The organism is Streptomyces sp. NPDC048523 (genome assembly GCF_043199815.1).
Lineage (GTDB): Bacteria > Actinomycetota > Actinomycetes > Streptomycetales > Streptomycetaceae > Streptomyces.
Window position 1 is genome coordinate 507,976 of sequence record NZ_JBICWQ010000005.1, and the last position, 111,851, is coordinate 619,826.

111 protein-coding genes and 1 pseudogene (2 of these 112 only partly in view) are annotated in these 111,851 nt (G+C 71.0%); 66 read left to right on the forward strand and 46 right to left on the reverse strand.

What is annotated here, in order from left to right; all coding sequences use genetic code 11:
* A protein-coding gene (locus ACGFWE_RS27925; RefSeq protein WP_352387593.1) for a circularly permuted type 2 ATP-grasp protein crosses the window boundary here: on the reverse strand, positions 1 to 751 show its beginning. 791 nt of this gene lie to the left of the window's left edge; the window shows 751 of its 1,542 coding nt (coding positions 1–751); the start codon lies at positions 749 to 751; its stop codon lies beyond the left edge, outside the window.
* A gap of 331 nt (positions 752 to 1,082) precedes the next feature.
* On the opposite strand from ACGFWE_RS27925, the gene ACGFWE_RS27930 reads away from it, so the two are divergent.
* Entirely contained in the window at positions 1,083 to 2,111 is a 1,029-nt protein-coding gene (locus tag ACGFWE_RS27930; protein ID WP_393602512.1) for a LuxR C-terminal-related transcriptional regulator, read from the forward strand.
* Here the strand turns inward: ACGFWE_RS27930 and ACGFWE_RS27935 are convergent.
* Together ACGFWE_RS27935 and ACGFWE_RS27940 are read right to left on the reverse strand one after the other, a co-directional pair.
* Positions 2,074 to 3,048, reverse strand: coding sequence for a helix-turn-helix transcriptional regulator (locus ACGFWE_RS27935; protein ID WP_352387597.1), 975 nt, complete (start codon positions 3,046 to 3,048; stop codon positions 2,074 to 2,076). The genes ACGFWE_RS27930 and ACGFWE_RS27935 overlap by 38 nt on opposite strands.
* Positions 3,045 to 4,085, reverse strand: coding sequence for a helix-turn-helix transcriptional regulator (locus tag ACGFWE_RS27940; protein WP_352387599.1), 1,041 nt, complete (start codon positions 4,083 to 4,085; stop codon positions 3,045 to 3,047). Before ACGFWE_RS27940 ends, ACGFWE_RS27935 begins: the two co-directional genes overlap by 4 nt.
* A 128-nt stretch (positions 4,086 to 4,213) precedes the next feature.
* On the opposite strand from ACGFWE_RS27940, the gene ACGFWE_RS27945 reads away from it, so the two are divergent.
* On the forward strand, positions 4,214 to 4,369 hold the full coding sequence (locus ACGFWE_RS27945; protein ID WP_352388087.1) for a hypothetical protein: 156 nt from the start codon (positions 4,214 to 4,216) through the stop codon (positions 4,367 to 4,369).
* A gap of 5 nt (positions 4,370 to 4,374) precedes the next feature.
* Positions 4,375 to 4,710, forward strand: coding sequence for a hypothetical protein (locus ACGFWE_RS27950; RefSeq protein WP_028809089.1), 336 nt, complete (start codon positions 4,375 to 4,377; stop codon positions 4,708 to 4,710).
* Positions 4,711 to 4,873: 163 nt separating this feature from the next.
* On the opposite strand, the gene ACGFWE_RS27955 is transcribed toward ACGFWE_RS27950, so the two are convergent.
* The gene (locus ACGFWE_RS27955) at positions 4,874 to 5,287 is read right to left on the reverse strand and encodes a pyridoxamine 5'-phosphate oxidase family protein (protein ID WP_393602515.1); all 414 of its coding nucleotides are present in this window, start codon (positions 5,285 to 5,287) and stop codon (positions 4,874 to 4,876) included.
* Positions 5,288 to 5,414: 127 nt separating this feature from the next.
* Between ACGFWE_RS27955 and clpB the strand changes: the two genes are divergently transcribed.
* Positions 5,415 to 8,027, forward strand: coding sequence for an ATP-dependent chaperone ClpB (gene clpB, locus ACGFWE_RS27960; RefSeq protein WP_352387603.1), 2,613 nt, complete (start codon positions 5,415 to 5,417; stop codon positions 8,025 to 8,027).
* 183 nt (positions 8,028 to 8,210) lie between these two features.
* Here the strand turns inward: clpB and ACGFWE_RS27965 are convergent, their stop codons facing one another.
* Complete coding sequence (locus tag ACGFWE_RS27965) at positions 8,211 to 8,711, reverse strand: hypothetical protein (protein WP_393602517.1); 501 nt, start codon at positions 8,709 to 8,711, stop codon at positions 8,211 to 8,213.
* A gap of 140 nt (positions 8,712 to 8,851) precedes the next feature.
* Between ACGFWE_RS27965 and ACGFWE_RS27970 the strand changes: the two genes are divergently transcribed.
* A complete protein-coding gene (locus ACGFWE_RS27970) occupies positions 8,852 to 9,379 on the forward strand; it encodes a YbjN domain-containing protein (RefSeq protein WP_020119256.1) in 528 nt (175 codons plus the stop codon).
* A 252-nt stretch (positions 9,380 to 9,631) separates the two neighbouring features.
* On the opposite strand, the gene ACGFWE_RS27975 is transcribed toward ACGFWE_RS27970, so the two are convergent.
* The 3 genes from ACGFWE_RS27975 to ACGFWE_RS27985 form a co-directional block, all read right to left on the reverse strand.
* On the reverse strand, positions 9,632 to 10,066 hold the full coding sequence (locus ACGFWE_RS27975; protein WP_393602519.1) for a hypothetical protein: 435 nt from the start codon (positions 10,064 to 10,066) through the stop codon (positions 9,632 to 9,634).
* Between the two features lie 143 nt (positions 10,067 to 10,209).
* Complete coding sequence (locus ACGFWE_RS27980) at positions 10,210 to 12,219, reverse strand: hypothetical protein (RefSeq protein ID WP_352387608.1); 2,010 nt, start codon at positions 12,217 to 12,219, stop codon at positions 10,210 to 10,212.
* A gap of 230 nt (positions 12,220 to 12,449) precedes the next feature.
* Positions 12,450 to 13,643 (reverse strand): pyridoxal phosphate-dependent aminotransferase, encoded by a 1,194-nt coding sequence (locus ACGFWE_RS27985; RefSeq protein ID WP_393602521.1) that lies wholly within the window; start codon positions 13,641 to 13,643, stop codon positions 12,450 to 12,452.
* A gap of 130 nt (positions 13,644 to 13,773) precedes the next feature.
* Here ACGFWE_RS27985 and ACGFWE_RS27990 point away from each other — a divergent pair, with 130 nt between their 5' ends.
* The 18 genes from ACGFWE_RS27990 to ACGFWE_RS28075 all read left to right on the forward strand — a co-directional run bounded on the left by ACGFWE_RS27990 (position 13,774) and on the right by ACGFWE_RS28075 (position 32,081).
* On the forward strand, positions 13,774 to 14,058 hold the full coding sequence (locus tag ACGFWE_RS27990; protein ID WP_393602523.1) for a hypothetical protein: 285 nt from the start codon (positions 13,774 to 13,776) through the stop codon (positions 14,056 to 14,058).
* Positions 14,059 to 14,458: 400 nt separating this feature from the next.
* On the forward strand, positions 14,459 to 14,983 hold the full coding sequence (locus ACGFWE_RS27995; protein ID WP_352387614.1) for a DUF2617 family protein: 525 nt from the start codon (positions 14,459 to 14,461) through the stop codon (positions 14,981 to 14,983).
* Between the two features lie 109 nt (positions 14,984 to 15,092).
* Complete coding sequence (locus ACGFWE_RS28000; RefSeq protein ID WP_393602525.1) at positions 15,093 to 16,733, forward strand: polyamine aminopropyltransferase; 1,641 nt, start codon at positions 15,093 to 15,095, stop codon at positions 16,731 to 16,733.
* An 82-nt stretch (positions 16,734 to 16,815) separates the two neighbouring features.
* Positions 16,816 to 17,574 carry an SRPBCC domain-containing protein gene (locus tag ACGFWE_RS28005; RefSeq protein WP_393602527.1) on the forward strand — a complete coding sequence of 253 codons (759 nt, stop codon included), beginning with the start codon at positions 16,816 to 16,818 and terminating at the stop codon, positions 17,572 to 17,574.
* Positions 17,575 to 17,587: 13 nt separating this feature from the next.
* Positions 17,588 to 18,379, forward strand: coding sequence for an aldose 1-epimerase (locus tag ACGFWE_RS28010; RefSeq protein ID WP_393602529.1), 792 nt, complete (start codon positions 17,588 to 17,590; stop codon positions 18,377 to 18,379).
* Between the two features lie 10 nt (positions 18,380 to 18,389).
* Positions 18,390 to 18,938: an orotate phosphoribosyltransferase gene (gene pyrE, locus ACGFWE_RS28015; protein ID WP_352387621.1), complete on the forward strand. Its 549-nt coding sequence runs from the start codon at positions 18,390 to 18,392 to the stop codon at positions 18,936 to 18,938.
* Between the two features lie 128 nt (positions 18,939 to 19,066).
* Positions 19,067 to 20,098: a class II fructose-bisphosphate aldolase gene (fbaA, locus tag ACGFWE_RS28020; RefSeq protein WP_352387623.1), complete on the forward strand. Its 1,032-nt coding sequence runs from the start codon at positions 19,067 to 19,069 to the stop codon at positions 20,096 to 20,098.
* Between the two features lie 66 nt (positions 20,099 to 20,164).
* A complete protein-coding gene (locus ACGFWE_RS28025) occupies positions 20,165 to 21,634 on the forward strand; it encodes an MFS transporter (RefSeq protein WP_393602531.1) in 1,470 nt (489 codons plus the stop codon).
* A 69-nt stretch (positions 21,635 to 21,703) separates the two neighbouring features.
* Positions 21,704 to 22,117 (forward strand): DUF3151 domain-containing protein, encoded by a 414-nt coding sequence (locus ACGFWE_RS28030; protein ID WP_352387627.1) that lies wholly within the window; start codon positions 21,704 to 21,706, stop codon positions 22,115 to 22,117.
* 146 nt (positions 22,118 to 22,263) lie between these two features.
* Entirely contained in the window at positions 22,264 to 23,106 is an 843-nt protein-coding gene (locus ACGFWE_RS28035; protein WP_393602533.1) for a tryptophan 2,3-dioxygenase family protein, read from the forward strand.
* Entirely contained in the window at positions 23,099 to 24,307 is a 1,209-nt protein-coding gene (gene kynU, locus ACGFWE_RS28040) for a kynureninase (RefSeq protein WP_393602535.1), read from the forward strand. Before ACGFWE_RS28035 ends, kynU begins: the two co-directional genes overlap by 8 nt.
* Before the next feature lie 169 nt (positions 24,308 to 24,476).
* Positions 24,477 to 25,403 (forward strand): alpha/beta hydrolase, encoded by a 927-nt coding sequence (locus tag ACGFWE_RS28045; RefSeq protein ID WP_393602537.1) that lies wholly within the window; start codon positions 24,477 to 24,479, stop codon positions 25,401 to 25,403.
* 190 nt (positions 25,404 to 25,593) lie between these two features.
* On the forward strand, positions 25,594 to 26,622 hold the full coding sequence (locus ACGFWE_RS28050) for an alpha/beta hydrolase (RefSeq protein WP_393602539.1): 1,029 nt from the start codon (positions 25,594 to 25,596) through the stop codon (positions 26,620 to 26,622).
* A 55-nt stretch (positions 26,623 to 26,677) separates the two neighbouring features.
* Positions 26,678 to 27,898, forward strand: coding sequence for an acyltransferase (locus ACGFWE_RS28055; protein ID WP_393602795.1), 1,221 nt, complete (start codon positions 26,678 to 26,680; stop codon positions 27,896 to 27,898).
* The gene (locus ACGFWE_RS28060; protein WP_393602541.1) at positions 27,891 to 29,258 is read left to right on the forward strand and encodes a sensor histidine kinase; all 1,368 of its coding nucleotides are present in this window, start codon (positions 27,891 to 27,893) and stop codon (positions 29,256 to 29,258) included. The genes ACGFWE_RS28055 and ACGFWE_RS28060 overlap by 8 nt, the downstream gene beginning before the upstream one ends.
* Positions 29,255 to 29,938, forward strand: coding sequence for a response regulator transcription factor (locus ACGFWE_RS28065; protein ID WP_352387638.1), 684 nt, complete (start codon positions 29,255 to 29,257; stop codon positions 29,936 to 29,938). Before ACGFWE_RS28060 ends, ACGFWE_RS28065 begins: the two co-directional genes overlap by 4 nt.
* A gap of 98 nt (positions 29,939 to 30,036) precedes the next feature.
* Positions 30,037 to 31,419, forward strand: coding sequence for a sensor histidine kinase (locus tag ACGFWE_RS28070; protein ID WP_393602543.1), 1,383 nt, complete (start codon positions 30,037 to 30,039; stop codon positions 31,417 to 31,419).
* Positions 31,416 to 32,081: a response regulator gene (locus ACGFWE_RS28075; RefSeq protein WP_393602545.1), complete on the forward strand. Its 666-nt coding sequence runs from the start codon at positions 31,416 to 31,418 to the stop codon at positions 32,079 to 32,081. The genes ACGFWE_RS28070 and ACGFWE_RS28075 overlap by 4 nt, the downstream gene beginning before the upstream one ends.
* A 23-nt stretch (positions 32,082 to 32,104) precedes the next feature.
* Here ACGFWE_RS28075 and ACGFWE_RS28080 read toward each other — a convergent pair whose 3' ends face one another.
* The 3 genes and pseudogenes from ACGFWE_RS28080 to ACGFWE_RS28090 all read right to left on the reverse strand — a co-directional run bounded on the left by ACGFWE_RS28080 (position 32,105) and on the right by ACGFWE_RS28090 (position 33,177).
* Entirely contained in the window at positions 32,105 to 32,419 is a 315-nt protein-coding gene (locus ACGFWE_RS28080) for a hypothetical protein (protein WP_393602547.1), read from the reverse strand.
* On the reverse strand, positions 32,416 to 32,661 hold the full coding sequence (locus ACGFWE_RS28085; protein WP_352387646.1) for a hypothetical protein: 246 nt from the start codon (positions 32,659 to 32,661) through the stop codon (positions 32,416 to 32,418). The genes ACGFWE_RS28080 and ACGFWE_RS28085 overlap by 4 nt, the downstream gene beginning before the upstream one ends.
* Positions 32,662 to 32,798: 137 nt before the next feature.
* Positions 32,799 to 33,177: pseudogene (locus tag ACGFWE_RS28090) on the reverse strand (ATP-binding protein).
* Positions 33,178 to 33,436: 259 nt separating this feature from the next.
* Here ACGFWE_RS28090 and ACGFWE_RS28095 point away from each other — a divergent pair.
* The 5 genes from ACGFWE_RS28095 (at position 33,437) to ACGFWE_RS28115 (ending at position 36,530) form a co-directional block, all read left to right on the forward strand.
* Positions 33,437 to 34,255: a helix-turn-helix domain-containing protein gene (locus ACGFWE_RS28095; protein WP_393602549.1), complete on the forward strand. Its 819-nt coding sequence runs from the start codon at positions 33,437 to 33,439 to the stop codon at positions 34,253 to 34,255.
* Positions 34,255 to 34,455, forward strand: a complete 201-nt coding sequence (locus tag ACGFWE_RS28100; RefSeq protein ID WP_352387650.1) for a DUF397 domain-containing protein — start codon at positions 34,255 to 34,257, stop codon at positions 34,453 to 34,455. The genes ACGFWE_RS28095 and ACGFWE_RS28100 overlap by 1 nt, the downstream gene beginning before the upstream one ends.
* Before the next feature lie 9 nt (positions 34,456 to 34,464).
* Complete coding sequence (locus tag ACGFWE_RS28105; protein WP_393602551.1) at positions 34,465 to 35,679, forward strand: cytochrome P450; 1,215 nt, start codon at positions 34,465 to 34,467, stop codon at positions 35,677 to 35,679.
* 134 nt (positions 35,680 to 35,813) lie between these two features.
* Entirely contained in the window at positions 35,814 to 36,266 is a 453-nt protein-coding gene (locus tag ACGFWE_RS28110; protein WP_352387654.1) for a DUF5707 domain-containing protein, read from the forward strand.
* Positions 36,267 to 36,299: 33 nt separating this feature from the next.
* On the forward strand, positions 36,300 to 36,530 hold the full coding sequence (locus tag ACGFWE_RS28115) for a hypothetical protein (protein WP_352387656.1): 231 nt from the start codon (positions 36,300 to 36,302) through the stop codon (positions 36,528 to 36,530).
* 35 nt (positions 36,531 to 36,565) lie between these two features.
* Here the strand turns inward: ACGFWE_RS28115 and ACGFWE_RS28120 are convergent, their stop codons facing one another.
* Positions 36,566 to 38,074: an APC family permease gene (locus ACGFWE_RS28120; protein ID WP_393602553.1), complete on the reverse strand. Its 1,509-nt coding sequence runs from the start codon at positions 38,072 to 38,074 to the stop codon at positions 36,566 to 36,568.
* Between the two features lie 150 nt (positions 38,075 to 38,224).
* On the opposite strand from ACGFWE_RS28120, the gene ACGFWE_RS28125 reads away from it, so the two are divergent.
* From ACGFWE_RS28125 to ACGFWE_RS28145, 5 genes are all read left to right on the forward strand, one after another.
* Complete coding sequence (locus ACGFWE_RS28125; protein ID WP_352387659.1) at positions 38,225 to 39,616, forward strand: ethanolamine ammonia-lyase subunit EutB; 1,392 nt, start codon at positions 38,225 to 38,227, stop codon at positions 39,614 to 39,616.
* Positions 39,613 to 40,410, forward strand: coding sequence for an ethanolamine ammonia-lyase subunit EutC (gene eutC / locus ACGFWE_RS28130; protein WP_393602555.1), 798 nt, complete (start codon positions 39,613 to 39,615; stop codon positions 40,408 to 40,410). The genes ACGFWE_RS28125 and eutC overlap by 4 nt, the downstream gene beginning before the upstream one ends.
* Before the next feature lie 152 nt (positions 40,411 to 40,562).
* Positions 40,563 to 40,811 carry a hypothetical protein gene (locus tag ACGFWE_RS28135; protein ID WP_393602557.1) on the forward strand — a complete coding sequence of 83 codons (249 nt, stop codon included), beginning with the start codon at positions 40,563 to 40,565 and terminating at the stop codon, positions 40,809 to 40,811.
* Positions 40,808 to 41,560, forward strand: coding sequence for an ABC transporter ATP-binding protein (locus ACGFWE_RS28140; protein ID WP_352387665.1), 753 nt, complete (start codon positions 40,808 to 40,810; stop codon positions 41,558 to 41,560). The genes ACGFWE_RS28135 and ACGFWE_RS28140 overlap by 4 nt, the downstream gene beginning before the upstream one ends.
* Positions 41,561 to 41,567: 7 nt before the next feature.
* Positions 41,568 to 44,108 (forward strand): FtsX-like permease family protein, encoded by a 2,541-nt coding sequence (locus ACGFWE_RS28145; RefSeq protein ID WP_393602559.1) that lies wholly within the window; start codon positions 41,568 to 41,570, stop codon positions 44,106 to 44,108.
* Between the two features lie 42 nt (positions 44,109 to 44,150).
* Here the strand turns inward: ACGFWE_RS28145 and ACGFWE_RS28150 are convergent, their stop codons facing one another.
* Entirely contained in the window at positions 44,151 to 44,999 is an 849-nt protein-coding gene (locus ACGFWE_RS28150) for a diacylglycerol kinase family protein (RefSeq protein WP_393602561.1), read from the reverse strand.
* A 188-nt stretch (positions 45,000 to 45,187) separates the two neighbouring features.
* On the opposite strand from ACGFWE_RS28150, the gene ACGFWE_RS28155 reads away from it, so the two are divergent.
* From ACGFWE_RS28155 to ACGFWE_RS28170, 4 genes are all read left to right on the forward strand, one after another.
* Positions 45,188 to 46,471 carry an adenylosuccinate synthase gene (locus tag ACGFWE_RS28155; RefSeq protein WP_352387670.1) on the forward strand — a complete coding sequence of 428 codons (1,284 nt, stop codon included), beginning with the start codon at positions 45,188 to 45,190 and terminating at the stop codon, positions 46,469 to 46,471.
* A 149-nt stretch (positions 46,472 to 46,620) separates the two neighbouring features.
* The gene (locus ACGFWE_RS28160) at positions 46,621 to 48,435 is read left to right on the forward strand and encodes a 5'-nucleotidase C-terminal domain-containing protein (RefSeq protein WP_352387672.1); all 1,815 of its coding nucleotides are present in this window, start codon (positions 46,621 to 46,623) and stop codon (positions 48,433 to 48,435) included.
* Positions 48,436 to 48,684: 249 nt separating this feature from the next.
* Complete coding sequence (locus ACGFWE_RS28165) at positions 48,685 to 49,866, forward strand: DUF3500 domain-containing protein (protein WP_393602564.1); 1,182 nt, start codon at positions 48,685 to 48,687, stop codon at positions 49,864 to 49,866.
* The gene (locus tag ACGFWE_RS28170; RefSeq protein ID WP_393602566.1) at positions 49,863 to 51,254 is read left to right on the forward strand and encodes a HupE/UreJ family protein; all 1,392 of its coding nucleotides are present in this window, start codon (positions 49,863 to 49,865) and stop codon (positions 51,252 to 51,254) included. Before ACGFWE_RS28165 ends, ACGFWE_RS28170 begins: the two co-directional genes overlap by 4 nt.
* 109 nt (positions 51,255 to 51,363) lie before the next feature.
* Here the strand turns inward: ACGFWE_RS28170 and ACGFWE_RS28175 are convergent, their stop codons facing one another.
* Positions 51,364 to 51,651, reverse strand: coding sequence for an SCO4225 family membrane protein (locus ACGFWE_RS28175; protein ID WP_393602568.1), 288 nt, complete (start codon positions 51,649 to 51,651; stop codon positions 51,364 to 51,366).
* A gap of 209 nt (positions 51,652 to 51,860) precedes the next feature.
* Here ACGFWE_RS28175 and ACGFWE_RS28180 point away from each other — a divergent pair, with 209 nt between their 5' ends.
* Positions 51,861 to 52,154: a hypothetical protein gene (locus ACGFWE_RS28180; RefSeq protein WP_352387680.1), complete on the forward strand. Its 294-nt coding sequence runs from the start codon at positions 51,861 to 51,863 to the stop codon at positions 52,152 to 52,154.
* 3 nt (positions 52,155 to 52,157) lie between these two features.
* On the opposite strand, the gene ACGFWE_RS28185 is transcribed toward ACGFWE_RS28180, so the two are convergent.
* The 3 genes from ACGFWE_RS28185 to ACGFWE_RS28195 form a co-directional block, all read right to left on the reverse strand.
* On the reverse strand, positions 52,158 to 52,808 hold the full coding sequence (locus ACGFWE_RS28185) for a hypothetical protein (protein WP_352387682.1): 651 nt from the start codon (positions 52,806 to 52,808) through the stop codon (positions 52,158 to 52,160).
* 143 nt (positions 52,809 to 52,951) lie between these two features.
* Positions 52,952 to 53,653, reverse strand: a complete 702-nt coding sequence (locus tag ACGFWE_RS28190) for a GntR family transcriptional regulator (protein ID WP_352387684.1) — start codon at positions 53,651 to 53,653, stop codon at positions 52,952 to 52,954.
* Positions 53,654 to 53,745: 92 nt separating this feature from the next.
* The gene (locus ACGFWE_RS28195; protein WP_393602570.1) at positions 53,746 to 55,101 is read right to left on the reverse strand and encodes an aspartate aminotransferase family protein; all 1,356 of its coding nucleotides are present in this window, start codon (positions 55,099 to 55,101) and stop codon (positions 53,746 to 53,748) included.
* Positions 55,102 to 55,241: 140 nt separating this feature from the next.
* Between ACGFWE_RS28195 and ACGFWE_RS28200 the strand changes: the two genes are divergently transcribed.
* Genes ACGFWE_RS28200 through ACGFWE_RS28210 form a run of 3 tightly spaced genes read left to right on the forward strand, consistent with a single transcriptional unit; the run spans position 55,242 to position 56,602 of the window.
* Complete coding sequence (locus tag ACGFWE_RS28200) at positions 55,242 to 55,847, forward strand: type 1 glutamine amidotransferase family protein (RefSeq protein WP_393602797.1); 606 nt, start codon at positions 55,242 to 55,244, stop codon at positions 55,845 to 55,847.
* Positions 55,844 to 56,302, forward strand: a complete 459-nt coding sequence (locus ACGFWE_RS28205; protein ID WP_393602572.1) for a MarR family winged helix-turn-helix transcriptional regulator — start codon at positions 55,844 to 55,846, stop codon at positions 56,300 to 56,302. The genes ACGFWE_RS28200 and ACGFWE_RS28205 overlap by 4 nt, the downstream gene beginning before the upstream one ends.
* 48 nt (positions 56,303 to 56,350) lie before the next feature.
* The gene (locus ACGFWE_RS28210) at positions 56,351 to 56,602 is read left to right on the forward strand and encodes a hypothetical protein (protein ID WP_393602574.1); all 252 of its coding nucleotides are present in this window, start codon (positions 56,351 to 56,353) and stop codon (positions 56,600 to 56,602) included.
* A 25-nt stretch (positions 56,603 to 56,627) separates the two neighbouring features.
* Here the strand turns inward: ACGFWE_RS28210 and ACGFWE_RS28215 are convergent, their stop codons facing one another.
* The gene (locus tag ACGFWE_RS28215) at positions 56,628 to 57,353 is read right to left on the reverse strand and encodes an SLATT domain-containing protein (protein ID WP_352387692.1); all 726 of its coding nucleotides are present in this window, start codon (positions 57,351 to 57,353) and stop codon (positions 56,628 to 56,630) included.
* 241 nt (positions 57,354 to 57,594) lie between these two features.
* On the opposite strand from ACGFWE_RS28215, the gene ACGFWE_RS28220 reads away from it, so the two are divergent.
* The 4 genes from ACGFWE_RS28220 to ACGFWE_RS28235 all read left to right on the forward strand — a co-directional run bounded on the left by ACGFWE_RS28220 (position 57,595) and on the right by ACGFWE_RS28235 (position 59,830).
* The gene (locus ACGFWE_RS28220; RefSeq protein ID WP_352387694.1) at positions 57,595 to 57,942 is read left to right on the forward strand and encodes a YbaB/EbfC family nucleoid-associated protein; all 348 of its coding nucleotides are present in this window, start codon (positions 57,595 to 57,597) and stop codon (positions 57,940 to 57,942) included.
* A 95-nt stretch (positions 57,943 to 58,037) separates the two neighbouring features.
* On the forward strand, positions 58,038 to 58,637 hold the full coding sequence (gene recR, locus ACGFWE_RS28225; RefSeq protein ID WP_351419838.1) for a recombination mediator RecR: 600 nt from the start codon (positions 58,038 to 58,040) through the stop codon (positions 58,635 to 58,637).
* On the forward strand, positions 58,630 to 59,283 hold the full coding sequence (locus ACGFWE_RS28230; protein ID WP_352387696.1) for a DUF5063 domain-containing protein: 654 nt from the start codon (positions 58,630 to 58,632) through the stop codon (positions 59,281 to 59,283). The genes recR and ACGFWE_RS28230 overlap by 8 nt, the downstream gene beginning before the upstream one ends.
* A 130-nt stretch (positions 59,284 to 59,413) precedes the next feature.
* Positions 59,414 to 59,830 (forward strand): SsgA family sporulation/cell division regulator, encoded by a 417-nt coding sequence (locus tag ACGFWE_RS28235; RefSeq protein ID WP_352387698.1) that lies wholly within the window; start codon positions 59,414 to 59,416, stop codon positions 59,828 to 59,830.
* A 108-nt stretch (positions 59,831 to 59,938) separates the two neighbouring features.
* On the opposite strand, the gene ACGFWE_RS28240 is transcribed toward ACGFWE_RS28235, so the two are convergent.
* Complete coding sequence (locus ACGFWE_RS28240; RefSeq protein ID WP_393602577.1) at positions 59,939 to 60,367, reverse strand: hypothetical protein; 429 nt, start codon at positions 60,365 to 60,367, stop codon at positions 59,939 to 59,941.
* 120 nt (positions 60,368 to 60,487) lie between these two features.
* On the opposite strand from ACGFWE_RS28240, the gene ACGFWE_RS28245 reads away from it, so the two are divergent.
* From ACGFWE_RS28245 to ACGFWE_RS28260, 4 genes are all read left to right on the forward strand, one after another.
* Positions 60,488 to 61,240, forward strand: a complete 753-nt coding sequence (locus ACGFWE_RS28245) for a helix-turn-helix transcriptional regulator (protein ID WP_352388052.1) — start codon at positions 60,488 to 60,490, stop codon at positions 61,238 to 61,240.
* Positions 61,237 to 61,419 (forward strand): DUF397 domain-containing protein, encoded by a 183-nt coding sequence (locus ACGFWE_RS28250; RefSeq protein ID WP_352387702.1) that lies wholly within the window; start codon positions 61,237 to 61,239, stop codon positions 61,417 to 61,419. Before ACGFWE_RS28245 ends, ACGFWE_RS28250 begins: the two co-directional genes overlap by 4 nt.
* A 294-nt stretch (positions 61,420 to 61,713) precedes the next feature.
* A complete protein-coding gene (locus ACGFWE_RS28255; RefSeq protein ID WP_352387704.1) occupies positions 61,714 to 62,676 on the forward strand; it encodes a hypothetical protein in 963 nt (320 codons plus the stop codon).
* A gap of 50 nt (positions 62,677 to 62,726) precedes the next feature.
* Entirely contained in the window at positions 62,727 to 63,305 is a 579-nt protein-coding gene (locus ACGFWE_RS28260) for a Uma2 family endonuclease (RefSeq protein ID WP_393602579.1), read from the forward strand.
* Here the strand turns inward: ACGFWE_RS28260 and ACGFWE_RS28265 are convergent, their stop codons facing one another.
* Positions 63,306 to 64,025 carry a sulfite exporter TauE/SafE family protein gene (locus tag ACGFWE_RS28265; protein ID WP_393602581.1) on the reverse strand — a complete coding sequence of 240 codons (720 nt, stop codon included), beginning with the start codon at positions 64,023 to 64,025 and terminating at the stop codon, positions 63,306 to 63,308.
* Between the two features lie 118 nt (positions 64,026 to 64,143).
* Between ACGFWE_RS28265 and ACGFWE_RS28270 the strand changes: the two genes are divergently transcribed.
* The gene (locus ACGFWE_RS28270) at positions 64,144 to 64,335 is read left to right on the forward strand and encodes a hypothetical protein (protein WP_393602583.1); all 192 of its coding nucleotides are present in this window, start codon (positions 64,144 to 64,146) and stop codon (positions 64,333 to 64,335) included.
* Positions 64,336 to 64,446: 111 nt separating this feature from the next.
* Positions 64,447 to 64,947, forward strand: a complete 501-nt coding sequence (locus tag ACGFWE_RS28275; protein ID WP_352387712.1) for an SgcJ/EcaC family oxidoreductase — start codon at positions 64,447 to 64,449, stop codon at positions 64,945 to 64,947.
* Here ACGFWE_RS28275 and ACGFWE_RS28280 read toward each other — a convergent pair.
* Both ACGFWE_RS28280 and ACGFWE_RS28285 read right to left on the reverse strand, forming a co-directional pair.
* Positions 64,913 to 66,253 carry a sensor histidine kinase gene (locus ACGFWE_RS28280; RefSeq protein ID WP_393602585.1) on the reverse strand — a complete coding sequence of 447 codons (1,341 nt, stop codon included), beginning with the start codon at positions 66,251 to 66,253 and terminating at the stop codon, positions 64,913 to 64,915. The genes ACGFWE_RS28275 and ACGFWE_RS28280 overlap by 35 nt on opposite strands.
* Positions 66,250 to 66,933 carry a response regulator transcription factor gene (locus ACGFWE_RS28285; RefSeq protein ID WP_393602587.1) on the reverse strand — a complete coding sequence of 228 codons (684 nt, stop codon included), beginning with the start codon at positions 66,931 to 66,933 and terminating at the stop codon, positions 66,250 to 66,252. Before ACGFWE_RS28285 ends, ACGFWE_RS28280 begins: the two co-directional genes overlap by 4 nt.
* A gap of 212 nt (positions 66,934 to 67,145) precedes the next feature.
* Between ACGFWE_RS28285 and ACGFWE_RS28290 the strand changes: the two genes are divergently transcribed.
* The 4 genes from ACGFWE_RS28290 to ACGFWE_RS28305 all read left to right on the forward strand — a co-directional run bounded on the left by ACGFWE_RS28290 (position 67,146) and on the right by ACGFWE_RS28305 (position 71,684).
* Complete coding sequence (locus ACGFWE_RS28290) at positions 67,146 to 68,423, forward strand: aspartate kinase (RefSeq protein ID WP_352387718.1); 1,278 nt, start codon at positions 67,146 to 67,148, stop codon at positions 68,421 to 68,423.
* Positions 68,420 to 69,481: an aspartate-semialdehyde dehydrogenase gene (locus ACGFWE_RS28295; protein WP_393602589.1), complete on the forward strand. Its 1,062-nt coding sequence runs from the start codon at positions 68,420 to 68,422 to the stop codon at positions 69,479 to 69,481. Before ACGFWE_RS28290 ends, ACGFWE_RS28295 begins: the two co-directional genes overlap by 4 nt.
* Before the next feature lie 455 nt (positions 69,482 to 69,936).
* On the forward strand, positions 69,937 to 70,521 hold the full coding sequence (locus tag ACGFWE_RS28300) for a SigE family RNA polymerase sigma factor (RefSeq protein WP_393602799.1): 585 nt from the start codon (positions 69,937 to 69,939) through the stop codon (positions 70,519 to 70,521).
* Positions 70,522 to 70,652: 131 nt separating this feature from the next.
* A complete protein-coding gene (locus tag ACGFWE_RS28305; RefSeq protein ID WP_393602591.1) occupies positions 70,653 to 71,684 on the forward strand; it encodes a hypothetical protein in 1,032 nt (343 codons plus the stop codon).
* A 50-nt stretch (positions 71,685 to 71,734) separates the two neighbouring features.
* Here the strand turns inward: ACGFWE_RS28305 and ACGFWE_RS28310 are convergent, their stop codons facing one another.
* Complete coding sequence (locus ACGFWE_RS28310; protein ID WP_393602593.1) at positions 71,735 to 72,544, reverse strand: SURF1 family protein; 810 nt, start codon at positions 72,542 to 72,544, stop codon at positions 71,735 to 71,737.
* 43 nt (positions 72,545 to 72,587) lie between these two features.
* The gene (locus ACGFWE_RS28315) at positions 72,588 to 72,962 is read right to left on the reverse strand and encodes a nuclear transport factor 2 family protein (RefSeq protein ID WP_352387728.1); all 375 of its coding nucleotides are present in this window, start codon (positions 72,960 to 72,962) and stop codon (positions 72,588 to 72,590) included.
* Positions 72,963 to 73,113: 151 nt separating this feature from the next.
* On the opposite strand from ACGFWE_RS28315, the gene ACGFWE_RS28320 reads away from it, so the two are divergent.
* On the forward strand, positions 73,114 to 74,937 hold the full coding sequence (locus tag ACGFWE_RS28320; protein WP_393602595.1) for a prolyl oligopeptidase family serine peptidase: 1,824 nt from the start codon (positions 73,114 to 73,116) through the stop codon (positions 74,935 to 74,937).
* A 174-nt stretch (positions 74,938 to 75,111) separates the two neighbouring features.
* Here ACGFWE_RS28320 and ACGFWE_RS28325 read toward each other — a convergent pair whose 3' ends face one another.
* Positions 75,112 to 76,950 (reverse strand): NAD-binding protein, encoded by a 1,839-nt coding sequence (locus ACGFWE_RS28325; RefSeq protein ID WP_393602801.1) that lies wholly within the window; start codon positions 76,948 to 76,950, stop codon positions 75,112 to 75,114.
* Between the two features lie 223 nt (positions 76,951 to 77,173).
* Here ACGFWE_RS28325 and ACGFWE_RS28330 point away from each other — a divergent pair, with 223 nt between their 5' ends.
* The 3 genes from ACGFWE_RS28330 (at position 77,174) to ACGFWE_RS28340 (ending at position 80,286) form a co-directional block, all read left to right on the forward strand.
* Positions 77,174 to 78,199, forward strand: a complete 1,026-nt coding sequence (locus tag ACGFWE_RS28330; RefSeq protein ID WP_393602597.1) for a permease — start codon at positions 77,174 to 77,176, stop codon at positions 78,197 to 78,199.
* On the forward strand, positions 78,196 to 78,906 hold the full coding sequence (locus ACGFWE_RS28335) for a TIGR03943 family putative permease subunit (protein WP_352387732.1): 711 nt from the start codon (positions 78,196 to 78,198) through the stop codon (positions 78,904 to 78,906). Before ACGFWE_RS28330 ends, ACGFWE_RS28335 begins: the two co-directional genes overlap by 4 nt.
* Before the next feature lie 144 nt (positions 78,907 to 79,050).
* Positions 79,051 to 80,286 (forward strand): amidohydrolase family protein, encoded by a 1,236-nt coding sequence (locus tag ACGFWE_RS28340; RefSeq protein WP_352387734.1) that lies wholly within the window; start codon positions 79,051 to 79,053, stop codon positions 80,284 to 80,286.
* Positions 80,287 to 80,436: 150 nt separating this feature from the next.
* Here ACGFWE_RS28340 and ACGFWE_RS28345 read toward each other — a convergent pair whose 3' ends face one another.
* Positions 80,437 to 84,393 carry an AAA family ATPase gene (locus ACGFWE_RS28345; protein WP_393602600.1) on the reverse strand — a complete coding sequence of 1,319 codons (3,957 nt, stop codon included), beginning with the start codon at positions 84,391 to 84,393 and terminating at the stop codon, positions 80,437 to 80,439.
* 354 nt (positions 84,394 to 84,747) lie between these two features.
* Between ACGFWE_RS28345 and ACGFWE_RS28350 the strand changes: the two genes are divergently transcribed.
* The gene (locus ACGFWE_RS28350; RefSeq protein WP_352387738.1) at positions 84,748 to 85,107 is read left to right on the forward strand and encodes a metalloregulator ArsR/SmtB family transcription factor; all 360 of its coding nucleotides are present in this window, start codon (positions 84,748 to 84,750) and stop codon (positions 85,105 to 85,107) included.
* Positions 85,100 to 87,763 (forward strand): magnesium-translocating P-type ATPase, encoded by a 2,664-nt coding sequence (gene mgtA, locus ACGFWE_RS28355; protein ID WP_393602602.1) that lies wholly within the window; start codon positions 85,100 to 85,102, stop codon positions 87,761 to 87,763. The genes ACGFWE_RS28350 and mgtA overlap by 8 nt, the downstream gene beginning before the upstream one ends.
* 5 nt (positions 87,764 to 87,768) lie before the next feature.
* Here the strand turns inward: mgtA and ACGFWE_RS28360 are convergent, their stop codons facing one another.
* Entirely contained in the window at positions 87,769 to 87,999 is a 231-nt protein-coding gene (locus tag ACGFWE_RS28360) for a hypothetical protein (protein ID WP_352388060.1), read from the reverse strand.
* A gap of 306 nt (positions 88,000 to 88,305) precedes the next feature.
* Positions 88,306 to 89,325: a DMT family transporter gene (locus ACGFWE_RS28365; protein WP_393602604.1), complete on the reverse strand. Its 1,020-nt coding sequence runs from the start codon at positions 89,323 to 89,325 to the stop codon at positions 88,306 to 88,308.
* A gap of 98 nt (positions 89,326 to 89,423) precedes the next feature.
* On the opposite strand from ACGFWE_RS28365, the gene ACGFWE_RS28370 reads away from it, so the two are divergent.
* From ACGFWE_RS28370 to ACGFWE_RS28380, 3 genes are all read left to right on the forward strand, one after another.
* A complete protein-coding gene (locus ACGFWE_RS28370) occupies positions 89,424 to 90,341 on the forward strand; it encodes a LysR family transcriptional regulator (protein WP_352387742.1) in 918 nt (305 codons plus the stop codon).
* 184 nt (positions 90,342 to 90,525) lie between these two features.
* The gene (locus tag ACGFWE_RS28375; RefSeq protein ID WP_352387744.1) at positions 90,526 to 91,962 is read left to right on the forward strand and encodes an MFS transporter; all 1,437 of its coding nucleotides are present in this window, start codon (positions 90,526 to 90,528) and stop codon (positions 91,960 to 91,962) included.
* 127 nt (positions 91,963 to 92,089) lie between these two features.
* A complete protein-coding gene (locus tag ACGFWE_RS28380) occupies positions 92,090 to 92,959 on the forward strand; it encodes a helix-turn-helix transcriptional regulator (RefSeq protein WP_393602607.1) in 870 nt (289 codons plus the stop codon).
* Positions 92,960 to 93,026: 67 nt separating this feature from the next.
* Here ACGFWE_RS28380 and ACGFWE_RS28385 read toward each other — a convergent pair whose 3' ends face one another.
* From ACGFWE_RS28385 to ACGFWE_RS28430, 10 genes are read right to left on the reverse strand one after another with little or no spacing between them, the layout of a single operon-like run.
* A complete protein-coding gene (locus ACGFWE_RS28385; protein WP_393602609.1) occupies positions 93,027 to 93,974 on the reverse strand; it encodes a 3-oxoacyl-ACP synthase III family protein in 948 nt (315 codons plus the stop codon).
* Positions 93,975 to 93,996: 22 nt separating this feature from the next.
* A complete protein-coding gene (locus ACGFWE_RS28390) occupies positions 93,997 to 94,977 on the reverse strand; it encodes an aldo/keto reductase (RefSeq protein ID WP_393602611.1) in 981 nt (326 codons plus the stop codon).
* Positions 94,978 to 95,011: 34 nt separating this feature from the next.
* Complete coding sequence (locus ACGFWE_RS28395) at positions 95,012 to 95,572, reverse strand: carboxymuconolactone decarboxylase family protein (RefSeq protein ID WP_352387752.1); 561 nt, start codon at positions 95,570 to 95,572, stop codon at positions 95,012 to 95,014.
* Between the two features lie 58 nt (positions 95,573 to 95,630).
* A complete protein-coding gene (locus ACGFWE_RS28400; protein ID WP_393602613.1) occupies positions 95,631 to 97,211 on the reverse strand; it encodes an FAD-dependent oxidoreductase in 1,581 nt (526 codons plus the stop codon).
* Between the two features lie 3 nt (positions 97,212 to 97,214).
* Complete coding sequence (locus ACGFWE_RS28405; protein WP_352387756.1) at positions 97,215 to 97,508, reverse strand: putative quinol monooxygenase; 294 nt, start codon at positions 97,506 to 97,508, stop codon at positions 97,215 to 97,217.
* Entirely contained in the window at positions 97,505 to 98,203 is a 699-nt protein-coding gene (locus tag ACGFWE_RS28410; RefSeq protein WP_393602615.1) for a histidine phosphatase family protein, read from the reverse strand. The genes ACGFWE_RS28405 and ACGFWE_RS28410 overlap by 4 nt, the downstream gene beginning before the upstream one ends.
* 20 nt (positions 98,204 to 98,223) lie before the next feature.
* Complete coding sequence (locus ACGFWE_RS28415) at positions 98,224 to 98,487, reverse strand: acyl carrier protein (RefSeq protein WP_393602617.1); 264 nt, start codon at positions 98,485 to 98,487, stop codon at positions 98,224 to 98,226.
* Positions 98,488 to 98,541: 54 nt separating this feature from the next.
* Complete coding sequence (locus ACGFWE_RS28420) at positions 98,542 to 99,543, reverse strand: beta-ketoacyl-ACP synthase III (protein ID WP_352387762.1); 1,002 nt, start codon at positions 99,541 to 99,543, stop codon at positions 98,542 to 98,544.
* Positions 99,540 to 100,562, reverse strand: coding sequence for an AvrD family protein (locus tag ACGFWE_RS28425; RefSeq protein ID WP_393602619.1), 1,023 nt, complete (start codon positions 100,560 to 100,562; stop codon positions 99,540 to 99,542). The genes ACGFWE_RS28420 and ACGFWE_RS28425 overlap by 4 nt, the downstream gene beginning before the upstream one ends.
* Positions 100,559 to 101,044, reverse strand: coding sequence for a hotdog fold thioesterase (locus ACGFWE_RS28430; protein WP_328643605.1), 486 nt, complete (start codon positions 101,042 to 101,044; stop codon positions 100,559 to 100,561). Before ACGFWE_RS28430 ends, ACGFWE_RS28425 begins: the two co-directional genes overlap by 4 nt.
* A 247-nt stretch (positions 101,045 to 101,291) precedes the next feature.
* Here ACGFWE_RS28430 and ACGFWE_RS28435 point away from each other — a divergent pair, with 247 nt between their 5' ends.
* Complete coding sequence (locus tag ACGFWE_RS28435; protein WP_352388062.1) at positions 101,292 to 102,269, forward strand: aldo/keto reductase; 978 nt, start codon at positions 101,292 to 101,294, stop codon at positions 102,267 to 102,269.
* Positions 102,270 to 102,457: 188 nt separating this feature from the next.
* Here the strand turns inward: ACGFWE_RS28435 and ACGFWE_RS28440 are convergent, their stop codons facing one another.
* Both ACGFWE_RS28440 and ACGFWE_RS28445 read right to left on the reverse strand, forming a co-directional pair.
* Positions 102,458 to 103,144, reverse strand: a complete 687-nt coding sequence (locus tag ACGFWE_RS28440; protein ID WP_393602621.1) for a LuxR C-terminal-related transcriptional regulator — start codon at positions 103,142 to 103,144, stop codon at positions 102,458 to 102,460.
* A gap of 236 nt (positions 103,145 to 103,380) precedes the next feature.
* Complete coding sequence (locus ACGFWE_RS28445) at positions 103,381 to 104,160, reverse strand: helix-turn-helix transcriptional regulator (protein WP_352387768.1); 780 nt, start codon at positions 104,158 to 104,160, stop codon at positions 103,381 to 103,383.
* A 113-nt stretch (positions 104,161 to 104,273) separates the two neighbouring features.
* Here ACGFWE_RS28445 and ACGFWE_RS28450 point away from each other — a divergent pair, with 113 nt between their 5' ends.
* Positions 104,274 to 105,647: a beta-ketoacyl-[acyl-carrier-protein] synthase family protein gene (locus ACGFWE_RS28450; RefSeq protein ID WP_393602623.1), complete on the forward strand. Its 1,374-nt coding sequence runs from the start codon at positions 104,274 to 104,276 to the stop codon at positions 105,645 to 105,647.
* Positions 105,648 to 105,876: 229 nt separating this feature from the next.
* Here the strand turns inward: ACGFWE_RS28450 and ACGFWE_RS28455 are convergent, their stop codons facing one another.
* From ACGFWE_RS28455 to ACGFWE_RS28480, 6 genes are all read right to left on the reverse strand, one after another.
* Positions 105,877 to 107,193: a cytochrome P450 gene (locus ACGFWE_RS28455; RefSeq protein ID WP_393602625.1), complete on the reverse strand. Its 1,317-nt coding sequence runs from the start codon at positions 107,191 to 107,193 to the stop codon at positions 105,877 to 105,879.
* The gene (locus ACGFWE_RS28460; protein WP_393602627.1) at positions 107,190 to 108,077 is read right to left on the reverse strand and encodes a menaquinone biosynthetic enzyme MqnA/MqnD family protein; all 888 of its coding nucleotides are present in this window, start codon (positions 108,075 to 108,077) and stop codon (positions 107,190 to 107,192) included. Before ACGFWE_RS28460 ends, ACGFWE_RS28455 begins: the two co-directional genes overlap by 4 nt.
* A gap of 59 nt (positions 108,078 to 108,136) precedes the next feature.
* Positions 108,137 to 108,928 carry a class I SAM-dependent methyltransferase gene (locus ACGFWE_RS28465; protein ID WP_393602629.1) on the reverse strand — a complete coding sequence of 264 codons (792 nt, stop codon included), beginning with the start codon at positions 108,926 to 108,928 and terminating at the stop codon, positions 108,137 to 108,139.
* 798 nt (positions 108,929 to 109,726) lie between these two features.
* Positions 109,727 to 110,293: a hypothetical protein gene (locus ACGFWE_RS28470; RefSeq protein ID WP_393602630.1), complete on the reverse strand. Its 567-nt coding sequence runs from the start codon at positions 110,291 to 110,293 to the stop codon at positions 109,727 to 109,729.
* Between the two features lie 19 nt (positions 110,294 to 110,312).
* Positions 110,313 to 111,560, reverse strand: a complete 1,248-nt coding sequence (locus ACGFWE_RS28475; protein ID WP_393602632.1) for an XRE family transcriptional regulator — start codon at positions 111,558 to 111,560, stop codon at positions 110,313 to 110,315.
* 158 nt (positions 111,561 to 111,718) lie between these two features.
* Positions 111,719 to 111,851, reverse strand: partial view of a GntR family transcriptional regulator gene (locus tag ACGFWE_RS28480; protein ID WP_393602804.1) — the 3' portion only. 248 nt of this gene lie beyond the right edge of the window; only the last 133 of its 381 coding nucleotides appear in the window; its start codon lies off the right edge, out of view — the gene reads right to left on this strand; the stop codon is at positions 111,719 to 111,721.

The following is a 111,851-nucleotide window of genomic DNA, read 5'->3' on the forward strand; positions in this document are numbered from 1 at the left end:
GCCCCTCGACCAGCTGCACGCCCATCAGCCGGGCGAGCAGGGCGTGTTCGAAGTAGGCGGCGTTGCTGGGGCCGGGAGTGAGGACCACGACCCGGGGGTCCTGGGCGCCGTCGGGCGCGGCGGCGCGCAGGGCGGCGAGCAGCTTCTGCGCGTAGCCGTCGACGGGGACCACGTGCTGCTCGGCGAAGAGGGACGGGAAGACCCGGGTCATGGCGCGCCGGTTCTCGATGACGTACGACACGCCGCTGGGAACCCGGACGTTGTCCTCCAGGACCCGGAAGTCGCCCTGTTCGTCCCGGACCAGGTCGATGCCGGCGACATGGATGCGCACGCCGCCCACGGGTTCGAGCCCGTGCGCGGCCCGGTGGAAGTGCGGGGAGTTCAGCAGCAGCCGCCAGGGCACGACCCCGTCCTCGAAGGCTCGGGCGGGCCCGTAGGCGTCCGCGAGGTAGGCCTCCAGGGCCCGGACCCGCTGGCTCACCCCGCGGCGCACGAGATCCCATTCCAGGGCGTCGAGGATCCGGGGCACGAGGTCCAGCGGCCAGGGCCGCTCCTCGCCCGCGAAGGCGTAGGTCACGCCCCGGTCGGTGAAGGCCCGGGCCATCTGGTCGGCCCGGAACCTGAGTTCACTCGGCTCGATCGGCTGGAGCGCGGCCAGTACCGGCTCGTAGGCGGTCCTGACCTCGCCCGGCCGCTCGAACATCTCGTCCCACGCGTCGGCCAACGCGTATGCGTCAAATATGTCCGCCATGACCTGACGTTAAGTGCGGCACGTAACGGGGTGATCACTGCGTGGTTTCCGGCAGTTGACGCGCGGAGCGGACGGTTCCGGCCGGGGGTGAAGGGCCTCGGCGAGGCACTCGTGAGGGTGGCCGCGTCACCGTCAGCTTGTTGCAGAAGGGCGGGGGGAGGGCCGTAGGTAACGGGGTATACCGGCCGTTTTCCGCGCCCTCGGCCCGAGGAGCCGTGTTGCGGAGCCGGTCCGGGCCGCGCATAGTTGCTCCGCCGAGGGGGCTTCGACGCTCCGATGGGGAAACAGGACAAGAGGGCGGTAGACGCTGGAACCGGGGGTGGGATGGGCAATGACCGGGCTCGGGACGGACGACCATCCACACGGTGCTGACCGGCTGTGCGAGGCCGGGGACCGGGTGTACTCCCGGGCCGTACGGCGCGGCCGCGTGCCCCGCGCCGACGCCGGGCCGGTGCCCTGTCTGCTGGAGCTGGCCCTGCTGCACCCGGATCCCGACGACATGGACTGGCTGGTGCCGACGGCACCGCAGGAGGTCATGACCCGGCTGCTGCGCGAGGTCCACGACGAGGTCAGCGCGAGCCAGCGGCGGGTGGGCGCGGCGGTCGCGGCGGTGGAGCGGTACGCGGGCCTGGGACCCAGTCTGGTGCCGGGCGCCGGTGAGGGGACCGCGATCCGGGTCCTCGACGGTCTCTCCCGGATCCAGGCCGCGATGGACGAGGCGACCGAGGCGTGCACGACGGAGGTCCTCACGGTCCAGCCCGGCGGCATCCGTCCCGAGCACGAGCTGACGGAGGGCCTGCACCGGGCGCTGGCGCTGCGCGGCCGGGGCGTACGGATGCGGGACCTCTACACCCACGTCGCCCGGCACGGCCAAGGGCTCCTGAACTACCTGGAGTTGATGGGCGGCTCGGTGCAGGCGCGGACACTGGACGAGGTCATCGACCGGCTGATCCTCTTCGACCGCAAGGTCGCCTTCATCCCCGCGAACGCCGACCGCACCCTCGCCCTGGAACTGCGGCACCCGGCGCTGGTGGAGTACCTGGTCACGGTCTTCGAGCGGCTGTGGCGCCTGGCGATCCCCCTCACCGCCCCTCTGCCCGACACCGGCATCGAGGGCATCTCCCATCGCGAGCAGTCCATCGCCGCACTGCTGGCCGAGGGCCACCAGGACGCGGTGATCGCGGAACGGCTGGGGATCAGCGTGCGCACCTGCCGGGCCCATATCGCCCGGCTGTCGGAGACGCTCGGGGCGGCCAGTCGTACGCAACTGGGCGTGCGGATAGCGCAGGTGGGCCTGGACGGCCCCACCGCGGTGTCCCCGATCACGCTTCCCGGTCAAGAATCCCGGACCGTCCGATGAGGTAGCCGAGCTGGGCCCGGCTCTCGCTGCCGAGCGTCGCCGCGAGTTTGGCGATGTGGACGCGGGCGGTGCGGATGTTCATGCCGAGCCGGTCGGCGATGACGGCGTCGGTGTGGCCTTCGATGAGGAGCGCGGCGATGGCGCGCTGGCGGGGCGTGATGCCCTCGGGTGAGGGCGGGTGGACGGCCCGGGGATACATCGGCGTGGCCAGGCGCCACAGGCGGTCGAACGTGGTGGCGAGGAAGTCGGCGATGGCCGGGTGGCGGATCTCCAGGGCGAGCGTGCGGTCCTTGTTGGCGGGGATGAAGGCGACCGCGCGGTCGATCACGATCAGACGCTGGGTGACCTCGTCGAGGGTGCGGGCCTCCACATCGCCCCGCAGACGCTCGTAGCGGGACAGAATGCTGGGCGCGTGGCGGAGGGTGTGCTGGTAGAGCGTGCGGATACGGCCGCCACGGTCGAGCAGGGCCTGGTCGCGCACGAAGGCCTCGGCGTGGATCCCGGCCGGGGAGTGGGTCTGACTGGTGTGCGGCTGGATGGTGAGGACCTCACCCGAGGAGTCCGCCACGGCCCGGTGAATGGCCCGGCCGATACGGTCGAGACCGCTGAGGACGCTGATGGTGTCCGCGACCGCGGTGGAGCGGCTGTCGATCTCCGCCAGCGACTCGAACACCGCCGCCAGCCGCTCCTCACGGCGCCGTTCGTCCGCGACGCGGTCCGCCACGCCACGCAGCAGCCGACGCAGGGCGAAGGCCGGGGCGATGGGCCGCAGCCACCGCAGGTCCTCGATGTCCGGCTGCAGCAGACCGAGGTCGACGAGACACGGCACCTCGTCCGCCTCCTTCGCGCTCACCCGCCCTTCGCGCAGCGCACGGGTGTACAGGTGCAGACCCGCCTCGCAGAGCTCTTCCGGCCCGTGGGTGTGCGCCCCGCTCACGGGTGGACGTCTCCCCCCGGCATCGGGTGGTCGGGCTTCAGGATGCCCGACTGGGCGATGAGGAAGCCGAGCTGGGCGCGGCTGCCGCTGCCGAGCGCCGTGGCGAGCTTGGCGATGTGGGCCCGGCACGTGCGGACGTTCATCCCCAGCCGCCGGGCGATCGCCTCGTCGACATGGCCCTCCACGAGCAGCTTGGCGATGGAGTGCTGGATGTCCGTGATGCCGTCGGGGGCCGTTTCGTAGGGGGCGCCGGCGTTCAGGGGCACGGCACGGCTCCACATGAACTCGAACACCTTGATCAGGTACCGGACGAGACCGGGGTGACGGAGTTCGAGGGCGACCTGCCGGTCGTCACGGGTGGGGATGAAGGCGACGGTCTCGTCGCAGATGATGAGGCGCTCCACCAGTTCGTCGATGGTGCGGTACTCGGCCTTCCCGTCGGCGAAGTGGTCCACCCAGGCGAGCCTCTCCGGGCTGTACCTGGCCGTGTGCTGGTAGAGGGTCCGGATCCGCACACCGCGTTCTATGAGGGGTCTGTCGCGTTCCAGCGCCTCCATGAGCCTGGTCTCGGAGCTGCGGCGGCCGCTCGGCTGGACCGTGAGCATCTCGGTCTGGCACTGGGCGGTGGCCAGGTCGAGTGCCGCGTTGATGCGGTCGAGGCCCTCCAGCACGGTGATCGAGTGGGTGGAGGTGGTCTCCTGCGCGCTGAGCGCCATGAACGGCTCGAAGACCTCGGTGAGCGCGATCGACAGCCGCCGGTTCTCGCTGATCTCGTGCTCGATGGGGTGCAGGCGCTGCGCCAGGGCGACGGCGGGCGAGACGGGGCGCAGCCAGTTCGCGTCGTCCGGGTCGGGGTGCAGAAGGGCGAATTCCATCAGACACGGAGCGGGCTCGATGTCCGCTCGGAGGATTCGTCCCGTGCGCAGAGCGTTTGCGTAGAGGCGCGTTCCCTCTTCACACAACTCGGTCATCGCATGGGGATGTGTCGCCTTAATCCCATTTGTTGCCAAATCTCCACCCCCCAGGGTCCTGAACATGCAGGAACATGATGCACCGATCGTGTGGCCATGACGTGCCTGAATGAGCCATCGTCTTACTCGACGGGGGAAGAGGGGACCTTCAAGTGAGGACGAAGCCGACTATGCGTAAGAGAATGCTTCGCTCGGTGCTTGTCGCCGCCTTCTCCGCCGTTGTGGCCTTCGGGACTCTGAGTGGCCTCTCCGGTACGAAGAGCGATGCGCGCGAGACGGGTGGTGCGCAGTCTGTTGTTGTCGCGGATGACGATCTGATCGTGTTCCCGGCTGACAGTAAGTGGGACTGAGGCCGATGACCACCCCACCCGACGACCGCTCCTTCCGCAGAGAAATGGCCACCGCCTACCGCTCCGGCTGGCACTTCATCGATCTGGTCACCGCGATCCCCCACCCCGGTGACTCGTTGATGGTGACTGTCTTCGGCGAACCGGTGGTCGTCACGCGGGACGAGGACGAGGACGTACGGGCGTACCGGTGTCTGCGGCGGCCTCGGGGGGCGCCGCAGCCCGTTCGGTGTGCCATCCGGTACGGAATGATCTTTGTGAACCTGGACCAACGAGACCATCGGCTGGTGGAACCGGAAACCCCCACCCCCCGGACCATCTCAGCCACCCCCCGCAGTGCCTGACGCGATTCCCCCGTCGTAACAGATCGCTCAGGTGCTTCCCCCCGCAGCGGCGTCACCGTGACCTGAACACGGTGACGCCGCTGCAGTTTTGGGCGACATTTCGCGGTATCGGGTGATCGGGCCGTGGCTCGGAAGGCCGCTCGGAAAGCCGCTCGCGAGCCGCTCAGAAATGCCCCATCGCTCCGGTCAGCGAGATCTCGATGACCACCCGCAGCGGGTTCGGCGCCGGCGTCCGTTCGTAGCGCTCGGCGTACCGCCGCACCGCGTCCGCCACCCGGTCCGGCTCCGTGCGCACGCGCGCCCGCCCTTCCAGCGTGGCCCAGCGCCGCCCCGCCACCTGGCACACCGCCACCGCCGCCCCGCTCTCGCCGGCCGCCAGCACGTGCCGTACCTTCGCGCTGGTCCGGCTCGTGATCACCCGGGCGAGACGGGCCTCCGGGTCGTAGGTCACCCCGACGGGCACCACGTGCGGGCTCCCGTCCGGGCGCGGTGTCGTCAGTGTGCACAGATGCCGTTCGCGCCAGAAGCTGAGGAACGACGGGTCCGGGGCACCCGGATCCTGGGCGTAGGAGGTCATGCCGGGACGCTAGCCCCTGATCCCTCCCACGGACTGCCTTGAGTGGAATAGACTCAACTTTATGTACGCTGAATGAGTCAGCGCAGGAGTCGGTACAGGAGCTGACACCGAGGAGGAGTACGGACCAGTGGATGCCGAGCTGACCAACCGGAGCCGGGACGCCATCAACGCGGCCAGCAACCGGGCCGTGACCGAGGGACACCCGGACCTCACCCCTGCCCACCTGCTCCTTGCTCTGCTCCAAGGACAGGACAACGAGAACATCGTCGATCTGCTCGCCGCCGTCGACGCCGATCAGGCCGCCGTGCGGGCCGGCGCCGAGAAGGTGCTCGGCTCGCTGCCCAGCGTGGCCGGGTCCACCGTCGCGCCCCCGCAGCCCAACCGCGACCTGCTCTCCGCCATCGCCGACGCGCAGGCCCGGGCCCAGGACCTCGGCGACGAGTACCTCTCCACCGAGCACCTGCTCATCGGCATCGCCGCCAAGGGCGGGCCGGCCGCCGAGGTGCTGACCCGGCAGGGCGCCACCCCGAAGAAGCTGCTCGAAGCGTTCCAGAAGGCCCGAGGAGGGCGCAGAGTGACCACCGCCGACCCCGAGGGCCAGTACAAGGCCCTGGAGAAGTTCGGAACCGACTTCACCGCCGCCGCACGGGACGGCAAGCTCGACCCCGTCATCGGCCGCGACCAGGAGATCCGCCGGGTCGTCCAGGTGCTCAGCCGCCGTACCAAGAACAACCCCGTCCTCATCGGTGAGCCCGGCGTCGGCAAGACCGCCGTCGTCGAGGGGCTCGCCCAGCGGATCGTCAAGGGGGACGTGCCCGAGTCGCTCAAGGACAAGCGGCTCGTCGCGCTCGACCTCGGGGCGATGGTCGCCGGCGCCAAGTACCGCGGTGAGTTCGAGGAGCGGCTGAAGACGGTCCTCGCGGAGATCAAGGACTCCGACGGGCAGATCATCACCTTCATCGACGAGCTGCACACCGTCGTGGGCGCGGGCGCCGGCGGGGACTCCTCCATGGACGCCGGCAACATGCTCAAGCCCATGCTGGCCCGCGGTGAGCTGCGCATGGTGGGCGCGACGACCCTCGACGAGTACCGCGAGCGGATCGAGAAGGACCCCGCCCTGGAGCGGCGCTTCCAGCAGGTGCTGGTCGCCGAGCCCACCGTCGAGGACACCATCGCCATCCTGCGCGGACTCAAGGGACGCTACGAGGCCCACCACAAGGTCCAGATCGCCGACAGCGCGCTGGTCGCGGCGGCCGCCCTCTCCGACCGGTACATCACCTCCCGCTTCCTGCCCGACAAGGCCATCGACCTCGTCGACGAGGCCGCCTCCCGGCTCCGCATGGAGATCGACTCCTCGCCCGTGGAGATCGACGAACTCCAGCGCGGGGTGGACCGGTTGAAGATGGAGGAGCTCGCGCTGGTCAAGGAGACCGATCCGGCCTCCCGTGAGCGCCTGGAGCGGCTGCGCCGCGACCTCGCCGACAAGGAGGAGGAGCTGCGGGGCCTGACCGCCCGCTGGGAGAAGGAGAAGCAGTCCCTCAACCGGGTCGGTGAACTGAAGGAGAAGCTGGACGAGTTGCGCGGTCAGGCCGAACGCGCCCAGCGCGACGGCGACTTCGACACCGCCAGCAAGCTGCTCTACGGCGAGATCCCCACCCTGGAACGGGACCTGGAGGCCGCGTCCGAGGCCGAGGAGGAGGTCTCCAAGGACACCATGGTCAAGGAGGAGGTCGGCCCCGACGACATCGCCGACACCGTCGCCGCCTGGACCGGCATCCCGGCGGGCCGCCTCCTGGAGGGCGAGACGCAGAAACTCCTGCGCATGGAGGAGGAGTTGGGCAAGCGGCTCATCGGCCAGAGCGAGGCCGTGCAGGCCGTGTCCGACGCCGTGCGCCGCACCCGGGCCGGGATCTCCGACCCGGACCGGCCCACCGGCTCCTTCCTCTTCCTCGGCCCCACCGGCGTCGGCAAGACCGAACTCGCCAAGGCGCTCGCCGACTTCCTCTTCGACGACGAGCGGGCGATGGTCCGCATCGACATGTCGGAGTACGGCGAGAAGCACACCGTCTCCAGGCTCGTCGGCGCGCCTCCCGGCTACGTCGGCTACGAGGAGGGCGGCCAGCTGACCGAGGCGGTGCGCAGGCGGCCGTACAGCGTGGTGCTCCTCGACGAGGTGGAGAAGGCCCACCCGGAGGTCTTCGACATCCTGCTCCAGGTGCTGGACGACGGACGCCTGACGGACGGTCAGGGCCGCACGGTCGACTTCCGCAACGCGATCCTGGTCCTGACGTCGAACCTGGGCAGCCAGTTCCTGGTCGACCCGATCACCTCCCAGGAGGAGAAGAAGGAGCAGGTCCTCGAGGTGGTCCGCGCCTCCTTCAAGCCGGAGTTCCTCAACCGGCTCGACGACCTGGTCGTCTTCTCGGCCCTGACCAAGGAGGAGCTGCGCCGCATCGCGCGCCTCCAGATCGACCGCCTCGCCAAGCGGCTCGCCGAGCGCAGGCTCACCCTGGAGATCACCGACGAGGCACTGGACTGGCTCTCGGTCGAGGGCCTGGACCCGGCCTACGGTGCCCGGCCGCTGCGCCGCCTCGTCCAGACCGCCATCGGCGACCGGCTCGCCAAGGAGATCCTGTCCGGCGAGGTCAAGGACGGCGACACGGTCCGGGTGGACGCGTTCGGTGACGGTCTGATCGTGGGACCGGCGACCGGCCGTCCGGAGACGGGCAAGACGCTCTGAGCGGCGTGGCGGGGGTCGTTCCGGCCCCTGCCCCGGCTCTCACGGCGTGAACGCCAGGAACCGCACCTCGGACCACTTGTGGCTGTGGTGGACGGCCTCGATCCGTACGAGGCCCGCTGCCCGGCGATCGGCGAGGTGCTCCTAGGGGCGTGGCGGGGGTCGTTCCGGCCCTTGCCCCGGCTCTCACGGCGTGAACGCCAGGAACCGCACCTCGGACCACTTGTGGCTGTCGTGGACGATCTCGATCTGCACGGAGGCCCGCTGCCCGGCGACCGGGCCCGCGTTCAGGCACGCGTCGACCTGGGCGTCGCCGCACTGCGTGGTCCGCAGCCGCGGCCCCTCGGGGAAGGTGGCCGCCACCCAGGCGCCGATCTCGCCGCGCGGCATCCGGAAGCGGGCGTCGTAGCGGGGCTCCGGCCCGGCCTCGATCCCGCACCAGGTGTCGTACGCCCCGGCCGGCAGCTTCGCCCCGCCGAAGGCCAGCGCCTGGGCACACGAGGTCTGCTTCACGTCCGCGGCGACCGAGTCGTCCGTGAACAGCCAGGCGATCCCCAGCGCGATCAGGGCCCCCACCACCAGCGTCGGCACGGCCAGGATCGCCAGGACGACGCCCCATCTGGTCCCGCCCGGCTCGGTCTGTTCCGGCACCGTCTCGATCTGCGTCTCGATCTGTGTCTTTGTCATGGCTTCCCCGTTTCCTCAGCCCCTGTTTACCGTGGCTGACCGGATCATGTCAGCCCTGGGAGGACAGGTTCCGTCTGGGCTTGCCACCCCCCTCCCCGGATGGGGGAGGATGGCGGAATCCGTACGAAGGGAAATTCACGGTGACCATCGATCCGTCCTCGATTCCGAACTTCGGGGGCCAGCCCGAGCCGCAGCCCCAAGGACCGGCGGGCCCCGTCGTCCCGGATCAGGATCTCGTGAAGCAGCTCCTCGACCAGATGGAGCTGAAGTATGTCGTCGACGACGAGGGTGACCTCGCGGCGCCGTGGGAGCAGTTCCGTACGTATTTCATGTTCCGTGGCGAGGGTGACCAGCAGGTCTTCTCGGTGCGGACGTTCTACGACCGGCCCCACCAGATCGACGAGAAGCCCACGCTGCTGGAGTCCATCGACGACTGGAACCGGCGCACCCTGTGGCCCAAGGTCTACAGCCACACCCATGACGACGGCACCGTCCGTCTGATCGGTGAGGCGCAGATGCTCATCGGCACCGGCGTCAGCCTGGAGCACTTCGTCTCCTCGACCGTCAGCTGGGTGCGCGCCGCCATCGAGTTCGACAAGTGGCTCGTCGAGCAGCTCGGCCTCGAGGAGGAAGTCAACGACGCCGAGAAGCCCGAGGACGACGAGTAGGCGTCCTCCGGCTACCGGGGCGTATCGGTTGACATGACCGGATACGCGCCGCAGGCAACGAGAGCCCGGCCAGGGCACCGGCCACCACGGCCGCGTGCCGGGGCCGGGCTCTGGCCGTCTGCGGCGGCACCGGTGCGAGCGGCGCCCGTCCACAGCCTGTGGGTAACTTTCCGACGCGGGACCGCCCCCCCATAAGCGAGCATTGGGTCGCCGGTGTCTTCAGCCGCTCCCGCCCCGGATCCTGGTCGTGAGCTAGAAGGCCGCCGTCCGGTCTTCGCTGCGCGGATCGATCACCTGGTGCCCGGTGTGGACGCCGGCGCGCGCCTCCCGACGCCAGGGACGCCCGTAGGTCACTGCGTCGGCGGCGGCCTCGGAAGTGTCGTCCAGGTTCACGACGGCTACCGATGGCGAGTCGTCCGTGGGACACCGGGCAAGCCAGTCGCCGTTGGGAGCGACGATTCCGGACGGTGCCTTGGCGCTGTGCTGTGCCGGCACCGCCAAACTGACCCAGTAGCTGTTGACCGCGGCGTGGCCCTGGGCCTGCGCGGCGGTGTTGCCCGGGGTGCCGCTGGTGGAGAACAGGACGCAGTCGACATCCAGCTTCTCGTATTCGGCGAACAACTCCGGGTAGTGGATCTCCATGCCGAGCAGGCAGCCGAAGCGCACACCGCCGACCTCGAAGGTCACCTTGGGGCTCCGCATGATCGAGATCAGGGGGGCGGCCGCTACTGTCCGGGATGCCTTCGACACCCCCTACGGCCTCCGCCCACAGCCTGTGGGCGGGCGCCCCTCTTTCCGTGTGGTCCCTCTCCAGCCGTGCAGAACGAGGATCAGCTGACCTTGACCGTCCAGGACGAGGAGTACGTGTCCGTCAGGTCGGTGGTGCCCGGGCGGTAGACCCGTAGCGTCCACGTCCCCGTGTGCGAGAAGGTGATCTTCGCGGTGGCGCTGCCGCTGGTGGAAAGGGTGGCGCTGGTGAGGGTCACCCACGTGCCGTCCTTCTGGCGGGCCTGAAAGCGCAGCGCGGTCCCCTTGACGTAGGGGGAGCTGAGGGCGGTGTAGGACGCGGGCTTGCCATGGACAGCGGTGACAGCCGGCCTGTTGACCGTGAGTACGGCCCTGACGCGCGAGGTCAGGGGCTTGCTGGTCGAGGGCGCCCACGTCAGGTTCTTCGGCGCGGTGACGGCACGCCAGGCGCCGTTGGACCTGGCGGTCGTGGTGTAGGAGGCCTTGCCCGTGCTGTCCGCGGTGACGGTCGCCTGGGTCTTCCAGGCGGTGGTTCCGGCCCGCTTGTACTGGAAACCGACCTTGGCGCCGGCCGCGGGCTTGGCGCCGGTCCGGGTCACGGTGGCCGTGAAGGTCGCCTTGTGGCCGTAGGCGCTGGTGGCCGGGCCGGTCAGCTGGGTCGTCGTGGCGGCCAGGACGCGGATCGGCGCGCTGCTGACGGTGGTGTCGCCGTACTGGGAGACGATGGTCAGCGTGACGTCGTGCACCCCGGTGGTCGTGGCCTTCCAGGTGCCGGAGGGCTGCGCGGGATAGCTGCCGGTGGCGAACGTCGTGCCGTCGACGTCGAGGGCCCAGTGCTCGGCCCGGCTGACGCCGTCGGCGGCGGATGTGGTGGCGGCGTAAGTCCGGCTGCTGCCCGCTGTGGGAAAGTCCTGGAAGCCGTCCGTCCAGGTCGGCGTGACCTCGGACACCACCCTGACCGGCAGGTCCGTCCGGCCGTGGGCGCCGCGGTCGTCGACCGTGTCGAACGTCAGCGTGTGGGCCCCGTAAGGGAGTTGGCCGACGTCAGCGAGGAAGCCCTCGGTGTTTCCCTCGTAGGTGTAGGCGCCGACCGGCGTCGTCGCCTGCGCCTTGCCGTCGAGCGACACGGTGGTGCTGACCGGGTAGGCGTAGTTGAGGTTGGACGGGAACGTCTTGTTGAGTGCCGACGGGTAGGCGTAGTCCACGCTCACCGGCGTCTCGTAGGGGCGGATGACGGTGTCGAGCTTCGGCGTGATGGTGAAGCCGTGGTCGACCAGGGTGACGGCCCGGACCGGGGAACCCGCGCGGCCGTCCTTGTCGTAGGCCACGACGTAGAGGTCTCCGGCGTACAGGCCTGCTGGGACCGCACTCGTGTCCAGTGTGGTGGTCCACGTCGCGCCGTCTGCCGGGGCGGCGGTCAGGTCGACAGGGGCGGGCCAGGCCCTGCCGGAGCTGAAGTACCGGACGCGCGAGACTCCGTTGTCGCCGGTCGCGGTGGCGCGCAGCGACAGCTCGCCGTCCGCGGACAGGCCCACGGGCTGGTGGGAGGTCCAGGCGGCGTCGCCCGGAAGATCGGGCAGGGTGACGACCGGCCGCCCATTGTCGACGGTGACGGTGGTGTGGGCTGTGACGGTCCGCGGGCGGGGACTGTCCACCTCGACGTCGATGGAGTTCGCGCCGTCGGCCACCAGCGGCGCGGCCACTCCGTTCGCGGAGCCTCCGAACTGCTGGGTGGCGGCGGTGTCCAGGGACGCGTGCAGAGTGCAGGAGGGCAGGCAGTCTCCCGGGCTCAGGCTGAAGGTCTGCTCGACCGTGCCGGTGCCCTGGTACACGGTGCTGCCGGTGATGCTGACCACGGCCTCGGTCGGCTCGTCGTCCGGGTCCCCGTGCACGGTGAAGGTGACATCCGTCGTGCCGGCGATCGTCTGCCCGGCACTGACCGAGCCGTCGCCTCCGGCATCCGAGGAAACGCCGTCGAACGTGATCGGGGCACCGATGTCATCCGCGACAGCGGCCGGCGCCGGTGCTACGGCGCACAGCACAGCGGCACTCGCGACAACGGCGAGCGATCTGACAGATCGGGATATGTTCACGTCTCTCCTCCGGGGCCTGCTCAGCGGCTCGGCGGAGGCGCCGGGTGCGGTCCGCACGCTGCCTCCGCTCAGGGTCCGGTTCCGTGGCGGACCCGGAAACGAGAGGCGGAGCGCAGTGGTTGACCAGTGTCGCGGCAGCGTGGAGATCTTGGATGAACTCCGAGTCACGTGTCAATGGCCTCGTGGGTGCAGCGACGCTTGGGACGGTCACGTTCCTGGTGGAGAAGCGGTCAGCGGGCGAAGGCCTTGCGCAGCCGTTCCGCCGCGTCCGTCAGGACCTCCGTGCGCTTGCAGAACGCGAACCGTACGAACGGTGCGCCCTCCTCGCGGTGGTCGTAGAAGACCGCGTTCGGGATGGCGACGACGCCCGCGCGCTCGGGCAGGGCGCGGCAGAAGGCGAAGCCGTCGCTCTCGCCGAGGGGGCGGATGTCGGTGGTGACGAAGTACGTGCCGGCCGGCTTGAAGACCTTGAAGCCCGCGTCCGCGAGGCCCGCCGCCAGCAGGTCCCGCTTGGCCAGCATGTCCTCGCGGAAGGCGGTGAAATAGCTGTCGGGGAGGGCGAGGGCCTCGGCGACCGCGTACTGGAAGGGGCCGGAGGAGACGTACGTCAGGAACTGTTTCGCCGAGCGGACCGCCGAGACCAGGCCGGGCGCCGCCGTGATCCAGCCGACCTTCCAGCCGGTGAAGGAGAAGGTCTTGCCGGCGGAGCCGATGGAGACCGTGCGCTCCCGCATCCCCGGGAAGGTCGCGAGGGGGATGTGCTCGGCGTCGTCGAACACCAGGTGCTCGTACACCTCGTCCGTGACCACCAGCAGGTCCCGCTCCACGGCCAGCTCGGCGATCGCCGTCAGCTCCTCGCGGGTGAGGACCGTGCCGGTGGGGTTGTGCGGGGTGTTGATGAGGAGCAGGCGGGTCCGGTCGGTGACCGCGGCGCGCAGTTCGTCGAGGTCCAGGCGGAAGCTGCCGTCGTGCGGGCGCAGAGTGACCGGGACCCTGGTCCCGCCCGCCATCGCGATGCAGGCCGCGTAGGAGTCGTAGTACGGCTCGAACGCGACGACCTCGTCACCCGGCTCCACCAGCGCGAGCAGTGCGGCGGCGATGGCCTCCGTGGCGCCGGCGGTGACCAGGACCTCGGTGTCGGGGTCGTAGGACAGGCCGTAGCGGCGCTCCTGGTGCGCGGCGACCGCCGTGCGCAGCTCCGGCACGCCCGGGCCGGGCGGGTACTGGTTGCCGCGTCCGTCGCGCAGCGCCCGCACGGCCGCCTCCCTGACCTCCTCGGGGCCGTCCGTGTCGGGGAAGCCCTGCCCCAGGTTGATCGAGCCGGTCCGCAGAGCCAGGGCGGACATCTCGGCGAAGATCGTCGTCCCGAACTCGGCGAGACGGCGGTTGAGCAGGGGGCGTGCGCTGGAAGTCATGCCGGTCATCCTGCGCCCAAGCTCTGGAGTTCCTCAACTCTGCTTTGGCCCGTGAGACAGAAGGGCATCTCCAGCTCACGCAACCGGCGAGGCGCCCACGGGGGGTCGCTTCGAGGGGGTAACGGAAGGAGGGTGAGCCATGGTCATCGGCTTCATCCTGGTGGTGTTCCTGGTCCTGTGCCTCGTGGGAGTGGTGGCCACGGTGTTCCGGAACGGCTCGACGCGTCGGCGTATGCGGGCCCACAGCGGCGGCGGCGGCAGTGCGGGCGCGGCCGGCGGCAGCTGGTGGGCCGGGGGAGACGGCGGCGGATCGGACTCCGGTGGCGGCGGCCACCACGGCGGTCACTCCTGCGGCGGCGGGTCGTCCTGTGGTGGCGGGTCGTCCTGCGGCGGCGGCGGGGGCGGATGCGGGGGAGGCAGCTGACACGGGGCAGCTGAGCTCCGCAGGGGGAACCGCATCCGAAACCGGGGGAGCGGGGGAACGCGGGGGCGTGCAGCCGGACCTGGGTCGGGCCGCACGCCCCCGCTTGTCGTTTCTTCACTCCGGTGCCCCGGCGCACGCTCTGGCCGCCGTGGCGCGCGCCGTGGTTGAACAGATGAGCTGGGGAGCCCACGCAGGGATGGAAACCCCCCGAAGTTGGGTAAAAACCCTGTGACGGCACCGCCGTTCATGATTCCCTCTAAACCACCAACGCAGCCCCTCGGACGTCCTGCGGACACGTCCTGACCTCCCGACTGGGCTGACCGGGCCGATCCCCCCACAGTCGCCCGGGTGCGCCGGTACCCCACACCACCCTTTCTTTGCGTGCTAGCGGAGCCGATCCATGCTCACGACCCTGAACACCTCGTACACCGACACGCGCGCGGCCGATCTCGCCTGGGCCCTGGGGCGGGAGCCGCTGCCCGCCCTCGCCGAGCTCGACCTCGAAATCGGCGGTGCAAAGCTGCAGTTGAGACTCCTCGGCGCGTCCCACCAAGTGCTCCTGGAGGAGGACCGGGGCACCTGCTCGGAGACGGTGGCATGCATCGCCGGAAGCAGTACGCCGCTGCCGCTGGGCGTGGCCAAGCGGGTGGGGAACTGGGAGTACGAGTTCGCCGCGCGCGTGGAGGCCCTGTCACCGGGCGAGTTCGCGGGCCGGGCACAGGAGTTGCTCGCGCTGGTGTCCGACCATCCGCACGGCCTCGCCGGCGTCTTTCCCGGCAGCCCGCACGCGTTCACCGCGCTGCTGGCCCAGCGGTACGAGGGGCAGGTGCACTGGCGGACCTGGCACGCGTATCCGCAGGACGGGCAGTTGGTGGCCACGCGGACCCGCGTCGGGGTCAGGGTCCCGGTGGGGACGACGGGTTGAGGGACGGGACGTCGGGTTGAGCGACACAAACCCCTGTTTCCCCGGTTCACTCCCGGTTCCACACGTGTGGGTGACGAAGCGTGCCGGAGCCGTGACGTAACGTCGCACCGTGATCGAGCCGCACGCCCCCGCCCCGCCCGGCGCTCCGCCCTCCTGGGCCGGGCCCGCGCGGCTGCCGGTCCGGCAGCGCACCGGACGGTTCCTCGTGCTCGCGTGCGTCTTCGTCTGCGCGGCCTGCGGACTGGTGTACGAGCTCGAACTGGTCGCTCTCGCCTCGTACTTGACCGGTGACTCGGTCACCCAGGCCTCCGTGGTGCTGTCCGTGATGGTCTTCGCGATGGGCATCGGTTCGCTGCTCGCCAAGCGGCTGCGCCGGAACGCGGCGGCCGCCTTCGGCGCGATCGAGGCGCTGCTCGCACTGGTCGGCGGGTGCAGCGCGATGGCGCTGTACGCCGTGTTCGCGTGGACCGGTGACTGGGGCGGGCTGTGGGCGAGCGGCCCGCGCTGGCTCCTGGTCGCGTTCTCCCTGGCCATCGGGCTGCTCATCGGCGCCGAGGTCCCCCTGCTGATGGAGCTGATCCAGCGCATCCGCCGCCAGGACGCCGGCGGCGCGGTGGCCGACCTGTTCGCCGCGGACTACGTCGGCGCCCTGGTCGGCGGCCTGGCCTTCCCGTTCCTCCTGCTGCCCCTGCTGGGCCAGTTGACCGGCGCGATGCTCACCGGCGCGGTCAACGCGGTCGCGGGCGGCGCCCTGGTCCTCGGCCTGTTCCGCCGCGACCTGACCCGCCGGGCCCGCTGGCTGCTGCTGGTCGCCAACCTCGCCGTGCTCTGCGTCCTCGCCACCGCCACCGTCCTCGTCGACGACTTCGAGCGGGCCGCGCGGGAGGCGGTCTACGGCACGGACGTGCGCGTCGCCCTGCAGACCGGCGTCCGCGAGATCGCCCTCACCGGCGGCACCGACGGCCGCCCCCTCGACCTCTACGTCGACGGCCGTCTGAGGGTCGGCGGCCGAGACGAGGACCGCTACCACGAGGCCCTCGTCCACCCCGCGATGGACGGCCCCCACGCGCGCGTGCTCGTCCTCGGCGGCGGCGACGGGCTCGCCGCCCGCGAGGTGCTCAGGTACTCCGGGGTACGGCGGGTCGACATCGTGGCACTGGACCCCGCGGTGGTCGACCTGGCCCGCCACGACCCGGCGCTCTCCCGGCTCAACGGCCACGTCTACGGCGACGCGCGCCTCCACGTCAGCACGGCGGACGCCTTCCGCCGGCTGCGGACGCCGGCGCCCGTGGCGTCGTACGACGTGGTGATCGCCGACCTGCCCGACCCCGGTGGCACCGCGAGCGCCAAGCTGTACTCGGAGGAGTTCTACGGCCTCGTCCGCCGCGTCCTGGCCCCCCGCGGCCGTCTCGTCGTGCACGCCGGGCCGGTCGCCTCCCGCCCCCGTGTCTTCTGGACGGTGGAGGCCACCGTGCGCGCGGCGGGCCTGCGCACCACGCCCTACCGCGTCGGCGGCCGCGACTCCGGCTTCGCCGCGGGACCAGGCCGCACGGCCGGGGCGTCCCGCGCCCCCCGCGACTGGGGCTTCGTGCTGGCGTCGCGGGGACCGCGCCCGGCACTGGCCCTGGACCCTGGGGGGCCCCGGCCGACGACCCTGACGGAGGAGTCCCTGCGGGCGGCGGTGAGGGCGGCACAGGCGACCAGGGTCCGGGGCCTCGGGGCGTCCACGTTGGTGCATCCGCGCTACTGATCCGCGCCGCGGGACGGAACGGCGCTGTCACTTTCCACCAACGGGGGTGCAGGACCGTCGCCCCTGGGTAGGCTCGGCAACCATGGAGCATGAGGTGTTCGTTCCGGTTCCGGTCGAGCGGCTGAGGCAGACCCTCGGGGACCCCGTCAGGGTGGCCCGGGCGGTCCCCGGGCTCCAGCAGGACGCCGGCGCGGACCCCGTCACCGGGCGCCTGAAGGTGCGGGTCGGCAGCCACTCCATCACCTACCGGGGCACGGCACACGTCTCGGCCCGGGACGACGGTTCCTACGCCGTCGAGGGCGAGGCCGGCGAGACCCGCGGCACCGGCTCGGTCAAGCTCGCCCTCACCCTGCGCCTGCGCGACACGGACGGCGGCACGACCCTCACCTTCGACGGCACGGCCACGGCGGACGGGCGCGTCACCGAACTTCCCCAGGACGCGGTGGGATCCGCGGTCGTACGCCTGCTGAACCGTTTCGCGGAGGCGCTGGGCGAGACGACGGAGGAACCGGAGCGGGCGGAGCCGACGGAGCCGGTGGAAACCGAGGAGCCTTCCGAGACGCCGGAGGCCGTGGACACCCCCGAAGAGCCCCCCGCCCCCCTCGTCGAGGACTTCACGGAGCCCGTCCACCCCCCGGCCGAGGCCGCCCACGCCCGCCGCACGATGATCGGCCGCAGCGCGGAAGAGGTCGACCACGCGCCCCCGAGAGGCCGCTACGCCCCCGTCCCCGCTCCCCAGACGGTCGCCTCGGGCCTGCCCCTGCGCTGGGCAGCCCCTGCGGCGGCGGTGGCCCTGGCATCGGCGATCGTGGTGGGAAGGGCCCTGAGAAAACGCCGTTGAGTAGGGTCGTCCCGTGAGCCAAGAAGACATCACACTGACCGCGGGCGACGCGGAAGTGACCTTGCAGCCGGGAAACGGCGGACGGGTCGGGGGACTTCGAGTCGGAGGCGTCCAACTGCTGCGCCAGGGCGAGCGGTTCGGCTGTTTCCCGATGGTCCCCTGGTGCGGCCGCACCCGGGACGGACGGTTCCGTGACGGGGCCGACGTCCACCAACTGCCGCTCAACTCCCCGCCGCACGCCATCCACGGCACGGCCCGCGACGGCGCCTGGACCGTCGCCCGCAGCAGCGCCGACGAGGCGGTCCTCACGTACGACCTCGTCGAGCCCTGGCCCTATACGGGCCGCGTCACCCAGATCGCGGCACTCACCCCGGACGCCCTGACCCTGACGATGTCCGTGGAGACGTACGACTCCTCCTTCCCGGCCCAGATCGGCTGGCACCCCTGGTTCAACCGCACCCTCGACGGCGGCGAGCCCGTGCGGCTCGACTTCACCGCCGCCTGGCAGGAGGAGCGCGGCGACGACCACCTGCCCACCGGCAACCGCGTCGAGCCGAAGCCGGGCCCCTGGGACGACTGCTTCGGCATGCCCGGCGGCGTCGACGTCACGCTCACCTGGCCCGGGCAGCTGGAGCTGAAGGTCGCCAGCCGCGAGGAATGGGTCGTGGTCTACGACGAGCAGGAGGCCGCCGTCTGCGTGGAGCCGCAGACCGGGCCGCCCAACGGCCTGAACACCCTGCCGCGCCTGGTCACACCCCTGGAGCCGCTGGAGGCCTCCACGACCTGGAGCTGGCGCCGCCTCTAAGCTGACAGGCATGACTGACGCACGCGCCGCCCTGAAGCAGCACATTCTCGACAAGGCCGTGGTGCACGGCAAGGTGACCCTGTCCTCGGGCCTGGAGGCCGACTACTACGTCGACCTGCGCCGCGTCACCCTCGACGGCGAGGCGGCCCCGCTGGTCGGACAGGTACTCCTGGACCTGACCGCGGACCTGGAGTTCGACGCGGTCGGCGGCCTGACCATGGGCGCCGACCCGGTCGCCGGCGCCATGCTGCACGCGGCCGCCGCGCGCGGGAAGCGCCTGGACGCCTTCGTCGTGCGCAAGGCGGCCAAGGCGCACGGTATGCAGCGGCGCGTCGAGGGCCCCGACATCGCGGGCCGCCGGGTCGTGGTCGTCGAGGACACCTCCACCACCGGTGGCTCGCCGCTCGAGGCGGTCGCGGCCGTGCGCGAGGCGGGCGCGGAGGTCGTCGCGGTCGCGACGATCGTGGACCGGGCGACGGGCGCCGCGGAGAAGATCGAGCAGGGCGCGGGAGTGCCGTACCTCTTCGCCTACTCGAAGGACGAGCTGGGACTGGCCTGACCACGGGATGGACCATCCGGCCAAGTCTGGAAGGATGGGGCCGACGATGACGTCGAACCCCCCCACAAGGTCTAGGTCAGGGCCGTAAGCACGCAGTACGCCAACCCGCAGATACAAGGAGCGGACACATGCCGATCGCAACTCCCGAGGTCTACAACGAGATGCTCGACCGGGCGAAGGCAGGCAGGTTCGCCTACCCGGCCATCAACGTGACCTCGACCCAGACCCTGCACGCTGCGCTGCGCGGCTTCGCGGAGGCCGAGAGCGACGGCATCATCCAGATCTCGACCGGCGGGGCCGAGTTCCTGGGCGGCCAGTACAGCAAGGAGATGGTCACGGGTTCCGTGGCCCTCGCCGAGTTCGCGCACATCGTCGCCGAGAAGTACCCGGTCACCGTCGCGCTGCACACCGACCACTGCCCCAAGGACAAGCTCGACGGGTACGTACGCCCGCTGATCGCCGTGTCCGAGGAGCGCGTCAAGGCCGGCGGCAACCCGCTGTTCCAGTCGCACATGTGGGACGGCTCGGCGGAGACCCTCGCCGACAACCTCTCCATCGCCCAGGAGCTCCTGGAGCGCGCCCGCGCCGCGAAGATCATCCTCGAGGTCGAGATCACCCCGACCGGTGGCGAGGAGGACGGCGTCACCCACGAGATCAACGACTCCCTCTACACGACGGTCGACGACGCCATCCGTACCGCGGAGGCGCTCGGTCTCGGTGAGAAGGGCCGCTACCTGCTGGCCGCCTCCTTCGGCAACGTCCACGGCGTGTACAAGCCGGGCAACGTCGTGCTCCGCCCCGACCTGCTGAAGGAGCTGAACGACGGCGTGGCCGCCAAGTTCGGCAAGCCGGCCGGCGCCCAGCCGTTCGACTTCGTCTTCCACGGCGGCTCCGGCTCCACGGAGGAGGAGATCCGCACCGCGCTGGAGAACGGCGTCGTCAAGATGAACATCGACACCGACACCCAGTACGCCTTCACGCGTCCGGTCGCCGACCACATGTTCCGCAACTACGACGGCGTCCTGAAGGTCGACGGCGAGGTCGGCTCCAAGAAGACCTACGACCCGCGGACCTGGGGCAAGCTGGCCGAGGCGTCGATGGCCGCCCGTGTCGTCGAGGCGACGCAGAACCTGCGCTCGGCGGGCACGAAGATCAAGTAAGGCCCGCTGAGGCCGATTGCGGTGAGCCCGGTGCCACGGCACCGGGCTCGCTGTATACCTGGGGTCATGTCCGACGTCCGGCTGGCCTCGCCGCAAGGCAAGTGGATCCTGCTCACCACCGTCCTCGGCTCCAGCATGGCGCTGCTGGACTCGACCGTCGTCAACGTCGCCCTGCCGGCCATCGGCCGCGACCTGGACGCCGACCTCGCCTCCCTCCAGTGGACGGTCAACGCGTACATGCTGACGCTGGCCGGGCTGATCCTGCTCGGCGGTTCCCTCGGGGACCGGTACGGCCGCCGCAGGGTCTTCGTGGTCGGGGTGGTGTGGTTCGCGGCCGCCTCCCTGCTGTGCGGCCTCGCCCCGAACGTGGGCGTCCTCGTCGCCGCCCGGGCCCTCCAGGGGGTGGGCGGCGCCCTGCTCACACCGGGGTCGCTGGCGCTGATCCAGGCCTCCTTCCACCCCGACGACCGGGGCCGGGCCGTCGGCCTGTGGTCCGGGTTCGGCGGTGTCGGGGCGGCCGTCGGTCCCTTCGTGGGCGGCTGGCTGGTGGACGGGCCGGGCTGGCGCTGGGTGTTCCTGCTCAACGTCCCGCTGGCCCTGCTGTGCGCGCCGATCGCCGTACGGCACGTGCCGGAGTCCGCGGACGGCCGGTCCGACCACGGGCGCTTCGACGTGCTCGGCGCGGTCCTGGGCGCGCTGGCGCTCGCGTTGGTGACGTACGCGCTGATCGAGGCGCGTTCCGGGTCCGTGTTGGTCGCCGTCACGGCGGTCGCGGGCGTGGCCGCGGGGGTGGCCTTCGTCGCCGTCGAGAAGCGCCGTTCCGACCCGATGATGCCGCTCGGGATCTTCGCGTCCCGGCAGTTCACCGCGGTCAACCTGGTGACCCTGTGCGTGTACGGGGCCTTCGGCGGGTTCTTCTTCCTGGGCGCCGTCCAGCTCCAGGTGGTGGTCGGCTACTCGGCCCTCCAGGCCGGTACGGCCCTGCTGCCGACGACCGTCCTGATGCTGCTGTTCTCCGCCCGCTCGGGCGCCCTGGCCGACCGCATCGGGCCGCGCATCCCGCTCACCGTGGGCCCGCTGCTGTGCGCGGCGGGGATGCTGCTGATGCTGCGGGTCGGGCCGGGGGCGTCGTACCTGCTGGATGTGGTCCCGGCCCTCCTGGTCCTCGGCACCGGCATGGTCACGCTGGTCGCCCCGTTGACGGCGACCGTGCTGGGCTCGGTGGACGCCTCGCGGGCCGGGCTGGCCAGCGGTATCAACAACGCGGCCGCCCGGGCGGCGGGCCTGATCGCGGTGGCCGCACTGCCGCTGGTCACGGGGATGGGGGAGGAGGCGTACCGGTCGCCTACGGCGTTCGACACTGCGTTCGAGCGGGCGATGACGGTGTGCGCGGGGGTGCTCGTGGTGGGGTCTGTGGTGGCCTTCGCGACGGTACGGTCGCTGCCGCCGGGGTGTCGTCGGCCGGAGTGCCGTACGTACGGGGCCGTGCTGTCGCCGCCGCTGGAGGGGGAGCGGGCTCGCGGGCGACTGGCGTAGGCCGTCTGCGCCACCGCCCCCCACGGACCCGTAGCGGGCAAGCCGTCCCCGGCGAGGGACACTGGACCCATGTCCATTCACGAGAACCTTCTCGGGGGCCCGCCCCCGACTCACCTCCCCGACGACCCGGAGCCCCGTGAGCTCCTGGCGAACGGCACCGCCCCCGCGGACGTCGCCGCGAAGTACCCGACCTCCTCGCTGGCCTGGGCGCAGCTGGCCGACGAGGCGTTCGACCGGGGCAGCGTCGTGGAGTCGTACGCCTATGCCCGTACGGGCTACCACCGCGGCCTGGACTCGCTGCGCCGCAGCGGCTGGAAGGGGCACGGCCCGGTGCCCTGGGAGCACGAGCCGAACCGCGGCTTCCTGCGCGCCCTGCACGCCCTCGCCCGTGCCGCGGGTGCCATCGGCGAGCAGGAGGAGTACGAGCGCTGCACGCAGTTCCTGAAGGACTCCTCGCTCACGGCGGCCGAGACGCTGGGCTGATCCGTCACCGTTCTCCGGGCCCGCCTGTGTGACCAGGCGGGCCTTGCCATTTCCGGGGAGCATGAAAGAGGATGCCCGGCGGGGACCGGGGCCCCGTGTCGGTAACGGCAGGGCGGACCGCTACCCGGAGTACACAGGAGACAGCGATGTCGTCCCACGAGGCTCAGGAAACGTACGAGCCGGAGACCCCGCATCTCGACTTCCAAGGCACGACGCCGTACGAGGACTACGTCAAGGCGGACGTGCTCACCCACCTCCAGCACACCCTCTCCGACGATCCCGGAGAGATGGTCTTCCTGGTCACGACCCAGGTCATGGAGCTGTGGTTCACCGTCATCGTGCACGAGTGGGAGACCGCGGCGGCCGCGCTGCGCGCCGACGACGTGCCCACGGCCGTTGCCGCGCTGAAACGATCCGTCCGTGAGCTGGAGGCGCTGAACGCCTCCTGGAAGCCGCTCGGCCAGCTGACGCCCGCGCAGTTCAACTCCTACCGCTCGGCGCTCGGCGAGGGCTCCGGCTTCCAGTCGGCGATGTACCGGCGCATGGAGTTCCTGCTCGGCGACAAGTCCGCGTCCATGCTCGTCCCGCACCGGGGCGCGCCCCGCGTCTACGCCGAGCTGGAGAAGGCGCTGCACGAGCCGAGCCTGTACGACGAGGTGCTGCGGCTGCTCGCGCGGCGCGGGCACGCGATCCCCTCCGCAGTCCTGAACCGGGACGTCTCGCGCCGGTACGAGCCGTCGCAGGAGGTCGAGGCCGCCTGGACGGCCCTCTACTCCGGCCCCGAGCACGACGAACTCGCCCGCCTGGGCGAGGCGTTGACGGATGTCGCCGAGCTGGTGTGGCGCTGGCGCAACGACCATCTCGTCGCCACCCGTCGCGCGATGGGCTCCAAGACCGGCACGGGTGGCTCCGCCGGGGTGGCCTGGCTGGAGAAGCGCGCGCAGAAGAACGTGTTCCCGGAGCTGTGGACGGCGCGGTCTCATGTCTGAACTCGCTTTTAAAGCACGGGAGTTGGACGCCGGTGATGAACTGGCTGGCCTGCGCGCGCAGTTCGTCCTCGACGAGGTGGTGTACCTGGACGGCAACTCGCTGGGCGCGCTCCCGGCCGCCGTCCCGGGGCGCGTCGAGGATGTCGTACGCCGCCAGTGGGGGTCCTTGCGGATCCGGTCCTGGGACGAGAGCGGCTGGTGGACCGCGCCCGAGCGGATCGGTGACCGGATCGCCCCGCTGGTCGGGGCGGCGGCGGGGCAGATCGTGGTCGGTGACTCGACCAGTGTCAACGTCTTCAAGGCACTCGTGGGTGCGGTGCGGCTCGCGGGCGGTCCGGCTGCCGGTCGTGACGAGGTGGTCGTCGACGCGACCACCTTCCCCACGGACGGCTACATCGCCGAGTCCGCCGCCCGGATGACCGGCTGCACCCTGCGGGCGGTGACCCCGGCGGAGGTGCCGGGCGCGCTGAGCAGCCGTACGGCGGCCGTCCTGCTCAACCACGTCGACTACCGCACCGGACGCCTGCACGACCTGCCCGGTCTCACGGCCGCCGTGCACGCGGCGGGCGCGATCGCCGTCTGGGACCTGTGCCACAGCGCGGGCGCCCTGCCGGTCGGTCTCGACGCGCACGGCGTCGACCTCGCCGTCGGCTGCACCTACAAGTACCTGAACGGCGGCCCCGGTTCACCGGCGTACCTCTATGTGCGCCGCGAACACCAGGACCGCTTCGACTCCCCGCTGCCGGGCTGGACCTCGCACGCCGACCCCTTCGGCATGAGCCCGTCCTACGCTCCCGCCGAGGGCGCGCTGCGGGGCCGGGTCGGCACCCCCGACATCCTCTCCATGCTCGCCCTGGAGGCGGCGCTGGAGGTCTGGGACGGGGTCCCGGTCGAGTCGGTGCGCGCCAAGTCCCTCGCCCTGACGGACTTCTTCCTGGAGTGCGTCTCGTCGTACGTCGACGAGGGCCGCGTCGAGTGCGTGACCCCGCTGGCCCACGGGCAGCGGGGCAGCCAGGTCGCGCTGCGCTGCGCGGACGCGGGCGAGGTGATGAAGCGGCTCGTCGAGCGGGGTGTGGTGGGCGACTTCCGGCACCCGGACGTGCTGCGGTTCGGCTTCACGCCGTTGTACGTCGGGTTCGCGGACGTGGAGCGGGCGGCGCGGGTGCTGGCTCGGGTGCTGGGGGAGACGCTCGTCCGCTGACAGGTGTGTCGTGGTGCCGGGCCGGGGTGACGTACACCCCGGCCTTCGTCGCCGCCACCGCCGCGTCCGGGCACGTCATCGGCCTGATAGCGTCCCGGCCAACGGCCGGATTCTCCTCCCGGATGCTTCACGGTCCGTCAGATCCGTTTCAGCGCTGAGAGGTTGGAGCATGCCGGACGACGCCGCAGAAGCCCGTGCCGTGGCCGAAGCCCGTGCCGTGGCCGAGGAGGAGTCGGCCTTCTCGCACCCGGCGGTCGACCCCGACGCCACCGCGGCGTACGGCGACGACCCCGACCAGGTGATCGACTTCTACACCCCGCGCGCGGCGGTGTCCCCCGGGGGCGGTCTCGCGCCCCTGGTGGTCGTCCTGCACGGCGGGGCGTGGCGGGCGCCGTACGACCGGCGGCATGTGACGCCGTTCGCGGACTTCCTGGCCCGGCGGGGGTTCGCGGTGGCCAATGTGGAGTACCGGCGGGGCGGTGTCTCCCTTCCGGCGCAGGACGCTGCCGTCGGCGCTGGTGACGGCGGCCCCGTCGCCGGGCGCTGGCCCGAGACCTTCGACGACGTGGCCGCCGCGATGGACGCGCTTCCCGGGTTCGTGCGGGAGTTCCTCCCGCAGGCCGACCCGCGCCGCATGGTGGTCACCGGTCACTCCGCGGGCGGCCACCTCGCGCTGTGGGCCGCGGCCCGGCACCTCCTGCCGGCCGACGCCGCCTGGCGCATCGACCGGCCGGCGCCCCTGCGCGGGGTCGTCGCCCTCGCCCCGATCGCCGACTTCACGGTCGCCGACAAGCTGGACGTGTGCGGCGGGGCGTGCCGTCAACTCCTGGGCGGCGAGGAGGAGTTCAGCGCGCGCGTGCCCTACGCCGACCCGGCTCTGCTGCTGCCCACCGGCATCGCGACGACCCTCGTCCAGGGCCGCAGCGACACGGTCGTCCCGCAGGCGGTCGCCGAGGCGTACGCGGACGCGGCGGCCAAGGCGGGCGAGGTGGTCGGCCTGACGCTGCTGGAGGACGTCGGCCACTTCCCGCTGATCGACCCGGCGGCGGACGCGTGCGCGGTGGTGGCGGAGGAGATCGCGCAGTTGGCGTGGTGAGGGCGGCCCCCGGCAGCCGTTTCCGCCCCTCCTGGGTGCTATCCGCCCCTCCCGGTGATACCCGTAATACCTGAGAGCTACGGCGCCAAAGAGCTCCCTGGCGTGACGCGGACGACAGCCGTGGCTCCGTAACTTCCCTTCCAGGCAAGCCCGATGGCCGGGCGTGTCCGCAGGGGAAGGGACGAGGACTGTGGGGAGCAGCTGGAGGGGCCGGCGCGAGCGCCGCCGCCGTGACGCGCGGCAGGACAGGGCAGACGACCGGCGCTCCCCTCGTTGGCGCCGGGCCCTCCTCGCCACCGTCATCACCGCCGCGGTGGTGGTCCCTCTCTCCGCCGCCGCCCGCCCCGAGATCCCGGCCCCGCTCCCCGCAACCCTCCCGAAGCCCACCGCCGCCAACCTCGACGAGATCTACGCCGCCAACAGCGCCGTCGCCGCCGAGGCCGCCCGCATGGCCGCGGCCCACGGCGACAGCCACCGTGCCGCGGCGGACCGGGAGTTGGCCGCCCCGAACCGCCACCTGCTCACCTTCGACGGCCGGGGTCCCGGAAGGGTGACGGAGGTCTTCGGCGACCTGGCCCGCGCCGACCATGTGGCCGTCCTGGTCCCCGGCTCCGACACCTCCCTGGACACCTACGACCGCTTCCGGGCGACGGCGGCGTCCCTGCGGCGGCAGCTCACCGGCACCGCCCCGCACGGCACCCGGACCGCGGTGGTCGCCTGGCTCGGCTACCGCACCCCGGACACCGTCAGCACCACGGTCCTGACCACCGGCAGGGCCGACGAAGCGGCCCCCGACCTGCGCGCGTTCATAGGCCGGCTCCGGGGTGTCCTCGCCGGCGCCACCACCGTCTCCCTCGTCTGCCATTCCTACGGCACGGTCGTCTGCGCGAGGGCCGCCGCCCACCTGGACATCGACGACCTGGCTCTCATCGGCAGCCCCGGCACGGGCACCGGCACCGCCTCGGCCCTGCACACCCCCGCCCGGGTCTGGGCGGCCAGGGGCAAGGACGACTGGGTCGGCGAGGTCCCCCACGTCAGGAGCGATCTTTTCGGCGTCACCGTCGGATTCGGCACCGACCCGGTCTCCCCGGCCTTCGGCGCCCGCGTCTTCGCCGCCGGAAAGGGCGGCCACAGCGACTACTTCAGCCCGGGCTCGGTCTCCCTGACCAACCTCGCCCGGATCGTCCTCGGAGACACCACGGAGGTGACCCGTGCCTGAGACCCACCACACCGGGGACGGCGTACGCGCCGGCATACGTCACAGAGCTGACGGCATACGCCAGGGCGCTCACGGCATACGCCAGGGCGCTCACGGCATACGCCGGGCCGCCGACCGGATCGACGCGGTGACACCTCCCGAGCGGGGCCGTGCCGTCGACGCCCTGCGCGCCTTCGCGATCCTCGGTGTCGTCCTCGGCCACTGGCTGGTGACCGCCCTGGTCGCCGACGGGGGCGCCCTGCATACCGCGAGCCCGCTGCAGCACATGCCGTGGCTGGCCCCGATCTCCTGGGCGTTCCAGACACTGGCCGTGTTCTTCCTGGTCGGCGGCCATGTGGCGACACGCGGCTACATCTCGGCACGGGCCCGCGGGACGACGTACGGCCAGTGGCTGACGAGCCGTCTGTCGCGGCTGTTCAAGCCGGTGGCCGCGGTCCTCGCCCTGTGGACGGTGGCGGCGACGGCCCTGCTGCTGACGGGAGCCGAATTCGAGACGGTCCGCACCCTGGTCAGACTCGCCCTGTCCCCGATGTGGTTCCTGCTCGTCTTCAGCGCGCTGACGGCCGTGACTCCGTTGCTGCTGCGGCTCCACCCGCTGTGGCCGCTGGCCATCGTCCTGCACGTGGACATCGTGCGCTTCGGGCTGGGTGGGCCCGACTGGCTCGGCTGGGTGAACCTGGCGGCCGGCTGGCTGGTGCCGTACACCCTGGGCGCGGCCTGGACGCGGGGCGAGCTGGAGGGACGGCGCGTGGGATGGGTGCTGTTCGGGGGCGGTGCGGTGGCGACCGCGGTGCTCGTCGGGTGGGCGGGGTATCCGGCGTCGATGGTCGGCGTGCCGGGCGCCCAGGCCTCCAACCTGAACCCGCCGACGCTGGCCGCCGTCACCTTCGGTCTGGCCCAGTGCGGTCTGGCCCTGCTGCTGCGCGACCGGTTGCGCGGCGGTATGCCACGCCCCGTGGCCTGGGCGGCGGTGGCGTTCGTCAACCTCTCCGCCATGACGATCTTCCTGTGGCACCAGACGGCGCTGATGGCCACCACGGCCACCGGCCTCGTCCTCGGCAGGCTCCCCGGTCTGCACACCGTGCCCGACTCACTGGGCTGGGTGGCGGCCCGGCTGGCCTGGCTCCCGGTGTTCGTCCTCGTCCTGGCGGTGTGCCGGTCGGCCTTCCGCTCCCTGGAGCAGGGACCGCGCCGGGGCGGGGGACGTCCGTCACGGGTGATCCGGGTCCACCGCCGTACCGATCGGGTGGCAACGGAGGAGGCGCGTCATGCCTAGGGTGGTCGGCGTGAGGGAGACGGGGGGCCGGCAGGTGGTCGTGGGCCGGGTGCAGCGCTGGTTGCGGGTGCTGCGCGCCGACCTGTGCACGCTCCGGGCCGATCCGCTGCCGCCGTCGGTCTGGCTGCGGTGGCTGCCGCACGGTGTGCTGTGCATGGCCGCGTTCGGGATCACACTCGGCGGCGCGGCCCAGCTCAATGACAGCGGGCATCTGGACGCCAGGTACGCCTTCCTGCTCGCGCTCGGGCAGGGTGGCGCGGTGGTCCTCGCGATGTGGCGGCCGGTTCCGGCCTGGTGGCTGTCGACGGTGGCTGCCGTGGTGGGCGCCGTCGCGGTGTACGTCCGGATGGAGGCGGGCTACTCGTTCACCTGGCCTTGGACCGCGGCCGGGATCATCGCCCAGTTGCTCGTCATGCTGCTGCTCGCGCTGCGGGTGCCCACCCGCGTCTCCGCGGAGGCGCTGACCGTGACCGTACTGGTCACTCTGCTCCTGGAGGGACTGGCGGACTCCAAGGCGGAGTACTCGCCCACCGGAGTGCTCGCGATCTCACTGATCGTGGTCGTCGTGCTGCTCGGCACAGCTCTGCGTGGCCGCCGCGAGGCCCGCGCGGAACTCGGCAGGCAGACCACACTCACCGCCGAGGAGCGGGCCCGTCGCACCCTGCTGGAGGAGCGCAGCCGGATCGCGCGCGAGCTGCACGACGTCGTCGCCCACCACATGTCCGTCATCTCGATCCAGGCGCAGGTCGCCCCGCACCTCGTCGAGAACCCGTCCGAAGAGCTCCGCGAGAACCTCGACGGCATCCGGCAGAACGCGCTGGAGGCACTGACAGAACTGCGCCGGGTGCTCGGCGTGCTGAGGGCCGAGCATCCCGAGACGCCCGAGCAGGCCGCCGACCCCGCCACCGGCACCGCCCCGCACGCGCCGCAGCCCACGCTCGACCGGCTCGACGCGCTCGTGGAGAACACCCGGGCGGCCGGAACGGCCGTCGAGGTCGATGTGCGAGGTGCCCGGCGGCCGCTGCCGCCCGGCGTGGATCTGTCGGCGTACCGGATCGTGCAGGAGGCGCTGAGCAACGTCCTGCGCCACGCGCCCGGCGCGACCGCCTCCGTCGCGCTCGTCCACTACGTGCACGGGGTGGACGTGCGGGTCGTCAACTCACGGCCCACCCGCAGCGTGCCGTCCTCCCCGGGCGCGGGACACGGCCTGCTCGGCATGCGGGAGCGGGCCGCGATGCTCGGCGGCACCCTGCGCGCCGGCCCCCGCCCTGACGGCGGCTACGAGGTGGCCGCGTATCTTCCGACGGCACCCCCGGCCGCGCCCGACCAGCTCACCGACCCGAAGGACACCACCGCATGACGAGCGGCACGAGCGGCAGCATCCGCGTACTCATCGCCGACGACCAGCAGATGGTCCGGCAGGGCTTCGGCGTGCTGCTGGGCGCCCAGCCCGGCATCGAGGTGGTCGGGCAGGCGGTCGACGGACTGGACGCGATCGCCAAGGTCGACGAACTCGTCCCGGACGTCGTCCTGATGGACATCCGCATGCCCGAGCTGGGCGGCATCGAGGCCACCCGCCGCATCACCGGGGAGCGCCCGGAGATCCGGGTCCTGGTGCTGACCACGTTCGACCTCGACGAGTACGTCTACGAGGCGTTGCGGGCCGGCGCCTCCGGGTTCCTGCTGAAGGACGCCTCCGCGGAGCAGCTCGCCGAGGCCGTGCGGGTGGTGGCGGCCGGGGACGCGCTGCTCGCGCCCGGCATCACCCGGCGGCTGATCGCCGAGTTCTCCCGTCTCGACAACCGGCCCCGCGCCCCGCTCAAGAGGCGGGTCGGCGAGCTGACCGAGCGGGAGACGGAGGTCCTCGCCCTGATCGCGCAGGGCCTGTCGAACGCGGAGATCGCCGAGCGGCTGGTCGTGGCCGAGCAGACGGTGAAGACCCACGTGGGGCGCATCCTGGTGAAGCTGGGCCTGAGGGACCGTACGCAGGCGGCGGTGTTCGCGTACGAGTCGGGGCTGGTGCGGCCGTCGGGCTACTGATCAGCGACCTCCGGTACCCGTAGTACCTGAGAGGGATGCCGAAGGACCCGTCTCGTTGGTGACGACGGTGACCGCCGCCCGCGCCTACCTTTTTGACTGTGACCGAGACGACCGAGACATACATGACACCCCCGCACGGGGACAGCGGCGAGTTCGACGCGTACCAGCCCCGCAGCCCGGAGTTCAGGGCTGCCGTGGACGCCCTGCGTGGCCTGCGGCAGGACTTGATCAGCAATGCCCTCGCCTATCGCCCGCTGCCCCCGATGCGCGTCGACAGGGGGCTCTCCCGCAGGTTGCCCGGCCGAGCGCGGGAGTACGCGGCCTGGACACCGCACGTGCTGATCACCGCGGCCGGCCTGGTCGCGATGCTCATCGGCTCGGCCAACAGTGACACCGGCGAGGTCACCGGTCTCTTCGTCGGCGTGCTCGCCCTGGCCCCGGTACTGCTGACCATGGTGCGGCCGGTCCTGGCCTTCTGGGTCTCGATGGGCGCGACCGCGGCCACCTACGCGGTGGCTTTCACCGCCTGGGACGAGTGGCCCTGGCTGGACGGCAGCTTCGCCTGCCACCTCATGGTGCTCACGCTGGTGGCCATACGCACCAGGCCGCGCACAGCGGCGTGGATGTGGCTGCTGACCGGGGTCTACGGCCTGATGTGGGAGGGAGCCTTCAGCGGCGGGCACTACAACAGCTCCGACACGGTGCAGCTGCTGTTCGTCTCCGCCCTGTCCCTGCTCGCCGTCAGCGTCTGGCACATACGCCGTGACGCCCAGGAGACGGTGACCGCCCAGCAGACGGTGACCGCGCACGAGCGCTCCCGCCGCACGCTCCTGGAGGAGCGCACGACGATCGCCCGCGAGCTGCACGATGTGGTCGCCCACCACATGTCGGTCGTCGCCATCCAGGCGGAGGCCGCGCCCTACCGGGTGGAGAACCCGCCCCCGGAGCTGGAGAAGGCGTTCGCCACGATCCGGGAGAACGCGGTGGCGGCCCTGACCGAGCTGCGCCGGGTCCTCGGAGTGGTCCGCGCCGAGGACTACGAGGCACCGGACGCCCCGCAGCCCACCCTCGCCGACCTGGACGCCCTGCTCGGCAACGTGCGGGAGGCGGGCCTGAGCGTCGACAAGGCGGTCACCGGCGCGGTGCGCGAACTCCCGCAGGGCGTCGAGCTGTCGGCGTACCGGATCGTGCAGGAGGCACTGAGCAACACCCTGCGCCACGCCCCCGGGGCGAGCGCACGGGTCGAGATCGGATACGTCCTGGGCGGCCTGGGCCTGCGCATAGTCAACGGCCCGCGGCCCGAGCTGTCGCTGCTGAAGCCCTCGCCCGGCGCGGGCCACGGCATCACCGGCATGCGGGAGCGGGTCTCCATGCTGAACGGTGAGATGACGGCGGGCGCCACGGACGAGGGCGGGTACGAGGTGGCGGTGTTCCTCCCGGTGCCGCTGCCGGTGCCGCTCAGGGACGAGGGTGAGGCATGACGATCCGGGTCCTGGTCGCGGACGACCAGATGATGGTCCGCGAGGGCTTCTCCGTCCTCCTGAACGCGATGCCGGGCATCGAGGTGGTCGGCGAGGCCGTCAACGGCCGCGAGGCGGTGGACCGGGTCCGTGAACTCGCCCCCGACGTGGTCCTGATGGACATCCGGATGCCGGAGCTGAACGGCATCGAGGCGACCAGGGAGATCGTCGCGGCGGACGGCACGGCGAAGGTCCTGGTCCTGACGACCTTCGACCTCGACGAGTACGTCTACCAGGCCCTGCGCGCGGGAGCCTCGGGCTTCCTCCTCAAGGACGCCTCGGCCCGTCAACTCGCCGAAGGGGTAAGGGTGGTGGCCTCCGGGGAGGCCCTCCTCGCCCCCTCCGTCACCAGACGCCTGATCACGGAGTTCTCCAAACTCTCCGAGTCCCCGAGGCTCATGGCCTCGGCCCACTCGGCCTACGGCGACCTCACCGACCGCGAGACGGAGGTCCTGATCCTCATCGCCCAGGGCCTGTCGAACTCGGAGATGGCCGAGCGCCTGATGGTCGCCGAGTCGACGATCAAGACCCACGTCAGCCGCATCCTGGTGAAGCTGGGGCTGCGGGACCGCACCCAGGCGGCGGTGTTCGCATACGAGGCGCGGCTGGTGACGCCGGGGTGACGAGGTCGGCTGTCACCGCCGAGTCAGAGTTCGGTGCCACCTCCGGCGAAGCGTACGGGTGACACGAGCGCGATGCGGATCAGGCCGGGCTCGGGAGGCGGTGCGTCGTAGACATAGGTGACCGTGAGCGGGGGACGGGCGTCCGTGCCTTCGAGGCGCGTTGTATAGAGCTTCATGCCTCCGACGGCACTTTGTGCTCGCCGGCCGAGTGTCGGGTTCTTCTCCAGTTCGGCTCGCAGGGCCTCGACGGCCTCGAGTGTCCCGCGGCCGATGGCGAGGCAGCGGGTGTGTGCCTCACGGGTGATCTCCGCGACGACCGGCTGCTGGTCGTCGCTCACCGATCGCTGCCCCGCTCGGCACGGATTTCTGCGACGGCTGCGGCGACGGCCGGATCGAAGTCGGGATCCTGGCGCGCTGCGACCCGGCCACGGAACTCCTCGACAAGGCGGACGACTCCGGAAAGATCAGCCGGATCGGCATGGTTGATCTCACGAGCCAGCTCGGCCTCGAAGTCATCGGCGTCCCCGGGAAAGCCATAGCCCATGGTCAGGGCCGCACGAAGCTCCCCGATGGTGCGCATGGGGGGAAGGTGGGGCTGGCCGGACTCTGCCGGTCGCGTAGTCATGGCGTCGGCTCCCTTTCGCAGTGTCGCTCTCACCGTACCCGGACGATTCCGCCGTCGGCTGCGGCTTGCGCACCGCGTTCGTCGGGACCGGCTCACGCCGCGGCCAGTTCGCACCACACGTACTTGCCGCGGTTGCCGTTCCTGGACAGGGGCTGCCAGCCCCACAGGTCGGCGCAGGCGCGGACCAGGGCGAGGCCGCGGCCGTTCTCGGCGTCGGTGAGCTGGTTCAGGGATGCCGGTGGCTCGGGTGGCTCGGGGTCCGCGTCCCATGCGCCGAGGCGGAGGGTTCCCGGCGGCGACCAGCGCACCCGTAGGGCGGCGGGACCCTTGGTGTGCAGTACGGCGTTGGAGATCAGTTCGGTGGCGAGCAGCTCCGTGCATGGTCAGGATCAGGCGGAGGGTGCGGCGGCTGACGGTGACGGCTCGGGGGTCGTTGGGGATGTGGAGCACGTACTCCCAGGGTTCGGGCATGCGGCAACTCCGTTCAGGTGGTGGGGGGTTGCGGTCAGTGGGTGGTGGCAGTGTCGCGCCCGTCATGGCAGGACGGGGCGGTGCGCTTCCGGTACCCCGGGATTCCGCAGCGTGTGCGTCGCGTCACCGACGGTATTTCCTATGCTTAGGAAACTGCAAGCCGTTGTCGTATTCTGACGCTCGAACGAGGGACGTTCGCGGGGGAGTTGGAGCGAGGAGGCGCCGGTTGCCGCCGAAGAGGCATCTCACGGCCCGGCGTGTGAGACTGGGTGCTGAGCTGCGAAAACTGCGCGAGGCGACGGGTTTGACGGCTCGGGAGGCTGCGGAGCTGCTGGAGGCCGACCCCGTCCAGATGAGTCAGATCGAGTCCGGCACCGTGGGCGTGAGCGCCAAGCGCGTACGTCGACTCGCCTCCAACTACGCCTGTATGGACGATGCGTTGGTCGAGGCGCTGGTGGCGATGGCGACCGATCGCACGCGTGGCTGGTGGGAGGAGTACCGGGAAGTCCTGCCTCAGGTGAACCTGGATGTGGCAGAGACAGAGCACCATGCGACGTACCTGCGAGACATCGTCATCACCCGTGTCCCCGGGCTGCTTCAGACGCCGGACTACGCCCGTGCGGTATTCGCCTACATGAACCCCGGGCTGCCCGACAGCCAGGTAGACGTGAAGGTGGAGTACCGGATGAGGCGCCGTGCGGTCATCGAGGGCGACAACCCCACTCCTTACCAGGCGATCGTCCATGAGATGGCGCTACGTCTTCGAGTCGCGGACCGTGAGTCGTCGCGTGCCCAACTCCGGCAGATCCTGTCCATGGTCGAGCGGGGCTGCGCCACCGTGCGCGTCATCCCCACTGATCAGGACGGGTTTGCCGGTTCCGGGGCGTCGATGATGTATGCCGGAGGTCCCGTGTCCCGGCTGGACACCGGCATGCGGGACTCGCCCACCGGCGTCGCGTTCATCGATGCCGAAATCCAGCTGGATCGAATGCGGGCGCTGATTCATAGGATCGAGAGCGCGTCGCTGGACCCGATCGCGTCGCGCGACTTCATCCACCGCATGGCGAAGGAACTCTGATGAACTGGCGTAAGTCCACGTACTCCGATGGCGGCGAGGGCGACACCTGCGTCGAGATCGCCGAACTGCGCTCCCGCATAGCCGTCCGTGACTCCAAGGCCCCCGCCCGAGCCACCCTCTCCTTTCCCGCCCCCGCCTTCACTGCCCTCATCGACCACCTGAAAGAACACCCCTGGTCAGAAGGCCGTCTCCCGGGCTAGCGTCCCCGTATGACCGCCTTCGATCCCTGGGACCCGGCGTTTCTCGCCGACCCGTACCCCGCTTACGCAGAGCTCCGCGCCAAGGGCCGGGTGCAGTACTTCGAGCCGACGAACCAGTGGCTCGTCCCGCACCACGCGGACGTCTCCGCGCTGCTCAGGGACCGCAGGCTCGGGCGGACGTATCAGCACCGGTTCACGCACGAGGACTTCGGGCGGAGCGCGCCGCCTGCCGAGCACGAGCCGTTCCACACGCTCAACGACCACGGGATGCTCGACCTGGAGCCGCCGGACCACACCCGGATCCGGCGTCTGGTGTCGAAGGCGTTCACGCCGCGTACCGTCGAGCAGCTGCGGCCGTATGTGACCGACCTGGCCGGTGAGCTGGTGGACCGGCTCGTCGCGGAGGGCGGCGGTGATCTGCTGACCGATGTCGCCGAGCCGCTTCCCGTCGCCGTGATCGCCGAGATGCTGGGGATTCCGGAGTCGGACCGGGCGCCGCTGCGGCCCTGGTCGGCGGACATCTGCGGGATGTACGAGCTGAACCCGCCGGAGGACGTTGCGGAGAGGGCGGTACGGGCGTCGGTCGAGTTCTCCGACTACCTGCGCGACCTGATCGCCGAGCGGCGCAAGGAGCCCGGGGACGACCTGATCTCGGGGCTCATCGCCGCGCACGACGAGGGTGACCGGCTCACCGAGCAGGAGATGATCTCCACCTGTGTCCTGCTGCTCAACGCGGGTCACGAGGCCACCGTGAACGCCACGGTCAACGGCTGGTACGCCCTGTTCCGGAACCCGGAGCAGCTGGCCGCCCTGCGCGCGGACCACTCCCTCGTCCCGCGGGCCGTCGAAGAGCTCATGCGCTACGACACCCCCCTCCAGCTCTTCGAACGCTGGGTCCTGGACGAGATCGAGATCGACGGGACGACCATCCCGAGGGGCGCCGAGATCGCCCTGCTCTTCGGTTCCGCCAACCACGACCCGGCCACCTTCCCGGACCCGGAACGCCTCGACCTCACCCGCGCCGACAACCCGCACATCTCCTTCAGCGCCGGGATCCACTACTGCATCGGCGCCCCCCTGGCCCGTATCGAACTGGCCGCCTCCATGACGGCCCTGCTGGAGAAGGCCCCGGCGCTGACCCTGGCCGCGGAGCCGCAGCGCAAGCCGAACTTCGTGATCCGGGGGCTGGAGGGACTGAGCGTCCACGCCGGTACCCGCGGCTGAGGCAACAGCCGTTACTCAGGCCGCAGTTGAGTACGCGTGCTCATACCCGGCGCTCGCCGCGCGACCAGTATGGGGTGCACGGCGCCGACGAGAGCGCCGGTGGGATCCAACTGAGCCTGTCAGGAGAAATTCTCATGTCACGTCGCATCGTTGTCTCCGTCGCTGCCGGTGTCGTCGTCCTCGGAGGTGCCGGTGCCTTCGCCCTCGCCTACGCCGGGGACCAGTCGCCGTCGCTGGCCCACAGCACCGCCCGCTACACCGCTCCCGCCGCCGACCGCGACGGCTCGTTGACCTTCACCACCGACGTCACGGCGTCCTCCGATGTCAAGAGCGTGAAGGTGCTGGCCTGGCCGGCGAACTCGGAGTTCGCGAAGAAGGGGCTGACGGCCAAGGACATGGCCGGTGTCGAGTCCGCCGTCTGCAAGCCCTCGGGCGGGGACGTCGAGCGGTGCACCTACAAGGTCGCCGTCACCCGCGCTGATGCCGAGGGCTCCCCGAAGGGCCAGTGGCACGTGGCCGTCCTGGTCACCGCCAAGGACGGCGACACGACTCTGGACACCAAGGCGGCCGACTTCAAGGTGGCCTGAGCCGAACGTACGGATCCGGGGAAGCAGGTGCTGATGGCGGCGGACGAGTCGTGGCGGATGTCGGTGGACGGCGAGGAGTTCGAGGTCAGCCGTCCGGCCGGCAAGCCGGGCACCTACAACTTCACGTGGCTGACCGGGCCCGACCCCGGGTACGGGTTCGGGTTCAGCACCCACCCACCGGTGCCCTCCGACACGGAGCAACTGGAGGAGGCCGTACGGGACTTCCTCGCACAGGTGGACCCCGACACCGGCCACATCGAGTGAGGGCGCCGCCCAGCACCACGAACGGCGGCGAACCCCTAGCGCTCCTTCGTCTCCTCCAGCACCGTCCGTCCCAGCAGCAGATACCGCTCGGGCGACCGCCGCTTCAGGTACTGCGCGTATCCGATGCCCAGGGCCGCGACCGCCGCCACCAGCCACGGCGTGGCCTTCAGGACCAGGGAACCGGACTCCGTGCCGGCCGCCGCGCTCATGTTGGAGACCAGCAGGACGACCACGGCGAGCATGGCGACGCCGCCGACCAGCGGGGCCGTGAGGGTCCGGAACCAGTGGCGGCTCTCCGGGTGGTGCGTGCGGAAGTACGCCAGCACCGCGAAGGAGCACACGGCCTGCACGATCAGGATCGCCATGGTGCCGAGGATGGCGAGCAGGACGTACGTGCCGCTGTACGGGTCCTTGCCGGCCGCCCAGAACGCCAGCAGGAGTACGGCGGTCACGACCGTCTGGACCAGGCCCGCGACGTGCGGGGAGCCGTGCCGGGGGTGGGTGCGGCCGACCGTGTGCTTCAGCGAGGGCAGGGCGCCCTCGCGGCCCAGGGCGTACATGTAGCGGGCGGCGCAGTTGTGGAAGGCCATGCCGCAGGCGAGCGAGCCGGTGATCATCAGCCACTGCATGACGTCGACCGCCCAGTGGCCGACGTACTGCTCGGTGGGGCCGAAGAAGAGCTGGAGGGGGTTGGCGGTGGCGACCTTGACGGCGTTCGACTCGCCGGTGCCCGAGATGGCCATCCAGGAGACGAAGACGTAGAAGACGCCGACGCCCAGGACGGAGATCATCGTCGCCTTGGGGATGATCTTCTTCGGGTTACGGGACTCCTCGCCGTACATCGCCGTCGACTCGAAGCCGACCCACGACCAGAAGGCGAAGAAGAGACCGAGGCCGGCCGACGTGCCCTTGAAGGCGTTGACGGGGTTGACCGGGTCGAGGCTGAAGCCGTTCGGACCGCCGCCGTGGAAGGCCACGGAGATCGCCATCGCGGCGAGGACCGTCACCTCGGTGGCCAGGAGGACCACGAGGAGCTTCTCGGCGACCGAGACGCCGAACCAGGTGCCCATCGCGTTGACGGCGAGCATCAGGATCGCGAACGCCCACCAGGGGATGTGCACCCCGGTCTGGTCCTTCAGCGTTCCCGTCGCGAACGTCGAGAAGATGCCGATGAGCGCCGGCTCGAAGACGACGTACGCGAAGGTGGCCAGCAGTCCCGACGCGAGGCCCACCGTGCGGCCCAGGCCGTAGGAGATGAAGCCGTAGAAGGCGCCCGTCGAGGTGATGTGCTTCGCCATCGAGGTGAAGCCGACGGAAAAGATTGCCAGGACGACCATTGCGACGAGATAACTCGCGGGCGCCCCGATGCCGTTGCCCGCCGACACCATGAAGGGCACGTTGCCGGTCATCGCGGTGATCGGCGCGGCGGTCGCCACGGCCATGAACACCACGCCCAGCAGGCCGATGGCGTTGGGCTTCAGCCGGTGAACCGTGCCGCCCTCGTCTGTTCTCGCCGCTGGGGCGACTCCCTCGTCCACTGCCATCGGACTGGCCCCTCTCCTTGCTCGTCCACTACGTACTGGACCGGAACTCTGTAGACCGAATGAGTCGGGCAAGGGTCTCGGGGCGTTAAATGTTTGTCAACCAGACCTTTAGAAATCTGACCGCAACACGCGGCTCGTAGCGTCCTCGCCATGAGCTACACGTCCGTACTCGGCGGTCGACACCACCGCTTCGACACCCTCGCCCGTCTGCTCGCCGCCGCGAGTCCCGAACGCTCCGGCGACCGGCTGGCCGGACTCGCGGCCGCCTCCGAACAGGAGCGGGTGGCCGCGCGCTGGGCGCTGGCGGACGTACCGCTGGCCACGTTCCTGGCCGAGCCGCTGATCCCGTACGAGACGGACGACGTGACCCGGCTGATCCTCGACACGCACGACGCGGCCGCCTTCGCGCCCGTGGCGGGTCTGACGGTGGGCGAGTTCCGGGAGTGGCTGCTGTCTCCCGGCGCCGACGCGGAGGCGCTGGCCGCCCTCGCGCCCGGGCTCACGCCCGAGATGGTCGCCGCGGTCTCCAAGCTGATGGGCAACGCGGACCTGGTCGCCGTGGCCCGCAAGGTGCGTGTGGTCACCGCGTTCCGCTCGACGATCGGGCTGCCGGGACGGCTGGCGACCCGGCTCCAGCCCAACCACCCGACCGACGACCCGGCGGGCGTGGCGGCGGCCCTCCTCGACGGACTGCTGCTGGGCTCCGGCGACGCGGTCATCGGCATCAACCCGGCCACCGACAGCCCGAAGGCCGTACGGGACCTGCTGGAACTGCTCGACGGGGTGATCCAGCGGTACGCCATCCCCACCCAGTCCTGCGTGCTGTCCCATGTGACGACGAGCGTGGACCTGATGTCCCGGGGCGCCCCGGTGGACCTGGTCTTCCAGTCGATCGCGGGGACCCAGGCGGCGAACGCGTCCTTCGGGGTGACACTGGGGCTGCTCGACGAGGCGTACGAGGCCGCCCTCGCCCTGGAGCGGGGCACGGTCGGCCGGAACGTCATGTACTTCGAGACCGGGCAGGGCAGCGCCCTGTCGGCGGACGCGCACCACGGCGTGGACCAGCAGACGGTCGAGGCCCGGGCCTACGCGGTGGCGCGGCGCTACGACCCGCTGCTCGTGAACACGGTCGTCGGCTTCATCGGCCCGGAGTACCTCTACGACGGCCGGCAGATCCTGCGCGCCGCCCTGGAGGACCACTTCTGCGGCAAGCTGCTCGGTCTGCCGATGGGCCTGGACATCTGCTACACCAACCACGCCGACGCGGACGACGACGACATCGCGACGATGCTCACGATGCTCGGCGTGGCCGGCGCGTCCTTCGTGATCTGCACCCCGGGCGGCGACGACATCATGCTCAACTACCAGTCCGCCTCCTACCACGACGCGTTGTACCTCCGAGAGGTCCTGGGCCTGCGCCCGGCACCGGAGTTCGAGAGCTGGCTCGACTCGATCGGGCTGCTGGACGAGAAGGGCGGGATCCGCGAGACGACCGGGGCGACCCACCCGCTGACGGCCATCGGGAAGGAGCTGGCGGCATGAGCGAAGTGGCCGTACAGGCAAGTGACGAAGTGGTCGTACAGGCAAGTGACGAAGTCGCCGGACAGACAAGCGAGTTGTGGTCGTCGCTGCGGCAGCGCACCCAGGCCCGCATCGGCCTCGGCCGGGCCGGCTCGGCCCTCCCCACCCGGCACCGCCTCGAACTCCAGGCGGCGCACGCGGCCGCCCGGGACGCCGTGCACTCGCCGTTCGACCCCGACGTGATCGCGGCGGCGCTGAGCGGGACGCCGACGGTACGGGTGCGCAGCTCGGCTCCGGACCGGCTCACCTACCTCCAGCGGCCGGACCTGGGCCGCCGCCTCGACCCCACGGACCGGGCCCATCTGCCCGTGGGGGAGTGGGACGTGGTCTTCGTCGTCGCCGACGGGCTGTCCAGCCGGGCGGTGCACGAGCACGCGGCGGCCGTCGTAGGGCGGACGGTGGAGCGTCTGCCGTCGTGGTCCGCCGCTCCTGTCGTCCTCGCCGAGCAGGCCCGCGTGGCGCTGGGTGACGACATCGCCTCCGCGATGGGGGCGGACATGGTGGTGGTGCTGGTCGGGGAACGTCCCGGGATGTCGGCGGCGGACTCGCTGGGCGCGTACCTGACGTACCGGCCGGTGCCGGGCGTGACGACCGACGCCGACCGCAATTGCCTGTCCAACATCCGGCCCCCGATGGGGCTCTCCTACGAGGGGGCGGCGGCAAAGCTGGCGGGACTGATGGCGCGGGCGCGGGAACTCGGGGCCACGGGGGTGGCCCTGAAGGACGAGTCGGACGCGGTGGCTCCACTGGCGTAGGCGTGCTCAGCGAGTCGCCGACCAGGCGGGAAGTACAGCCTGCTGTACCCCGAACCGGGCGGACTGCGGGATCGGCGCAGGGGGGTGCCGATCCATAGCGTCGGTGGGGTGACGGCAGGAGCCGTACACATGGCGCGAGTTGAGGAAGCGCGATGACGCACCCGAACCCCTACCGGCTGACCGACCCGCCCGCCGACAGCCCGCCCGCGGACGCCCCGAGCGGCGTCTCCCGCGGGGGCGTCCTGCGCTCGGTGCTGTGGGCGGTGGTGGTGGTCAGCACCGTCGCCAACATGGCCGCCTCCTTCGGCGGTGCCCGCACCTGGGTGCACCTGCTGTGCGGTGCCGTCACCGTGCTCGGTGCCGGCACCCTGGTCGTGCGCAATCTGCGGGGGCACAAGTGAGCGCCCCGGTCGCGCCGCTCACCGCGCGGCAGACGCCCGCCATCGCGCTGGAGCGGGTCGGCAAGACGTACGCGGGCGGCGTACGGGCCCTGGACGACGTCTCGCTCAGCGTGCGGCGCGGCACCTTCCTCGCTGTGATGGGGCCCTCCGGCTCCGGCAAGAGCACCCTGATGCACTGCGCCGCCGGGCTCGACTCCCCGACCACGGGCAGCATCCGCATCGACGGCCACGAGATCGCCGGGCTCAACGAGACCCGCCGCACCGAACTGCGCCGCGAGCGCGTCGGTTTCGTCTTCCAGGCCTACAACCTGATCCCCTCCCTCAGCATCGAGGACAACATCACGCTACCGCTGCGCCTCGCGGGCCGCCGTCCCGACGCCGACTGGCTGCGCACCCTGGTCGAGCGGGTCGGTCTGGCCGACCGGCTCACCCACCGCCCGGCCGAGCTCTCCGGCGGCCAGCAGCAACGGGCCGCCGTCGTACGGGCGTTGGCGGCCCGCCCGGCCGTCGTGTTCGCGGACGAGCCGACCGGCGCGCTCGACCTGCGCAGCGCCCACCAGGTCCTCGACCTGCTGCGCGCCCTCGTCGACGACCTGGGGCAGACGGTCGTGATGGTCACCCACGACCCCGCAGCCGCGGCCCAGGCCCACCGCACCCTCGTCATGGCCGACGGCTGCGTGGTCGACGCCCTGGACGCGCCCACCGCGCCCGAACTCGCGGACCGGCTCGTCGCGCTGGCGGAGAGGTAGAGCGACCATGTTCCCTCTCGCGGTACGCATGGCCGCCCACCGGATCACCGCCCTGCTCGCCGTGGCCTGCGCGGTCCTCGGCGGCGCCACGCTCATCACGGCCACCGCCGTCCTCGCCGACTCCGGCGTGCGTTCCCACCTGCCGCCCGGCCGCCTCGCCGGTGCGGACGTCGTGGTGGCGGCCGACCAGGAGTTCCGTCCGAGCGGCGACCTGCCCCTCGCCCTGCCCGAGCGGGCCACCGTCCCGGCCCCGCTCACAGAGCGGCTGGCCGGGCTGCCCGGCGTCACCGCCGCGGTCGGCGCCGTCGACTTCCCGGCGGCTCTCGTCGACGCCCACGGCCGCGTCGTACCGGCCGGTGACGACCCCGGGACGGGGGGCCACGGCTGGTCCTCGACGAAGCTGCTGGCCGCGCCGCACATCGCGGGCCGCGCCCCGGCCGGTTCCGGCGAGATCGCCGTCGACACCGCCACCGCGGCGGCGGCCGGGATCGAGGCGGGCGACCGGGTCGAGGTCGTCGCGGACGGCCGCGCCGCCACGCCCTACCGCGTCTCCGCCGTGGTCGGCACACCGGGCGCGGGCGTCTTCTTCGCCGACGCCACCGCCGTACGGCTCGCCGGCCGGGCCGGTGACGGGCCGCGCGCCGGCACCGTCGACCTGATCGGCCTGACGACCGCGCCGGGGGCCGCCGACCGGGTCGCCGAGGCGGTCCGCGAGCAGGTGGCCGGTACCGGCCTGAAGGTCGTCACCGGCGGGGACCGGGGCAACGCGGTCTCGCCCGGCATCGGCGCGGCCCGCTCGCTGCTCGTGCTCCTGTCCGGTTCGCTCGCCGGGATCGTCCTGCTCATCACCGGGTTCGTCACGGCGGGCGCGCTGGGCGTGGCGATCGCCGGGCAGCGCCGCGACCTGGCGCTGATGCGGGCGGTGGGCGCGACGCCGAGGCAGATACGGCGGCTGGCCGCCGCGCAGTCGTCCGTCGTGGCGGGCGTGGCCCTCGTCCCCGGCGTGGCGGTCGGCTACCTGCTCGCGGGCCGGTTCCACGACGTACTGGCCCACCGAGGCGTCCTGCCGGCCGAACTCCCCCTGACCGTCAGCCCGTTGCCCGCCCTCGCCGCCCTGGTGCTGACCGCCGCCTCCGTGCAGCTGTCCGCCCGGGCCGCGTCCTGGCGCACCTCGCGCATGCCGGCCACCGAGGCGGTCGCCGAGTCCCGCAGCGAACCGCGCACCCCGTCCCGCGTGCGCACCCGCATCGGCCTGCTGCTCTTCGCCGCCGCGAGCACCCTCTCGGTCGTCCCGCTGTTCTCGCGCACCGTCATCGGCGCCTCGGCCACGTCCCTCGCGGGCATCCTCGGCGCGATCGGCCTGGCCCTGGCCGGGCCCGCCCTCATCAAGGCGCTCGGCGACGCCGCGTCCCGGCGCACCCGGGCCGGGGCCTCCGCGCCGACCTGGCTCGCGACGGCCAACCTCCGCGCCTACGCCCAGCGCAACGCCGGGATCGTCAGCCCCCTCGCCATGGCGGTCGTCTTCGTCCTGACGTACACCTTCGCCCAGACCACCGTCATGGCCGCCACCTCCCACGACACGGACACCGGCACGCTCGCCACCTACCGGCTCACCGCGCCGGCGCTCGGCGGTCTGCCCGAGGGCACGCTCACCGCCGTACGGAACACACCGGGCGTACGGGCGGCCGCGCCGGTCACCACGACCACGGCCGTGTGGCAGTACGAGCGGTTCGGGGAGCCCGACACCGAGGCCGCGTCCGCGATGATCCTCACGCCGGACGCGACGGACGTCCTCGACCTCGGGGTACGGGACGGCGGCCTCGACTGGCTCACCGGCGCCACCGTGGCCGTGAGCAGTGACGCGGCCCGCACCCGCGGAGCCGGGACCGGGAGCAGGGTGCACCTGGTCCTCGGCGACGGGAAGCGGGTCGTCGCCCGGGTCGTCGCCGTCTACTCCCGGGGCCTGGGCTTCGGCCCGATCGTCCTTTCCCACGACCTGGCGGCCGGTCGTACGACCACGGACCTGGCCCAGAGCGTGCTCGTGCGCACCGGCGGCACCGCCGATGCCGGACACCGGCTCGCGGCGCTGGCCGCCGCACGTCCCGGCCTGTCCCTGTCCACCACGCGGGCCACGCCCGGCGGGAGCGACACCCCGCCCGAGGTGTGGATCAACCTGGTCGTGATCGTGGTGCTGCTCGCCTACCTGCTGCTGAGCATCGCGAACAAGCTGGTCGCGGCGACCGCCCAGCGCCGCACGGAACTCGCGGCCCTGCGGCTGGCCGGCACCACGCCCCGCCAGATCCGCGCGATGATGCGCCGCGAGGCCGCGGTCATCGCCGCCGCCGCGCTCGCCGGAGGCCTGCTGCTGTCCGCGCTGCCGCTGGCGCTGCTGGGCCAGGGCTTCCTCGGCCGGCCCTGGCCCGCAGGACCGGCGTGGCTCCTGCCGGCCGCCGCGCTCACGGTCATGGTCACGGCGTTCCTCACCATGGAAGTCCCCTCCCGCCGCGCGCTGCGCATGCCGCCGGCGGAGGTGATCCGCGCCCAGTGAGTCCGAGGTCTCCGACACACCGGCCGGCGTCGCCCCCACCCCTCACCGCCCCGGCAACATCAACCCCAACGCCCCCTCCCGCACCGTCCAGGTCCGTCTCCGTACCGGTCCGCCGACCCCCGCGTCGGCCCGGTACCGGAAATCCGCCCCGGTGACCGTCACCGTCCTGCCGGTGGCCAGCAGGGGGGAGGCCTCCGCCCCGACCGACAGCCGCCGCACCTCCACGGAGGCCAGGCCGTCGCCGGAGCCGGGGGTCACCGAGACCGCCTCCAGGGGCTGGTCCAGGTCCACCAGGGTCACGCCGTCCACCTCCACCCGCAGCCGCGAGGGCCCGGGGACGGCGGGCGCGGGCTCCCGGGCGGGACGGGCCGGCACCAGGGTCCGTACGAGGGACTGGCAGGTCCGCAGCCAGGGCCGCGCGGCCTCCAGCGGCTCCTGACGCGCGGCCGGCGCGGGGATCCGCAGGGCGCCGAGGACCACCCCGTCGCTGTCGTCCACCAGCATGTCCAGGCGCCGCTCGGCCCCGTCCAGGACCGCCCGCGCGGCCGCCACCGCCCCCGTGGGCACCCCGAGGGCGTGGGCGACCGAGAGCATCGGACCCACCGGCACCACCGACAGCACGCATTCGGCCAGCTCCCGCTGCCGGTGCAGCAGCAGCACCGTCCGCATCAGGGCCCGGTCGTCGCCGACCACCACGAGCCGTCGCGAGCCCCGCCGGGCCAGTGCCCGGGCGAACTCCTCGGGTCCGTCCGGCAGACTCACCTTCGTCGCCGCACCCGCGCTGAGCACGTCTTTCACGATCCGTACGGACTCGCTGTCCGTCTGCCGGGCGATCGGGTCGATGACCACCAGCAGCTGATCGGACGTCGCGGAAGTCGCCACCTCGGCCATGCCTCGCTTCCTCGGGTAGCATCTTGGTGCAAGAGCCCCTTGCGCTATTGCGCCAGGGGCTTCGTCTATTCCGGGGCATCCGGGTCCAACGGGCAGCGGCCGACGACGGCCGTGGTGCACGCGACGGAGGAACCGTACGCGTACGCCCCCGACCTTGGACATGCCCCGCCCGGAAGGGGTGTACGCGCGTGCCCGCACTTGTGCTGCTCGGTGCTCAGTGGGGTGACGAAGGCAAGGGAAAGGCGACCGACCTGCTCGGTGGCTCGGTGGACTATGTGGTGCGCTACCAGGGCGGCAACAACGCCGGCCACACGGTAGTCGTGGGCGATCAGAAGTACGCCCTCCACCTCCTCCCTTCCGGAATCCTGTCTCCGGGGTGCACCCCGGTCATCGGTAACGGTGTCGTCGTCGATCCGTCGGTCCTGTTCTCCGAGCTGAACGGACTGAACGACCGAGGCGTCGACACCTCCAAGCTCCTGATCAGCGGTAACGCCCACATCATCACGCCGTACAACGTCACCGTCGACAAGGTGACGGAACGCTTCCTCGGAAAGCGCAAGATCGGTACCACCGGTCGCGGCATCGGTCCCACCTACGCGGACAAGATCAACCGCGTGGGCATCCGGATCCAGGACCTGTACGACGAGTCGATCCTGACCCAGAAGGTCGAGGCGGCCCTCGACGGCAAGAACCAGCTCCTCACCAAGGTCTTCAACCGCCGGGCCATCGAGGTCGGCCAGGTCGTCGAGGAACTGCTGGGCTACGCGGACCGGCTCAAGCCCTACGTCGCCGACACGGTCCTGGTGCTCAACCAGGCCCTGGAGCAGGACAAGGTCGTCCTGTTCGAGGGCGGCCAGGGCACGCTCCTGGACATCGACCACGGCACGTACCCCTTCGTCACCTCCAGCAACCCCACCGCGGGCGGGGCGTGCACGGGTGCGGGCGTCGGCCCCACGAAGATCAGCCGGGTCATCGGCATCCTCAAGGCCTACACGACCCGTGTCGGCTCGGGCCCGTTCCCCACGGAACTCTTCGACGCGGACGGCGACGCGCTGCGCCGCATCGGCGGTGAGCGGGGTGTCACCACCGGCCGTGACCGTCGCTGCGGCTGGTTCGACGCGGTGATCGCCCGGTACGCGACGCGCGTCAACGGCCTCACCGACTTCTTCCTCACCAAGCTCGACGTGCTCACCGGCTGGGAGCAGATCCCGGTCTGTGTCGCGTACGAGATCGACGGCGAGCGCGTCGAGGAGCTCCCGTACTCCCAGACCGACTTCCACCACGCGAAGCCGGTCTACGAGTACCTGCCCGGCTGGAGCGAGGACATCACGAAGGCCAAGACCTTCGCCGACCTCCCGAAGAACGCCCAGGACTACGTGAAGGCGCTGGAGGAGATGTCCGGCGCCCCGATCTCCGCGATCGGCGTGGGCCCGGGCCGGGACGAGACGATCGAGATCAACTCGTTCCTGTAAATCCCTTTTGTTCGCAGGCTGTTGGGCCGGTCATGGACTTCCTTGACCGGCCCATGGCTTGCTCCTGGTTCCGTGCGCGACCGGCGGGACGGGACTATCTACGCGGGTAGTTCCGTCTCCCCTCCCTCTCCCGTTCCAGGAGTCCCGCCATGCCCGTCAGTCCCCTGAACCGTCGCGCGTTCGTCAAGAAGTCGGCCGTCACCGGTGCGGCCGTGGCCGTCGCGGGGTCGGTGGGCGCGCCCGCCGCCGAGGCCGCCGAACGCGGACCGGTGGCGAAGCAGAACCGCACCTGGTCGTTCTCCATCCTCGGCACCACCGACCTGCACAGCCACGTCTTCGACTGGGACTACTACCTCGACAAGGCGTACTCCGACAGCAAGGGCAACTCCGTCGGCGTCGCCCGGGTCGCCACGCTCATCAAGCAGCAGCGCGCGGCGAAGGGCGAGGAGCACGTCCTGCTCGTGGACGCCGGCGACATCATCCAGGGCACCTCGCTGGCCTACTACTTCGCGCGCGTGCAGCCCATCACCGCCAAGGGCGCCCCGAAGCACCCGATGGCCGTCGCCATGAACCACATGCGCTACGACGCCGCCGCCCTCGGCAACCACGAGTTCAACTACGGCATCGAGATGCTCCGGAAGTTCGAGAGCCAGTGCCGCTTCCCGCTCCTCGGCGCCAACGCCCTGGACGCGAAGACGCTGAAGCCCGCCTTCCAGCCGTACACCGTCAAGCGCATCTGCGTCCCCGGTGCCCCCGACATCAAGGTCGGCATCCTCGGCCTCACCAACCCCGGCATCGCCATCTGGGACAAGGACAACGTCAGCGGGAAGATGGTCTTCCCGGGCCTGGTCGAGCAGGCGAAGAAGTACGTGCCCCGGCTGCGCGCCCTCGGCTGTGACGTCGTCTTCCTCACCGACCACTCGGGCCTGGACGGCAGTTCCTCGTACGGCGACGAGCTCCCGTACGTCGAGAACGCCTCCAACCTCGTCGCCCAGCAGGTCCCCGGCATCGACGCGATCCTGGTCGGCCACACCCACGTCGAGGTGCCGTCGTACACCGTCAAGAACGACGAGACCGGCGAGGACGTCCTGCTGTCCGAGCCGTACTGCTGGGGCTACCGGCTCAGCGTCTTCGACTTCGAGCTGGAACTCGTGCGCGGGCAGTGGAAGGTCACCAAGAAGACCGCCCAGACCCTGAACCCCAACACGGTCGACGAGGACCCGGAGATCAAAAAGCTCCTGGAGGCCGACCACGAGCTGGTCGTGAAGTACGTCAACACGTCCGTCGGCACCTGCACCGAGGACCTCTCCGCGGCGGAGTCCTGCTGGAAGGACGTCCCGATCATGGACTTCATCCACCAGGTCCAGATGGACACCGTGAAGGCCGGTCTCTCGACGGCCGACGCCGCCCTGCCCCTCATCTCGGTCGCCGCGCCCTTCTCCCGCACCGCGGACATCCCCGCGGGCAGCGTCACCATCAAGGACATCGCCGGGCTCTACATCTACGACAACACCCTCTACGGCAAGAAGCTCACCGGCGCCCAGCTCAAGGACTACCTGGAGTACGCGGCGAAGTACTACCACCAGGTGCCCGCGGGCACGGCCGTGGACACCGCGACGCTGACCAACGCCAACAGCTTCTGGGACTACATGTACGACACCGCCGCGGGTGTCTCGTACGACATCGACATCGCGGCGGCCGAGGGCTCCCGCATCAAGAACCTGTCCTACAACGGGACGCCGGTCGCCGACGGCCAGGTCTTCGTCGTCGCCGTCAACAACTACCGGGCCAACGGCGGCTCGGGCTACCCGCACATCGCCGCCGCCGACATCGCCTACAGCTCCACCAATGAGATCCGCCAGTTGATGATCGACTACGTGACCTCCAAGGGCGCGCTGGACCCGAAGGACTTCGCGGTCACCAACTGGAAGCTGACGCAGGGCGGTACGGCGGTCTTCTCCTGAAGTCGTTGAAGTTTCGCCAACTGAAGGCGCGATAAGCGCAGCCTGTCAGCAGGCCATGCTTATTTCTTCGATATGCGTCGCACTTCTCCCAAAAGGGACGTGGCTCGGACGCGCGCGCATTGAGCTGTCAACAATTTTGCTGATAGTTCTCTCGGCAGCGCGCGCGTCCATCCCAGCCCCAGTCCCCAGGGAGTGTTCGTGAGTAGGGAAAGAACCAGTCAGGCGCGCAGGCGGCGCACATGGCGAACCGTGGCCTCAGTCGCCGCCGGTGTCGTCCTCGTCGGTGGTGGATTCGTGGCGGCGAACGCCGCGACCACCGACAACACGCAGGCGGCGGCCCACTTCGCGGTCGACAAGAAGGCCACTGGCACCGCTGCCGTGGTCAGCACCGCCAACGCCTTCCTCAACACCCTCGACTCCGACCAGCAGGCGAAGACGGTCCTGGACTTCACCCAGGCCAACGCGACCGCCTGGTCGAACCTGCCGTGCGGCTCCTCCTGCCGCCCCGGCATCCAGACCGGCTCGCTGTCCGACGACCAACTCGCCGCCTTGCAGAACGTGTTGAAGGTGGCCCTGGGGTCCGGCAAGGACACCGGCTACGAGCACGTCATCCAGACCCTCAAGGCCGACGACGTGCTCGCCTCCGCGCAGGGCACCAGCTCGGCCTCCGCCGCCCCGACGGACGCCACCTCCGCCGCCCCGACGGCCACGGACGTTCCGACCGACGTCCCGACCGGCACCCCGCCCTCGGGCGGTCCCGGTGGCGGCGGTGGCGGCTACGGCAGCGGCATCTACTTCCTGGCGTTCCTCGGCACTCCCTCGACCACCGGCACCTGGCAGCTGCACTTCGGTGGCCACCACCTCGCCGTCAACATCACGTACAAGAACGGCAAGGTCGCCGGGGCCAGCCCCTTCTTCACCGGCGTCGAGCCCAGCTCCTGGACCGACGACGACGGCACCACGTACTCCCCGATGGCGAAGTTCCGCGACGGCCTGCTCAAGCTGACGGGCAGCCTGACCACCGAGCAGCTTGCCGCCGCCAAGCTGTCGGAGTCCTTCGGAGACGTGCTGCTCGGCCCGAGCGAGGACGGCGACTTCCCGACGACCAAGGAGGGTGTCAAGGTCAGCTCGCTGTCGGCCAAGCAGAAGAAGCTGGTCCTGGCGGCCATCCACCCCTGGGTCGCCGATGTGGACGACGCCACGGCCAGGCAGCTCATGAAGACGTACGAGCACGAGCTGAACCAGACCTACGTCAGCTACTCCGGCGGCACCGGGCTCGACACCCAGGGTGACTACGTCCGGATCGACGGCCCCGGCGTGTGGATCGAGTTCGTCTGCCAGGACGGCGTGGTCTACCGGGACCAGATCCACTACCACACCGTGTACCGCGACCACACCCGCGACTACGGCAGCGAGTTCTCCTTCTCATGACCGGACCGCGAAACTGGCTGAACACAGCGCTCCGCTGGGTGGCCGGGATCGCGATCGCGGTACCGGCGGCGCTCCTCGCAGGGGCGTCGCCGGCCGCCGCGCATCCGATGCCGCACTCGGTGGTCCAGCTCGACGTGTACGAGCACTCGGTCTCCGCCCGCCTGGAGATCCCCGTCGGGGAGTTCGCGCGGGCCAGCGGGATCGACGTGTCCGACAAGACGCTGACCGCCCGGACCGGGGCGATCCGCGCCTACCTGGTCGCGCACATCTTTCCCACCGCCACCGACGGCCGGACCTGGCAGGTCGCCATCGGCCGCCTCACCCTGAGCCGAGCCGTCCAGACCGACACCGGCGAGTACCGCGAGCTGGTCGCCCGCGCCGAACTCACCCCCCCGGCCGCCACCGACGTACGGCACTTCACCTTCGGCTACGACGTCGTCGTCCACCAAGTCGTCACACACACCGTACTGGTGACGGTCCGTCAGGACTGGGCGGCGGGGCAGGTCGACGGTGAGGGCACCACCCAGGTCGGCACGATCCGCGTCGACACCCGGACCCTGAAGGTCCCGGCGCTGAAGGTCGACCTCGGTGAGGGCAGCGCCTGGCGTGGCTTCGTCGCCATGCTCGAACTCGGCGGCGACCACATCCTCACCGGCACCGACCATCTGCTGTTCCTGCTCATCCTGCTGCTGCCGGCACCGCTCGCGGCAAGGGGAGGGCGCTGGAACGGTCTGGTGGGCCCGAGGAAAGCCCTGACCCGCATCGGCCGTATCACGCTCGCCTTCACCGCCGGGCACTCCGTCGCACTGGCCGCGACCGCGCTGGGCCGTCTCCACGTCCCGGCCTGGCCGGTCGAGGCGTTCATCGCGGCCAGCATCCTGGTCGGCGCGATCCACGCCGTCCGGCCCCTCTTCCCCGGCAAGGAGGCGCTCGTGGCCGGGGTGTTCGGGCTCGGCCACGGCATGGCGTTCTCGTTCGTGCTGGCCGAAATGCAGCTGACCACGGGCCAGTTGGTGACCAGCCTCCTCGGCTTCAACCTCGGCATCGAACTGGTCCAGCTCCTGCTGGTGTGCCTCGCCCTGCCCTCGCTGCTGGTGCTGGCCCGCCTCAGGGTCCAGCCCGCGCTGCGGCTGACCGGCGCGGCGCTCACCGGCACGGCGGCCGTCGGCTGGCTGGCCGACCGCCTCGGCCTCGCCAACCCCGTCGCCCGGGCCGCCGACAGCGCCGGCTCCCACACCACGCTGCTGCTGGCGACTCTGACCGTGACGGCGGTGGCCGCCCTCACCTGGGTGGCGATCCTGCGCCGGCAGGCCCGGTCCGCCCTCCCGGACCACACCACGCCTCACCCGGAAGCCCCCGCGTCGAAGCCGCTCGCGAGCACACCCTGAGCACGACAGATCCCCGGCCGCCCGACCGGGACCCCGTTCCGTTCACCGGCGCCGGCGATGTGGAGGGCGGGCTGCGGGAAGGCGGAAGTAGCCTTCCCGCAGCCGTGGTTCAGGCCGTGGGGCGCAGGCCCCGGCCGGAGACGCTCCGGTACGCCGCCCCGAGCGCGGCCGCGTTCACCACGGCTCCGACGGCGATCCCGGCCCAGGCCCACACCCCCGGCAGCATCACGAACAGCAGCGAGGCGGGGGCCGTGACCAGGAACGCCCAGACCCCGGCGAGGCTCGCGTCGGCGTGGTCGACGAACAGGGCGTCGACGCCGACCCAGCCGAGGACGGCGGCCACGACGAGCAGGTAGCCGAGAGCGAGCGGATTGAGGAAGTAGCGCGAGCGGTTCATCGAGATCCCCCAGGAAGTCTTCGTGGAGCGGTGGGCTCCGTCCGTGCCCTCCACGATGCCGGGGTCCGCCGCCCGCCGCCTGAGTAGCGGTACTCAACCTCCGCGAGACGGCGCGCTTCCCACATGGCCCGTAGCAGGGAGAAATGCCGCATATGGGCATATTCTTGGACCGTGCATCCCAGCCTGTCGACCTGGAGAAGGTGAGTGCGATGCGCGTACTGCTCAAGGTGTGCATGGACACCGAGAAAGCGAACGAAGCCATCAGTCACGGCACTCTGTCGAAGCTGATCGAGCAGTCGATGGAACAGATCAAGCCCGAAGCGGCCTACTTCACCACCGACAACGGTCAGCGCACCGCCTTCCTGTTCTTCGACATGGAGGACAGCTCACTGATGCCGGTGCTCAGTGAGCCGTTCTTTATGAACCTGGGTGCCAAGATCAGCTACACCCCGGTGATGAACTACGAGGACGTCCAGAAGGGACTCTCCCAGCTGGGGCGCTGACCCTCAGCTGAAGATGATCATCGAGCCCTGGGCGAGACTCCTGGTCGCCGCCGCGTGCAGCCCCAGCCAGACATGACGCTCACGGGCGAAGGGACTGGGGTCGTACGGCGCGGGGACCGCCGGCTCCTCCAGTTCCGTGGGGGCGCGCGGTGGCTCGGGGGGCGCCGGCGGATTGGCCGGATCGATGCCGATGACCGGGGCCACGAACTCCAGCTCCCGCAGCAGGGCCTGCGAGGAGCCCAACGGGCCGCCGCCCGCGAGGAGTTCGTCGTTGGCGAGGGGATGCGGGAAGTCGACGGGGACGTACGCGCCCGCGTGGTCGTAGTGCCAGACCAGATGGGACTGCTGGGCCGTCGTCTCGAACATCTCCAGCAACTGCTCGTAGTCACCGCCCAGTTCGTCCACGGGGGTGACCGGGAGCCCGCAGACCTGGAGCAGATAGGCCCGGCGCAGGAAGTGCAGGGCGTCGTAGTCGAAACCGGCCACCGGGGCGACCTCGCCGGACAGTCCCGGCATGTACTGGTACACCGGCACCGGCGGCAATCCGGCCTCGGTGAGCACCTTGTTGTATTGCGCGAGTTCCTCGGCGAACGGGTTGTCCGGGGTGTGGCACAACACGTCGACAAGCGGCACCAGCCACAGGTCACAGGCCAAAAGACAGCTCCTCGGATACTCGCGGTGCGCGGATATCGTCACACGGTGGTCAGGGAAGGGTAGTCGCTGGAGTCCCCGGGCGGGGCCCCTTGTGCGGGTCGTGGAAGCGGGTCGTGCTGGTCCCTTACCCGTGCCGGGGGCCGTCAGTCGGCGGTGAGGCCCTCGATGAGGGTCAGATAGTGGCCGTTGTAGGCGCTGAGGAGCTTGCGGGCGGTCGCGGTGTCCCGCTGGTACAGGGCGTCGGCGACCTCGGGGTGCGCGGACCACAGGCTGCCGCGCAGATCGGTGAGCCGGCGCAGGTGCTGGACCGTGCACACCCAGGTCTGCACGCGCAGCCGGTGCAGGAAGTCGGCGAGATAGGGGTTGCCGAACAGGACGCTCAGCTCGCGCCAGAAGCGCAGGTCGTAGCCGATCAGTACGGTCAGGTCGCCCGCGGTCGCGGCCCGCTGGGCCTCCTCGCCACGCCGCCGCACGCCCGCCACCGCCGCGGCGGTACGGGGTTCGTCCAGCTCCTCGAGGATGCGGTGGCCGGAGTCGAGCGCCTGGAACATGCCGTCGGTGACCAGGCTGCGGGCCTCGATCATGCCGCGGAAGTCGTCGAGGGAGTACTCGTGCACATGGAAGCCACGGTGCTGGTCGGCCTCCAGGAGCCCCTGCGCCGACAGGTCCACGAGGGCCTCGCGGACCGGGGTCGCGGAGACGCCGTACTGCTCGGCGATCTCCTTCACCGTGAACTCCTGCCCCGGCTGGAGCCGCCCCGCCAGTACCTCGTCGCGCAGCGCGTCCGCGATCTGCTGCCGCAGGGTGCTGCGGGTGACGGCACCGTTACCGCTGCTGCCGGGCATCGTCGGGGCGCCTCCCTCGCGCAGGTGCAGATGGCGTGCTCGTACATATGTCTACGGGCACGCCACCTTACGCGTTCGAAGGAGCGCGAGTTTTACTCCGTGTACTCGTCCGCCACGCAGAGCGCGGTGTCCAGCGCCGCGAGCCCTTCCTTCAGTTCGGCCTCGCCGACATTGCACGGCGGCACGACATGCGTCCGGTTCATGTTGACGAACGGCCAGATGCCCTGCTGCTTCGCGGCGGCCGCGAACGCGGCCATCGGGGCGTTCGCCTCGCCCGCCGCGTTGTAGGGCACGAGCGGCTCGCGGGTCTCCTTGTTCTTCACGAGCTCGAGGGCCCAGAACATGCCCACGCCCCGCACCTCGCCGACGCTCGGGTGCCGCTCGGCGAGCTCCCGCAGCGCGGGCTCCAGGACGGCCGTACCGAGATGCTTGGCGTTGTCGACGACCGCCTCCTCCGCCATGACGTTGATCGTCGCGACGGCGGCGGCGCAGGCGAGCGGGTGCCCGGAGTAGGTGAGCCCGCCGGGGTACGGCCGCTTCCCGAAGGTCTCCGCGATCGCGCCGGAGATGGCGACACCGCCGAGCGGCACGTACCCGCTGTTGACGCCCTTGGCGAAGGTCATGAGGTCGGGCGTGACGTCGAACAGGTCGGCGGCGAACCACTCACCGGTGCGCCCGAACCCGGCCATGACCTCGTCCAGGACGAAGACGATCCCGTACCTGTCGCAGATCTCGCGGACACCGGCGAGGTAACCGGGCGGCGGCAGCATGATCCCGGCGGTGCCGGGGATGGTCTCCAGGATGATCGCGGCGACGGTGGCGGGCCCCTCGAAGGCGATGGTCGTCTCCAGGTGCTCCAGCGCCCGCGCGGTCTCCTGCTCCTCGGTCTCGGCGTAGAAGCGGGACCGGTACAGGAAGGGCGCCCAGAAGTGCACGACCCCGGCGGAGGCGCTGTCGGAGGCCCAGCGCCGGGGGTCCCCGGTGAGGTTGACGGCCTGCTGCGTACCCCCGTGGTACGAGCGGTAGGCGGAGAGCACCTTGGCCCGCCCGGTGTGCAGCCGGGCCATGCGCACGGCGTGCTCCACCGCGTCCGCGCCGCCGTTGGTGAAGAAGATCTTGTCCAGGTCCCCGGGCGTTCGCTCGGCGATCAGCCGGGCCGCCTCCGACCGGGCCTCGATCGCGAAGGCGGGCGCGAAGGTGGTCATCGTCGCCGCCTGCTCCTGTATCGCGGCGACGACCTTCGGGTGCTGGTACCCGATGTTGGTGTAGACGAGCCCGCTGGTGAAGTCGAGGTAGCGGTTCCCGTCGTAGTCCCAGAAGTACGAGCCCTCCGCACCGGCGACGGCGAGCGGGTCGATGAGCTCCTGCGCGGACCAGGAGTGGAACACATGAGCACGGTCCGCGGCCTTCACGGCGGCGCCGGCCTCGGGGTGTGGCTGAGGAGTCATGCGAGTGAGCGTAAATGTCCGCGATACGGAAGCGGTATCGGCGTCCTGTCTGTGGACGGGGGCTTTCCGCGACAGGTTGTCCAGGTCGAGTGATTGACAACATGCTGTCGAAATGACAGCATGTTGTCATGAATGACGCAGTGAATGCCAAGCCAGTGCATCTCGCCGTCTACGACACCTGGGCCGACTGGGAGACGGGGCACGCCACCGCCTACCTCGCCCGCGCCGGACGGGAGATCCGGACCGTCGGCCCGACCCGCGAGCCGGTGACCTCGATCGGCGGCCTGCGGATCCGGCCCGCGTGCGCCCTGGACGACGTGCACCCCTCCGACAGCTCCCTGCTGATCCTCCCGGGCGCCGATCTCTGGGACACCTCCGACGACCTCGCCCCCTTCGCCCGCAAGGCGCGCGAGTTCCTCGACGCCCGCGTTCCCGTCGCCGCGATCTGCGGGGCCACCGCGGGTCTCGCGCGCGAGGGCCTGTTCGACGACCGGGAGCACACCAGCGCCGTGTCCTTCTATCTGGCGGCCACGGGGTACGGCGGCGGCGCGCGGTACGTCGACGCGGACGCCGTGACCGACGGCGCCCTGATCACCGCCGGACCCACCGAGCCCGTCGCCTTCGCCCGGGAGATCTTCCGGCTGCTCGGGGTGTACGAGGGCGAGGTGCTGGACGCCTGGTACCGGCTGTTCCACGACTCCGACCCGCAGGCCTACGCCGTGCTGCAGAAGGCGGCCGCCGAGTGAGCCGGGAGCGCCAGGACCTGCTCAGCCGCAGCGCTCTCGGCGTGTTCCGGCTCAACGGCCAATTCCTGTCCTTGGCGGAGGAGTTGGCGGGCCCCTCCGGGCTCACCGCCGCCTGGTGGCAGGTGCTCGGCGCGGTGCTCCGGCAGCCGCTGCCGGTCTCCGGGATCGCCCGGGAGATGGGCATCACGCGCCAGAGCGTGCAGCGGATCGCCGACCTGCTGGTGGAGCGGGGACTGGCCGAGTACCGGCCCAACCCCGCCCACCGGCGCGCCAAGCTCCTCACGCCGACCGAGGCGGGACTGGCCGCCGTGCGGCGGATCGACCCGGGTCACGCGGCCTTCGCCGACCGGCTCGCGCAGGCCTTCGGAGAAGCCGAACTCGCCGAGGCCGTGGGAGTGCTGGAGCGGCTGTCCAAGGTGCTCGATCAGCTCTCGACGGACGGCGGACGGACGTAGACACTGGGACGTGTCGTGCAGGTGCGAGGTCTCGGGGGAGGACCTGCGATGGAGGAACACGGCGCCGCCGGACCGGCGGACGGCGAGGGGCAGGCCCACGCCCGGGAGCGCTCCACGCCGGGCACCTACCTGACGCCGTATCCGCCGGAGCCGGAGGCGGATCACCGCAGTCGTGCCGTCACGGTGGCGCTTCTCGCGACGGCGCTCGTGGTGGCACTGGGCGCCGGCGGTGCGGTCTACGGCGTCCTGGCCGACGAGGGCCCCGCCGTCGCACCGACCGCACCTTCGGCATCGCCCTGACCCCGTCCCCACTCCTGACCACTTCTCACCGAGGCTCCGGCGGCCGTTGCCGGGGCATGTTCGGGCGGGTCGGTGGTCCCGGGGGGAGGGGGAAGCGCCCCTGAGGACCCCCCTGGTCCTGGCGGCCCCCGGAGGTCACCGCGCCCTGGATGCCCATCGGGGTCGAGCCGTTGCGGAACTCCACGATCCAGTCGGCCGTCTCCACCCGGATCAGCTCCGTCACGTCCTCCGAGAAGCGGCGCAGCACGCCCAGGCAGCGTTCGGTGGCCTCGGCGGCCGTGCCCTCCGTGGGGCCGAGCACCTCGCGGACGCTCTCCGAGGCCCAGTCGAACTGGAGGGCGAGCAGGCGGCGCTGAACGGCCTGAGCGGTGGCCACGTCCCTTATCCAGCCGGAGGTCACACCGAAGAAGCGGTCGACGGCCACGCAGGCCACCGCGAGGAGAAGGGCGAGATAGCCCCAGGGCGCGAGCTCGGCGCCCACCACTCCCGTCAGCCCCACCAACGGCAGCACGGCCCCGGTCACCGCCCCCGCCGCGGCCCCGCCCCGCAGGGCCCGCGCACAGCGCCGTTTCCCCACCCGGTCCGCGAGATACCAGGACGTCGTCTCCAGCGCCCCGTGCTCCACCCACCGGTACAGCTCGTCCAGCCGTACGGCGGGCTCGCCCCAGTCGCCGAGCGGAAACGTCCGCCCGGCCAGATCGGCCCGTCCGTCCTGGGGCGGGCCCTCGGGCTGCATCTCCGGCTGACCCACCCGGCGCTCCCTACTGATCGGTCACCCTGCGTGACGCCTGATGCTGATGTGCGGGGATCCTTCCTACCGCCCAATGGGTGGCGAAGGGGGTGCTTTGGTTGCTTTTCCGCTCGGAAGAGGGCCTTGATCAGGTATAGGACTCCAGGTCGACTCACTCGAAAGAGTGCTGGGGCGACGGCCACGTGGAACACGTAGGCTCGTCACAGACGGAAGACCAAGGCGAAAAGCACAGGAGCTGATCGTGATCCCCGGTGGTGGCCAGCCCAACATGCAGCAGCTGCTCCAGCAGGCCCAGAAGATGCAGCAGGACCTGGCGAACGCGCAGGAGGAACTCGCCGGGACCGAGGTCGACGGCCAGGCGGGCGGCGGTCTGGTGAAGGCCACCGTCACCGGCGCCGGCGAGCTGCGCGCGCTGAAGATCGACCCGAAGGCCGTGGACCCCGAAGACACCGAGACCCTCGCCGACCTGATCGTGGCGGCGGTCCAGGCGGCCAACGAGAACGCCCAGACCCTCCAGCAGCAGAAGCTCGGCCCGCTCGCCCAGGGCCTCGGCGGCGGTGGCAGCGGTATCCCCGGGCTGCCTTTCTAGGAGGAGGCCGGTCTTTCCCGGTGCCCGTCTTTCTTTGGCGGGCATCGGCCAACTAGCGTACGTATCGCAAGGAACCCAGGAAGGACGGCAGTCCGTTGTACGAAGGCGTGGTCCAGGACCTCATCGACGAACTGGGGCGGCTGCCCGGCGTCGGTCCCAAGAGCGCGCAGCGGATCGCCTTCCACATCCTCCAGGCGGAGCCGACGGACGTACGGCGTCTCGCGCAGTGCCTGATGGAGGTCAAGGCGAAGGTCCGCTTCTGCGCGACCTGCGGCAATGTCGCGCAGGAAGAGCTGTGCAACATCTGCCGCGACCCCCGGCGCGACCTCACCGTCATCTGCGTGGTGGAGGAGCCGAAGGACGTGGTCGCGATCGAGCGCACCCGTGAGTTCCGCGGCAAGTACCACGTCCTGGGTGGCGCGATCAGCCCCATCGAGGGTGTCGGTCCGGACGACCTGCGGATACGAGAACTTCTCGCGCGGTTGGCCGACGGGACGGTCACGGAGCTCATCCTGGCCACCGACCCGAACCTGGAGGGCGAGGCCACAGCGACGTACCTCGCCCGCATGATCAAGCCCATGGGCCTCAAGGTCACCCGCCTGGCCAGCGGCCTCCCGGTGGGTGGCGACCTGGAATACGCGGACGAGGTGACCCTCGGCCGCGCCTTCGAGGGGAGACGACTCCTAGATGTCTGACGCCACACTGCACGCGCAGGACCCCGACGACTTCGCGGTCCAGATCGCCGACCAGGTCGAGAGCTTCCTGGTGGCCGTCATGGAGGTGGCCAAGGGCGACGAACCCGACTCGGCCGTCCCCTTCCTGCTCCTGGAGGTCTCCCAGCTCATGCTGGCCGGCGGCCGTCTGGGCGCCCACGAGGACATCGTCCCCGACGAGCGCTACGAGCCCGACACGGGCCCGGACGCCGACGTGGACGATCTCCGCGAGAACCTCGCCCGGCTGCTGGAGCCGATCGACGTCTACTCCGAGGTCTTCGACCCCTACGAGCCCCGCAAGGCGCCGGTGCCGGCCCGGATCTCCGACGACCTGACCGACGTCATCACCGACCTGCGCCACGGCATGGCCCACTACCGCGCGGGCCGCACCTCGGAGGCCCTGTGGTGGTGGCAGTTCTCGTACTTCTCCAACTGGGGCTCCACGGCGTCCGCGACCCTGCGCGCCCTCCAGTCGATCGTGGCCCATGTCCGCCTGAACCAGCCGCTGGCGGAGCTGGACGGCCTCGACACCGACCAGTCGATCGGCGACGAGACGCTGGAGTTCGAGGCGGGCAAGGTGATGGTGGAGGAGATCGCGGGCCCGCTGGGGCTGCAGTCCCCGAAGTAGCTCCTCGTAGCTCCTGTGTGACACGAGTCATACGAGCCGGCTTCACGAACGGCGTGATACGCGGGCACTGGGGTGGTCTCACCACAAACGGCCACACCAGGCCCGCGCCCCCGCCGACTTGGAGCTCCTCGTGCACGTGACCCTCCAGCAGCCGACAGGCGCCCGTCTGATCACGGCCGCGGACCAGGAGCTCGCGATCCCCGCGACCCTGCGCTACACCTCCGCCGAACCACCGGCCGTGCACATCGACTTCCCGCCCCACGTCACGGTCGACGGCGAGGCCACGACGTGGACGTTCGCCAGGACGCTGCTGGGGGAGGGGCTGCGAGGTCCGGCCGGCCTCGGCAACGTCCGTGTCCGCCCGGCCGGTTCGGGCCACACGTACGTGGAGTTCCACGCCGCGCAGGGCGTCGCCGTCCTCGGCTTCCCCACCGCGGACCTGACCCGCTTCCTGGCCCGCACGTACACGGTCGTCGCCCCGGACGAGGAGACGGTGGGCGCGGAACTGGACCACGGGCTGGTGGCGCTGTTCGGGGGGCGGGTGTGATCGGCGTCGGCCCACGGGGCCTCCCCGCATGGGCCACCCAGACAGATCGCGGCGAGATCCATGACCTACGGACCGTGCGCGAGTACGCCCGTGCTCTGGGCGCCCGGATCAGGGGGACGCGGGTCGCGCGGGTGCGGCGTTCGTGACCACGCAGGTCAGGAGCCCGGCGTCGACATAGGGGGCGGTCGGCGTCGGCTCGCTGTACCAGCGCAGGGGCCAGGTGTTCCCGTCCAGCGCGGGAACCCCGATGTACGTGACAGCACGTGATCCCCGCTCACCGAAGCGCTGCACGCCAAGGGGCCAGCGGTGCCTGCGCACTTCGCCCGGCGCCAGCAGAAAGTACATCCACCGATACCCGGTCACCTCGCACACGACGGGCCCCGCGTCTCCGTCGGCGGCCTCGATGAGCTGAGCCGCGACCAGCTCCCCGCGTACCCCCTCGATCCGCACGGCGTCGAAGTGCACGCCCGCAAGGCGGAGTTGGTGGCCCGAGGCGGGGACCCAGTCGAAGGGGTCGATTGCGTTCGTCATGGTCACACGGTGGCGGTCGCGAGGCTACGCTCGGTAGTGACTGAGGTGATACACGCCGGTGTGTATCGGTCGGAGGTGCGTGCTGTGTCCCAGACGCCGGTGAACTGGCGCTACGGCGGCAACCAGATGAAGCGGTGGCGCATCAAGGCCAACGTGACCCGCGAGGAGCTGGCCGCCGCGTCCAACTACTCCCCGGACACCATCAAGTCCATGGAACAGGGCGTACGGATGCCGACGCCTCGCGTGCTGGACGTGGCCGACGAGTTGTGCCGGGCGGAGGGGCTGCTGAGCGCGGCCAAGGAGTTTCTGCAGCGGGAGAAGTTCCCGGCGCGGGCGCAGGACTTCATGGAGCGGGAGAAGGAGGCGATCAGTCTCTGGTGGTACGAGACCATGTACGTCCCCGGGCTGTTGCAGTCCCCGGGGTACGCGCGGGCGCTGATGGAAAATCACATCCCGCCCCTGGACGAGGGGACGGTGGAGGAACGGATCGCGGCCCGTCTGGAGCGGCAGACGATTCTCACCGGTCGCAAGCCGCCGGTGGCTCTGAGCTTCGTTCTCTACGAGGCCGTATTGCGCGCTCCCCAGGTGGACACGGAACAGTTGAGCCGACTGCTGGAGGTGTCCTGCCTGCGGAACGTCGTGTTGCAGGTGCTCCCCTTCGAACGGGCCGTCCCTGCCGCCTTCATGGGACCTGTGGTCCGGTTGGAAACTCGTGACCACGAGTGGTTCGCATACACAGAAGGGCAGTTGGGGGGCGAGCTGTCGGCGGCTCCGGAAGCCGTGAGCCGTGCGACCGAACGACTTAGCATGATCCGCGCGCAGGCTCTCGGTCCCGATGAGTCGGCCCGTTTCGTCGAGCGGATGGTGGACCAGACATGAGCGACCAACTGAAGTGGGTCAAGTCGAGCTACAGCGACTCCGAAGGCGGCGCCTGCCTCGAAGTCGCGTTCGCCACCCGCATCCACATCCGTGACTCCAAGCTCACCGTGAGCCCCGAGCTGACCCTCTCCGCCCCCGCCTGGAAGGCGTTCATCTCCGCAGTTCAGCCCGGAGCTTGAGCCTCGGGCTTCGAGCTCCTCCATGGGGTTTTCCGGTTTTTGGTCTGGTTGAAAATCCAACCCAACCAACCAAGTCTGTACGTGAGTTGAGGCGTCGTACCTCGAACGGGTGACGTTCTGTGATCGGCTTGCGCCGGAACGTAAAGCCGCTCTAGGTTCGCGGCAACACAAGCAAATAGTTCGGCCCCGGTCGGTGCGCCAACACCGGCTCCGGGGCCTGACCTACGGATCGAACGGAACTCGATCGTGGCTTACGCCCAGCCTAGTCCTGCCCTGCCGTCCCCGTCCCACCCCATGGCCAAAACGGGTTACGGCAAGCGCTCTGCCGGTGACGAAGACCCGCACGCGGACCCGGACTTCGCACATCTGAGCCCCCGCGACCGCGAGATCGCCGTCTTCGTCGACCATCTCGAAGAGGGCCACGCGATGGGCTACAAGGCCATCGCCGCCGCGCACCCCCGCTACGGCCAGCAGGCCGTCCGCAGCTCGCTGGGGCGGATCACCCTCGCCGGCCACCTGCGCTGGATCAAGGAGCACATCACCGTCGAGGACGCCTCGATGCGGTGGGTCACGCGCACGTACTGGTCGCGTACCCGCAGGTCCACCGAGTGGTGGGAGGACTTCGCGCAGGAGCGGCACGGCAAGGACGTGACCGAGGACCACATGCCGGGGTTGGCGCGAGTCGAAGACGTCGAGGAATCCGTCGTAGAGACCGGGCAGCCCGAGCCGGAAGAGGCCGCGGTCGCCGAGCAGCCCAGCGAGGCTTACCAGACCCTTGCCGAACTCCGCGACGCGCATGCCCGTATGCCGCTCTCCGACGCCGACTGCCGTTCCCTCGAACCCCTCGCCGCCGAGTGGCTGTCACTCGGCGCGACGCCTCACGACATCACCAAGGCCCTGACCGACGGGCTGCCGTCCACCGTCGAAAACCCGGGCGGATTCGCCCGCAAACGATTGGAGAGCAAGATGCCCCCGAAGAAGGCGAAGATCCGGCAGAAGGCCGCCCGCCGCGCCCGCGTCAGCCGCGTGATCATGGCCTGCGGTCTGTGCGACGCCGACGAGCGCACCACGGAGATCGTGAGCGGATTGTGCCGCGAGTGCATCGAACTGGTCGAGGCGGACGGCCCGGTCTACGGCGCCGTCCCGGACACCTTCCTCCCAGGACCGCGCGACGGGGGCGGTCTACCCGGCGCCGACGAGGTTATCGACGTCACCGACCGCGTGGACGCCCTGCGCCGCGCGGCGGGGCTGCTGTGAGCGTGCAGGAGGCGCCGGTCGGGGCACCATGGAGTCGAGGAGGCGACGTCATGATCCCCAGTACCGAGCAGCAGCCCCAGATGTCCGTCGAGGAGTTCGAGCAGTTGGAACGCCATGCCCCGGAAACCGTGTGGCTGGAGTTCATCAAGGGGAAGGTACAGGTCAAGCCCGTGCCGGACGGCAACCACAGCGAGATCTACATGTGGCTTCTGGAACGGTGCATGCAGGCGCGTCCCGACCTGAGGCTTCATCCGGAGCGAGGACTCAAGACCGAGGCCTACCGCAGGGGCCGTGCTCGCGCGGACGGAGTGCTGGTACCGAAGGGCGGCCTCAAGGGGCACGGCGAGTGGTCGGAAGCCGACGGCGTGCTGATGGCTGTCGAGATCACCTCGCACGACTCGGACACCAATCGGCGTGATCGCATCGACAAGCCCGACGGCTATGCCGCCGCAGGCATCCCCGTCTACCTCCTCGTCGACCGCGACGACTGCTCCGTCGTCGTCTTCGACCAGCCCGAGGACGGACGGTACCGGCACGAGGAGAAGCTGCCCTTCGGTGCCACTGTCAAGCTTCCCGAGCCGGTGAACATCACCCTCGACACCGAGTCCCTCAAGGAGTTCGCGGACTGATCACAGACCCCACAGTCCCTTCCCGACGGCCGTGACCCCGCCCGCCAGGGCCAGCGACAGCACCAGCAAGCGGGCCCGGTTCTCCGGGATACGGGGCGCGAGCCCCCTGCCGATCAGGCCGCCCGCCCCCATCGCCGCGATCACGAGGGCCCACTGCACCCGGTTCAGCCCCGGCATCCCGTTCGACGCCACTGAGAAGGCGTTCACGATCACACCGTAGAACATCGCGTTCGGGACGAACTCCCGTACCGTCCAGCCCGCGTTGACCGCGTAGAGGGAGAACGGCGGGCCGCCCACTCCCGCCGCGGAGTTCATGAAGCCGCCCGCCGCGCCCGCGAACAGGGCGCCCCGGGTGCCGCGCAGCGCGGCCGCCCGCGCGCCCTGCATGACGAGCAGTACGGCCAAGGTCACCAGCGCACCCATGACCAACAGCAGCCATGCCTGCGGGAGTTGATGGGTCAACCAGGTGCCCGCGGGGACCGTGCAGGCCGCTGCCAGGCAGAAGGGGAGCATCGCGCGGGGGCGTACCAGGCGCCATCCGCCCGCCAAGCCGATCAGACAGATCACCCCGGCCGCGCAGTTGGCGAGGAGCACGCCTTCCGCCGGGCCGAGGAGCAGGACCAGGGCCGGTACGGAGACCAGCGCGAAGCCCATCCCGGTGAGCCACTGCACGCAGGAACCCAGCAGCACGATGGCCGTCAGCAACACGTCACCCGTCACGGGCAAGGTGTATCCCACTACACCCCGGGTCCGGGAGCGCACCCCCTCGTGACGGCCTCCGTGGAACGGGATCGTTGATCTCACCAGGTCAACCACCCCGTACCGAAGGAAAACCGCCATGAAGGCCCTGCTCTCCTCCACCCCCGTCCTGTGGTTCCTCTTCCTCTTCAACCTCGCCGTCGCCGCGGTCGCGCCGTTCCTCGTGGACGGGGTCCAGGGCGTCATGACCGCCGCCGGGATGGGCGTGGTGTCGCTCGGCGCCGGCGTCGGGCTGCTGCGCGGACAGCGAACGGGCGGGCACCGTGCGTGAGTTGGACGTTTGCTGTCTCCGCCCTGTACCTGGGCTGCACGGGCTCTAACCAGCGTGAAGAGAGGCTGGAGTCACTTCACAGCACAGCCTCTCACCGCACTGGAGACAGCGATGAACCGTCGGTCCATAACCAAGCGCGCAGCCATCGTCACCGCGACCGCGATCGTCGCCGTGGGGACCGTCGGTACCGTCGTCGCCACCGCCGGGCCGGACGCCGCGAAGCAGCCCACCAAGAAGGAGATCGCGGGCCTGTTCACCACCTGGAACGCGGCCCTGAAGACCGGTGACCCCGACAAGGTGGCGGACCTGTACGCCAAGGACGCGGTCCTGCTGCCCACCGTCTCCAACAAGGTCAGAACCAACCACGCGCAGATCGTCGACTACTTCGAGCACTTCCTCCCGAACAAGCCGGTCGGCGAGAAGGTCCAGACGATCGTCAGAGTCCTCGACACCGACTCCGCGATCGACACCGGCGTCTACGAGTTCACGCTCACCGACCCGAAGAGCGGCGCCAAGCGCGTCGTGGAGGCCCGCTACACGTACGAGTACGAGAAGCGCAACGGCGTCTGGAAGATCGTCAACCACCACTCCTCGGCGATGCCCGAAGGCTGATCTCCACCTTCAGCCCGCCCCCCGGCGCGTCCGCCAGCGTCACCGTCCCGCCGTCGTCGGTCACCAGCTGTTTGACGACGGCGAGGCCGAGGCCCGAACCGGAGCGTCCGGTCAGGCCCTGACCGCGCCAGAAGCGGTCGAAGGCACGGGACTTGTCGGCGTCGGACATGCCGGGTCCCTCGTCAAGGACCGACAGCACCACCCTGTCCGCCCGGGACTCGACCTCGACGGTGATCCGCCCGCCGTCCGGCGAGACCTCCAGGGCGTTCGAGAGCACGTTGTCCAGCACCTGGTCGAGATGACCGGGGCCGGCCAACACAGACGGCCGGTCGTCGACAACACTCCCCCTGAGCGCGATGGTGACTCCGCGCTCGTCGGCGGCCGGCCTCCACACCGTCAGCCGCTCGTCCACGATGTCCCTGAGCGGCAACGGCTCCGCGGCGGCCACCTTCGCCTCCGCCCGCGCCAGCACCAGCAGGCCGTTGACCAGTCGGCTCATCCGGACCACCTCCGCCGTCGCCTGCTCCACGTCCTCCCGGACGAACTCGTCGTCCACCGCGTCCGCGATGTTGTCCAGCGACAGGCGCAACGCGGTGAGCGGGGTGCGGAGCTGGTGCGAGGCGTCGGCCACGAAGATGCGCTGCGAGGCCACCAGCGTGTCCAGCCGTTCGGCACCCTGGTTCAGGGTCCGGGCGAGCGTCTGCGTCTCCGGCGGGCCCGTCACCGGGGAGCGCGCGGTCAGGTCGCCGTCGCTGAACTTGCTGGCCATGGAGTTGAGTTCGCGCAGGGGTGCGGTGATCCGGCGGGCGGCGTAGGCGCCGATCGCGGCGGCCGCCGCGAGGACCAGCACGGCGAGTGCGGCCCTGAAGCCCCAGATCTGCCAGAGCCGTCTGGTCATGTCGGAGGTCGGGTAGACGATCCGTACGGCCGCGTCGTCGTCCGCGGGGACGGTGACCGTCAGATGTCTGCCCCAGACGAAGTCGGAACCCCAGTCGGTGGTCGACTCGTCCTTCTCCACGGCCCGCTTCAGCGCCGCGTCCGCGGCGGGGACCGGCAGCTTCGGGTCGCAGCGCGCGGTGGGGGTCGCCTCGACGTCGCCGTACGCCCTAGCCACCTCGGTCAGGGCCTCGCACGAGGTGCTGCTGCCGTTGCTCAGCAGCAGCGCCATGGTGTTCGCCTCGCGCAGGACCGACTGCCGGGTGTCGTCCCGCAACTGCTTCGTCAGCGTGAAGGCGACCGGGACGGTGAACAGGAAGATGGCCACCGCGACCAGCAGGATGTAGCTCCGGATGAGCTGCCGGTTCATGAGACCCCGTCGTCCTTGGCGATCTCCAGCCGGAAGCCCACGCCCCGGACCGCCTCGATGACGACGGCCCCGGCGAGCTTGCGCCGCAGCGCCGCCACATGCACGTCCAGCGTCTTGGTCGGCCCGAACCAGTTCGCGTCCCAGACCGCCTCCATGATCTGCTCGCGCGACATCAGCGCGCCCGGCTCCTCGGTGAGGAAGGCCAGCAGGTCGTACTCCTTGGGCGCGAGGGGCACCTCCTCGCCGTCGAGACGGACGCGGGCGGCCTTGCGGTCGACGGTGAGGCGGGAGCCGTAGGTGTCGGGGCCCGCCGCGGCTTCGGTACGGGGCTGCGCGCGCCGCATCACGGCCCGTATCCGCGCGATGACCTCACGGACCCCGAACGGCTTGGTCACGTAGTCGTCGGCGCCGAGCTCCAGGCCGACCACCCGGTCCGTCTCGTCGCTGCGCGCGCTGATCACGATGATCGGCACGTCACCGCGCTCGCGCAGCGCCCTGCACACGTCGAGACCGTCGGTGTCGGGCAGTCCGAGATCGAGCAGGACGACGTCGTAGGGGGCCTGGTGGCCGAGCGCGGCCCCGCCGGTGGAGACCCACTCGACCTCGAAGCCGTACCGGGTCAGGCCTCGTCTCAGGGACTGGGCGACCGGCTCATCGTCTTCCACCAGGAGTACGCGCACACCCGCACCCTAATCCTTGAAACTTAATTCACAGTCGCCACAGGGGACACACGGACCTCACAGGGCCATGTGACGCGGTGCACTTTTCCCCGGGTCCGCGCATGGGCAGGCGCTGACCTGGGCGTGCGAATCTCACGATGCGATACCGCGGAGGTGAAATTCGGGCGCTCGTTAAACTGAGCCGACACACACGGACTGAGCGAGGAGCGCACGTGGGCCTTGTCGTGCAGAAGTACGGAGGCTCCTCCGTAGCCGATGCCGAGGGCATCAAGCGCGTCGCCAAGCGAATCGTCGAAGCGAAGAAGAACGGCCACCAGGTGGTCGTCGTCGTTTCCGCGATGGGCGACACGACGGACGAGCTGATCGATCTCGCCGAGCAGGTATCGCCGATGCCTGCCGGGCGTGAGTTCGACATGCTGCTGACCGCCGGAGAGCGGATCTCCATGGCACTGCTGGCCATGGCGATCAAAAACCTGGGCCACGAGGCCCAGTCCTTCACCGGCAGCCAGGCCGGCGTCATCACCGACTCGGTCCACAACAAAGCCCGGATCATCGACGTCACGCCGGGCCGTATCCGTACGGCCCTCGACGAGGGCAACATCGCCATCGTCGCCGGCTTCCAGGGCGTCAGCCAGGACAAGAAGGACATCACCACGCTCGGGCGCGGTGGCTCCGACACCACCGCCGTGGCGCTCGCCGCCGCCCTCGACGCCGAGGTCTGCGAGATCTACACCGACGTCGACGGCGTGTTCACCGCCGACCCGCGGGTGGTGAAGAAGGCGAAGAAGATCGACTGGATCTCCTTCGAGGACATGCTGGAGCTCGCCGCCTCCGGTTCGAAGGTGCTGCTCCACCGCTGTGTGGAGTACGCCCGTCGCTACAACATCCCGATCCACGTCCGGTCGTCCTTCAGCGGACTCCAGGGCACGTGGGTCAGCAGTGAGCCGATCGAGCGAGGGGACAAGAAGGTGGAGCAGGCCATCATCTCCGGTGTCGCGCACGACACCTCCGAGGCCAAGATCACGGTCGTCGGCGTGCCGGACAAGCCGGGTGAGGCCGCGGTCATCTTCCGTACGATCGCGGACGCCGAGATCAACATCGACATGATCGTGCAGAACGTCTCCGCCGCCTCCACCGGGCTGACGGACATCTCCTTCACGCTCCCCAAGGCCGAGGGCCGCAAGGCCATCGACGCCCTGGAGAAGAACAAGTCCGGCATCGGCTTCGACTCGCTGCGCTACGACGACCAGATCGGCAAGATCTCGCTCGTGGGCGCGGGCATGAAGACCAACCCGGGCGTCACGGCCGACTTCTTCACCGCCCTGTCCGACGCCGGCGTGAACATCGAGCTGATCTCGACCTCCGAGATCCGCATCTCGGTCGTCACGCGTGCCGACGACGTGACGGAGGCCGTCCGCGCCGTGCACAGCGCCTTCGGGCTCGACTCCGACAGCGACGAGGCCGTCGTCTACGGGGGCACCGGGCGATGACCGTACGACCGACGCTCGCGGTCGTGGGGGCGACCGGAGCCGTCGGCACGGTCATGCTCCAGATCCTGTCCCAGCACGCGGACATCTGGGGCGAGATCCGACTGATCGCCTCTCCGCGCTCGGCCGGCCGCAAGCTGGCCGTGCGCGGGGAGCAGGTCGAGGTGGTGGGTCTGACCGAGGGCGCTGAGGAGGTCTTCGACGGGGTCGACGTCGCCATGTTCGACGTACCGGACGAGGTGGCCGCGCAGTGGGCGCCGGTCGCCGCCGCCCGCGGTGCCGTCGTCGTGGACAACTCCGGCGCCTTCCGGATGGACCCGGACGTGCCCCTCGTCGTGCCCGAGGTCAACGGGCACATGGCCCGGATGCGGCCGCGCGGGATCATCGCCAACCCCAATTGCACGACCCTGTCCATGATCGTGGCCCTGGGCGCGCTGCACGCCGAGTTCGGGCTGCGGGAGCTGGTGGTGTCCTCGTACCAGGCGGTCAGCGGTGCGGGACGGGCGGGCGTCGAGACGCTGCGGCAGCAACTGTCCCTGGTCGCCGGCACCGAGCTCGGCACGCACCCCGGTGACGTACGGCGGGCGGTCGGCGACAACACCGGGCCGTTCCCGGAGCCGGTCGCGCTGAACGTCGTACCGTGGGCCGGGTCGCTGCGCGAGGACGGGTGGTCCTCGGAGGAGATGAAGGTGCGGGACGAGTCCCGCAAGATCCTCGGCCTGCCCAGGCTGCCGGTCGCCGTGACCTGTGTGCGGGTCCCGGTGGTCACCGTGCACTCCCTGACCGTCCACGCCCGCTTCGAGGATGAGGTCACCGTCCGCAAGGCGCGCGAGATCCTCGCGACCGCCCCCGGAGTCGTCCTCTTCGACGATCCGGCGGCCGGGGAGTTCCCCACCCCCGCCGACGTCGTCGGCACCGATCCCACCTGGGTCGGGCGGGTCCGGCGGGCCCTCGACGACCCCACCGCGCTCGAACTCTTCGTGTGCGGAGACAATCTGCGCAAGGGTGCCGCGCTCAACACCGCGCAGATCGCGGAGCTCGTGGCGGCCGAGTTCGTGTGACGTGCGTCCCGCGGCGAATCTCCCGTACGCACTTGTGCCTACGGGAAAAGCCCTGGCCATGACCGAAACGCTTTGTAGGATCTGTGTGCGACATGTGGTGCGACTAATGGTCCGTACCACTTGATCCCGGCGCCTGGGCGTCCGAAGATTTTCCTCCCCGCTCTCCGCAACCGCGCGAAGGGCGGGGAGCGTCTTTGCGAACGCCCTTTCAGGGGCGCGGGGATGCAGGCGAGGCGTGGGGACGCCTCGGCACTCGGGACACAGGGGAAGAGCGGGTAGGGCATGAGCGCGTTCGACGCACGGTCAGTTGTGCTGCCTGAGAGAAGATGGACGGCCGCGTACAACCCTCACCGGGGTGAGTGTGTCCAACTGTCGTGGCTCAGGTACTCGACTTCCCTGCCGCGCCGAGCGGCGCGGCTGTCCTCAGGCCCCGCAGGCCCGGGGCTCCCGGTGGCATGCCGGTGATCGCCCCCATGCCCGCAGCGCGGCCCGCCCGCATACCCAGTCAGCGTGACGGAGCCGAGAACGCCGAGGACACGGCGGTAGCCGGAACCACCGTCGACCACCTCACGGAGACCTACCGGGCGCACTACCGCTCCCTGCTGGGTCTCGCCGCCCTCCTGCTCGACGACACCGCCTCCTGCGAGGACGTCGTCCAGGAGGCCTTCATCCGCGTCCACTCGGCACGCAAACGCGTCCGCGACCCGGAGAAGACGCTCGCGTACCTGCGCCAGACGGTCGTCAACCTCTCCCGCTCGGCCCTGCGCCGGCGCATCCTCGGACTCAAGCTGCTGTCCAAGCCGATGCCCGACATGGCGAGCGCCGAGGAGGGGGCCTACGACCTGCTGGAGCGCGACTCGCTCATCAAGGCCATGAAGGGCCTGCAGCGCCGTCAGCGCGAGGTCCTCGTGCTGCGCTACTTCTCGGACATGACCGAGGCCCAGGTCGCCGATACGCTCGGCATCTCGCTGGGCTCCGTGAAGGCGTACGGCTCCCGGGGGATCGCCGCACTGCGGGTCGCGATGGAGGAGCCGGTGTGAGCGGCGAAGGTGAATCAGAGGGACGGCGCCACGAGCCTTACGCGTGGCATGAGCCGACCGGGGAAGGCACGCACGAGCCGACCTGGGCGGCGCGGCAAGAGCACAAGCAATCGCACGCTGGGAACGGAACTGTGAATCAGGGCCCCGACGATCTGAGCTCCACGGGGGAGTTCGACTCGGACGAGCTGGCACTGCGACGGATGCTGCACCAGGCGGTCCGGGAGATGGAGCCGCGCGACGGCACCCTGGACCATCTGCGTAGGGCGGTGCCCGCCCGGCGGGCACGCAAGAGGCAGGCCCTCGTCGGCATGGCCGCCGCGGCCCTCTTCTGCGGCACCGCGATCCCCGCCGTCGTGCACGTCTCCTCCACCGGCACCAGCGCTAACACCTCCAACGCCGGGCACACCTCCCAGGCGCAGGGCGGCGCGGGCCAGGGCAAGCAGGAGGACGGCGGCGAGTCCACCTCCGGCGGCTCCTCGACCAAGACCGAGGACAAGGGCAAGGGCACGCCGAAGGGCGAGGACAAGGGCAAGAACGCGGGCGCGACCACCGGCGCGAGCAGCGGCACCGGCCCGTCCGCCACGACCACCGAGAGCGCCCCGGTCTGTACGGCCGCACAGCTGGGCACACCCACGGCGAGCACCGCGGTGCCCGACGCCTCCGGCACGGTCTACGGCACGTTCCACATCACCAACGGCTCCACCGCCGCCTGCACGGTCAACGGTCCCGGCACCGTGACACTGAGCGCGCAGGGCGCGGCCGACAGCGGCAAGATCAGCCCGGCTCGGCACGTGTCCGGCGACGCGGCCTCGGCCGGGCTGCCCGACCCGTCCCAGGAGGTCTCCCCGCTGCTGCTCCAGCCGGGTTCCTCCTACGACGTGAAGTTCGCCTGGGTGCCGTCCGAGACCTGCCCCACCACGGAACCCTCGACGGACCCCACCCCCGACCCGACGACGTCCCCGGACAGCTCCAGCGGCGACGGTGGTTCCTCCACCGGCGGCGACACCGGCACCTCCACCCAGCTCCTCACGGCGGACGGCACGGCCGACGGCAGCGTCCTGGTGACGAACACGGCGGAGGGCGGCGGACCGTCGGTGTCCACGGCGGTGACCAACGCGTGCGCGGGGGTCGTGTACTGGACGGGCGTGCTCGCCTCGTCGTGACGGCGTGAACGGGCCCCGACGGGGCGACGGGCGTCGGGGGACGCCCGGGTTCAGGCGCTCGCCTTCTCCTGCGGCTGCTCCTGGGACCGCTGCCCGTCGTCGTCCGGGAGGATCCCCAGCTCCGCGTCCCGGATGAACTCCACCTCGCGGCGCACCAGACGGAACCACATGAAGAGCACGAAGCCGGCGAAGACGAACCACTCGCCGGTGTAGCCGAGGTTCTGGAAGGCCTTGAGGTCGAGCCCGCTGTCGGCGGGCGCGGTCGCCGGTACGGCCTTCATCCCGGAGTCGCCGGTGTTGAGGGTGACCCACGCGTCGTACACGTCGTAGGGCACGAGGTTGATCAGGGAGGCCGCACTGATCGCCGCGGTCTGCCCGGCCGGTAGGCCGCCCTGCGCGCTGACGCCGTTGTCCCCCGGGGTCTCCGAGGCCTGCAGCGCACCGGTGACGGTGACCTCGCCCTTCGGCGCGGCGGGGACCTTCGCCGGGTCGGGGGTGCCCGGCAGCCAGCCCCGGACCACGGGCAGTGCCTTGCCGCCGTCGGTGCGCAGCAGCGTCAGAACGTAGTAGCCCTGGCGGTCGTCGAGTTGCCGGTCGGGGACGAGCAGCTGTTTGTCGTACCGGCCGGTCGCGGTGGCCTGCTTGCCGGAGGTCGCCTTGTTCACCGGCAGCAGCTCGGCCAGCGGCCGCGCGGCCTCCCGCTCGTCGGTGACGACCGACTGCTGGGCGTCCCGGCTCTCCGTCATCCGGTCCTCGAACCGGCTCAGCTGCCACGACCCCATGAAGAGGCAGAACGGGATGGCGAGCAGCACGAAGAGGGTGATGCCGAACCAGCGGGGCGTCAGCAGAAACCGGTACACACTCCCACGGTACGGGGCCGCCCCGGGCCGCAGGGGCGCGGGGTCAGAACCTCTCCGTCAGGTGGTCCCGGCCCGCCGGGGGCTCGTAGGGCTCCGGCCAGAAGTCGGTGATGACGGATATACGGCCGCTCTCGTCCCCGGTGAAGAACGTGATGCCGTACATCTCCTCGAGACCCGCCGTGAAGTGGATCCAGGTGACGACCTGGTCCGGCTCGGCGACGATCCGTTCGACCCGCAGATGCCAGTCGCCCGGGTACTCACGGTTGAACTCGACGAACCGCTCCCGCCCGGTGATGCGCTCACGGGACTGCGGCAGGGTGTAGACGATGTCCTCGGCGAGGGTGTCCGCGAACGCACTCCAGTCGCGGGCCTCGAGGGAGGTCCAGAAACTCTCGACAGTCTCGCGCAGATCGGTCATGCGGACGAGTCTGCACCCCGGCACTGACAACAGGTCCGCGACGGGCTTTCCGACCTGGTCGTGGGTGGTTCGGGTAAGCGGCTGGTAGAAGTTGTCCACAGGCTGGGGACCTCGTCTACGGATCGTCTGTGAAGGCAGGCAGTATGGGGTCATGACTGAGAGCAACGGGTCCGCCGCGGCCGGGCGGAACAACGAGATGCCGGACTGGGAGAAGCGCTTCCGGGCGCCGCGGGTGTCGCTGCCCGACTGGGCGGAGGACGCCCCCGACCGCTCCCTGTTCGTGTCCAACGCCACGGGGACGTACGAGCTGTACGCCTGGGACCGGGCCACCGGCGTCCAGCGTCAGGTCACGGACCGGCCCAACGGCACCACGGACGGCGTGCTCTCCCCGGACGGCGCGTGGATCTGGTGGTTCGACGACAAGGACGGCGACGAGTTCGGCGTCTGGCGCCGCCAGCCCTTCGAGGGCGGCGCGGACGAGCTCGCCGCGCCGGGCCTGGACGCCTCCTACCCGGCGGGCCTCGCCCTGGGCCGGGACGGCGGTACGGCGGTCGTGGGCCGCTCGACCGACGACGAGGGCACCTCCATCCACCTCGTGCGCAGCGGCGAGGACCCGGTGGAGATCTACCGCCACCGTGAGTCGGCGGGCGTCGGCGACATCTCCCGCGACGGCTCGCTGATCGCGATCGAGCACACCGAGCACGGCGACGCGATGCACTCGGCGCTGCGTGTGGTGCGCCCCGACGGCAGGGCGGTCGCCGAGCTCGACGACACCGAGGGCGGCACCCGGGAGCTGGGCCTGGAGGTCCTGGGCTTCGCCCCGGTCGACGGCGACACCCGGCTGCTCATCGGCCATCAGCGGCGGGGCCGTTGGGAGCCGCTGGTGTGGGACGTGGCCACGGGCGAGGAGACCGACCTCGCCCTGGACCTGCCCGGGGACGTGGGCGCCGAGTGGTACCCGGACGGCACGGGCCTGCTCATCGCGCACAGCTTCGAGGCGCGCAGCGAGCTCTTCAGGTACGACCTGGAGAGCGGCAAGCTGGAGAAGGTCCCGACCCCGCCCGGCTCGGTCTCCGGGGCGACGGCCCGTCCCGACGGCAGCGTGGAGTACCTGTGGTCCTCGGCCGCCGAGCCGTCGGCGGTGCGCTCGACGACCGGTGAGGTGGTGCTGGACCCGCCGGGTCTGAAGTCACCCGGTTCGGTGCCGGTGGAGGACGTGTGGGTGGAGGGTCCGGGCGGCCGGATCCACGCCCTGGTCCAGAGGCCGGCGGGGACGACGGGTCCGCTGCCGACGGTCTTCGACATCCACGGCGGCCCGACCTGGCACGACAGCGACTCGTTCGCGGCGGGTCCGGCGGCATGGGTGGACCACGGGTACGCGGTCGTCCGGGTCAACTACCGCGGTTCCACTGGGTACGGGCGCGCGTGGACCGACGCGCTGAAGCACCGGGTCGGCCTCATCGAGCTGGAGGACATCGCGGCGGTCAGGGAGTGGGCGATCGGCTCGGGCCTCGCCGACCCCGACCGGCTGATCCTCACCGGGGGTTCCTGGGGCGGCTACCTCACGCTCCTGGGCCTCGGCACCCAGCCGGACGCGTGGGCCCTCGGGATCGCGGCGGTGCCGGTCGCGGACTATGTCACGGCGTTCCACGACGAGATGGAGGCGCTGAAGGCGATGGACCGTACGTTGCTGGGCGGCACGCCGGAGGAGGTGCCGGAGCGCTTCGAGGCGTCGTCCCCTTTGACGTACGTGGACCAGGTCAAGGCGCCGGTGTACATCTCGGCGGGCGTCAACGACCCGCGGTGCCCGATCCGTCAGGTCGACAACTATGTGAAGCGGCTGGAGTCGAGGGGGGCGGTGCACGAGGTGTACCGGTACGACGCCGGGCACGGTTCGCTGGTGGTGGACGAGCGGATCAAGCAGGTGAGGCTGGAACTGGACTTCGCGGAGAGGTATTTGGGGTCGCGACGGTAGGAATTCCGTCTGCGGGGCGGTGGGGGCTGGTCGCGCAGTTCCCCGCGCCCCTTGAGTGGGTACAGCTCGGCCGACTTCGAGTGCACCGACTCAGGGGCGCGGGGAACTGCGCAACCAGCCCCCACCAAGCCGCAGCCGCGCAACGACCTGACCCGGCACATCCTTCGCGTACGGTTACGCACCCACCCGCCCCCTGCGTCCCAGCAACTCCGCCAACCCCCGCCGGGTGGCCGCCAGCACCACCCGGTCCGAGGCCTGAAGCACATACGTGTCCGGCAGGTCCCACGCCAGTCCCGGAGAGTCCCCGGACTCCTCCCGGGCCAGTACCCGCCAGGAACCCGCTCGAAAGGCCTGCCCCACCGTCTTCCCCTCCAGCTGGGGATGCCCGCCCACGTCCACCGCGGCGAACAGCAGCACCCGCCGCTCGACCGGGAACGCCCCCAGGATCTGCCGCCCCATCATCGCCCCGGCGAATGCGGGGGCGGCCAGGTGGGAGACGCTCCGGCTGCGGGTGGACGCACGGGGGTGCGCGGCCCGCAGGGTGCGGTACACCGCGGTCGCGAAGTCGTCGTCGTACAGCCGCAGCACCACCCGCAGGTCGGGCCGCACGGCCCGGGCGTACAGCACCGCCTCCAGGTTCGTCGTGTCCGCGCTGGTCACCGCGAGCAGTGCGTGCGCGCGGTGGATCTTGGCGGCCTCCAGGACCCCCTCCTGGGTGACGTCCCCGAGCACCACCGGCACCCGCAGCCGCCGCGCCGTCGCCAGTCCGCGGGCCTCGGGGTCGGACTCGACGCACACCACGGGGATGTTCAGCTCCCGCAGCCGGGTCAGCACCCGGGTGCCGATCTTGCCGAGCCCGAGGAGCACGACATGTCCGCCGAGACCCCGGGGCGGTTTGCGCAGGGAGGACGCGGTGCGGAAGGTGCCGAGGGCCTCCAGGACCGCCGCGAGGAGCACCGGGAGGAGCAGCAGACCGGCGAACCCGGACAGGAGTTGGAGGATCTGGCGCCCGACGGACTGACCGATCGCGGGGTCGTCGATCGCGAACAGGTCCAGCAGCGTCAGATAGAACGCGCGCAGCGGATGGATCCCGGTCACCAGCGAGAGCGCGACGGCGAGCGCGACCACGCACCCCACCATCCCGGCCAGCGACCACCGCAGCCGCCGCGAGAACAGCGAGGCGAACCAGGGCATCACCCCCCGCCCGTCGGGCAGCGCGGGCCCGGCGTAGGACACCTGCTCCAGCGCGACGGTCGCGCGTCCGCCGCCGTCCCGTACCGCTGCCGCGTCCGGCAGCAGTGTCGGGCCCTGGTCGCCGGCGGCCCCGGTGCTGTCGGTCGGCGAGAGCAGGGCGAGCGTGGCGAGACCCGGATCGGGGCTCACCCCGGCCCCGGCCGGCGGCCGTTCGACCGCCCGCAGCAGCAGGCCGCCGGTCTGCAGGACCTTGCTGGTGCCGGTGAGGGCGGTGGCGGCCAGTGCGGGCGCGGCGGTGTCGGCGTCGGAGAGCACGGTCGTGGAGGCGTCGAAGCCGGTCCCGTCGGCCGGCTCGCCGGAGGCCAACGCGGCGGCCTGGTCGAGGAGTTCCTCGATGTGCTGGCCGAGGCGCCGGTTGTAGAGCCGCAGGACCAGCCGCAGCCGGGGGTTGAGGCGGCGGGCGGTGAGAGCGGCGCGGATGTTGGTCTCGTCGTCGTCGTACACGAGCGCGAGCGCGTCCGCGCGTTCCACGCCCGCCTCGGCGAGCGCCGTCTCACTGGGCTCGGCGGCCTCCATGAGCCGTATGCCGCCCGGGGGTTCGCCGACGGGAGCGGTACCGCCGTTGCCGTTGCCGGTCAGGCCGGCGGCGCGGGTCACCACCCGGTCGAGCAGCGCGGACGCGGACCGGGCCCGCACCACCACCGGTGGCCGCACGGACCGTTCGGAGGCCGGCACGGCGAGCGTGACCTGCTCGCCGTAGACCCCTCTGAGCTCGGCCGCGAGACGGTGTGCGAGCCCGTCGTCCCCGCACACCACCATGTGCGCGGCCGCGTCGCCCGGCAGCCCTGGACTCTGGTTCGGAACGCTCCCCACGAGGGAGAAGACTGCCTCACCGGGGCGGGTGGTGCCACGGCCGGGTCCCGTGGGCTCGTCCGGTCTGCCAAGAATTCCCCAAACCCCCGCGCACTCTGAGCAAACGGACCTTCCCCGCCGTACGCACCAGCAGGGGAACCAGCACCTCACCACCGGAGGGATCCCGGCCGTGGCCGTCATCACCAAAGCGCCCCCGCCCACGCGGGACACCGGCGAGGACCGGAGTCCGGCACCGGACGCGGAAGGGCGGCGCCTCGACTCGCCCCTCGTGCTGACCCTGTTGATGCTGCTGGTGGTGCTGCTCCAGGGGCCGATCCGGGGAGCCCTTGCCGCGCCGGTCATGCAGAGCTGGATGACGGTGTTCGTCGCCGTGCTGGTCCAGGCGCTGCCCTTCCTGGTGCTCGGGGTGCTGCTGTCGGCGGCGATCGCGGTGTTCGTGCCGCCGTCGTTCTTCGCCCGCGCCCTGCCGAAGAACCCTGCTCTCGCGGTGCCGGTGGCCGGGGTCGCGGGCGCGGTGCTGCCGGGCTGCGAGTGCGCGTCCGTGCCGGTGGCGGGCGCGCTGGTCCGGCGCGGTGTCACTCCGGCCGCGGCCCTCGCCTTCCTGCTCTCCGCCCCGGCGATCAACCCGATCGTGCTGACGGCGACCGCCATCGCCTTCCCGCGCGATCCCGGGATGGTCGTGGCCCGGCTGGTCGCGAGCCTGCTGGTGGCGTGCGCGATGGGCTGGCTGTGGCTGCGGCTGGGCCGCACGGACCTGCTGAAACCGCCGGCCCGCCACGCGTACGAGGGCCAGAGCAAGGGGGCCGCCTTCTGGGGTTCGGTCCGGCACGACGTGACGCACGCGGGCGGCTTCCTGGTGGTGGGCGCGATGGCGGCGGCGACCCTGAAGGCCGTCGTCCCGCAGACCTGGTTGCGTACGGCGGCGGAGAACCCGGTGATCGCCGTGCTGGCCCTGGCCGCGCTCGCCGTGGTGCTGTCGATCTGCTCGGAGGCGGACGCGTTCGTGGCGGCCTCGCTCACCCAGTTCTCGCTCACCGCGCGGCTGACCTTCCTGGTCGTCGGCCCGATGATCGACCTCAAGCTGTTCGCGATGCAGACCGGCACCTTCGGCCGCGCCTTCGCCCTGCGCTTCGCCCCCGCCACCCTCGCCCTGGCGATCGTGGTCTCGGTCCTGACCGGGCTGGTGATGCTGTGAACCGGCAGGCACAGTCGGCGGTCCTGTTCCTCCTCGGCGCGGCCCTCCTGCACGCGGGCCTCACCGACCTCTACCTCCGCTACGTCAAGGCGGGGCTGCGCCCGCTGGTCCTGGCGGCCGGCGTCGTCCTCATCGCGACGGCGCTGGCGACGGCCTGGTACGAGTGGCGGGCCAAGGCCGGGGAGCAGGACCACGCGCACCGCGAACCCCGCGTCTCCTGGCTCCTGGTCCTGCCCCTCTTCGCCCTGATCCTCGTCGCCCCGCCCGCCCTCGGCTCCTACAGCGCGATGCGCACGGGTACGGCCCTGCAGCAGTCGTACGGCTATATGAAGCTCCCGGCGAGCGGACCCCTGCGGCTCGGTCTCGCCGACTACGCGGGCCGCGCGGTCTACGAGCACGGCCGGGGCCTGGCCGGACGGCAGATCACCATCACCGGGTTCGTCGCCCTGGACCACTCCGGCACGCCCTACCTGGTCCGCATGGCCCTCAACTGCTGCGCGGCGGACGCCCAGCCGGTCAAGGTCGGCCTCACCGGGCAGGTCCCGCCGGTCCTCGAACCGGACGGCTGGCTCCAGGTCACCGGCACCTACACGGCCAAGCGGACCAAGGACACGGTGAACGGCCGCCCGATCCCGTACCTGGAGATCACGGAGGCCAAGCCGGTCCCGACGCCGCACGACCCGTACGACGAGACCTGGAACAACTAGACCTGGAACGACTGGACCTGGAACAACCGACGGCGGCGGTCTCCGGCCCCGGTGCGCCCGACCCCCTGATGGCCCTTGCCGTGGCAGGGCCCTCCCCCTAGCCTGCATCTGACGACCCATCAGATACCGGCTAGGGGGCAGGCAATGGCCGTCACCACCGAGAGCGGAACCGGAACGGGACCGGGCACCAGGGACATCCCCAAAGTCATCAGCGTGGACGATCACGTGATCGAGCCCGCGCACCTCTTCGAGACCTGGCTTCCGGCGAAGTACCGGGACAGGGGGCCGAAGCCGCTCACCGCCGGCATCGGGGACCTCGCGTACGTCGGCGGGAAGTACCGGTTCACCACCGATCCGGAGGGCCAGCTCACGGACTGGTGGGAGTACGAGGGGGACCTCTTCCCGTACAAGCGGATCATCGCGGCCGTCGGCTTCTCGCGGGACGAGATGACCCTCGACGGGATCACCCGCGAGCAGATGCGGCGGGGCTGCTGGGATCCCAAGGCCCGGGTGGCGGACATGGAGATGAACCATGTCGAGGCCTCCCTGTGCTTCCCCACCTTCCCGCGGTTCTGCGGGCAGACCTTCGCCGAGGCCAAGGACAAGGAGGTCGGGCTCGCCTGTGTGCGCGCCTACAACGACTGGATGGTCGAGGAGTGGTGCGGGGACAGCGGCGGCCGGCTGATCCCGCTGTGCCTGATCCCGCTGTGGGACATCGAGCTCGCGGTCGCGGAGATCCGCCGCAACGCCGGACGGGGCGTGCGGGCCGTCACCTTCAGCGAGATCCCGACCCACCTGGGGCTGCCGTCGATCCACTCCGGCTACTGGGACCCGTTCTTCGCCGTGTGCGAGGAGACCGGGACGGTCGTCAACATGCACATCGGCAGCAGCTCCCAGATGCCGGCCGCCTCCCCCGACGCGCCGCCCGCGGTCCAGGCGTCCCTGTCCTTCAACAACGCCATGGCCTCGATGATGGACTTCCTCTTCTCCGGGGTCCTGGTGAAGTTCCCGAGGCTCAAACTGGCGTACAGCGAGGGCCAGATGGGCTGGATCCCGTACGCCCTGGAACGCGCCGACGACGTCTGGGAGGAGCACCGGGCCTGGGGCGGCGTCAAGGACCTGATCCCGGAGCCGCCGTCGACGTACTACTACCGGCAGATCTTCTGCTGCTTCTTCCGCGACAAGCACGGCATCGAGGCCATCGAGACCGTCGGCGTGGACAACGCGACCTTCGAGACCGACTATCCGCACGTCGACTCGACCTGGCCGCACACCAAGGAGGTCGCGTGGGAGCACGTGGCCGGGCTGTCCGAGGACGTGACCTACAAGCTGCTGCGGGGCAACGCGATCCGGATGCTGGAGCTCGGCTTCGACAAGTGAGCCGGTCCCACGCATGAGAAGACCCGACCGCTGGCGACGGGGGATGCACCAGCGGTCGGGCTGTGGCCAAGACTAACAAGGCAAAGGGAACAGCGGGAGCGGACTGCTCAGGCGGGTGGAGAAGTTGTGATCGGGATCACGTAAGGGGCGTCAGCCGCAGGGAGGGTCGTACGAGAGCCGCGGGAGGTATTCCTGCCACTCCTGGCGGGTCAGGACGTTCTCGGTGGTGGCGCAGATGCGGCTGATCGCGTCGTCGACGTCCAGGTCCCACAGCCGGATGGTGTCCGCGCCGCTGGAGATCCCGAGCATGCGGCTGTCGGGGCTGAAGGAGAGGAAGCTGCCGGTCTTGGCGCTGGGGCTCATCGACTGCCCGATGGGGCCGGCCGCGGACGGGTCGGCCACGTCCCAGAGCCGGACCGTGTTGTCGTTGCCGCCGCTGGCCAGCGTGGAGCCGTCACGGCTGTAGGTCAGCGACACGACCGCCTCGGTGTGCCCGGTGAGCGCCTCGCCCGTCCGCTCGGCGTGCGCGGGGTCGGTCACGTCCCACAGCCGGACCACGTCGTCGTTGCCGCCGCTGGCCAGGGTGTGCCCGTCCGGGCTGAAGACGAGCACGTTGACGGGCCCGGTGTGCCCGGTGAGCGGCTTGCGGAGCAGGGCGGGACGGGCCGGCTCCGTGACCTTCCACAGCCGGATCGTGCCGTCCGCGCTGCCACTGGCCAGGGTGCGGCCGTCCGGGCTGAAGGCGAGGCCGTCGATGTACCCCTTGTGGCCGGTGATCGGACCGTGGGAGACCGGGTGGGCCGGGTCGGTGACGTCCCACAGCTGAAGGCTGCGGCTGTCGTACGCGGTGGCCAGGGTGCGTCCGTCCGGGCTGAACGCCAGTGCGTCCGGACCCATGAACCGGGTGCGCAGGACGAGCGCCGGACCGTAGGGGACGGGGTGGGCCGGGTCGGTGACGTTCCACAGGTGGACCCGGCCGGTGGTGAGCACCGCGAGGGTGCGGCCGTCGGGGGAGAAGAACACCTGGGAGTCCGGGTCGCGGGCCACGGGGGTGAACGGCTTGCCCAGGGCCACGGGCCGGGCCGGGTCCGTCACGTTCCACAGCCGGATCCGCCCGTCCCGGCCGGCCGTGGCGAGCACCTCGCCGTCCCGCCGGAACGCCCCGCTGCTGCCCACCAGGTCTCCCGCCGGGATCGACCACAGCCGCACCTTGCTGTCGCCGCTGCCGGTTGCGAGGGTGCGGCCGTCGGGGCTGAAGCCCAGCGCGTACATCTCGCCGCTCGCCCCGGCCAGGGGCTCGCCGACCTGGGAGGGGTACGCGGGATCGCTCACGTTCCACAGGCTCGCCGTGCTGTCCGCGCTGGCGGCGGCGAGCAGGCGTCCGTCGGGGCTGAAGGCCACGGACCAGACGGGACCGCTGTGGCCGGTGAGCGGTGAGCCGACCGGGCCCGGGTGGGCGGGGTCGCTCACGTCCCACAGCCGCACGCTGTCGTCCGCGCTGCCGGTGGCGAGTTCCGTCCCGTCCGGACTGAAGGCCACCGAGTGCACCAGACCGGTGTGCCCCTTCAGCACTTTGCCGTACGCCCGGGGCCGCCGCGGATCGCCGGTGTTCCACAGCCGGACCGTGTTGTCGTCCCCACCGGCCGCCAGGGTGCGCCCGTCGGGGCTCCACGCCACGGACCGCACGGCGGCGCCGGCCCCGGTCAGGACGACCGGCGGCTCCTTGGCGTCGCGGGTGTTCCACAGCCGTACGGTGCGGTCCTCGCCGGCGGAGGCCAGCGTGCGCCCGTCCGGGCTGAACGCGATCAGGTAGATGGTGCCGCGGTGACCGGTCAGGGGAGCGCCGAGGGGCTTCGGCCGACCGGGGTCGGTGAGGTCCCACCGCCTGATCCTCCCGTCGTCCCCGGCGCTGGCCAGCGTTCTGCCGTCCGGGCTGAAGACCGCGCTGCTCACCCAGCTCGTGCCGCCGGCGAGGGGTTCGCCCAGCGCCTTGGGGTGCCGGCGGTCGCCGAGGTCCCACAGCCGGACGGTCCGGTCGTAGCTCGCGGTGGCGAGAAGCTTGCCGTCCGGGCTGAACGAGGTGAGGTAGACGGCGCCGGTGTGACCGGTGAGCGGGGTGGCCAGCGGCGCGTTGACGATGGAGATCAGCCGGGTGTTGGTGCCCTCGTCGTCGGGCCTGAGGCGGTGCGCGACCAGGTCGATCCGGGCGGACAGCGACGGATCCGTGGAGTGGACGCGGTCCGCCTCCGCGACGACCTGCTCGAACACGGCGTCGTTGCGCTGCTGCCAGGCCACCACCGCCGACCCGACGGCCACCATCGCGAGGACGACCAGCGCCGACACCGCGCCCCGTGCGATCAGGACCGAACGCCGGCGCAGCCGGACCGAGGCGGCCAGGAACTCCACCGCGCTGCGGGTCAGATAGGTGTCCCCGGCGGACTTCGCCCAGGTGCGCGCCTGTTCGAGCCGCGAACCCCGGTACAGTAGCGAGGAGTCGCGGTTCGAGCCCTCCCAGGAGCGGCCGTCCTCCTCGATGCGCTGGCGCAGCAGATGGTCGCTGCGGTCCTCGTCGATCCACTCGCGCAGCCGCGGCCACGCCGTCAGCAGCGCCTCGTGGGTGATCTCCACGGTCTCCGCGTCCAGCGTCACCAGCCGGGCCCGCACCAGGGCCTCCAGCGACTCCTCGGTCTTGCCGGGGTCGGTCGACTCCGCTGCCAACTGGCGCCGGGTCCCGCGCCGGCGGGTGGCCTGGGTGTCCTCGCCGAGCCGCACCAGACGCAGCAGCAGCAGCCGGGCCGCCGTACGCGCCGCCGGGTCCAGGCCGGACCAGGCCCGCTCGGCGGTGGCCGCGACCGCGCCCTGGATACCGCCGGCCGCGCGGTAGCCGGCCACGGTCAGCCGGCCCGCCTTGCGGCGCTGCCAGGTCGCGAGCAGGGCGTGCGAGAGCAACGGCAGGACGCCCGCGACGTGCGCCCCGCGCGGACCGTCGGCGCTCACCTCGCGCACGATCAGCTCCGCGAGCCCCGGCTCCAGTTCCAGGCCCACGGCCCGGGCCGGACCCGTCACGGCCTCACGCAACTCCCCGCCGGTGAGCGGCCCGAGCACCATGTGCCGGTGCTGGAGCGCGTCGGCCAGCTCGGGATGGTCGAGGCAGCGCTCGTAGAAGTCGGCGCGGATGCCGAGCAGGACCAGGGCGGGCGCGGGCGCGTCCGGGCCTGCGGGCGTGCACGCGGCGTGCAGCACCTGGACGAACGTACGCCGGACCGTCTCGTCCGAGCAGAGGGTGAACGCCTCCTCGAACTGGTCGACGATCATCACCGGCCGGGCGGCGGCGGCCTCGCGCTGAGCCCACGAGGCGACCGCTTCCCGCACCGCGTGGGCGAATTCGGGAGGGTGGTCGATGTCGGGACCGGCGGTCCCGGCGGCGGAGACGACCGGTCCCAGCTCGGGTATACGACGGGTCAGTTCCGCGAGCGGATCGGCGCCCGGCACGAGCTGGAGGATGGCCCGGCCGCTCGCTTCCCCGGCCTGTTCCCCTTCTTCCAGGGCGGTCACCAGACCGGCGTTGAGCAGCGAGGACTTGCCCGCCCCCGAGGCGCCCACGAGCATCACCAGACCGCCGCTGCCGGTCCCGGCCGCCGAGTCGAGCAGCTCCAGGAGTGCCTGCGTGCTGCGTTCCCGGCCGAAGAACCAGCGGGCGTCCTCCCGCCGGTAGGAGGCGAGACCGCGGTACGGGCAGACCCCGGCGGGAGGCTCCGGCGGGGGGCCTTCGTCCTCGTCCGGGGCCAGCGCGCGCTCCCACAGCCGCTGCCACTGGCCGAGGTCGTACAGACCGGCCGAGACGGGGGTGGGACTGATCCGCCGGGCCTCGGGAATGAGGATGTGCAGCACGGCCGCGAGGGCGGTGAACTGAGCGGGCACGTTCCGGGCCCGGCGCCAGTCGCTGATCCGCTGTGCGGACACCCGGACGGGGCGTCCGCGCTCGTCGACGCGCTGGAGCCGGCCGACTCCCTCGGACACCCGCTTGAGGGGCGGATTCCCTGCCTCTCGGTACAACAGGGCGAGACGCTCCGCGAAGGCCGTGCGTGCTCCTGAGTCGGAGCTCAAGGTCTTCCACCCCTTACTTCCCTCGCGGCTGAATCCGGACCGGAAAACCCACTTTATATGTCTGACCTGCGGTAACGCACTGTTCTCGGCACCCGAACCTCCTCTGTGGGCCCCCTGGCTGGCAGGATCATGACCCTGCGGCGGAGCCATCGGGCGACGCCATGACAGGCCACCAGTCCGGCGCCCCGCACGCCAACCAGCGCGCCGTACGTTCTCGGCCACATTCCGCTCACGGTCACCCGCTTCCTCCGGTACCGGTCCCCACGAGGGGAGGGACCGGTACCGGACGAAGCGGGACGGTCACGGTGCCGCCCCTACACTTGGCCGGACGTTCCGAGGTGACGGGAGAGGGCTGTGGCGAAGGTCGTCGGCGGTTTCCAGGACCCGTCCGTCGAGGTGCTGACCGAGGCGGCCGCGGTGTTCGGACTCCTCGCCTCCTCCGCCCGGCTGCACATCATGTGGGCGCTGTCCCAGGGCGAGAGCGACGTCACCCACCTCGCCGACCGGGTCGGCGGCGCGCTCCCCGCCGTCAGCCAGCACCTGGCGAAACTGAAGCTCGCGGGGCTGGTGCGGTCCCGCCGCGAGGGCCGTAGGCAGATCTATTACATCGACGACCCCGACATCGTGACCGTGGTCCGCGTCATGGTCGGCCAGCTGACCGCCCGGGAGACCTCCCCGGGCCCGTCGGACCGACTGCGCGAGGCCGGTGTCTGAGCAGTCGGGGGGGCGAGGGGAGGACGAGACTTCGTCCGTGGCCGCGCTTCCCAACGCCTCCGGCGCTCCTGCCGGTGCTCCCTCGCCGGGCCTTCCCGTCCTACGGGTTCTGCCTTCTGCGGCCGATGGTGGCGGGAGTCTTCACGAGGTGTTGCGGGGGCTCGGTGCCGGGCCGCGGGGGCTGACCGAGGCGCAGGCCGAGGAGCGGAGGGCGCGGTTCGGTGAGAACGCGGTTCCGGACGCCCGGGACCCCTCCTGGCCCCGCCTGTTCGCACGGAGCCTGCGCGACCCCTTCACCGCGGTGCTGCTCTGTCTGGGACTGGTGTCGGCCGCCGTCTTCGCCTGGGGCACCGCCTCGGTGATCCTGCTGCTGGTCGTGGTGAGCTGTGTCCTGCGGTCCTCCGGCGAGCACCGGGCCGGCCGCTCCACGGCGGGACTGCGCCGCCTGGTGGCGACCACCGTCACCGTTCAGCGCCGGGCCGGCCAGGACACGCCCCCGGTCACCCGGGAGATCCCGGTCGAGGAACTCGTCCCCGGAGACGTCGTACGGCTCGGCCCGGGCGACCTGGTCCCCGCGGACGTACGACTGCTGCGGTCGAGCGGACTCACCGTCCACCAGGCCGCGCTCACCGGAGAGTCCGCGCCGGTGGAGAAGTCCGCGGAGGACGGGCCGGGGGAGGGCGGTGTCCTCCAGGACCCGCGGTACTGCTTCCAGGGCAGCAGTGTGGCCTCCGGCAGCGCCACCGCCGTGGTCGTGGCGACCGGCGGCGACACCCGTTTCGGCGCCGCCCACCGCCGTACCGGAAAACCCCCGGCGACCAGCTTCGAACGCTCCGTCCAGGGCGTCTCCTGGATCCTGATCCGGTTCGCGCTGCTGACCCCGCCCCTGGTGCTCATGGCCAACGCCGCTCTGCGCGGCCGGGGTCTGGAGACCCTCCCCTTCGCCGTCGCGGTGGCGGTGGGCCTGACCCCGGAGATGCTGCCGGTCCTCGTCACCACCTGCCTGGCCCGCGGCGCCGCCCTCCTGGCCCGTACCCACGGCGTCATCGTCGGACGGCTCCCCGCCCTGCACGACATCGGCGCCATGGACGTGCTGTGCGTGGACAAGACCGGCACCCTCACCCGGGACCGCCCGGTGGTCCACCGGGCCCTGGACGCCGAGGGCCACGACGAGCCCGAGGTACTGCGCTGGGCGGCCGCCGCCGCCTGGTGGTCGCTCCAGCTCGCCGACCTCCCCGCCCCCGACGCCCTGGACGAGGCCCTGCTCACCGCCGCCGACGAGGACACCCTCATGGCGTACGACGGTGTCACGGCCCTCCCCTTCGACCCGGCCCGCCGCCTGGCCACCGTGGTCGTCCGCACCCCCGGCCGGTTCGACACGCACACCCTGATCACCAAGGGGGCCGTGGACGCCGTACTGCCACGCTGTTCCCTGTCCGACGACGAGCGCTCCCGGCTGCGCGACCTGGCCGACGCGCAGGCCGCGGACGGGCTGCGCGTCCTCGCGGTCGCCACCACCGAACTCCCCGCCGGAGACCGCCCCCGCGAACACGGCCTCGCCTTCCGCGGCCTGGTCACCCTCCGGGACGACCTCGCCCCCACCGCCGCCGAAGCCCTCGCCCAGCTCGCCGGGCGCGGCGTCACCGTCAAGGTCCTCACCGGCGACCACCCGGGCACCGCGGTCCGGGCCTGCCGTGACCTGGGGATCACGGTGGCCGGAGTCCTCACCGCCGAACGCCTCGACACCCTCACCGACCCGGAACTGACCGAACTGGCCCGCCGTACGACCGTGTTCGCCCGCTGCACGCCCGAGCACAAGACCCGCGTCACCCGGGCCCTGCAGGCCGGTGGCCACACGGTCGGATTCCTCGGCGACGGCGTCAACGACCTGCCCGCCCTGCGCACCGCCGACGTGGGCATCGCCCCGCGCGACGCGGCCGGGGTGACCAGACAGAACGCGGACCTCGTCCTCGCCGGGAAGGACCTCACCGCGATCGGCCACGCGGTCGCCGCCGGCCGTCACGCGGGCGGCAACATCGCCACGTATCTGCGCATCACGCTCTCCTCCAACCTCGGCAACGTGATCGCGATGCTCTCCGCGGGCCTCCTCCTGCCCTTCCTGCCGATGCTCCCGGCCCAGGTCCTCGTCCAGAACCTGTGCTTCGACGCGGCCCAACCGGCCTTCGCCCACGACCGTCCGGCCCCGTCGGCGCTGCGCCGGCCGACCGTCCTGGACCCCCGGGAACTGCTCCGGTTCATCGTCGGCTTCGGTGCCCTGAACGCCGTGGCGGACCTGGCGACCTTCGGTGTTCTGGCCTTCGCCCTGCGGGGGCCGGGCGACGACGAGGCACTGTTCCACTCGGGCTGGTTCACGGAGAACCTGCTGACGCAGGCCGTGGTGATGGTGCTGCTGTCCCCGGGGTCACTCGGCAGGGGCGGCCGGCGGCCGGGCCCGGTGACCTGGTCGGCCGCCGCACTGGCCGCCACCGGTCTGCTCCTGCCCGCGTCCCCGCCGGGCGCGGCCCTGGGCCTGGGCCCCCTGCCCGGCGTGTACTACGGACTGCTCGCGGCCGTCCTCGCCCTGTACGCCGTGGGCCTGCTGGCGGCGAGGAGGCGCCACGAGCGCCACCGCGCGGGTGTGCTCTCCTGCCACTGACCAGGTCAGGGACAGGCGATGTCGAAGCCGTACCGCAGGGGTTCGTCCGTCACGCCGTGATCGAGCCGGTAGACGTAGACACCTTCCACCCGCACCCCGGACGGCGCGCCCTCCGTGCGGCAGGGGTACGACACCTGCACGACCCGGGGCCGGTCGGCCACCTTGACCCGCATCCCGTCGGCCGGTCCGCCGTCGAGGACGGCGACCTCCCAGCCGGTCACCTCGGCCGTCTCCACTGTCTCCGCTGCGTCCACGGCGACAGTTTAGAGCTTGCGCAATCGTCCCGGGGGTGGATGTCCGATGCCCGACGGCAGCGGTTCTTCACGCCGCCGGTCGCGTCCCAGGACGTACGCCTCCAGGCCGTGGTCGCCCGCGGAGGCGGCGGGGCCCGGGTCCGTGTCCGCCTGCTCATGGCCGATGGCGTGACACCCGCGTCCCCGCGAAGTGCGGCTGCCCCGGCCGGAGGGCGTGGGTGAGGTGCGTGCGGACCGTGCCCTCGGCCGGCTCGCGGTACGCGGACCGCAGCCGGGGCTCGCCGGAGGTCATCCCGCGTTCTCCAGCGCGGGGCGACGGGTGGCCGGGGCTTGGGCGTGCGGGTTCTCGGTGGGCACGCGCTCACCGGGCCCGTCCTCGGCTGTTTCCTCGTCGGCCCCGTCCGGAACCGTGGGCGCCGACGTGTCCTTGCGGCGGGTCATCCCGACCCCCACGAGGACCACAGCCATGCCCAGTACGACCCGGACGCTCAGGCCCTCGCCCAGGGCGACCGCGCCGAGGAGCACGGAGACCACGGGCAGCAGATAGCCGACCACCGCGGCGTTGGTGGCGCCCTCGTCGTTGATGATCCGGTAGGTGAGGTGGAAGGTGATCGCGGTGCAGAAGACGCTGAGGACCAGGGCCGCGGCCACGACCGCCGGGCCGGGGTCGATCGACTCCAGGCCGCCGATCGGCAGCGCGACGGCGGTCAGCCCGCTCGCGGCGACGAGCTGGGCGGCGGAGAGCGAGATGGTGGGGGTGCCCCTGCGCACCAGGGTGCGGCCCATGTAGGTGAAGGCGACGGCGTAGCTGGCGGCCGCGCCGAGAATGGCCAGGGCTCCCCAGCCGGTGGCCCCGGCCGACTGCCACGGGGCGAGGATGACGATCGTGCCCGTGAAACCCAGCAGCAGTCCCGCCAGGCGGACCGGGCGCAGTCCACGCTCCGAGCCGAGGGCCAGTCCGAGGGCGATCGACCACAGCGGGGTCGTGGCGTTCAGGACCCCCGCGAGGCCGGAGTCGACGGTCTGCTGGCCCAGGCTGAACAGGGCGAAGGGCAGCGCGTTGCAGAAGAAGGCCGCGACGACGATGTGACGCCAGACGGTGCGGCCGCGGGGCATGCGCCGGCCCGACGCGTAGCAGGCGACGGTGAGGACGAGCGCGCCGAGGAGGCAGCGGACGAACGTGACCTGGAGCGGGGAGAGCCCGCGCAGCGCCAGTTCGATCCAGAGGTAGGTCGAACCCCACAGCAGGGCGAGCACGGCCACCCGCACTCCGCCCCGCAGACTCCGTGTCCCACGGTCACTGTTCACGATGCTTCCTCCGTCCGGTGGTCCCCTTCGTCGACGATGCCCCAGCCGACCTGTGAGAACAAGCAAATGGTTCTAACTGGTTTGTTAAGCTGTGCTACATGCTTGATGTGAGGCGCCTCCAGGTTCTGCGTGCGGTGGTCACCAGCGGGACGGTCACCGCGGCCGCGGCCCACCTCGGCTACACACCGTCCGCCGTCAGCCAGCAGGTGGCGGCGCTGGAGAAGCAGGCCGGTACCGCGCTGCTCGAACGGGTCGGGCGCGGGGTGCGGCCCACTCCGGCCGGTCTGCTGCTCACCGAGCACGCGGCGCTGATCAGCTCCGCGGTCGCCCAGGCGGAGAGCGCCCTCGCCGACCTGCGCGCCGGACGCATCGGCACGCTGTCGGTCCGTTACTTCGCCACGGCCGGCTCCACGCTGGTCGCCCCGGCCCTCGCCCGGCTCCGCGTGGAACACCCCGGTGTACGGGTCGACCTCGAACTCGCCGACCCCGAGGACCCGTTGCAGGAGGTCGTGCGGGGGCGGGCCGACCTGGCGGTGGTCGTGCAGGCGCGGGGCCGGGTGGCGGACGGCTTCCGCCTGGTCCACCTGCTCGACGACCCGTACGCCGCCGTTCTGCCCCTGGGGCATCCGCTCGCGGACCGGGAGGTCGTCGACCTGAACGAGCTGGCCGGGGAGCAGTGGGTCGGCAGCGAGCCGCCCGGCCCCTGTCTGGAGCCGGTGATCGACTCCTGCGCGGCGGCCGGGTTCAGCCCCGACTTCGTCATCCGCAGCGAGGACTACGCCACCGCGCAGGGCTTCGTCGCGGCCGGACTCGGTGTCGGTCTGATGCCGGGACTGGGGCTGCGCGGCCGCCACCCCGGTGTCGTCGTACGCCCGGTCCGCAACCCCGAACCGGTCCGGGTGATCTCGGCGGTCGCCCGGGAGACCGCCCTCGACCAGCCAGCCCTGCGCTGCCTCCTGTCGGCCCTGAAGGACGCGGCCACCACCGACCCGCCCACCGGTCCGGCACCGCACTGACCTCGGGTCGGGGGTGAGAGCGCGCCCTGCGCGAGGCCTGAAAGGGTGTGCCCCTCGGCCGGCCTGCGGGGGATGTCCGGCTCCGGGTGCCTTCGGTGAGGGTGACACTGCCAGTGACAGTCTCCCCAGGAGTGCTGTCAAGGGGGATCTGGCTGGGGTGGGCCGTGCACCGGAGCCTGGGAGCATGACTACCGCTGATACCACCGCGACGGCCACCGCCGCGCAGCCAACCGCCGTACACATGAACGGACGCCAGGTCGCCGCTCTGGTCGTGCTGCTGGCGTCGCAGTTCATGATGGCCGCCGACTTCTCCGTGTTGAACGTGGCGCTGCCGGAGGTCGGCACGTCCCTCGGGTTCTCCACGGGGAGCCTGCAGTGGATCACCACGACGTTCGCACTGTGCGCCGCCGGATGCACGCTGGTGTTCGGACGTGTCGGTGACTACGTGGGACGGCGGCGCATCTTCACCGCCGGGATGGTCGTCCTGGCCGTCTCTTCGCTGATCGGCGGCGTCGCGGACTCGGCCGCGATGCTGCTGATCGCCCGTACCCTCCAGGGCCTGGCCACCGCCGCCGTCACGCCCGCCGCGCTCGCCCTGCTCACCACCACCTTCACCGAGCCCGGCCTGCGCACCCGCGCGCTCGGCCTCAACAGCGTGATGATGAGCTCCGGCTTCAGCGTCGGTGCGATCCTCGGCGGTGTCCTCACGGACGTGTTCTCCTGGCGCTGGGCCTTCTTCATCAACATCCCCGTGGCCATCGCGGCCATCGTGGTCGTGCCGATCGTCGTCGGCGAGAGCCGCGCCGAACAGCGCAGCCGGATCGATCTGCCCGGCGCGGTGCTGATCACCCTGGGCCTGTTCGCCGGGATCTACGGTGTCACCCGCGTCGGCGAGGACGGTCTCGACCTGGTGGCGGGCGTCACCCTCATCGCCTCCGCCGCCCTGCTCGCCGCCTTCTGGGCGGTGGAGAGCCGTACCACCGACGCCCTGGTACCGGTGAAGATCCTGAAGAAGCCCGACATCGCCTTCGGCAACGTCGCCGCCCTGTTCATCTTCGGCGGCGAGACCGCGCTGATCTTCTTCACCGGCCTGTACGTCCAGAACGTGCTCGGCCTGTCGTCCCTGGTCGCCGGTCTGGTGCTGCTCGGCATCGGTGTGGGCCAGATCATCGCCGGCACGGTCGGTCCGCGCATCCTCCAGCGGGTCTCGCCGCGCACGATGCTCGGGGTCTCCCTCTTCCTCCAGGGCGCGTTCATGCTGCCGGCGATGTGGGCGACCTCGGACTCGTACTGGCTGGTCCCGCTGATCGTCACTCAGTTCGTGAACGCCTTCTTCTCCATGCTGGCGGCCCTGTGCTTCATGGTCATCGCCACCTCGTCCGTCGACGCCGATGCCCAGGGCATGGCGACCGGTATGGCCACCCAGAGCCAGCAGGTCGGTATCGCCATCGGCATTCCGCTGATCAGCGCGGTCTTCGCCGGCGTCATCGGTCAGGGCACCGTGACCGGGGCCGAGGAACTCACCGGCATCCACACGGCGATCGGTGTGGCCGGCTTCTCCCAGGTCGCGGTCGGTCTCCTGCTGTGGCTGGTGCTGCGCCGCAAGCAGGCACAGAAGTAGCGGCCCACGGCACGCAGCACCGGCAGCCGGCACGGCCGGGAGGGCGGCGAGACTTCGCCCTCCCGGCCGTTGTGGCACCGGTCACCGTGCACGAGGCGCCATTGCCCCTGCCGTACGGGACTTCATAATGAGAAGGGTGGACCAGATAGTGAACACGGACCTGGGCAGCTACCTGCGACAGATGCGCGAGCGCGTCCGGCCCGAGCAGATGGGCCTGCGGACCAGCGGCTCACGCCGGGTCCCGGGGCTGCGCCGCGAGGAGGTGGCCGCGCTCGCCGGGGTGAGTCAGACGTACTACACGCGTCTCGAGCAGTCCCAGACCGCGCACGCATCCCCGCAGGTTCTGCTCTCCATCGCCCGCGCCCTGGATCTGGGCGCCGACGAGCGGGACTACCTGCTCAAGATCGGTACGCCGGTGCAGGATCCGCATCAGTCGGCGCCCCAGGACGACCAGCTCAGCGCGAGTACGAAAATGCTGATGGCCTCGCTCGGCCAAGTGGCGGCGGCCGTGCTGAACTACCGCTGCGACATCCTGGCCTGGAACTCGCTGTACCACCGGCTGTTCGCCCCGCACCTCGATTTCGGCGTCCCCGACGACGCCGGACGGCGGCCCAACATCATCAAGATGAACTTCCTCGACGACAACGTCCAGGCGCTGTACTCGGACTGGGCGGCGGAGTCCGAGTCGAACGTGACGTACCTGCGGTTCATCTCCGGGAACCACCGCCACGATCCGCGGCTGGCCGAGCTGATCGGGGAACTGACCATCCAGAGCGAGGAGTTCGCGGCGCTCTGGTGCCGTCAGCGGGTGTCCAACTGCATCGAGGGGACGAAGCTCTTCGACCATCCGGTCGTCGGTGAGCTGGAGTTGATGTACCAGTCCGCTGATCTTCAGGACGGCAACATCCTGAAGTTCTACCACGCGGAGCCCGACTCCCCGCACGAGGCCGCGCTGCAGCTCCTCACGGTGGATCTGGACTCTGTGCACCAACGCTGAGCAGCACGGACACGAAGAACGCCCCCGGTCCTCGAAGACCGGGGGCGTTCTCATGGCCGCACGCGAGCTAGGTCCGCCGGATCGCCGTCACCCCCCACGTGAAGCCCGACCCGGCCGTCGCCACGACCACGAGGTCGCCGGAGGAGATCCGGCCGTCCCGCTCCAGCTCCTCCAGGGCGAGGAACGGGTCGGCGCCGCCCAGGTGTCCGTCGAGCTCGTACTGGAAGACGCTGCGGGAGGGATCCACGCCCAGTTCCTTCAGGTACGTGCGGTGAGTGTCCTGGTTGCCGTGAGTGACCAGGAAGTACGCCACGTCGGCCACCTCCCGTCCGGCCTGGGCCAGGACCCGGTACGTCAGCGTGGTGAAGTTGTCGATGAAAGCGGTGCCGAGCCCGTCGAGCTTCTCGCCCCGCTCGACCTTGATCTCGCCGCCCTTGATCTCGCCGTAGTACGAGTCCACCCACTGCGGATCGGTGTGGTGGGCCGAGCCGAGCACCTCGTACTTGGCGTCGGTCGAGATCAGGACGGCGGCCGCGCCGTCGGCGAAGTTGAACAGCTCGATGTACCCGGTGCCGTACTCGACCAGCTCGCTCAGCCGGTCCGCGATGATCACCAGGGCGTACTTGTGCGTGCCCGCGCGCACCTGGTCGTCCGCGAGCTGCACGGCCACCATGCCCGCGTTGCAGAAGTTGGAGACCTCGTAGCAGTGCGCCTGCCGGATCCCCAGCTCCAGCGCGATCTTGGCGGCGGGGGACCAGAAGGGCGTACCCCATTCGCTGGAGCCCGCGTACAGAACCAGCCCGATGTCGTCGAGCGGTACCGGGTTCCTGGCCAGGAGCCGGGCCGCGGCGTCGCGGCCCAGGCCCCAGGAGGTCTCTCCCTCCGCGAGCACCGAGAACTTCCCCGACGGCAGGATCTGTCCGAGCTTCTCGACGCTGTACCCGGACTCCTGGCTGACCTCGGTGACACTCTTCTTCCCGCTCGGCATCGCCAGAGCGAAGTCTGCTATTCCCACTGTTCCTCCACCTGCCTGTCGGTCAGACGTATTCCACGACGGCGTGCGGCACATAGGGCGCCTCGAGCCGGGTCACTTCGTCGTCGTCGAGCACCACGTCCAGGGCCGCCACCGCGTCCTCGAGGTGGTGGTTCCTGGTCGCGCCGACGACGGGCGCGGTGACGGCCGGCTGCCGCAGCAGCCAGGCGAGGGCCACCTGAGCCATCGGGATGCCCCGGGCGTCGGCGATCTCGGCGACCGCCCGGGCGACCGCTCGGTCGGCCCGCTCGGTCGGGCCGTAGAAGCGCTCCTGGACCGGGTCGCCCGCGGTGCGCGCCGACTGCGTGTCCCAGTCGCGGGTCAGCCTGCCGCGGGCCAGCGGGCTCCACGGGGTGACGCCGACGCCCTCCGCGAGGCAGTACGGCAACATCTCCCGCTCTTCCTCGCGGTTGATCAGGTTGTAGTGGTTCTGCATGCTGACGAACCGGGTCCACCCGTGCAGGTCGGCGACGTACTGCGCCTTCACGAACTGCCAGGTGTGCATGGACGAGGCACCGATATAGCGGATCTTGCCCGCGCGCACCATGTCGTGCAGTGCCTCCATCGTCTCCTCGACAGGCGTCTCGTAGTCCCAGCGGTGGACGATGTAGAGGTCGATGTAGTCGGTGTCCAGCCGACGCAGGCTGGCGTCGACCTCGCGCAGGATCGCCGACCTGGACAGGCCCCCGGACAGCGGGTTGTCGGTGAGCTTTTCGTACACCTTGGTGGCGATGACGACGTTCTCGCGCCGGGTCAGCTTGCGCACCGCGCGGCCCAGGAACTCCTCGCTGGTGCCGAGGGAGTAGATGTTCGCGGTGTCGAAGAAGTTCACGCCGAGGTCGAGAGCCTGGGCGAGGAACGGGAGGCTCTCCTCCTCCGGCAGCGACCAGGGGTGGGTGCCGAGCCCGGGCTCGCCGTAGCTCATGCAGCCCAGCGCCAGCCGGGACACCTTCAGGCCGGACGAGCCCAGCCGCACGTACTGCAAGATTCTTCCTCTCGGGTCGGGCGGTGGGCGCGGGTCAGCTCTTGACCTCGTCCTGGACCTCGGTCAGCCGGCCCCAGGAGGCGATGCCCTCGTCGAGCGGGATGTCCAGGCTGGCCAGGTACATGGCGGTCATGGCGCTGTGGCCGGCGAGGTGGGTGATCTCGGCGATCTCGTTCTGCGAGTAGTGCTCGCGCAGCGCCCAGAACGCCTCGTCGCTCGCCTTGTGGTCGACCATGCAGTCGGTGACATAGCGGACCAGGGCGGCCCGGGCGGGCGGCAGTTCGTCGTACAGGGCGTCCTCGATCGCCTTGATCTCGGTGTCCTCCAGGCCGGCCTTCTTCGCGAGGGGGTAGTGCAGCAGACGCTCGAACTCGCTGTCGCGCAGCTTGGCCACGCGCAGCACGACCACCTCGCGGTCCAGCAGGCTCAGCAGACCGACGGTGAAGGTGCCGCCGAGCGCGAGATGGGCGGCGGCAGAGTTCTTGGTCAGCAGCAGCGCGCGGGTCAGGTTGGACTGGAACTTCTCGTACACGGCGAGCTGTTCGGGCGTCATGTCGGCGACGTCGGTGAGGGCGACGCGGGGGGCGGTGGTCATGGTGGGGCTCCTTCTGTTGCTGAGAAGAGGTGCTTCCACGAGGGAAGGTCAGGGAGTGTCAGGCGGGCAGTACGGCGAGTTCCGGCGCCTTGGCCGGCTCGGGCCGCACATGCCGGGCGAGGGCCTGTCCGACCGCCCGTACGGCGGATGTGGGGGTGCGGTCGTCGAGCGGCACCAGGGCGTCGAGGTGACCGTCGGGCCGTACGACCAGGGCGTGCGCCTCGCGAGGCAGCTTGGCCGGCAGGGGGCCGGGCGGGCGGCCACCCAGATCGGTGACGGCCGCCGCGGGCACCTGGGCGCCCAGCTCCCGGACGAGCGCGGCCCAGCGCTCGTAGCGGTACTGCACACCTGGCCAGAGCAGCACGGTGTATCGGTCCACGGCGAGGACGGGGGCGGTGCTCGACTCCCGCCAGCCGAGCGGCAGCCGTTCTCCCGGCACCAGGGAACGCCGCTTCGGGCGGGAACCGTAGTGGGTGTCGAGCTGGGCGAGCCGGGGCGCGAGCAGCTTCTCCAGTGCCTGGGTGCGGGTGCCCAGCCGGTAGACGGCGTCGCGGGCGAGGGTCTGCCGCCGGGTGGGGTAGAGCCCGACCCTGGCCAGGCGGGTGGAGAGCGCGGAGACCTGGTCGACGGCGGGCCTGCGCTCGACGTCGTAACTGTCCAGCAGTTCGGGGCGGTAGGTGCCGCCCACCACGCCGGCCAGTTTCCAGCCCAGGTTGACCGCGTCCTGGATGCCGGTGTTCAGGCCCTGGGCTCCCGACGGGCTCATCGCGTGCGCAGCGTCGCCGGTGAGGAAGACCCGGCCGCTGCTGTAGGTGCTCGCCGAGCGGACGTGCGCGGTGAAGACACCGCTGAACTTCATCTCGCCGAGCCTGCGGGCGCCGGGGACGCGTTCGGCGAGCAGTTTCTCGAAGAAGGCCCGGTCGGGGGTGTCGCCCGTGTAGTCGTCGGGCACGCTCGCGCCGACCCGGAAGATCCCGTCGCCCAGCGGAGCCAGGACCATGTTCCCGGTGCGGGTCAGGTAGTACGCCGCCTCGCTGCTGGTGGTCTCGCCCAGGATCTCGGCGTCGGTGATGGCCAGCCGGGTGCGCAGGGTCCGGCCCGTGAACCGGAAACCGAACACCTCGCGGACGACGCTGTTGTAGCCGTCGGCGCCGACGACGTAGTCGTACGTACGGGTCTGCGCGGTGCCGTCGGGCAGCCGGAGCGTGCACTCCACGCCGTCCGGGTGCCGGCTGCCGTCGACGAACGTGGTGTCGTAGTCGATGGTGCCGCCGAGGGAGGTCAGGTGCTCTTCGAGGATCGCCTCGGTGCGCCACTGCGGGATGGTGATCGCGAAGGGATAGCCGACGCCCCGCAGCCGGTCGAACCGGATCAGACCGATCATTTTCTTGTTCGAGTAGTAGTTCATCTGGTCGAAGTAATGACCGCTGTCGACCAGTTTCCGGCCCACGCCCACGCGGTCCAGCAGTTCCAGGACGCGGGGCCAGAGGATCGTGGCGCGGGAGTGGGGGCTCTGCCGGCGGAGCTTGGAGATGACGTCGGCCCGGACCCCGTGCGCCAGCAGTTCACTGGCGAGGACCATCCCGACGGGACCGGCGCCGACGACGAGGACGCGCGGCCGCTGCATGTCGCGTGTCATGGCTCAGGCGTCGAGGGGACGCAGGCGGTGGACGTACGGCGCCCGGAGATACGCGCCGTCGACCTTCCTGAGGAAGTCGGCGACGTACTCCTGCTTCATGTGCAGGTCGATGGCGCTCTGGTCGGCCCAGTCCTCGACCAGCACGACCACGTTCTCGTGCTCCTCGGACAGGCAGGCGTCGAACCGCAGGGCTCCCTCCTCCTGCCGGGTCGCGGCACACAACTCCCGGAAAGCGGCGGTGACCTGCTCCATCCGGTCCGGTACGACGTCGAAGAGGACGGTGATCTCGATGCTCATGTACGGGTCACTTCCTTGGTGATGAGTTCGTCCAGGTCGACGAACGGAAGGGGGTGCACGGGGGTGGAGACGTCCTCGCACTCGTGCGGCGCGACATTCCACCGGCGCAGTGCGGCAGCCGGGTGTCCCTCGGGCATGCGCCCGGTGTCGAGACAGACGGCGGCGCAGGTGCCGACCAGGACCCCGGGCACCTCCACGGCGGAGGTCAGGGCCCGGGTGAGCAGGTTCAGCACGCCGCCGTGGGTGACGACGAGGACGGGCAGCCGGGGTGAACCCCGCCGGCCGGCCTCCACGATGGTGCGCAGGGCCGTGGCGAAGCGGGAGAGCGCCGCGTGGCCGGTCTCGCCGCCGGCCGGGGCGTAGCCGGGGTCCGTGAGCAGCCGCCGCATGGTGCGCGGGTGCTGTCGGGCGAACTCCGCGCGGTCCTGGCCGTCGAGGATGCCCAGATGCCGCTCGCGCAGTCCGTCGAGGCGCAGGTGGGGCACACCGAGCCGGTCCGCGCAGTACGCGGCGGTCCGGTCGGCCCGGGACAGCGGCGAGGAGTACACCGCGGCCCAGGCGCCGGGACGCAGCGAGCGGGCGACCTGCTGCGCCTGCCGTACGCCCGTCTCGTTCAGCGGGATGTCGGCCTGCGCCTGGAACCGGTCCGCGGTGTTGCGGTCTGTCTCTCCGTGGCGGAGCAGCACGACACGCATGACGGTGGCCTGCCGTGCGTTCAGGCCGCGGTCGGCCCGGCGACCGCCGGAGCGCCGAGGGACTCGATCACACGGGCGGCCTCGTCGACGGTCTGCTGAGCGGTCAGTACGCCCTCCTCGATGGAGACGCCGAGCCGCTTCTCCAGGATCAGCGACATCTCCAGCAGCGCCAGGGAGTCCACCGCCAGGTCCTCGAAGGCGGTGCCCTGGGACACGTCCTCCGCCGGTATCTCGAACTTGCCGGTGAGAATGTCGATGATCATCGTGGTCACGGAACCGGTCATGGGTCACCTCAACTGTTCATGGAGAGAAGGGTTTTGCTGGTGGAAGTGGCTGGTTCAGCCGACCGGCAGATCCGGCCAGGTCAGCGTGGCCGAGCCCCAGGTCGCGCCGCCGCCGAAGGCGGTCAGCAGCACCCGGTCGCCCGCCGTCAGCGTGCCGTCGGCCATGGCGTCGGCGAGGGCGAGCGGGATGGAGGCGGCGGAAGTGTTTCCGACGCGCTCGATGTTCAGCACCGCCCGTTCGGGCGGCAGGCCGAGCTGGTCGGCGACGGCGTGGAGGATGCGCGTGTTCGCCTGATGGCCCACCAGCCGGTCCACGTCGGCGAGCTCCCAGCCCGTGCGGGCCAGTACCGTGCGCGAGGACTCCGCCATGCGGCGCACGGCAGCGAAGAACACGGACTTCCCCTCCATCCGGAAGTACCGGTCCTCGGGTCGCGGCTGCCCGCCCCGGGACCGCTCCTCGCTGCCGCCACCGCGCACCGTGATCAGGTCGGCCATCGAGCCGTCGCTGCCGAGGTGCACGTCCAGCACCGCACCGGGCTCGTCGCGCTCGCCGGCCCGCAGCAGCACCGCGCCGGCGCCGTCGCCGAAGATGACGGAGGTGGTGCGGTCGGCGGGGTCCAGGATCGTGCTGAAGGACTCGGCGCCGATGACCAGGACCCGCTCGGCGAATCCCGCGGTCACGGCGGCCGAGCCGGCCTGGAGACCGTAGACGAAACCGGAGCACACGGCTGCCACGTCGTACGCCGGTACATCGGTCAGACCCATGCGGGCGGCGACGGCCGGGGCGGTCGCCGGGCAGGGGCGGTCGGGTGTGGTGGTGGCGACGATCACCAGGTCGGCGCCGTCCGCACCGGCGTTCTTCAACGCCCGCAGACCGGCCTCGACGGCCAGGTCGCCGGTGGTCGTACCCGCGTCGACGACATGGCGCCGCGCGATTCCGGTCCGGGTGCGGATCCAGTCGTCGGAGGTGTCGAGACGCTGGGCGAGTTCGTCGTTGGTCACCACGCGCGGGGGCACGTAACCGCCCACGCCGGCGAGTACCGCTGCCCGGCTCATGCCACCGCCGTCCCTTCCGGGAGCCGGTGGGCCAGCACGGACCGCACCCGGAGGCCGGCGAGTTCGGCGACGACGTCCAGTGTGCGCCAGGTGTCGCCGCCCATGCGCAGCAGACCGGGATCGTCCAGCCGGGTGCTCACCGGAATTCCTTCGGCGGGCCGGTCCGGGCGGGAGGCGGTGAGCGTGGTCTGCCGCATCCACAGGGTGTCGCTGTCCTGGCGGCGCATGCCGTCGAGGTCGTACAGCATGATCTGGGCCAGCTGAAGGGCCGTCACGAAGGCGTCGATCACCGACACCGACGGCTGGTGCGCGCCCTCCAGCCCTGCGGTGGGCACAGGCGCCCCGTTCTCCTGGGCGACGGTCAGGGTGGCGACGGCGCTCAGGGTCCGGTGGTCCACCTCCACGTCACGGACGTACTGCCGCCGGGCGGTGAAGCCGACGCCGAAGTAACGGTTCTCCGCGGGACCGAGAAGTGCGTCCAGGCCGGGGTGGGTGCGCTCCTCGGGCGCGGGGCGGCCGGCCTCGGGGGCGTGCGCGTGCTCGACTTCACAGCGCAGGCGCATGGTGCCGACGGCGCAGTCCACCACGGACACCGCCCGGGAGGCGTCCTGGGGCACCGGGTCGGTGCGGCGCAGCGTCGCCTCGGCCGGCAGCCGGCCGAGATCCTCCTGCGGGGTGGCGCCGGCCGTTATCCGCACCTTGCGCAGCCAGGCGTCCCGCAGGTCCGCTCCGGTACCGCTCAGGCATGCCTCGGCCAGTTGGGCGGCGACGACGATCCCGTCGACGGTGCTGAAGTGCGGGCGCAGATCGGTGCCCGCCGCCTTCTTCGACCAGTCCGCCGGGTAGTGGACGCCCACCGAGGAACGCACGCGTGCGGTGCCGGCCGCGGTGCGGGCGAGATGGGTGGCGCCGATGTCGTAGCCGACCCTGCGGAAGCCGCGCCCGAAGAAGCGCTGCTCGGCGGGGCCCAGGTGGTCGTCGACGGACGCCAGCACGGTCCGCGCTGAACTCGTGGTCATCGGTGCTCCGATCGTCGGGTGTCTGCCGGTGAGGTCTGCCGGGCGGATGCCGTACGGGTGCCGGGGCGTCCGCGGCCACCACCGCGCCGGATGGCGCACGTGAGCCGTGCCGTGCAGGTCCGGTGTCCCGAGTCGTCGGTGACGACGATCTCGTACGAGGCCACGGACAGCCGCTCGTTGAGGGGCCGGCACACTCCGGTGACGGTCCCCGAGGAGACCCAGCGGTGGTGGGTGCAGGACAGGTCGACGCCCACCGCGTTGCCGCCGGGGCCCGCGTACAGGAAGGCGGCGACGGAACCGAGGGTCTCGGCGAGCACCGCGTTGGCGCCGCCGTGCAGAATTCCCACCGGCTGACGGTTTCCGGAAACGGGCATGGTGCCCACCACAAGTCCCGGTTCACAGGTGACGATTTCAATACCCATGCATCGGGTTAATTGCTCTTTCTCGAATGAGCCGTCGACCTGCATGGGTCCGAGCATCATGTTCGGCATTACAGTCTCCGTCTGTTTTCGCGGCACCGCACCGGCGGGCCGATATGAGTCAAACACGGGGACCCGGTGACCGAAAGGCTCATGGCCTGTTGCTGCCACGACGGCCACACCCTTACCGAATTCGGAGCCTTGTTCTTCGGCAGTAACCTGCCAGAAACCTTGGAATGATTCGGTGCGCACGCCCGACTGTGGTTGGGTGTAAGCGAAGTCGACGGAACAGGAAGGGAGCGTGGTCGCAGTGCAGCGCGTTTCGCTCGGCGGGCTCGACGTGTCACGCATAGGCCTGGGTGCCATGACGATGTCCGACTACTACACCGGAGCGGGCAGCGACGAGGAGGAGGCGGTACGCACCATTCGGCGGGCGCTCGACCTCGGCGTCGACTTCCTCGACACCGCCGAGATCTACGGTCCGTTCGTGAATGAGGAGCTCCTCGGCCGGGCGGTCGCCGGGCGGCGTGACGAGGTCGTCATCGCCACGAAGTTCGGCCTCGTCTCGCACGACGGCGCCGGGCCCAACGTGATCGACAGCTCACCGGCCAATGTGCGCAAGGCGGTCGAGGGTTCCCTCAGGCGGCTGGGTACGGACCGCATCGACCTCTGCTACCAGCACCGCGTCGACCCGAACACGCCGATCGAGGACACGGTGGGCGCGCTGGCCGAGCTGGTGCGGGAGGGCAAGGTACGGCACATCGGGCTCTCCGAGGCCGGCGTGGACACGGTCAGGCGCGCGCACGCGGTCCACCCGGTGTCCGCCGTGCAGACCGAGTACTCGCTGTGGTCCCGGGAGCCCGCCGAATCGCTACTGCCGGTCTTCCGCGAGCTGGGCATCGGGCTGGTCGCCTACTCGCCGCTCGGCCGCGGGTTCCTCACCGGGGCCATCCGCTCCACCAGGGAGCTCGACCCGGGTGACTTCCGGCTGACCACGCCTCGGTTCGCCGACGGGAACTTCGAGCGGAACCTGCGTCTGGTCGACGAGGTGGAGGCCGTCGCGGCGGTGGCGGGTGCCACGCCCGCACAGGTGGCGCTGGCCTGGCTGTTGGCGCAGGGAGACGACATCGTCCCGATTCCCGGTACCAAGCGGGTGGCCCGCGTCGAGGAGAACGCCGCCGCGGACGCCGTCACCCTGACCCCGGACCAGCTCGCCCGGCTCGACGCCCTGACCCCGCCGAGCGGAGAACGGTACGCGGACGGGGACCTGGCGCGGACGGGACTGTAGGCGCGGGACACCGGCGGCCCGGTCACGGCGCCGAGGCCGCAGTCGGGCGGGCGGCGGATCGCTCACGTCCAGTCCGGTCCGCTGCCGGTGGATGCCTCCCGCTCGGCCCGAGCCCACCCCCGGCGGCAGGCGCTTCCCGCCGGTCCGAGGTGGTTCTCAGCCGGCGGGCCGCCTCCGATCGGCCGGTGTCAGATCCACTGCCGACGGACCGCCTCGGCTCCCGCCTGGAAGCGGCTCTGGGCGCCCAACTTGGCCATCACTCCCGCGATGGTCCGGCGGACCGTACGTACCGAAAGGCCGGTCCGCCGGGAGATGCCCTCGTCGGTGAGCCCCGCGGTGAGGAGCACCAGCGCCTCCCGCTCCCGCTCGTTCAGCGCGTCTCGCTCCGCCTCGGCCGGCGCCCAGGGCGGCGGACCGGAGCGCGCCCAGACCTGGTCGAAGAGTGCCTGGTACGCCTCCACCAGCACGCGCCCTCGCAGCAGCGTCGCCGAGGAATCGCCCAGCCCGGGATCTGGCGGCACGATCGCGAGGTCCCGGTCGGCGACGGCCATCCACACCGGCAGGTGCGGCAGCGCCCGCATCCGCGCACCGGCCGCGGCGATCCGCCGGGTGTCATCGGCGTAGGCGGGATCCCGGCTGTCGTCCCGGAGGTGCAGAACGCGCACCTGCGCTCCGCGGCCCGCGAGTTCGGCGCTCAGCCGCACCGCCTGCTTCCTGACCTGACGGTCATAGGGCCGGCGGGGCAGTGCGAGGCGAAACTCCCGCACCCGGTGGCCGCGCAAGGTGTCCAGCAGATCCGCCAACGCGTCGGAGTCGGTCAGTGGCTGCAGTGCCGTCCGGGCGGTGTCCGTGCCGAGCAGCAGGTGGTTTTCCATGGCGCCACTCCCGTCGCGTGACCGATATTCGGCTCTCGCGCAAGTCCTGGTCGCATGTAACACGAATGTATCCTCCCCCGTACTTAAAGGTATCGCCGACGAACACCGCCGTGCCCGGCTGCTTCTGCTGGCCTCGGACCGAGGTTGCAGGCGTGGTCGAAGGCTTGTCAAGCGGTAAAAACTTGCCGCTTCTCAGCAAAGACTTTCTGTGTAGAGTGACCTCGGGGAGCCCGCCATTACGTCGGCATCAGTGCCACCAAGCGGGCTCCTGGGCGGTAAGCGGGGAGGAGGACTTGGGCGGTGACAACCAACTCGGTCTGCGAAACATGGGGGAGTGTGAGGCGGAACCGCCCGCCCTGCCGAAACGCGATGATGCGAGGTCCGGTATCCCACAGTTCCTGGCACGCAGGATCGCGTAATACGCTGGTCAGTGCTTTTTTGAGCGTCGGATCATCCGGACGTCGGACCAGCGCGAACCTCAATTGGGCGAGGTACAGCGAAGCCTGTTGCTTCCACTCCACTATTTGTTCACGTGATTCCGGATTCTCCAGCACCCAGCGCAGGAGATTGGCTCTCGGCTCCCGTACCCATGGAAACCACTCGGCCATGAGTGTGTTGTACGCCATCACGTTCCACGCGTGGTCGATGAGGTAGGCGGGGAAAGCCGTTTGCGCATCGACGAACTCCTTCAAGCGGGCGAGTCTGCCGTCGTCGTGCTGCGTCTGGTCCTCGTCCGTGACTTCGGTCAACCGGTACCAGTACAGAGCCGTACGTTCGTCCGGGCCGAGGGCGAGGGCATCGGCGAGACGCGTGAGTGTGTCCAGGGTGAGCGGGACCTGGGCCCCGCTCTCCAGAGCGCGGTACCAGCGCTCACTGACGCCCATGCGACAGGCGACTTCCTTCTGCGGCAGGGACTTCGCGCGGCCGAGCTTCGCGCCGGCCTCCGCGCGCCAGGCGCGCAGTAGCGCCGGAAGATCGGCGAATTCCAGTTGGAATTCCGTCGGTTCGGAATGCACGGGTCCAGATATGTCCGGTCCGTCAGCTTCCATCGTGTATGCCCCCGTTCATGTTACTCAATCGGACCCGACGTCAGGCGGAGCGTCATCGGCTCCTGGTGACGTGAGCGCGCTTGAAGTCTCGCCCCTACACGGACGTTCAACCGTCCACGAGAACACGACAGAGAAGACAATCAAGTGAAGGGAAGCCTCTTGCCATGGGGAACATCACCTGTGCGCGCATACCGGGTGGCCGACGTGTGGTCGTTACCGGTCTCGGTGCGATCACCCCGCTGGGACGCGGCACCGACACCCTCTGGGAGGGGCTGAACGCGGGCCGGTGCGGCATCCGTCCGCTGGACGCACCCGAGTTCGCCGACCATCCGATCCGCATCGGGGGCACCGTTCCCGACGACCCGGCGCAGCTTTTGCCCAAGCCGCAGGCGCGGCGCATGAACCGGGCCGCCCAGTTCGCGCTGCTGGCGGCCCGCGAGGCCTGGCAGGATGCCGGGTTCGCCCCGGGCGGCACCCAGGACAGCGGTCTGGACCCCGACCGGGTCGGGGTCAGCCTCGGCACCATCATCGGCGGCGCCTCGGTGCTCGTCGACGGGGACAGGCGGCTGCGGGACAAGGGCGTGCGGTACGTCCCACCGCTCACCGCGCCCATGACGGTCCCCTCCCAGGCGGCCTCACAGGTCTCGCTCGACCTGCATGTCACCGGGGAGGCCCGCACCGTGGTCAGTGCCTGCGCGTCCGGCACCGAGGCCATCGGGCAGGCCATCGACCGCATCCGGTACGGCCATGTGGACATCGCGCTCGCCGGTGGAGCGGAGGCCGCCGTGACGCCCGAGGTCATGGCCGCGTTCACCGCGATGCGCGCCCTGTCGGCCCGCAACGACGAACCCGGGGGCGCGTCCCGCCCGTTCGCCAAGGACCGGGAGGGCTTCGTCAACAGTGAGGGGGCGGGCGTGCTGGTGCTGGAGTCGGAGGAGCACGCGCTGGCCCGGGGCGCCCGGATCTACTGCGAGGCCGCGGGCTGGGGTCTGTCAGCAGACGCCTACCACCTGGCCGCGCCGGATCCGACCGGCCGCGGAATCGCGGCCGCGGTGCGGCGGGCGGTCACGAACGCGGGCGCCGAAGTCACCGACGTGGCGCACATCAACGCGCACGCCACGGCGACCGTGGAGGGCGACCTCGCGGAGGCGGCCGCGCTGCGCACCGTCTTCGGCACCGAGGACGGCGTCGTACCGGTTCCGGTCACGGCACTCAAGGGGAGCCTGGGGCACCTGCAGGGAGCGGCGGGTGGCGTGGAGGCGGTGGCGACGGTCCTCACCCTGCATCACGCGGTGATTCCGCCGACCATCAGCTGCGACAACCTCGATGACGCGATCCCGCTCGACGTGGTCAGGAACGTCGCCCGCCCCCTGCCCGAACACGGCGACCTGGCCCTGAGCAACTCCTTCGGCTTCGGTGGCCACAACGCGGTGTTGGCACTGCGCCGGCGCTGAGCTCCGATTCCGCGTCCTGGCACTGCGGCCGGTTCCACACCGGGTGGACGGCGGGCGGGCAGGAAGCACCCTGTCCCGCGCGCGTCCACGGCGAGAGGGCCCTCCGGCAGCCGCCGTCACGCCTGCGGAACGCGGCCCATGAACGAGTCGCCCTCTGGGACGTCCGCTCTCGGTCGTGCGGGCGGCGGCCGCCACCGTCGGCGCGGTCATGCCCCCGCTCCAGGGTGTCTCACGTCTCCGGTTCCGCGGCCTCCCACGGCGTACGGCGGTCGCGGATCCCCTGGGTGGACAGCGGCAGCGAGGTGGGGCCGCGCAGGACGACATGGGGCCGGTAGCCCGGCGGCCCGGCGGTGAGCCGGGGCGCCACGACCCGCTGGGCGAACCGGGTGAAGGCCAGTTCGGCCTCCAGCCGGCCCAGCGGCGCACCGAGGCAGTAGTGCGGGCCCAGTCCGAAGGACAGATGCTGCGGCCCCTCGGCCCGCGTCGTGTCGAAGGCGTGCGGGCAGCCGCCGAACACGGCACCGTCCCGGTTCGCTCCGGCCAGGAGCAGCACCATGGTCGTGCCGCGCGGGACGGGTGTGCCCCGCACCTCCATGTCCTCGCGGGCGTGCCGATGCACGAGCTGGAGTGGCGGCTGGAGCCGCAGCATCTCCTCGACCACGGCGGGCGCCGCCGTGCCGGGGTCGTCGCGCAACGCGGCCAGGGTCTCGGGCCGGTCCAGCAGGGCCAGTAGACCGTTCGCGATGAGGCTGACCGTCGTCTCGTGCCCTGCGTTCAGCAGCAGCCGGCAGGTGGTGACGACCTCCTCGTCGGTGAGAGGTTCGCCGTCGGTCTGCGCCGCCAGCAGCCGAGACATCATGTCGTCGCGCGGCCGGGCCCGCCGCTCGGCCGCCAACCTGCTGAAGAACTCGGTGAGTTCGGCCTCGGCCCGCCGTCGCCGGGCCAGGCCGGGCGCGGGCACTCCGAGGAACGCGAGATAGGGGTCGACCGCCTGGCCGAGCAGCGAGGAACGGGTGCGATACCACTCGCGTTCACCGGTGCCGATGCCCAGGACCCGACAGATCACCGTCACGGGCAGCGGGGACGCGAGGTCCGCGACGCCGTCCAGCCGGCCCCTGGCCGCCGCCTCGTCCAGCAGGTCGTCGATCAGCTCCCGGATCATCGGGGTCAGTCGTCGTACGGCCCGAGGCGTGAAGTCGGGAGCGGCGAGCCGGCGCAGCGCGGTATGCCGGGGTGGGTCCATGAACAGGAAGGACGGCAGCTCCGCCGGAGGACTCGGCGTCCTGTTGCCGTCGGCCGGCCCCGTCTGCCGGAAGAGCAGGGAGTGCCGGCGGTCGTTGCTCGCCCGCGGATCCCGCAGGACCTCCCGGCAGGCCGCGTGCGACGCGAACACGACCACGGGCCGCCCCCGCACCCATACGGGCTCCGCGACCCGGACCTGCTCGTACAGCGGATACGGATCGGCCCGCACCTCCGCGTCAAGGATCCGCCGCAGCACCCACTCGGCATCGTCTCGCGTCCCCGCCGCTCCTGAGACGCGGTTCACCGTTCCCCCTCGAACCGCCGCACTGCCCAGTCCCCCGGGACCAGCCCGCGCCGCGCGGCCAGGTCGCCGAAGCGGCTTATCGCGCGCAGCCCGTCCGCGTCCAGGCCGAAGCGCAGCGTCCGGTAGTACGACAGCAGTTGGGCGGCGGTGAACGTGCCCGCGGCCTCGGCGGACACCTGCTCCAGCTCCGCCAGCCCCCGGTCGCGGGCCGACAGCAGGGCCCGGCGCACGGCGGCGACCCTGTGCGGCTGCCGCTCGGCATACTCCCGGCGGACGGCCCAGACGGCGAACACCGTGGGCAGCCCGGTCCACTCGGTCCACAGCGCCGCGGTGTCGTGGACGACCGACGGCTCACCGTCCGGGAGGCCGTCGAAGTGAACCCGCAACGCCGGATCACCGATGACGACGGCCGCCTCCGCCCCGCGCAGCAGGGCCGACGGGTCGGGCGGCCCGGTGAAGTAGCGGGGCGCCAGCCCGAACCGCTCCTCGAGCAGGAACCGCGCCAACAGCACCGTCGTACGACTCGTGGACGTCAGTCCGACCCGCGGCGCGGCGAGTTCCTCGAGCGGGCGACGGCTGACGATGTTGCAGGACATGACGGGACCGTCGGCCGCGATGGCGAGCCCCGGGAGCAGCAGCAGGTCCTCGGTGTGCCGCAGGTAGTCGGCGAGGCTGATCGGGCCGAGGTCCAGCCGCCCGGCGACCAGGTCCGCGCCGACCGACTCCGGCGAGTCCGAGACGAGGTCCAGCCCGGCGAGAAGCTCCGAGCGCTCCAAACCCCAGAGGAGCGGGCGGCAGTTGAGGAAGGAGATGAGCCCGACGCGGGGTGGCCGCCGTTCGACGGCCGTGCCCGGGCGTGCGGTGGTGAGCCGCGTGGATGGCATGGACACGGCGCTCCCAGCGGGTGTCGGTGCGGACGAAGGACAGCGTGCGGTGCCGATGGTCACCCGAGCGCAGCCGGCTGCTTGTGACCCCATGCCTGGACGAGCGCGGGCGCCAGATCCCAGAAGGTGTCGTCGCGCAGCAGACCGTAGAACTCGTCGAGTTCGTACGGCGTCACATATCCGCCCGCGATCAACTGCTCCCTCGACATGTCCACCGTCAGCCGCCAGAAGTCCGCGAGCGGCGTTCCGCCCCGAAGGTTCTGCGTGACCGTGTTCGCCCCTACATCGCGATAGCCGTAACCGAGGAACGAGCCCGGCTGGGACCGTGCCCACCAGCTGTCCGTGCCGAGCGTCCCGCAGATGAGGTTGCTCCAGCGCTGCATCACCTTGCGGTATGTGTCGTTCGGCGAACTCTCGACAGGGAACCAGCAGAACGACTCGATCAGCACGAACCCGCCGGGCCGCAGCCACCGCAGCATCCGGCGCATGACCTCCTCCCGTTGCGGAAGGTGGCTGAGCACCAGCCGGGCGTGGATGACGTCGAACGAGCCGTCCGGGAACGGGTCGGTGGTGACGTCGTGCACCAGCCGACGCAGCCGCGGCTCCGGCACCCGGTCGAGCAGCGTCAGATCGAGGTCGGTGGCGACCACCTCGCCGTCCGTCGCCTTGCCGCACAGCCACTGGGCGACCGACCCGGAACCGGCACCCACTTCCAGACAGCGGGCATCCCTGGCCACGCCCAGCGCGTCCATCGTGCGGGTGCACAGCGGATCGAAGACCTCGGCGAGCAGACGCAGCCGTATTTCCTCGTCCCGATCGAGAGTGAACAGGCTCTCGCCGTACTTCTCCATTGCGGGTCTCCCGAAATCGTCGGTGTCCGTGGCGCCTTCAGCAGCCAAACACGACGACGGCCGCCGTACTAAGGGCCCGACCGCGTACTGACAGCATGCTGCCAACCCGACGCATCGGGAATTCGCACCCCGGAAACAGGGCCCCCGAACCACGGGGTGCGCTGTTTCTCGGCGGATACCGCCCCAGGCACCCCCGGCGAGACGCGCCGCCCGCGGAAACATGCGGATCCGACCCATGCTCCCCGTCGCCGACGACCGGGCCGAGGGAACCGCCGCGGGCCCGGTGCAGGATGGGACCGGGCCGTCGTCATGGAGATCACGGAGGCCACCTGGACGCCGCACACTCCGTCCGTGTCCGTGTCCGTGTCCGTCACGGCGCGCTCGACTGGTCCCTCGCCACCGCAAAAACTCACGAATCCTCACCTCGACCACGGCACCCGCTGGAGCGCATCGTCGCCGAAGAACAGGAAAGGGAGGAAGGAGGGAACGATGCGGTGGCCCGACCGGATTCGTTTGTCCCCCGGGTACGACAGAGGCCCATTCGCGATCAAGCGAATGGGCCTCTGACCTGCTGTCGGGGTGGCGGGATTTGAACCCACGACCTCTTCGTCCCGAACGCGATTGGACCCCGTTGTGACTTCGGTTCGCGGCTACTGACCTGCACGCTCGGCTCCGGCGGCGTCCACTACAGTCCGGGACTGTCTTCTTCCGGCCGCTTTGTTTGGCCCCCCGTTTGGCCCCCCGGTCGGCACGTACTTGTGCCGGAGAATGAGCTGGTCCAGGGCGCATTTGCAGGACTCAACGCGACGACTCGGAGCCGAGGTCGTCAAACGAGAGTTGGCGATGCTGCTCCAACTCACCCTGAGGGGAGGGAAGGCGCCAAGGCTTCCAGTGCCACTGGCCGTAGACGACGACGCCCGAGGGCAACTCCACTCCGACCCGCAAGCGAGCACCACGCGGGGCCAATGTCCTCAGGTGGGTATCCGGAAGAAGCAGATTCCATCGGACCCCGCCGAAGGCATCCACGACCGCGTCAGATGCTTCGGCGATAGACGGGGACCAGGTGTATTCGTCCCATCCCCTGCGATCAGAACGGGGGTTGAGCAGCCGGTGAAGACGGCTCTGACGAAACTGCACCAGCGGCTTTGAGAGCTTCACCGCTGTCTGGCCGTGGTTGCGGATCTGAATTATGAGGTGGCAGCTAGTGGTTTCCCCACTGGCATGAAACCTGGTCACCTCCTCGAAGAAGTGCCTCACCCTCAACCGGGGTCTCACTCTGAGGAACGTGGCGTAGGAGATTGCCATGCTGGTAGCGGTGAAGGCGGCACTGGCCCCCGCGATGATCCGGGCGACGTTGTCGGACATGGGGCAAGACTGCCCGGATTCAGCGGGGCATGAATCCGGGCTTCTGCTCGGCAAGAGAGTGAAGGCGCGCCAGGTAGCCCTGCGCCGCGGGCTCGGAGCTGTACCGCCGCCGCATCTCGGCGGCAAGTTCCCGGCTGGTCATGATGAGCGACGGCACCGACTGCCGGTCGCCTTCGAGGGCCCGTTCACCCATGAGGAGTGCCTGTTCCAAGTCGCCCTCACGCGCCGCCGTTACGCCCAGCGTGACGCGGGCTTCAGCGTTGCGCATGGGCGAGCGTTCGATGCCGTCGAAGTCCGTTCCTGCCCTCAGTACCTCTTCGGCGAGCGTGCGCGCGAGCTTGTCCTCACCGACCAGTCGATAGCAGTCCATCGCGTAGAAGTCGAACTTGGCCGGGTCCACTACGAAGTGGTTGTCCAGGTTCTCCGGGTACGGCATCCCTTCAAGGATTCGCCGCCCCTTGTCCAAGGCGACCTCGACTTGCCGGCGGTCTCCGAGCCGCGCCCACGCCTTTGCTTCCTGGGCAGCAAGCTGCACGGCCACCCCGTGGTGCGCTGCTGTCTCGGCTCCGGCCCGCGCTGCCGCGATGACGCCGCGGTAGTCGCCGGTCGTGAGAGCGAACCATGCCCGCATCTCGTGGGCCCATCCGGCAACCTCTGCATGGTCTGCCTCGGTCGCGAGGGAGAGTGCAGCTTGTCGCGTCGATTCGGCCGCGTGCCGGTCGCCCGTGTCGTACTCGACACAGCCGACAAGCAGCGCGAGCCAACCGGACAGTGCGAGAACCTCGCGGTGCTGCGCGAGCGTGAGGCTCTTCGTATGGAGTTCAACGACGCGGCGCAGCCACTGCCGCCCCTCGATGAGAAGCTGCTCGCTCGGCATGAACGGGTACTCCGACGCGAGCCGGTCCGCCGTGATCCGCAAGGCATCAAGCGTGGCGTTGTCAACGTCGGACCGGTTGAGGCGGCTCACGATCTCCAGCGTTTCCATGCCGGACGCAGCCAGAATCTCCGTGTCCCCGTCTCGCCGGGCAGGCGCCGGGAAGAGCGCGTGCGTCACGGTACCGAAGACGGCCGCGATGATCGGTTGGTAGAAGTCGTTCGGCATTTGGCCTGACTCCCAGCGCTTCCACTGGCGAATCATGCTTTCTTCCGCGGGCAGCTCTGTCGGAGCGTGCCCCCGCAGTGCCCTCACGGCGTCACGCTGCGACCAATCGCGGGCCGCTCGTTCGGCAGCGATACGCCGCGCCCATGCGGGCCTGTCGTCGTTCATGCGCCCTCCTCCGAGTGCCTGCTCTGAGTCTCGCGCGTGAGGCGGGGGGACAGGGAAGGTGACAGGCGGGTGTCACCTGACATGTCCCCTCCTCCGATCTTCCGTCCCCTGGCTGTCACTTACCTCTCAACTCCCGTTCCGCGCATGCTGGTTGCAGATCAAGCACCACCCGGCACGGAGCGGCTTTCGAGCGCTTCGAGCCTGCCGCGAAGTTCCGAGACTTGGGAGGTGAGATGTTCGAGCTGACGCAGGACTTCGGGAAGGTCGACACCCGCGTCGGCTTCGCTGGCT

Bases quoted from the DNA above. Each gene is read 5' to 3' on its own strand.
- ACGFWE_RS28170 (WP_393602566.1), top strand. From the start codon at position 49,863: ATGACCGGACCGCGAAACTGGCTGAACACAGCGCTCCGCTGGGTGGCC.
- ACGFWE_RS28420 (WP_352387762.1), bottom strand. From the start codon at position 99,543: ATGAGCCGGGCAGCGGTACTCGCCGGCGTGGGCGGTTACGTGCCCCCG.
- ACGFWE_RS28065 (WP_352387638.1), top strand. From the start codon at position 29,255: ATGACGAGCGGCACGAGCGGCAGCATCCGCGTACTCATCGCCGACGAC.
- ACGFWE_RS28320 (WP_393602595.1), top strand. From the start codon at position 73,114: ATGACTGAGAGCAACGGGTCCGCCGCGGCCGGGCGGAACAACGAGATG.
- ACGFWE_RS27955 (WP_393602515.1), bottom strand. From the start codon at position 5,287: ATGACCTCCTACGCCCAGGATCCGGGTGCCCCGGACCCGTCGTTCCTC.
- ACGFWE_RS28115 (WP_352387656.1), top strand. From the start codon at position 36,300: ATGGCGGCGGACGAGTCGTGGCGGATGTCGGTGGACGGCGAGGAGTTC.
- ACGFWE_RS28180 (WP_352387680.1), top strand. From the start codon at position 51,861: ATGCGCGTACTGCTCAAGGTGTGCATGGACACCGAGAAAGCGAACGAA.
- ACGFWE_RS28160 (WP_352387672.1), top strand. From the start codon at position 46,621: ATGCCCGTCAGTCCCCTGAACCGTCGCGCGTTCGTCAAGAAGTCGGCC.
- ACGFWE_RS28410 (WP_393602615.1), bottom strand. From the start codon at position 98,203: ATGCGTGTCGTGCTGCTCCGCCACGGAGAGACAGACCGCAACACCGCG.
- ACGFWE_RS28280 (WP_393602585.1), bottom strand. From the start codon at position 66,253: ATGAACCGGCAGCTCATCCGGAGCTACATCCTGCTGGTCGCGGTGGCC.
- ACGFWE_RS28100 (WP_352387650.1), top strand. From the start codon at position 34,255: ATGAACTGGCGTAAGTCCACGTACTCCGATGGCGGCGAGGGCGACACC.
- ACGFWE_RS28030 (WP_352387627.1), top strand. From the start codon at position 21,704: ATGTCCATTCACGAGAACCTTCTCGGGGGCCCGCCCCCGACTCACCTC.
- fbaA (WP_352387623.1), top strand. From the start codon at position 19,067: ATGCCGATCGCAACTCCCGAGGTCTACAACGAGATGCTCGACCGGGCG.
- ACGFWE_RS28045 (WP_393602537.1), top strand. From the start codon at position 24,477: ATGCCGGACGACGCCGCAGAAGCCCGTGCCGTGGCCGAAGCCCGTGCC.
- ACGFWE_RS28375 (WP_352387744.1), top strand. From the start codon at position 90,526: ATGACTACCGCTGATACCACCGCGACGGCCACCGCCGCGCAGCCAACC.
- ACGFWE_RS28400 (WP_393602613.1), bottom strand. From the start codon at position 97,211: ATGACACGCGACATGCAGCGGCCGCGCGTCCTCGTCGTCGGCGCCGGT.
- ACGFWE_RS28415 (WP_393602617.1), bottom strand. From the start codon at position 98,487: ATGACCGGTTCCGTGACCACGATGATCATCGACATTCTCACCGGCAAG.
- ACGFWE_RS28245 (WP_352388052.1), top strand. From the start codon at position 60,488: ATGAAGCGGTGGCGCATCAAGGCCAACGTGACCCGCGAGGAGCTGGCC.
- ACGFWE_RS28465 (WP_393602629.1), bottom strand. From the start codon at position 108,928: ATGGAGAAGTACGGCGAGAGCCTGTTCACTCTCGATCGGGACGAGGAA.
- ACGFWE_RS28125 (WP_352387659.1), top strand. From the start codon at position 38,225: ATGAGCTACACGTCCGTACTCGGCGGTCGACACCACCGCTTCGACACC.
- eutC (WP_393602555.1), top strand. From the start codon at position 39,613: ATGAGCGAAGTGGCCGTACAGGCAAGTGACGAAGTGGTCGTACAGGCA.
- ACGFWE_RS27930 (WP_393602512.1), top strand. From the start codon at position 1,083: ATGACCGGGCTCGGGACGGACGACCATCCACACGGTGCTGACCGGCTG.
- ACGFWE_RS28135 (WP_393602557.1), top strand. From the start codon at position 40,563: ATGACGCACCCGAACCCCTACCGGCTGACCGACCCGCCCGCCGACAGC.
- ACGFWE_RS28395 (WP_352387752.1), bottom strand. From the start codon at position 95,572: ATGACCACCGCCCCCCGCGTCGCCCTCACCGACGTCGCCGACATGACG.
- ACGFWE_RS28060 (WP_393602541.1), top strand. From the start codon at position 27,891: ATGCCTAGGGTGGTCGGCGTGAGGGAGACGGGGGGCCGGCAGGTGGTC.
- ACGFWE_RS27950 (WP_028809089.1), top strand. From the start codon at position 4,375: ATGACCACCCCACCCGACGACCGCTCCTTCCGCAGAGAAATGGCCACC.
- ACGFWE_RS28075 (WP_393602545.1), top strand. From the start codon at position 31,416: ATGACGATCCGGGTCCTGGTCGCGGACGACCAGATGATGGTCCGCGAG.
- ACGFWE_RS28105 (WP_393602551.1), top strand. From the start codon at position 34,465: ATGACCGCCTTCGATCCCTGGGACCCGGCGTTTCTCGCCGACCCGTAC.
- ACGFWE_RS28460 (WP_393602627.1), bottom strand. From the start codon at position 108,077: ATGCCATCCACGCGGCTCACCACCGCACGCCCGGGCACGGCCGTCGAA.
- ACGFWE_RS28150 (WP_393602561.1), bottom strand. From the start codon at position 44,999: ATGGCCGAGGTGGCGACTTCCGCGACGTCCGATCAGCTGCTGGTGGTC.
- ACGFWE_RS28405 (WP_352387756.1), bottom strand. From the start codon at position 97,508: ATGAGCATCGAGATCACCGTCCTCTTCGACGTCGTACCGGACCGGATG.
- ACGFWE_RS28120 (WP_393602553.1), bottom strand. From the start codon at position 38,074: ATGGCAGTGGACGAGGGAGTCGCCCCAGCGGCGAGAACAGACGAGGGC.
- ACGFWE_RS28110 (WP_352387654.1), top strand. From the start codon at position 35,814: ATGTCACGTCGCATCGTTGTCTCCGTCGCTGCCGGTGTCGTCGTCCTC.
- ACGFWE_RS28325 (WP_393602801.1), bottom strand. From the start codon at position 76,950: ATGGTGGTGTGCGGGGACGACGGGCTCGCACACCGTCTCGCGGCCGAG.
- ACGFWE_RS28470 (WP_393602630.1), bottom strand. From the start codon at position 110,293: ATGTCCGACAACGTCGCCCGGATCATCGCGGGGGCCAGTGCCGCCTTC.
- ACGFWE_RS28300 (WP_393602799.1), top strand. From the start codon at position 69,937: ATGCCGGTGATCGCCCCCATGCCCGCAGCGCGGCCCGCCCGCATACCC.
- ACGFWE_RS27985 (WP_393602521.1), bottom strand. From the start codon at position 13,643: ATGACCGGCATGACTTCCAGCGCACGCCCCCTGCTCAACCGCCGTCTC.
- ACGFWE_RS28025 (WP_393602531.1), top strand. From the start codon at position 20,165: ATGTCCGACGTCCGGCTGGCCTCGCCGCAAGGCAAGTGGATCCTGCTC.
- ACGFWE_RS28005 (WP_393602527.1), top strand. From the start codon at position 16,816: ATGGAGCATGAGGTGTTCGTTCCGGTTCCGGTCGAGCGGCTGAGGCAG.
- ACGFWE_RS27990 (WP_393602523.1), top strand. From the start codon at position 13,774: ATGGTCATCGGCTTCATCCTGGTGGTGTTCCTGGTCCTGTGCCTCGTG.
- ACGFWE_RS27965 (WP_393602517.1), bottom strand. From the start codon at position 8,711: ATGACAAAGACACAGATCGAGACGCAGATCGAGACGGTGCCGGAACAG.
- ACGFWE_RS27995 (WP_352387614.1), top strand. From the start codon at position 14,459: ATGCTCACGACCCTGAACACCTCGTACACCGACACGCGCGCGGCCGAT.
- ACGFWE_RS28340 (WP_352387734.1), top strand. From the start codon at position 79,051: ATGGCCGTCACCACCGAGAGCGGAACCGGAACGGGACCGGGCACCAGG.
- ACGFWE_RS27940 (WP_352387599.1), bottom strand. From the start codon at position 4,085: ATGTTCAGGACCCTGGGGGGTGGAGATTTGGCAACAAATGGGATTAAG.
- ACGFWE_RS28260 (WP_393602579.1), top strand. From the start codon at position 62,727: ATGATCCCCAGTACCGAGCAGCAGCCCCAGATGTCCGTCGAGGAGTTC.
- ACGFWE_RS28250 (WP_352387702.1), top strand. From the start codon at position 61,237: ATGAGCGACCAACTGAAGTGGGTCAAGTCGAGCTACAGCGACTCCGAA.
- ACGFWE_RS28270 (WP_393602583.1), top strand. From the start codon at position 64,144: ATGAAGGCCCTGCTCTCCTCCACCCCCGTCCTGTGGTTCCTCTTCCTC.
- ACGFWE_RS28370 (WP_352387742.1), top strand. From the start codon at position 89,424: ATGCTTGATGTGAGGCGCCTCCAGGTTCTGCGTGCGGTGGTCACCAGC.
- ACGFWE_RS28430 (WP_328643605.1), bottom strand. From the start codon at position 101,044: ATGATGCTCGGACCCATGCAGGTCGACGGCTCATTCGAGAAAGAGCAA.
- ACGFWE_RS28425 (WP_393602619.1), bottom strand. From the start codon at position 100,562: ATGACCACGAGTTCAGCGCGGACCGTGCTGGCGTCCGTCGACGACCAC.
- ACGFWE_RS28440 (WP_393602621.1), bottom strand. From the start codon at position 103,144: ATGGAAAACCACCTGCTGCTCGGCACGGACACCGCCCGGACGGCACTG.
- ACGFWE_RS28085 (WP_352387646.1), bottom strand. From the start codon at position 32,661: ATGCGCACCATCGGGGAGCTTCGTGCGGCCCTGACCATGGGCTATGGC.
- ACGFWE_RS28035 (WP_393602533.1), top strand. From the start codon at position 22,264: ATGTCGTCCCACGAGGCTCAGGAAACGTACGAGCCGGAGACCCCGCAT.
- ACGFWE_RS28275 (WP_352387712.1), top strand. From the start codon at position 64,447: ATGAACCGTCGGTCCATAACCAAGCGCGCAGCCATCGTCACCGCGACC.
- ACGFWE_RS28190 (WP_352387684.1), bottom strand. From the start codon at position 53,653: ATGCCCGGCAGCAGCGGTAACGGTGCCGTCACCCGCAGCACCCTGCGG.
- ACGFWE_RS28295 (WP_393602589.1), top strand. From the start codon at position 68,420: ATGACCGTACGACCGACGCTCGCGGTCGTGGGGGCGACCGGAGCCGTC.
- kynU (WP_393602535.1), top strand. From the start codon at position 23,099: ATGTCTGAACTCGCTTTTAAAGCACGGGAGTTGGACGCCGGTGATGAA.
- ACGFWE_RS28255 (WP_352387704.1), top strand. From the start codon at position 61,714: ATGGCCAAAACGGGTTACGGCAAGCGCTCTGCCGGTGACGAAGACCCG.
- ACGFWE_RS28230 (WP_352387696.1), top strand. From the start codon at position 58,630: ATGTCTGACGCCACACTGCACGCGCAGGACCCCGACGACTTCGCGGTC.
- pyrE (WP_352387621.1), top strand. From the start codon at position 18,390: ATGACTGACGCACGCGCCGCCCTGAAGCAGCACATTCTCGACAAGGCC.
- ACGFWE_RS28475 (WP_393602632.1), bottom strand. From the start codon at position 111,560: ATGAACGACGACAGGCCCGCATGGGCGCGGCGTATCGCTGCCGAACGA.
- ACGFWE_RS28380 (WP_393602607.1), top strand. From the start codon at position 92,090: ATGAGAAGGGTGGACCAGATAGTGAACACGGACCTGGGCAGCTACCTG.
- ACGFWE_RS28145 (WP_393602559.1), top strand. From the start codon at position 41,568: ATGTTCCCTCTCGCGGTACGCATGGCCGCCCACCGGATCACCGCCCTG.
- ACGFWE_RS28210 (WP_393602574.1), top strand. From the start codon at position 56,351: ATGGAGGAACACGGCGCCGCCGGACCGGCGGACGGCGAGGGGCAGGCC.
- ACGFWE_RS28175 (WP_393602568.1), bottom strand. From the start codon at position 51,651: ATGAACCGCTCGCGCTACTTCCTCAATCCGCTCGCTCTCGGCTACCTG.
- ACGFWE_RS28195 (WP_393602570.1), bottom strand. From the start codon at position 55,101: ATGACTCCTCAGCCACACCCCGAGGCCGGCGCCGCCGTGAAGGCCGCG.
- ACGFWE_RS28315 (WP_352387728.1), bottom strand. From the start codon at position 72,962: ATGACCGATCTGCGCGAGACTGTCGAGAGTTTCTGGACCTCCCTCGAG.